This window comes from Xylophilus sp. GW821-FHT01B05, assembly GCA_038961845.1.
Taxonomy (GTDB): Bacteria; Pseudomonadota; Gammaproteobacteria; order Burkholderiales; family Burkholderiaceae_C; genus Xylophilus.
This window is the reverse complement of the sequence record CP152408.1, coordinates 2561247-2676589: the sequence shown is the minus strand read 5'-3', so window position 1 is coordinate 2676589 and position 115343 is coordinate 2561247. Positions and strand designations below refer to the sequence as shown.

Genomic DNA, 115343 nt, shown 5'->3' with positions numbered 1-115343 from the left:
GCGCGCCACGAGCGCCTGGGCACCATCCTGGGCCAGTTGCAGGACGGCGTGGTGGCCGTGGACTTGCGCCAGCGCATAGAGGCACTGAACCCCGCCATGGCGGCGCTGCTGGGCGCCCCGGTGGCGGCGCTTATCGGCCGCCTGCTGGGCGATGTGGCACCAGCACTGGACCTGGGCGCCACCATGCGCCTGCGTGCAGAGCCGGCCGAAGACGTGCTGCAGATCGGCGCACGCACGCTGGTCGTGCGGCGCGCGCCCATCATCGAGAACGGCGAAGTCACCGGCGCACTGCTGGTCTGCCGCGACCCGGCCACCATCCAGCGCGCCGACCGCCACCTGCGCGCCAACCAGCGCCAACGCGGCGCGCCCGCGCGCTACCGGATCGAGGCCTTCACCGGCGACAGCAGCGCCGCACGCCGCGTGCGCGAGCTGGCGGCCCAGTGCGCAGCCAGCGAGGCCACGGTGCTCATCACCGGCGAGAGCGGCACCGGCAAAGAGCTGGTGGCCCAGGGCATCCACAGCGCCAGCCGGCGCGCGGCGCAACCCTTCCTGGCCGTGAACTGCGCCGCGCTGGGCGAAAGCCTGCTGGAGAGCGAACTCTTTGGCTACGAGGAAGGCGCCTTCACCGGCGCGCGGCGCGGCGGCAAGACCGGGTTGGTCGAGGCGGCGCACACCGGCACGCTGTTTCTGGATGAGATCGGCGACATGCCGCTGGCGCTGCAAACCCGCTTGCTGCGCGTGCTGCAAGAGCGCGAGGTGCTGCGCCTGGGCGCAACCGTGGCCGTGCCGGTGGACCTGCGCGTGATAGCGGCCACCCATGCCGATCTGGCGGCGCAGGTGGAGCGCGGCCTGTTCCGGCGCGATCTGTACTACCGGCTGGCCGTGCTGCGCATTGCCACGCCGCCCCTGCGCGAGCGCGGTGCCGACATCGCCCCGCTGGCCGCCAACCTGATGGAGCGCCGCGCCCGCGCCGCAGGCATCTCCACCGCACAGGCCAGGGCTTGGCTCGCCGCCCTGCTGGAGCTAGCCGCCGGCTACGCCTGGCCCGGCAATGTGCGCGAGCTAGAGAACATGGTCGAGCGCCTGCTGGCCTGCCACGGCTACCTGGCGCCCGCCGGCGGATTGGACCGCGCCCGGCTGCTGGAGGTGTTCCCCGAATGCGCCCAGGCCCGCCCCGCGCCGGTACGCGACAGCCTGCTGAAAGACGCCCGCCGCGCCGCCGAGCAGCGCCGCGTGCGCGAGGTGCTGCAGTCGGTACAGGGCGACCAGCGCCAGGCCTGCGCCATCCTGGGCATCAGCCGCGCCACGCTATGGCGGCGGCTGCGGGACAATGCCGAATCGTAGAACTATCAAATCAATAGCTTATTGCCGGCGTCAACCCTTCGTTTCAATTGCAAAAGTACCTGAAATTCATATACAACGCCGGCATCCAGCTACTATTTATATAGCACTCATTCCGCCGTAACCCCCGCCTGTCGGATCACCTTGCCCCACTTGAGGGTCTCGGCCTCCAGGTGGCTGCGCAGGCCTTCGGGGCTGACCTTGTCCATGGGCACGATCTCTGAGCTGAGCTCGGCCAGGCGGTGTTTTACGGTGTCGTCCCGCAAGGCCACGCGCAGGGCGGCGTTGAGCTTGCGGGTGACGGCATCCGGCGTGCCCTTGGGCGCGTAGACGCCGTGCCAGACCTTCACATCGAAGCCCTTCAGGCCTTGCTCGTCCAGCGTGGGGATGTCCGGCAGGCTGGCCAGGCGGCGCGGCGTGGTCACGCCAAACACCTTCACGCGGCGGCCGTCTTTGATGACGGGCGCAGTCTGCGTGGTCTGGTCGCACACCAGGTCGACCTGCCCGCCCATCACGTCCTGCAGCGCGGGGCCCGCGCCCTTGTAGGGCACTGTCGTGAGCTGCACGCCGATCTGCGAGGTGAACAGCAGGCTGCACAGCTGCGACACCGCACCCAGCCCGGCGTGCGCCATGGTGACCTGGCTGCCGTGGGTCTTCAGGTAGGCCAGCAGCTCGGGAAAGCTGTCGGCCGGGAAGTCCTTGCGCGCCAACAGCGTCATGGGCACATCCATCACCTGGCCGATGTAGGCAAAGTCTTTCAGCGGGTCGAACGGCAGCTTGGGATAGAGCGCCGGCGCGGTCGCCATGCCCATGTGGTGGATCAGCACCGTGTAGCCATTGGGCGCGGCCCGCGCCACGCGTGCGGCGGCCAGCGTGCCACCGGCGCCCACGGTGTTCTCTACCACCACGGTCTGGCCCAGCGCGCGGCCCATGGGCACGGCCAGCAGGCGCGCCACCACGTCGGTCGGGCCGCCGGCCGAGTACGGCACGACCAGGGTGACCGGCTTGTCGGGCCAATCCTGCGCCATGGCCGGCGCGGCCAGGGCCAGCGCAGTGAGCGCCGCAGCGCACAGGGTTTTCAAAGCGGGGATCGTCTTCATGGTTTGTCTCCTTCGTTGTGATCTCTTTATGGCGGCTGGCCGGCAGCCAGCAGGCGTTCGGCCAGGCGCAGCACTGGCGCGTCCACCATGCGGCCGTCGAGCCGGAACACGCCACCGCCCGCAGCCTGCATGCCTTCGCGCACGCGGCGCGCCCATTGCAGCTCTTCAGCGCTTGGCGCGAATGCGGCCTCGACCACGGCGATCTGGCTCGGGTGTATGCACAGCTTGGCGCCAAAGCCGCCGCGCTTGGCGCGGGCCACATCAGCGGCCAGGCGCGCGCCATCGCCCAGCGCGGTGGTGACGCCATCGACCGGCGGCGCCAGCCCGGCGCGGCGCGTGGCCTGCACCAGGGCCAGGCGCACCGGCAGCAGCTCGGCCTCGTCCGCCTCGCAGGCCAGGCCCAGGTCGGCCTGAAAGTCCAGGTGGCCAAAGGCCAGGCGCAGCACCTGCGGGCAGGCGGCCAGCGCATCGAGCGCGTCCAGGCCGGCGCCAGATTCAATCAGCGGCAGCAAGCCGCAGGCCGGGCCCACGGCCTGGGCCAAGCGCTGCAGGTCGGCCGGGTCTTCCGACTTGGGCAGCATCACGCCGCCCAGGCCTTGCGCGGCCAGCGTGCCCAGCAGCGCAAGGTCGGCCGCATGCCAGGGCGTGCCGGCAGCGTTGATGCGCACCAGCAGCCGCGCGCGTTCAGCGCTGGTGAGCGCGCCAAAGCCTTGGGCCAGGGCTAGGCGTGCGGCTTCTTTTTGATCGGGCGCCACGGCGTCTTCCAGATCCACGATCACCGCGCCGGCGCCAGAGGCCAGCGCGCGCGCCAGGCGCTCGGGACGGTCGGCAGGTACGAAGAGGAAGGAGCGCGCAAGCGCCAATACGGACAAGGACGGCATATCAGATGGCTTGCGCGGTGCGTAGCGCCGCAATGTCGGCCGCGTTGCGGCCGAGTGATTGAAGAATGGCCTCGGTGTGCTGGCCCACGGCCGGAATGGCTTCCATGCGGTAGTCAAAGCTGCTGTTGCGCCCCGGCGGCAGCAGCGCCGGGATATCGCCCGCCGGCGAACCCACCGTGCGCCAGCGCCCGCGCGCCTGCAGTTGCGGGTGGGCCCAGAGCCCAGCCATGTCGTTCATGCGCGCATTGGCGATCTGCGCGGCATCGAGCCGTGCCAGCACCTGCTCTGTGCTCAGCGCGCCAAAGCTGTTGTGGATGATGGCCTTCAGCGCCTCGCGGTTGGCGTTGCGTTTGGCGTTGGCATCAAAGCGCGGGTCGGCCGCCAGCGTGGGCTGCTCCAGCACCACGGCGCAAAAAGACTGCCACTCGCGCTCGTTCTGCAGGCCCAGCATCACCGTGCCGCCATCACCGGCCGGGAACGGGCCATAGGGGTAGATGGTGGAATGCGCCGCGCCGGCGCGCGGCGGCGGCGGTGCGCCGCCGTAGGCGTAGTACATGGGGTAGCCCATCCACTCGGCCAATGACTCCAGCATGGACACGTCGATGTGCGCGCCCTGCCCGGTCTTGCCGCGCTGCAGCAGCGCCGCCAGGATGCTGCTGTAGGCATACATGCCGGCGGCGATGTCGGCAATCGAGTTGCCCGACTTGGTGGGCTCGTCGGCCGTGCCGGTCACGCTCAAGAAACCGGCCTCGCTCTGGATCAGCAGGTCATAGGCCTTCTTGTCGCGGTAGGGGCCGTCTTCGCCATAGCCCGATATGTCGCAGACGATGAGGCGTGGGTACTGCGCGCGCAGCACGTCTGCCCCCAGCCCCATGCGCGCGGCAGCGCCCGGCGCCAGGTTCTGCACCAGCACGTCGGCGCCGGCCACCAGCTCTTGCAGCACGGCCAGCGCCGCAGGCTGCTTCAGGTCCAGCGTGAGGCTTTCCTTGGAGCGGTTGACCCAGACGAAGTGCGAGGCCTCGCCCTCTACGCGCTGGTCATAGGCGCGGGCAAAGTCGCCCGCGCCGGGGCGCTCGACCTTGACCACGCGCGCGCCCAGGTCGGCCAGTTGGCGCGTGCAGAAAGGTGCGGCAATGGCGTGTTCCAGCGAGATGACGGTGATGCCGTCCAAGGGTCTAGTCATGGCAGCCTCAGAACGATCTGGGTAGGCCCAGCAGGTGCTCGGCCACGTAGGAATAGATCAGGTTGGTGGAGATCGGCGCCACCTGGTAGAGCCGGGTTTCGCGGAACTTGCGCTCCACGTCGTATTCGCAGGCAAAGCCAAAGCCGCCGTGGGTCTGCAGGCAGTTGTTGGCGGCCTCCCAGCTGGCCTTGGCGGCCAGGTACTTGGCCATGTTGGCCTCGGCGCCGCAGGGCTGGCCGGCGTCGAACAGCGCGCAGGCCTTGAAGCGCATGAGGTTGGCGGCCTCCGTCTCGATGTAGTCGGCGGCAATAGGGAACTGAATGCCCTGGTTCTGCCCGATGGCGCGGCCAAACACCTGGCGCTCGCCCGCATAGCGCCGCGCGCGGTCGATGAACCAGTAGGCGTCGCCTATGCATTCGGCCGCGATCAACGTGCGCTCGGCGTTGAGCCCATCGAGGATGTACTTGAAGCCCTGGCCCTCTTCGCCAATCAGGTTCTCTGCCGGGATCTCGAGCTTGTCGAAGAAGACTTCATTGGTCTCGTGGTTGACCATGTTCTGGATGGGCCGCACCGTCATGCCATGGCCGATGGCGGCCTTCAGGTCGACGATGAAGATCGACATGCCCTCGGACTTTTTCTTGACCTGCGCCAGCGGCGTGGTGCGCGCCAACAGAATCATCAGGTCCGAGTGCTGGATGCGCGATATCCACACCTTCTGGCCATTGACCACATAGCGGTCGCCTTGCCTCACGGCCGTGGTCTTGAGCTGGGTGGTGTCGGTGCCGGTGCTGGGCTCGGTCACGGCCATGGTCTGCAGGCGCAGCTCGCCAGTCGCGATCCTGGGCAGGTACTGCTGCTTCTGCGCCGCGCTGCCATGGCGCAGCAGCGTGCCCATGTTGTACATCTGGCCGTGGCACGAGCCGGCGTTGCCGCCAGAGAGGTTGATCTCTTCCATGATGACCGAGGCCTCGGCCAGGCCCAGGCCAGAGCCGCCGTACTCGGCCGGGATCAGCGCGGCCAGCCAGCCGGCTTCGGTCAGCGCCTTGACGAAGGCCTCGGGGTAGCCGCGCGCATGGTCGATCTGCTGCCAATAGGCGGAGTCAAAGCTGCCGCACAGCGCACGCAGCGCCTCGCGCATGTCCTGGTAGGCGTCGGGGGTGGGGATCTGGGTCTTCATCGATTTAGCCGAGGGTGGCGGTGGCCTGCATGGTCAGCCAGCCGTCGGCGTCTTCGGCCCACAGGTGCACGGTGCGGCCATCAGCGTCGGGCCGGCCGTGCACGCGGAAGGGCGCGGTGTCGAAGGTTGGGCGCACGGCGCGGAACTCAAAGCGCGCCACGGTTGCACCAGGCATCTCGCGGCGCAGCAGATCGATCAACAACGTGGCGATCAGCGGGCCGTGCACGATCAAGCCCGGGTAGCCTTCGACCTCGGTCACGTAGCTGCGGTCGTAGTGGATGCGGTGGCCGTTGAAGGTCAGCGCGGAATAGCGAAACAGCAGGGTTGCGTCCGGCACGATGCGGCGGCTGAAGGCGGCGTCTTGCGGGGCGGGCGTGGGCACGGGCGCCGCATCGCCCGGTGCAGGCGCGGCGCGGTAGACGATGTCGTGCTCTTCTGTCAGCGCCAGGCCGCGCGCGTTGTGGAGGGCGTGGCGCACCAGCACAAACACCAGCTCGCCGCTGCGGCCGGCCTTGTGCGCGACCGAGGCAATGGTGGAGCGGCGCTCGGCCGCATCGCCCACCTGCAGCGTGTTGCCCGGCTCCCAAGCCAAGCGGCCGCCGGCCCACATGCGGCGCGGCAGCGGCACCGGTGGCAAAAAGCCGCCGCGCTGCGCATGGCCGTCGGGGCCCAGTTCAGACTGGCGGTGTTGCGGCAGAAAGTACAGCCAGTGCCACAGCGGCGGCAGTGGTGTGCCGGCCGTGGGTGCGACGTCGTCGCGGTCCAGCGTGGCCGACAGCGCGCGCACCGGGGCGGCGGTGATGCTGTCGTGTTCGCTCTCGCTGCGGCCCTGCCAGGATTGCAGATGGGCCAAGTCTTGGGGTGTCAGTGGTGTGCTCATGGATGGGCCCACTTTGGCGCTGAAAGCGCCCGGGCACAATCTGCCTATTTGCAAGAAAGCCTTCGGTTATGCCGAAGTCTCACCCCGCCATGCATTTCGACCTGACCGACTTGCGGCTTTTTCTGCGCACCGCAGAAGAAGGCAACCTGACCCGCGCCGCCGCGCTGCAGCACCTGTCGCTGGCCGCCGCCAGCGCGCGCATCAAGGCGCTGGAAGAACAAGCCGGCCTGCCCCTGTTCCAGCGCCTGGCACGCGGCGTGCGCCTGACACCTGCGGGCGAGGCCTTTCTGCACCACGCACGCCTGCTGCTGCAGCAAACGCACCAACTGCGCGACGACCTGCGCGAGTACAGCGCCGGCCTGCAAGGCCACCTGCGGGTGCAGGCCAACACCACGGCGGTGAGCGACATCCTGCCCGGCCTGCTGCCGGGTTTTTTGGCGGCGCACCCGCGCGTCAACATCGACCTTCTTGAAAAACCGAACGCACTGATACCGCAGGGCGTGCGCAGCGGCCAGGCGGATATCGGCATCGTCGCCGGTGAAACCGATACCCAGGGCCTGCAGTCCATCCACTTCAGCACCGACCGGCTGGTGCTGGTCACGGCACGCAAGCACCCGCTGGCGCAGCGCAGCAGCATCGCCTTTGCCGACACGCTGGACGAAGACGCCGTGGGCATGGTGCAGGGCAGCACCTTGCAGGCTTTTTTGCACCAGGTGGTGGAGCGCCTGGGCCGGCCGCTCAAGCTGCGCGTGCAGCTGGGCAGCTTCGACGCCATGTGCCGCATGATCGGCAGCGGTGTCGGCGTGGGCGTGGTGCCTGAGTCGGCCGCGCTGCGCAACCAGCAGGCGATGCAACTGGCGCTGGTGCCGTTGACCGACGCCTGGTGCGTGCGCGAGCGCTACCTGCTGGTACGCGACCGCGCCGCCCTGCCCTCTTATGCGCAGGCCCTGGTGGACCTGGTCTGCGCCTGGGGCCAGAGCGCTCCGGCAGCGCCGCAACGCCGCAAGAAACGCGGCTGAACGACGCCCGGCGCCCAGGCCACCGCGCCGCTCCTGGGTTTCATTTCCACTGTGTGGAAATGGCGTGGCGACAGCGCGCAATATCTCGCATAAGCTGAAAGCACAAATCGATGCCCGCCACTGGCCCCCGCCAGTAGGCCAAGCCATGCCGGGCCACAAAACCCTGGAGACAAAACCATGCATTCAAGCCCCCATCCCGACGGGTGCGCGCCCGCCCCGCCGTCCCGGCGCCAGGCCCTGCAGTGGGCCACCGCCGCGCTGTTGCCGGCAGCGGGCAGTTGGCATCCCGTGGCTGCGCAGCCTGCGGCTTTTCCGTCCCGGTCGATCCGCATCGTCGTGCCCTTCGCCCCTGGTGGCCCGACCGACCTGATGGCCCGCGCCATCAGCCGCAGCCTGGGCCAGACGCTGGGCCAGCCGGTCATCGTCGACAACAAGCCCGGCGGCGGCGGCGTGATCGCCCTGGGGGAAGTCGCCAAGCAGCCCGCGGACGGCTATACGCTGGCGTTCCCGTCCATCCTTGCCGTGACCAATCCGGCACTGATGCCCAACTACCCTTTCGATACGCTGCGCGACTTCAGCGCGGTCACGGTGGTTGGCTTCATTCCGCATGCACTGGTGGTGCGGCCGGACTTCCCGGCCAAGGACCTGCAGGCGCTGGTGGCGATGGCCAAGGGCAAGCCGGGTAGCCTGGCCTATGGCTCCTCCGGCAATGGCACCTCGGCCCACCTGGCCGGGGCGATGTTTGCCGAGCGCGCCGGCATCCGCGCCACGCACGTGCCCTACCGTGGCGCCGGCCCTGCCGTGCAGGACCTGTTGGGTGGGCAGATCCAGTACATGTTCCTGGACATGAGCTCGGCGCTGTCACAGATACAGGCCGGCAAGCTGCGCGCGCTGGCAGTGGCGCCGGCGCGGCGCTTCCCGGGCTTGCCGCAGGTGCCGACCATCGCCGAACAGGGCTACCCCGGCTATGACATCCACGCCTGGTACGGCCTGCTGGTGCGCGCCGGTACGCCCGAGCCGGTGGTGCAGCGGCTCTACACCGAGGTCAAGGCCGCACTGGCAACGCCTGAGGTGCGCGACACCTTCCGCATGCAGGGCATAGAGCCCGGCGGCATGCCGCCCGCAGAATTCCAGCAATTGATACGCAGCGATCTGGCGCAATGGAAGCAGACCGTGGACCAGCTCGGCATCCGGCTCGAATGAAGGAGCAGCGCATGCGCATCGCCATACCCGACGACTACCAGGACTGCGTGCGCAGCCTTGCCTGCTTCGGCAAGCTGGCCGGCCACGAGGTCACTGTGTTCCATGACACGCTGCACGACACCGACGCGCTGGCCGAGCGCCTGCGCGGCTTCGACGCCGTGGTGCTGACCCGCGAGCGCACCGCCATCACCAGCGCACTGCTGCAGCGCCTGCCGCGGCTGCGCCTGATCAGCCAGACCGGCAAGCTGGCCGGCCATGTGGACCTGGCCGCCTGCACCGCGCGGGGCGTGGCGGTGGCCGACGGCCGCGGCTCCGGCGCCGCCACGGCCGAGCTGACCTGGGGCCTGCTGCTGGCCAGCCGCCGACACTTGGTGGACGAAGCCAACCGCCTGCGCGCGGGCCAGTGGCAGGGCCACCTGGGCCAGCAGTTGCAAGGCCAGCGCCTGGGCGTCTGGAGCTACGGCCGCATTGGCCGGCAGGTAGCGGCCTATGGCCGCGCCTTCGGCATGCAGGTGTGGGTGTGGGGCCGAGCGGCCTCCACCGCTGATGCGCGGGCCGACGGCTTTGAGGTGGCGCCATCGCGCACGGCCTTCTTCGCTGAAAGCGACGTGCTCAGCCTGCACGTGCGCCTGAATGCCGAGACCCGTGGCCTGGTCACCGCCGCCGATCTGGCGCTGATGCGCCCCGCTGCGGTACTGGTCAACACCAGCCGCGCCGAGCTGGTGGCCGACGGTGCGCTGGCCGCCGCGCTCAGCGCCGGCCGCCCCGGCTTTGCCGCGGTGGACGTGTACGAACACGAGCCCGCGCAGGGCCATGCGCTGGTCGGCCTGCCCAATGCGCTGTGCACGCCGCACATCGGCTATGTGGAGCGCGATAACTACGAGCGCTACTTCGGCACGGCCTTCGACAACATCAATGCCTTTGCCGCTGGGCGGCCGCAGAACATCGTGAACCCGGAGGCGCTGGCCTCCAGCGCGCGGCAGGAGGCAAGGCCATGAGCAGGCCATCCGGGCCAGGTCTTTGCGGCCACGGCCTACAAGAAGCGCCGCTGACTACGCCGCCGAGCCCAGCCGGTCGATCAGCGTAGCGCTGGCGGCATTGAGCCCCAGCACCTCCACCGCCAGCCCGTGGTGGCGCAGGCGCTGCAGCACTTTCTCAAAAGCCGCTACCGCAGTCACGTCCCAGAAGTGCGCCTGGGTCAGGTCCAGCCGCACGGTTTTGCCCGGCACCTCGCGCGGGTCGAAGGCATCGACAAACATGTCGGCCGAGGCAAAGAACACCTGGCCCGCCACGCGGTAGGTGCGCACGCCGCCAGCATCCTCGGCCCGCACCTGCAGCAGCCGCGCCACCTTGAAGGTAAAGAACACACCCGACAGCAGCACGCCCACGGCCACGCCTGCCGCCAGGTTGTGCGTGGCCAGCGTGACCGCCACCGTGCCCAGCACCACCACGCTGGAGGTGCGCGGGTGCCGCAGCACCGCGCGCAGCGAGCCCCAATCGAAGGTAGAGGCCGACACCATCACCATGATGGCGACCAGCGCCACCACCGGCACCTGCGATACCCAGGGCTTGAGCAGCACCATCAGCACCAGCAAGAAGACGCCGGCAAACAGCGTGGACAGGCGCCCGCGCCCGCCGTACTTCACGTTGCCCACGGTCTGGCCGATCATTCCGCAGCCGGCAATGCCGCCAAACAGGCTGGCCGCCATGTTCGCCAGGCCCAGGCCGGTGCATTCGCGGTTCTTGTTGCTGGGGGTGTCGGTCAGCTCGTCCACCACGCTGGCGGTCATCATGGATTCGAGCAGGCCGACCATGGCAATGGCCAGTGCCGGCAGCGCGATGATGCGCAGCGTGTCCCACACCAGCGGCACGCCGGGCCAACTGAAGATCGGCAAGGTCTCAGGCAGGTGGCCCAGGTCGGCCACGGTCTTGAGCGGCAGGCCCAGCCAGGACGACAGCAGCGTCAGCACCACGATGCAGACCAGCGGCGAAGGCACGGCCCGGGTCAGGCGCGGCAGCCCGTAGATGATGGCCAGGCCCAGCGCCAGCATGGCCCAGGTGGCGCCGTTTGCGCCCGCCAGGTGCGGCAGTTGCGCGGCAAAGATCAGCACCGCCAGCGCATTGACGAAACCGGTGCGCACCGAGCTGCTGACAAAGCGCATCAGCACGCCCAGCCGCAGCAGCCCAAACACGATCTGCACCAAGCCCGCCAGCAGGCCGGCCGCCAGCAGATAGCGCAGGCCATGCGCCTGCACCAGCGGCGCGGCCACCAGCGCCACCGAGCCGGCAGCGGCCGAGATCATCGCCGGCCGGCCGCCAAAGAACGCAATCACGATGCCGATCACAAAAGAGGCAAACAGCCCCACGGCCGGGTCCACCCCGGCGACAAAGGCAAAGGCAATGACTTCAGGGATCAGCGCGAAGGTGGCGACGGCGCCGGCCATCAGCTCGCGCGGGACAGAGGGAGCGAGCCATTCGGCCCGGTAGCGGGAAAGAGACATGGCGGGGATTGTCCCCGCTGCGCCGCAGCCCACTGTCGCTTTTAGAAGAAAAGTGCCTGCAGCCCAGGCCCCACCTTGGCTATTAGCTATCTATTAAATAGCAATAAAGCAGGCTCAGCTGCGCTCCGACACGCCCGCGCTCTCAAAACTGGCCATCTCCGCCAGCACCGCGCAGGCCGACACCAGCAGCGGCCAGGCCAGCGCCGCGCCCGATCCCTCGCCCAGGCGCAGGCCCAGGTCCAGCAGCGGCTCGGCGCCCAGTTGGGCCAGCATGGCGGCATGGCCGCGCTCGCCCGAGCGGTGCGCAAACACGCAGCGCTGCAGCACCAGCGGCTGCAGCCGCGCCGCCACCAGCACGGCTGCGCTGGTGATGAAGCCATCGACCACGATCACGCGCCGCTCCTCGGCCGCCTGCAGCACGGCGCCAACCAGGGTGGCGATCTCAAAGCCGCCAAAGGCTGCCAGTGCGTCGAGCGGCGCGGTGGCGCCCGCGTGCAGGGCCAGCACCTCTTCCAGCACCGCCACCTTGCGCGCCAGGCCGGCCGCGTCCAGGCCGGTGCCGCTGCCGGTGCAGTCGGCAATCGGCAGGCCGGCCAGCCGCGCCAGCAGCAGCGAGGCGGCCGAGGTGTTGCCAATGCCCATCTCGCCCAGCAGCAGCGCATTGCCGGGCAGCGCGCGCAGCAGCTCGCGGCCGTTGGCGATGGCCGTGTCGCGCTGCTCGGCCATCATGGCCGGGCCGGCAGAGGCATCCGCCGTGCCGGGCGCGATCTTGCGCACCACCAAGCCGGCGCGCGGCGCAAAGTCATGCCGCACGCCGCAATCCACCACCGTCAGCGCCAGTCCGTGCTGACGCGCCAGCACGCTGACCGCAGCACCGCCGGCAAGAAAGTTCTCCACCATCTGCCAGGTCACGTCGCTCGGGTAGGCCGACACGCCGCGCGCGGCCAGGCCGTGGTCTGCCGCGCACACCAGCATCTGCGGCGCCACCAGGGCCGGGCTGTCGGTGCCCAGGATGCAGCCGATCTGCAAAGCCAATGCTTCAAGCCGGCCCAAGGCGCCCAGCGGCTTGGTCTTTTGGTCAAGGCGGTGCTGCAGGCGGGCGGCAAGGGAGGTGTCGTCTAGGTTTTGCATGAGGGAGTGAATCGTTTTTTCCGGCGCCGCGAGTATCCGCCAGCTACCGTGCGGGCCGCTGGAGATAATCGCCGCCATGCCCGCGCCGCCGCCCTCTCCCGCCGCTTCGGCGCCACCCGCCCCCACATCGCCGCACCCGCACGGGCTGCTGCCCGGGCCGGAATCCCTGCGTGCGCTGTTCATTGCCTTCACCCTGTTGGCGCTGCAGGGTTTTGGCGGCGTGCTGGTGGTGGTGCAGCGCGAGGTGGTCGAGCGCCGCCGCTGGATGAGCCGCGAGGAATTTTTAGAGGAATGGTCGGTCGCGCAGATCATGCCCGGGCCCAACGTGGTCAACATGGGCCTGATCCTGGGCGACCGTTTCTTTGGCTGGCGCGGCGCCGTCGTGGCGGTGCTGGGGCTGATCACGGTGCCGATGTGCGTGGTGCTGACGCTCGCCGTGTTCTATGGCCACTACCAGGGCCACCCGGCCGTGGCCGGTGCGCTGCGCGGCATGGCGGCGGTGGCGGCAGGGCTGATCGTGGCCACCGGGCTGAAGCTGATGCCGGCACTGCGCCACCACCCATTGGGCGTGCCGCTGTGCGCGGCGCTTGGTGGCAGCTGCTTCTGCATGATCGCGCTGCTGCGCTGGCCGCTGGTCGGGGTGCTGTTGTGCGTGGGCGGGCTGTCCTGCGTGCTGACCTGGCGAAAGCTCAAGCCATGATGGGCGGCACGCTCAGCGCGGGCGACTGGCTTGGCCTGTTCGTGCAGTTCATGGCGCTGTCCATGGTGTCGGTGAGCGGCGCCATCAGCACCGTGCCCGACATGCACCGCTACCTGGTCGGCAAGCATGCCTGGCTGACCGACCCGCAGTTCAACGCCTCCATCGCCATCGCCCAGGCCGCGCCCGGGCCCAATGTGCTGTTTGTGGCGCTGCTGGGCTGGAACGTGGGCCTGAACGCCGGTGGCGGCCCAGCCGGCGGGCTGCGCGCCTATGCATTGGGCGCCGTGGGCGTGCTGCTGACCATGGTCGGCATCCTGCTGCCCAGCGGCCTTCTCACCTATACCGCCGCCCGCTGGGGCCAGCGCAACCGCCACCGCCGCGGCGTACGCGCCTTCAAGCAGGGCATGGGGCCGATCGTGGTCGGCCTGCTGGTGGCCACCGGCTGGGTGCTGGTGAGCGGCGGCGCGGCCACCAGCGCGCCCTGGACCATCTGGGCCACCGCGCTGGTGTCTGCCGTGGTGGTGTGGCGCACGCGCATCCACCTGCTGTGGGTGCTGGCGGCCGGCGGGCTGCTGGGGGCGCTGGGATGGATCTAAGAACCATCCCTTTCAAGGTCTTTGAGATATCTCGGCGCTCCTTGCCTTGCAGGCGGCGGGTGCCGGGAGTTCGCCCCGGCGGGCGAGTAACTTTCTCTTGCGTCGCCAAGAGAAAGTCACCAAAGAGAAGGCGACCCCACGTGCTGCGTCCCCTACGCTTCGCTGCGGGGCAACCTGCGGTACTCGCGTCAGGCGGGGTCTCGCTCAAACTCGCTTTGCTCAGACAGGAGCGATCCCTTATCCGCCTGCCGCTGCGCTCCTCGGCGCATCCCGAGGGGACCCGGAACTGCCAAACGGGCCATCGCTGCGCTCGGCCTTTGTCTCTGCATTACTCCCTCCCCCGCTGGGGGAGGGTTGGGGTGGGGGCCGGCTGTTGGATGTTCAGGCTGTCCCACGCCGTTGGCAGGGCCGAGCAGCGCAGCGACGGGCGGATCAGGGATCGCCCTTGTCTGAGCCGCAGGCGAGTTTGGGCGATACCCCGCCCGGCGCGAGCAGCGCAGGGAAGCCCGCAGGGCCCCTGACTCCGGCTCGCCTTTCTTTTGCCTACTTTTCTTTGGCGAAGCAAAGAACAAGTAGGTCGCCCGCCGGGGCGAGTCCCGGCTCCCGCCGTCAGCAAAAAACCAGAACCGCAAAACAGATCACAAGACCTTGAAAGGGATGGTTCTAAGCCTTCACTCAGCCTTGGCCCCCGACGCCCTCACCTGCTCTGCCGCCAGCGGCAGTTGCTGCTGCACGAAGCTCCAGAACTCGTCGACGCCCATGGGCTTGACCGCGCTTGAGCCCTGCTCCATGAACTGCTTCTGTAGTTCAGGGTTGCGCAACGCCGCCGCCAGGGCCGCGTTGTACTTCTCAAGAATGGGCCGTGGCGTACCCGCGGGGGCGACCAGGCCGTACCAGGAGTCGGTGTAGAAGCCCTTCAGGCCGGCCTCGTCGAAGGTGGGCACGTCGGGCAGCGCGGGCAGGCGCTGGTGCGCGGCCACGGCCAGTGGCCGCAGCTTGCCCGAGCGGATGAAAGACATGGCGCCTGTCGTCAATATCAGGTCGACCCGGTTGGCCATCAGGTCGGTCATGGCCGGCGCCGTGCCTTTGTAGGGGATGTGGGCAATGTCCACGCCGGCCAGCTTCCTGAAGCTGGCGCCCGCCAGATGCTGGCTGGAGCCAACACCGCCAGAGGCGTAGTTGAGCTTGCCCGGTTGCGCGCGCGCCGCATCGACGAGCTGGCGCACCGAGCGGATCGGTGAATCCACTGGCACCAGCAGCACGCTGGGCGATGTGGTGATCATGCCGATGGGCGCAAAGTCCTTCATCGGGTCGTAGTTGAGCTTGGCGTAGAGCACCGAGTTGAGCCCGTGCGATGCCACCGTGGCCAGCATGATGGTGTTGCCGTCAGGCTTGGCCCGCGCGACCAGGTCAGAGCCGATGTTGCCGCCGGCGCCGGCGCGGTTGTCGATCACGATGGGCTGGCCCAGCGCCTCGGACATGCGCACGGCAATCGTCCGCGCCACGTTGTCAGACGGCCCGCCGGCCGGCCAGCCGACGACCAGGGTGATGGGCGTCGAAGCCACCGGCGATTGGGCCATGGCGGGCCCACCGCAGACGGCGACGAGGGCCAGTGCCAGAACTGCGCGGCGGCTATGGGGTGTGGTGAAAAACATGGTGATGGCTCCTTATTCAGGGTTTGCTTTCTTGCCATGGCATTTCTTGCCAGAGCTGGCGAAAGCCGGCTTCGCCGCGCTGCAGTTCGGCCGCGTAGGCGGTGGGCGCCAGGTAGCGCAGCGGCGCGAAGGTGGCCTCGGCCTGTTGCTGGAACTGCGGATCGGCGGCCGCACGCGCGACGGCCTCCACCAGCTTCTTGCGTACGCCCTCGGGCAGGCCTTTGGGCGCGGCCAGGCCGCGCAGCGACGCCAGCTCTATGTCAAAGCCCTGCTCCTTGAAGGTGGGCGCCTGCGGCGCCAGCGTGGTGCGCGCCGCGCTCATCTGGCCCAGCAGGCGAATCGGCGTGCCGCCCTTCTGGTATTGCAAGGCCTCACCGACGTTGATGGCGCCGACCACGATCTGCTGGCCGGCGATGGCGGCACGCACCTCGCCCGCGCCCTTGTAGGGGATGTGGCTAAGCTTGGTGCCGGAGGCCTTCTCGAACAGCAGCATGGCCAGGTGGTCGTCCGAGCCGGTGCCGGTGGTGCCGACCGTCACCGCGCCTGGCTGCGCCTTGGCCAGCGCGGCCAGTGCCGTCAGCGACGTGATGTTGCTGCTGTTGTGCACGGTGAAGCCGCCCGGGTCGTCCACCAGGTTGCCCAGCAGGTCGTAGCTGCGCCAGCTGAAACTGCTCTTGCGCTCGATGGGAATGGTGAGCAGGTTGGGCGTGTTGATGAAGCCGATGGTGTAGCCGTCAGGCACGGCGCGCGCCAGCTCGGCAAAGCCGATGCCGCCACCGGCGCCGGGCCGGTTCACCACCACCACGCTGGCGCCCAGCTGCTTCTCCAGGTGGCGCGCCAGCAGGCGGGCGACCAGGTCGGTGCCGCCGCCCGGCGCATAGGCCACGATCATCTCGATCGGCCGTACCGGGTAAGGCGCATCGCCCTGCGCCAGCGCAGGTGCGGCCAGGGCAATGGCGGTGCAGGCAAGGGCCAGGCGCGCGAGTGTCCGGCGGCGGGAGTGTCGGTTGCTGTGCATGCTTGTCTCCGTGGCGGCCTCGGTGGGCCGCTTTGTGGTTGCAAAAAAGAAGAAGGTAGAACCGTTCGCCCTGAGCTTGTCGAAGGGCTCTTATCGATCAGAAAACGGGCGCCAAACCCAGCTCCGCCGCAATGCGCTCAGCCGCACGCGGCCAGACCTCGGGGTTGACCAGCCGCGCCGGCCGCTGCCCGTCGGTCAGCAGGGCCACGATCTGCGTCGCGGCCAGCTCGGCGTTGTTGCGGCGCGCCTCGTGCGTCACGCCGGCCGTGTGGAAGGTGGCCACCACGTTGTGGCGCGCCAGCAGCGGGTGGTCTAGCGGCGGCGGCTCTTGCGCCCACACGTCCAGCCCGGCACCGGCCAGGTGGCCGCGCGCCAGCGCTGCTTCCAGCGCGGCCTCGTCGTGGATGCCGCCGCGCGCCGTGCTGACAAAGACCGTGCCCGGCCGCATCGCGGCGAAGGCCGCCGCGCCCATCAGGCCCATGGTTTGCGGGTTGCGCGGGCAGTGCAGCGACACCACTTCGGCGCGCTGCAGCAGTTCATCAAAGCCCACCGCCTCGGCGCCGCGCGCGGCCATGGTGGCGGCGTCCAGCGCCGGGTCGTAGCCCAGCACCCGCATGCCGAAGGCGCGCGCCAGCGCCGCCACGCGGCGCCCGGCCTCGCCCACGCCGACCAGGCCCAGCGTGCGGCCGCGCAACTCGTGGCCCATCAGGTCTTCACGGCTGAAGTCGCTCCGTGTGCGCAGCAGGCGGTCGGATTCGGCAATGCGGCGCAGCACCGACAGCATCAGGCCCAGGGTCATCTCGGCCACCGAGTCGGCGTTGCCGCCGGCCTGGTTCATCACCGCCACGCCGGCCCGCGTGCAGGCCTCGATGTCGATGGTGTCGCAGCCCGAGCCACCCGAAGAAATCGCCAGCAGCCCAGGGTTGCGTGCCAGCAGCGCGGCATCGGCGAGCCAGCGGCGCGGCAGCTCGTCCTTGGCGGCGCTGATGTGATAGACCTGGGCCTGGGCCAACGCGGCCAGCGCGGCCTCGTCGGCGCCTTCCATGGCGCAGATGCTCAGGCTGAAGCCGGGCGCCTGCGTCACGATGCGGTCGAAGGCCGGGTCCAGCCAATGGTCGAAGCGCAGCACGCGCCGGGCTGCGGCCGCCGGCAGGTTGTCGCGGTTCACAGCACGCCCTTCTCGCGCAGCACGCGGTCCACCCAACTGCGGTCAGCCCGCCCTTCGGCGATGGACTGCAGCACGGCAGCCTCGCTGCGCTGCACCGCTTCCACGCGGTTGGCGATGTCTTCGGCCTCGGCCGGCGTCACCACCAGCAGGCCGTCGCCGTCGCCCAGCACCAGGTCGCCGGGCTGCACCACCATGCCGTCTATGCAGACCGGCACGTGCAGCTCGCCCGGGCCGTCCTTGTACGGGCCGCGGTGCGCCACGCCGCGCGCATAGACCGGCAGCGTGTGCTGGCCAATGGTGTCGCTGTCGCGGATCAGCCCGTCGATGACAAAGCCCGCCGCGCCGCGCGCAATGGTCAGCGCCAGCATGATCTCGCCAATGATGGCGTTGGGGCCGACGCCGCCGGCATCGACCACGATGACGTCGCCCGGCCCGGCAATGTCGATGGCCTTGTGCACCATCAGGTTGTCGCCCGGGCGCGTGCGCACCGTGAGCGCGCGCCCCACCAGCACGCCAGAGCGGCGGTGGTAGGGCTTCAACTGGCTGGTGCCGGTGGTGCGGCTCATGGCGTCGCTCACGTTGGCCACCGGAAAGCCACGGTAGCGCTCCAGCAAGGCGTCGCTGATGGCAGTTGCTGGCCGCGGGTGGATGCGAAAGCCGGGTGTATCGCTCATGGATGTGTCTCTGCAAGAGTGGTGGTGGAAAGAGGCTCCCAGCCCGGCCCTGCCCGCAGACAGGCGGGGCCGATGTCTGCAAGGCGCGTGATGCCCAGCATGGCCATGTCGCGCGAGACCTCGGCGCGCAGCAGCGCGATGGCATGGGCCACGCCGGCGGTCGATGCCACAGCCGCCGCGTAGTTGAAGGGCCGGCCCACGAACACGCAGCGCGCGCCCAGCGCAAGCGCCTTGACCACGTCGGTGCCGCGCCGCACGCCGCTGTCGAGCATTACCGGCAGGCCCGGCACCGCGCGCACGATGGCCGGCAGCACCCGCAGCGGCGCCACGGCGCCATCCAGCTGCCGCCCGCCGTGGTTGGAGACGATGATCCCGTCCGCGCCGTGGCGGCGCGCCAGCACCGCGTCTTCCTCGGCCAGGATGCCCTTGACGACCAGCTTGCCGCGCCAGTGGCGGCGGATGGCGGCAAGGTGCGACCAGTCGAGGTGCGCGCGGTCAGAGAAATCACGCAGCACGTTGGGCGACAGGATGGGCGCGCCGCGCGTGGCGTAGCCGTTCTCGAAATGCGGCATGCCGTGCCGCAGCAGGGTTTTCAAAAAGGTGCCAAGCAGCCAGCGCGGGTGCGTGGCGCCCTGCCAGGCCAGGCCCAGGCTGGGGCGCAGCGGTGTCGAGAAGCCGGCGCGCACGTTGTTCTCGCGGTTGGCCGCGACCGGCGTGTCGACCGTGATCACCAGTGTCTGCACGCCCGCGGCTGCGGCACGGTCCAGCAGCCCGGTGATCTGTGCCAGGTCACCCGGCAGATAGGCCTGGAACCAGGTCTGCGGCGCGGCCGCCATCACGTCTTCGAGCCGGATCAATGATGAGCCGCTCAGGATCGCCGGCACCCCCGCCTGCTGCGCCGCCTGCGCCAGCACGATGTCGCCACGGTAGGCCGATAGCGCGGCAATGCCCATGGGCGCCACGCCAAAGGGCGCGCTGTACCGCTGCCCGAACAGTTCGAAATCCAGCCGCCGCTGCGCCACGCCGGCCAGCACGCGCGGGCGGAACGCCAGTTCGGCAAAGGCGCGGCGGTTGTCTGCCAGCGAGGCGTTGTCTTCTACCGCGCCACTGATATAGGCATGGATGGGGCGCGGCAGGTGCCGGCGCGCCAGGCGCTCGAAGTCGTCCAGCGACAGAACATTGCGGCAATTGCGCGGCAGCGGCAATGCAGGCGATCTGGCGAGGGCTTGGGCTGGAGCCATGGCGATTTTGTCTCTGTCGGCCTGTGCGACCGTGTGGTTTGGGCGCAATGTAGCAACGGGCGACAACCAAAAAAAGCGAAAAAAATAGAACCTAAAATTTCTCTTTTTTCGAAATGATGGGCGCCGTACCTTCATGACCCTCAAGCAACTCGAAGCGTTCTACTGGGCTGCGACCTGCCTCAACTTCTCGGTGGCGGCCGAGCGCGTGCACCTGTCGGTGTCCTCGCTGTCCAAGCGGGTGTCGGAGCTGGAGGCCTCGCTGGGCATTGCGCTGTTTGATCGCAGCGGGCGCAGCGCGGCGCTGACACCGCAGGGCGAGCAGATGCTGCCGCGCATCCGCGAGTTGCTGCGCGTGGCCACCGATCTGCAGCGCTCGGCCGGCCACAGCCAGGGCCTGCAGGGCCGCTGCCGGGTCGGGCTGGGAGAGTTGAGCGGGCTGACCTGGCTGCCGCAGCTGGTGCAGAAGGTGGCCGAGCTGCATCCCGACCTGCAGTTGGAGCCGCACGTTGACATCGGGCAGGTGCTGGAGCAGCGCATCGAGGACGGCGAGCTCGATTGCGTGGTCATCGCCGGGCCCTCGTCCCGCAGCAACCTGGCATCGGAGTGGGTGGCGCAGGCGCACTTCGAATGGGTGGCCAGCGCCGCGTTCATCGTACAGGCCGGCACCGACGTGCCGCAAAAGCTGCTGCGCGAGCAGTTGCTGGTCTCGCTGCCGGTGGGCGCCGGCGGCACGCGCATTCTTGACCAGTGGCTGGCACGCCACCGCCTGAGCATCCGCCGGCGCCTGACCTGCAACAGCTGGGGCGCCGTGGTCGGCATGGTGGCCGAAGGCGTGGGCTTTAGCTTCATGCCGCAGAAATGGGCCGAGGCCATGCAGGCGCGCGGCAAGCTGCAGATACTGCGGCGCGGCGGCGAGATGGCGCCGCTGCAATACACCGTGCAGTGGCGCCGCGACGATTCACGCCCGCTGATCGGCGAGATGCGCGAAATTATCAAGAGCGTGATCGACTTCCCCGCGCCGCGCTGCCTGTGAGCACGCGTGAGAGCTACTAAATTAATAGCTATATGCCCACGTATTATCTTAACTTCAGGTACAAAATAGCCTGAAATCAAGGATTAACCTGGGCTTATCGCTATGCTTTAAGTAGCATCAAAATACCGGCTGCTACGGCCCCTTCCCCAGCAAACGCCCCACGCTGCCATCCAGCTTCTCCCGCGTCAGCACCGGGTCCGGGTCGTCCCAGCCGTTGTCCACCAGCCGCCCCTGGCGGTCGATGATGAAGCTCACCGGCAGGCGCCAGATGCGCCCGTAGCCCGGCGCGCTGGCGCTGCTCTGCATGCCTACGGGGAAACTGAACTGCTGCGCCAGCGCCCTCACCTGGTTCAGCCGGTCTGGCGTATCCAGATTGATCGACAGCACCTGCAGGCCTTGCGCCGCATGCTCGCTGGCGTAGGCCGACAGCAGCGGCAGCTCTTCCCGGCACGGCGCGCACCAGGTCGCCCAGAAGGTCACCAGCACCACCTTGCCCAGCAGGTCAGCCGTGCTCAGGTGCTGGCCGTCGAGCGTGGTCATGCTCACCGGCGGCGCCGGCTTGCCCACCACCAGATCGTTGGCCCAGACCGGCGCGGCCAGCAGCAGGCCGACCGCCGCCGCCACTATCGCGCGGCGCATCACAGCGAATAACTCAAGCCGACCGAGACGGTCCACTTGGGCGCCAGTTGGTAGCCATCCAGCTTGCGATAGACCGGTAATTGCAGAAAGGCGTAGCCGTGCAGGTTCTGCCCCAGGGCCACCGTGGCGCCCGGGCTCAGGTAGGCGGCGGTGCCTGCGGTATCGGTGGTGTCGGCCAGGTAGCCCTGGTCGGCCATCTTGCGCGAGATGTTCACCTGCAGTTGCGGCACCAGCGCCGGGTCAGCCTCGTAGCGCAGGCCAAAGCTCACCGTCGTCTGGTTGCCGGGCCTGAAGTCCGCACCCGCCTGGTTCAGCCGGTGCGCCACCGCCGCCTGGAATTGCCCGTTGACGAAGGCGTCAAAGTCCTGGCTCACCGGCTGGTAGTAGTAGCCGCCCACGATCAGGTCGGTACTGCCGTTGCCGGTCTGCAGGCTGGTATCCAGCGGCTGGCCGGCCGAGTTGCCGCCACTACCAAAGTAGGCCGGGTGCCCGACGATGGAGCCATCGGCCGCCATGCCGCCGTAGCTGCCAGTAGGCAGCTTCACGCCAAACTGCACCCCCAGATTGCGCGTAGCCAGAAAGCCCTGGTAGGCACCCATCACCTTCACATCGCCCAGGCCAGAGGCCGTGCCGCTGCTGAGCTGGTCGGGCGTCACCGGCGTGTAGGGCTGGCTCTGCTGGCCATAGGTGCTGTGGCCGCGGTCCACATAGGGCACCAGAAAGCTCACGCTCCAGTCCGGGTCGGGCCGGTAGGTCAGGCCCAGGGTCAGGTAGCGGTTGCGGGTCTGGTTCTCTACCTCGCCACCGCCCAGCGACGGGTTCGACGGCGCATTCACCAACTGCTGCGCCGTCGCCCTGCCCGTGCCGCTGCGCAGCTGGTTCTGGTTGATGTAGCTGTAGTCCAGATTGAACTGCCAACCCGGCTCAGACGAATAGCCCATGGCCGCGTCTGCACTCAGCGTGCAACCGCAGGTGGCGCAAGCCAGCGCGCCAGTAGCGGGGAAAGCGGCCAGGGCCGCGAGAAGAAAGCGATACGGGGTTTTCATGCCGGTGTCCAAAGCGTGCAGGCCGATGTCGATACATCGAAGGCCGGCCTGCGTCTGCACATGCGGTGATGCGGCGCCCAGCATGGACGCGCGATCACAAGGATGGGCGCCAGGGCGCCGCAAGCTCAGACGTGGACAGGAGGCGCCCGTGGGCTGGGCGTGATCCAGGCAAACAGCGGATGCGGCGACTGGTAGAACAGCCGCGGCAAGGCGTGGGCGCCAATGGGTGTTGGCACCGTGGCCAGCACCGGCGCCGGCGGCAGGCCGGGTGAGTCCAGCCCCATCGCGCAGTACAGGCAATCCCCTGCATGCCGGCCCGCGTCAGCCGGGTCAGGCGCATCCGGATTGGGCACCGCCTGCATGCCCTGCATGGTGCAGACCTCGATCCAGTGCCCACCGGATTTGATGGCGGCAGTGCCATGCAAGGGCAGCAGCGCCCCCAGCAAGATGGCGACCACGCCAATCCAGACGTGGAGTCGTCGGATCAGGCGTAGGGGGGGCATGGGGGCTGGGGGATAGTGGCGGAGGGAGTCTAAGGCTGGCCGATTCCGGTGACCAGTGGCTCGGGGACAACATACAAAGCCCTCCCATGTGTATGGCATGTTTCATGCATATGTATCGCAATGCAACAAGCCGGCCTGAACCTGAGCACCAAGAAGACGCGCAAGCAGGTGTTCCTGCAGGAGATGGACAAGGTGGTGCTGTGGTCAGCCCTGGTCGATCTCATCGCCCCGTACTACAGCGAAGGCCGCACCGGCCGCCCTTCCTTTGCTTGGCAGACCATGCTGCGGCTGCACTTCATCCAGCAATGGTTCAGCCTGCCGGACCAGGCCATGGAAGAAGCCCTCTTCGATATCCCCCTGTACCAAGAGTTCGCAGGCTTGGACCCCCACGGTCGCCTGTTCGATGAAAGAAAGCACCATCTTGCGCTTTCGCCACCGGCTGGAGCGCCACAAGCTGGCCGAACAGATCTTGACCACGGTCAATGCCCTGCTCGAGAGCAAAGGACTGCTGCTCTAGGAAGACACAGCCGTAGACGCCGCGCTCATCCCCGCCCCCAACAAAGACAAAGCACGCGACCCTGAGATGCATTTGAGCAAGAAGGGCAACCAGCGGCACTTCCGCATGAAGGCCCACATCGGAGTAGATGCCGACTCGGGCCCGATCCACATCGTGCGCGGCACCTCCGGCCACGTAGGCGACGTTACCGAAGCGAACAGCTTGCTGCACCGGCCAGGAAGCCGATGCCTTCGGGGATGCCGGCTACCAGGGAATCGGCAAGCGCCCAGATACCAAGGACGGCGTCACCTGGCATATCGCCATGAAGGCGGGCAAGCGCAAGAAGCTGAGCAAGGACAAGGCACCCGATGTGCTGGTCAATCAGCTCGAAAAATCCAAGGCCGGCATCCGAGCCAAGGTGAAATACCCGCTCCCCGATTATCAGGAATTATTTTGAGCTAGAAGTGCGGAGGAGAAAATCAAAGCCTACTCTCAGCCGTGAGTACGCTTTCTATAAATAAGGTCAAAAAATAAATTCCCGCGAGTTGATGCCGTAATAAAATTGCAACAAATCGCAAGTAACATGCGCAAGCTCAAATCACACAAAGAAATCTGGCAAGTCATGAAATTCTTTCCTACGACAGATATCGCACTATCACCAATATTTTGCCTTGGCATGGCTGCTCAAAATTTTGACATTTCGGTGAGCGAAAGCGATCTACTGACGGCATTCTCAATAGGAGTCAATTTGCCTCAATTGAGTGAAATTGAAGAGATTGCAGAGCGCATCGGGCTGGGCTTGGAGGAGTGCAGCATATCTGACATAGAGAACCATGGCCTCTATTTGGCGCAAGATATTTCCGATTTCTATTTGCTGATTGATTCAAATAAATATAAAACCATATTAAACCCCAAAAGAGGACGATACTCTTTAAGTGATGCAGATGCAAAAAAAGAGCTAAAAAATACTGCATGGAAGATCCATAGAACGTCGGGACAGGCTTTCAAACCACTTCCATCATTGCCAGTCGCGTTCTACACAATTCCCAATAATTCAAATTATTTCAATGAAAACATGGATGGTGCTGAGATATTGGATCAATCGACAACCAATATCCATAAATACCTTGAATATAAATTCACATCGAAAGATATTCAACCCACCCCCGTTAATGCTTTAAAAAGCTATCGTGATTTGCTAATGGAAATGCATCGTGATCTCTTTGCCGCAGGGGACCCTCGTGCAGGGGAAGTAAGACAAAATTCCACAACGAGAAATGGACAGAAATTTGTCCACCCATTTTTTATTAATATTTGCTTAACAAGCTACTTCGAGTCATTTCCACGCGCGGCTGATTTAGCCGGCCTGGATGGGGTAAAACTCGTTGCGACATTAACGCCGTTCGTGGCCGATCTAAATTTGATACATCCATTCGTCAATGGCAATGGAAGGGTAATAAGGCGCTTCTTTCAGCAGTACCTGCGACCTATAAATGTCGACTTGGATTTCTCTAAGGCAACAAGATCCGAGCTCTATCACGCTTTTTTTTATGCTGCAATCGGAAATTCTTCTGCATTGGCTCAGTTGCTAACCCGATCTATAAGACTCTAAGCAATACAGCCTGCTAAGAGAGATGTGAAAAATGGCTGAAATCATTAGGAGTTAGAAATGAAGAAAATGCTGAATGTTGACGCGATCAATCTGGATGCGCATGGTCGAATCGTAGTGCTTGACGATCCAGCGATGCTGGAATTGGTTTCCGGCGGACTTCGTTCAGACAGCGATAGTGCCGATGATATGGCAGGAATAACTATTAATTTCTATGCCTGCAACGAATGTAAGGCCTAAGGTTTAGCACTCGAGTTCGCGACTATATGTCGCGAACTCTCACAATTAAATTTACCAAAAATGGGCCTTGGCATGGAAACTGGTTACAGCTTAAAAACAATTAGAAAAGCTCTCACCACGAGAGCTTTAGAACTCACCATATTTCCTACGGAGCAATGCAACTTCAGATGCACATATTGCTACGAAGATTTCAGCATTGGCAAAATGAAACCGGATGTGGTAAGGGGCATCAAAAATCTTATTGACCACCGCGTGTCCGAGTTGGACCATCTACGACTTGTCTGGTTCGGAGGGGAACCACTGGCTGCTTTGGACATTATAGAAGATATCGCAACTTACGCGAAGAACTCCTGTATCGGAAAGAAAGTAAATTTCGCACAAGGACATATTACGACCAATGGGTACAAGCTTAATCTCAAGACGGCCAGCAGATTAGTCGAACTCGGCCAGAGTGACTTTCAGATATCCCTAGATGGAGATGAGAAGACACACAACAGAAGCAGGCCACTTCTATCGGGTGGCGGCACTTATGGCGTGATCATGCGAAACATTAGAGAACTCCACGCCAGTGATCTCCCATTTAGCATCACGCTGCGACTACATCTTATGCCGACCAATTTGAGTGGAATCGAATCCCTTCTAAGTGAATTGCAAACCATAATTGGCGGGGATTCGAGGTTTAAAATATTCCTCAAAAGAATTTCCAATTACGGAGGGCCCAATGCGGAATCCATAAAGACGTTGGATTACAAAGATAGTGAAGAGAGAGTAAAAAGATTAACTGACAATATTGCGGGAAACGGCGGCCTATCTCCAATTTCGACACATAGTGAATACATATGTTACGCAGCAAAACCAAACTCACTATTAATCCGTGCAAATGGTCGAATTGCAAAATGTACCGTCGCATTAAATGAGTCTTTCAATGACATTGGTGAAATTCACCCGGACGGAAGTCTTAGTCTTGACAACTCCAAATTGCGTCCATGGATGCGTGGATTTTCCACGTTATCTCAGTTAGACCTTGCATGTCCATTGACCCAGTTTCCAGGCAAAGAAAAGATAATAAATTTCGTCCCAGCAAAAGCCCTTGACTGACAATGATCAAAAAACATACATTCATACTTATAATGGTTGCAATGAGTGTCATGACGGCCTGCGCCGTTCCTGACGAACATAAGAAGTCAATCACGCAAACTCAAGTGGAATATTTTCACGGGTTGACTGAAAGTGAAAAGTGGATCGGTTTTGATTGGGCATCGGCTGAAAATCATGGCGTCACCTATGAGCGGGCCGCGATGATGATCCATTTTAGGGATACGTCAACGAATGAAAGTCTTCAGCTCCAATTTGACACCGGAGTTCCAAAGAATCTCCTCTATGAGAAGGCCCTGTCAGAAAATTCAAAATCAAAAACATCACGACTTGTCAATCAAGGAGAGGAGAGAGAATCTTTAGATGTCAAATTTGAGGGAAATTTTCCTAAAACAGCAGTGAATTTTTCATTCAAAAAGGATTTAAATCCCAACGACGCGGAAGATGACGGCGCCCCCCTTGTGGGAACGCTAGGCTTGGAGTTTTTGGGTGACACAGGCTTCGCCATAGATTATCCAAGGCAACGAATCTATATTCTTTCTGCTGCGACGCTTGACCAATTGGAGGGCCGCTATTTTCGCTCCTTTCATCCATATTTATCCTCGTACAAACATCTGAATAACAAGATAGTTCTGCCTTTCGAAATGGAAGGTCAAAAAGACGTCGCTATTTTTGATACTGGAACCAGTATGTTTGAAATAACGTTGCCACAAGAGAAGTGGAAAATTCTCTCGCGCGGGTCATTCGATCAAGCGGATAAGAAGATGAATCTGCCATCATGGGGGGAATATATAGACGTCTATGGCAAGGTCGTTCAACTTCGCATTGCGCTCGGAGGCCAGCATTTGGACGTCACAGAAATTTATAGCTCGTCTTCACCAAGTCAAAATTGGTTAAACATCATCGGGAACAAGCTATTTTTCAATCGCATTGTCATCTTCGACAAGAGAAAAAATATCTATTCAATATTCTAAAGTTGTTCGAATTCACTGGCCTTCAAACCAATGAAATCTACGCCTTTATTTCGTGAAGCAGCGGTACGCTCCCAGCAACCTCAATACTTAGGAGCAGTATTTTTCCCTCGCCCCATATCGACGGTCGTTATTGCGACATTAGGAGGGGCATTTTCCTTGGCAATTGTAATTTTTCTATTTTTCGGTAGCTATACAAAAAGAACAACAGTCGCTGGCCAATTAGTCCCAGTGGGCGGTCTGATAAAAGTTTATGCGGCTCAGCCTGGAGTTATCTCCGAGAAATATACCTCCGAGGGAAAGCACGTAGAGAAAGGTGACATTCTTTACGTCATCACCGCGGACAGGCAAAGTCGAACGAGGGGCGATGTTCAGAAAGAGATAAGCAAGCAAGTCGAAATAAGAAAGCAAAATCTTCAAGATGAAATCTTGAAAACAAAAGCGTTGCAAATCTCAGAACGAACCGCAGCTGAACATAAAATACAAAGCTTAGAGTTGGAGCTTCAAAAGATTGTCATTCAAATTGAAAATCAAAAGCGGCGCGTAGAGCTGGCACTTTCTGCACGAGATCGATATGGAAACCTTCGCAATAACGATTACATATCGGCAGATCAACTGCAGCAAAAGCAGGAGGATTATATTGAACAGTCATCCCGACTGACTACAGTTGAACGTGACCAAACATCAGTTAGTCGAGAACTGATGTTCCAAAAAAGCGAACTGATTGGTGCTAGGCTTAAATACGAAAATCAATTATCTCAATTGAATCGAGACATTGCCATTATTAGTCAGGAATACAGCGAAAGCGAAGCAAAGCGTGGATTGGCTATTTCTGCGCCAGAAAGTGGGACGCTGGCTGCGGAAACGGCAGAATTGGGACAGCAAGTCTCGATAAGTCGACCGCTCGTGAATATTGTTCCTGAGGGCGCGTTACTCCAAGCGCATCTTTTCGTTCCAAGCAAAGCCATCGGTTTTATCATGGCCGGTGACATGGTGAACTTGCGATATCAGGCCTATCCATATCAAAAATTTAGGCACGGAGAAGGTACCGTCAAATTTGTCTCAAGAGTCTCGTTGCCACGGGAAGACGTGCCTGAAGCGGATGGCATCATTGGCGAAAAAGAGCCTATTTATCGAGTGCTGATAGAACTTAGAAAGCAAACAATTACTGCATATGGAAAACCGATGCCTCTCCAAGCAGGCATGCTGCTAGAAGCAGACATTTTCCAAGAGGAAAGACGAGTTTTCGAATGGATTCTAGATCCTCTGTATAGCTTAACGGGGAAAATTAAATAATGAATCCATCGCCTCTTAAGGGGGTTGCCCCCGACATTTTTAGTCGAGGCAAGCGGCTTCCCGTTGTGTTGCAAACGGAAGCAGCCGAATGTGGCTTGGCATGTTTGGCCATGGTGGCTAGCTACTACGACTTTCTCGTAGATCTATCCCAGCTACGGCAGCGATTCTCAGTTTCGATGAAAGGCATGAGTCTCGCAAATATAATAGAAATTTCGGGAAAAATAGGACTGGCGGCCCGCCCTGTGAAAGCAGAGTTGGAAAGCCTTCGTCATCTGCGCCTTCCCTGTATTCTTCATTGGAACTTCAATCATTTTGTCGTCCTAAAAGGGGTCAAATCAGATTCAGTTGTTATAGTAGACCCGGCGTTCGGCGAGCGAATTTGCAGCAGCAGTGAGCTATCTCGAAGTTTTACTGGTGTCGCCCTTGAGCTTTGGCCAGGTACAGACTTTCGTCCTCAGAAAAAGGTGGAGTCATATCGTTTTTCCGCGCTAATCGGGCATCTTAACGGCTTGCGGCTTTTTCTGTCTCAAATTCTACTTCTGGCCATTTCATTAGAAATAATGGCTGTGGCAAGCCCACTTTTCCTGCAATGGACGGTGGATAACGTTCTGGTAGCGGCGGATCGAGATTTACTCACTACCCTGGCAATTGGCTTTGGGTTGCTACTGATCATGCAGCAGGTAATTTCTGCTGGCCGTAGCTGGGCCCTTGCAATGATGGGTGCCACGATAAACCTTCAATGGCGCGGGAATGTATTTTCACATCTCCTGAAATTGCCCATTCAATATTTTGAGAAGCGGCATTTAGGTGACGTGATCTCCAGATTTGGTTCGATTGATCAAATTCAACGTACTCTGACGACGTCTGCTCTGGAGGTCATGCTGGACGGTTTTATGAGCATCCTAACGCTCATCATGATGTTGATTTATAGCCGACCGCTCGCTGCGGTGGTTATTTGCACCATGGCGCTTTATGCATTGGCGAGGTGGTATTGGTACGCCCCCCTCAAATCTGTTTCGGCGGAACATATTATTCACGCCGCAAAGCAACAAAGCCATTTATTGGAAACAGTAAGGGGCATTAAAACAATTAAGCTCTTCCAACGCCAAGATATCCGTCGCTCGTCTTGGCTAGCAATTTTCTCTGAGCAGATTAATTCTGATATTCAGTCGCAAAAAATTCAACTCCTGTATAAATCGATCACAGGAATTCTAATTGCACTGGAAACCATTCTTGTTATTTGGATTGGAGCGGGTCTGGTTTTGGACGGCACGTTTAGCGTCGGTGCGTTGCTGGCATTCAATTCATACAGACTTCAATTCGATGCACGAATGACGAACTTTATAGAAAAAGTAGTCGATCTGAGAATGCTTCGACTTTATGGAGACCGTCTGTCAGATATTGTTTTTACTGGCCCTGAGTCATCATTGAGTCATTTCGATGATGATTCGATTGTTGAGCCCAGCATTGGCGTTCGAAAATTACGTTTTCGTTATGGGGACCAAGAAGAATGGATTCTCAACGGAGTTGATCTAGATATAGCAGCCGGTGAGTCTGTCGCTATCGTTGGCGCGTCTGGATGCGGGAAAACTACACTGATTAATGTGCTCCTAGGAGTTCTCGGGCCCTACGAGGGGGAAATATTTTTTGGTGGGAAAGATAGAAAAAACATTGGGGACGAAAACATAAGAAAGATGTTTGGAACTGTTCTTCAGGACGATGTTCTTTTTGCTGGATCGATATTTGACAACATTTCATTTTTCGACCCCAGTCCAGATAAGAAGTTTGCACGGGATTGTGCTGCCATGGCAGGGATCGCAGATGATATAGAGCGCATGCCTATGCGATATAATACTTTGGTCGGCGATATGGGCACTGTTCTTTCAGGCGGACAAAAGCAACGCGTATTGTTAGCGCGGGCCCTTTATAAAAAACCCAAGATACTTTTTTTAGACGAGGCAACTAGTCATTTGGATGCTCGTAAGGAGAATGAAGTAAATGAGGCAATCAAAAATCTTAAAGTGACAAGAATTATAATAGCCCACCGCCAGGAGACGATTGCCTCTGCCGATCGTGTTGTGACCCTAAGTATGGGGAAGGTCGTGGATGAGACACGCAACGATCAATTGCACAAGATTCCATTTGGAGAGGCGGCATAGATGTCCCGCCTTACAGCTGGAGTGGCAGCACTTATTGGATTATTCGTCGTTTTGGTCGCAGCATCCGATGTTCGGTCTGAGGGGGTTTTTGGAGTAAATTCATTGCGCGGTCGTAATGACTGCCCGTCTATTTTAGGCGGCCCTATAAAATTGATGGATCTTATCTATCGAAATCTATGCATTAATCCAAAAACTTATCGGGCCTACGCTCTAATACGACAACGTGAAGAAGAGCTTCGACTTAGCGAAGCGGCTCTACTCCCACAGGTGGATTTTGAGTGGCAAAGGAAATTCGGTCGATCGTCGTTTGCGGAAGAGAAAGTTCCTTCTGCGAATTATGTTGCTCGCGTAAATAATGATGTGAAAAGCCTTGCGCTAAGTTGGCTGCTTTTAGACTTTGGGAAAACGGGATCAAATATTGATAGAGCCAGAGAGTTATTAATTTCTGAGAATTTTCTTAAAGATTCCGTAAGCCAGCAAGTGATATTCGATGCTGCCGAGATGTACTTTACCTTGGTGTCCGCACAGGGCGGGGTTCTAGCATATTCAGATGCCACGAAGAATGCCCAAAACAGTGTTGAAGTTGCCGCAGCAAAATATAACGGCGGAGTTGGAGCTTTGGCCGATAAATTGCAAGCTGAAACTGCCTATCAGCAAAGTCTTCTTGATGAATCAAAGGCGAAGCTTGAACTTGAAAAGGCTCGCGATGCTTTGGCCATCGCCTCAGATACCATTGGACAGAATATCGTGGCGTCAGAGTTGGAGCTTTCCTCGCCGAATCGACGTGCTGGCGAAGATTTGATGCGATTGCTCACCGTTAGTTTGCGCGATCATCCTGAGATCCGGGCTGCTCAGTCTCAATTGGCTGCTGCCGAGGCAAACATTAAGTCCACTATCGCTGAGGGGAGGCCGTCTATTTCCCTGGTCGCGACGTTAAGTAACACACGGATCAATGGCATTCCACCTTCTGACACCAGAAGCATTGTGCGAAATATTGGAGTAAATATAAAAATCCCTTTGTATGAGGGAGGGGCACGAAATGCTGAAGTTGGAATCGCTAAGGCAAAAAGAGATGTAGCAGAATTAGATTTGGCCGACACAAAAATGAAGGTCGCCGTCGCTGTTCTTGATAGTCAAAAGAAATTGGAAGCAATGGAAAGAGATATTGGTTTCTCCAATGATCTCTTGCGAATAGCTACCCAATCATTCGAGATTTCTCGTGGCCGTTATAAAGGGGGAGTTGGTACCATTTTAGAACTGCTATCCGCTCAAGGGGCATTGTCAAGCGCAAAACAAATCCGACTCCAATCGCTAACCAATTGGAATATTACGAGGATCGAACTATTGATGAATATCGGTGGGCTTGATGCTGTAACTTTGACGCAAAGGCCGTGATTTTTGAATCGCCTTGCCGTCCAGCGCCTTGCGAAGGCTTTGACCCGATCGTCCTAGCCACTGGCGTGCGGCGTCGCAAGCAGCACTCAGGCCGCCGGCACGATCGCTTCCGCGTAGTCATACAACGCCCCCAGAATCCCCTCCCCCCTCTCATCCGCCGTTTCCCCCAGCGCGTCGATCTGCGCAAAGTAATCATCCACCGCCAACGCGCCGCCCGCACCCTCCAGCAAACGCTCAGCGCGGTGCGCCATCCAGCGCTCGGCCTCTTCCGCCGACAGCGTGGCCGGGAAGTTGCGGGCGCGGTAGCGAAACACCAGTTCTTCCAGCCGTGGGTCGGCAAAGCTGCTGCGCGCGGCCGCCAGCCCGGTGGGCGATAGGCCGCGCAGATGGTTCAGCTCGCGCCGGTCGTTGTTGCCGACAAAGCCGCCGTAGAGGTCTTCGTCCACGTCGCGCGCGCCCTCCTCCGGGCGGCGGAACACCTCGGCCCAGATGGCGGACAGGTCGGGCAGGCTGCGGGCCGCCTCTGCGTGGCGCGCGGCCTGGTCCATGTCGATCTGCCACTTGGCCACCATGGGCGGCGTGAGGGTGCGCAGGTTGCCCACCACCATGGGCGATTTGTTCAGGTGCACGCTCTTCAAAGGCAGCCGCGTCATGCCCTCGGGCAGGTCGGCGCTGCGGGTGAACAGGCGCAGGCGGATGTCCTCGGCGCTGAGCCTTGCCAGCTCAGCCGGGTCATGCGCCAGGTCCCAGGCCAGGATCTCGTTCTTGTTGGTTGGGTGCTGGGCCAGCGGCCACATCACAGCAATGCAGCCGCGCTCGGCCGGGAACATGCCGGATATGTGCAGGAAGGGCTTGGCGCTTTGCACGGTGACGGGCAGGCCCAGTTCGGCGGCGACGCGGTCCTTCTTGTGCAGGCCCAGCGCAAACTCGAACAGGCGCGGCTGCTTGTCGCGGATCAGCCGCGCCAGCGCGATGGTGGCGCGTACGTCAGACAGCGCATCGTGCGCCGCCTCGTGCAACAGGCCGTTGGCACGCGCCAGATGCTCCAGCTTGAAGCTCGGGCTGCCGTCTTCTTTCTTGGGCCAGACGATGCCTTCGGGCCGCAGCGCGTAGGTCAGCCGCACGACGTCCAGCAAATCCCAGCGGCCGCAGTCGTTCTGCCATTCGCGCGCATAGGCGTCGATCAGGTTGCGCCAGAACAGGAAGCGCGTCACCTCGTCGTCAAAGCGGATGGTGTTGTAGCCCACGCCGATGGTGCCGGTCTGGGCAAAGGCCTGCTCGATCTGCGCGGCAAATTCATGCTCGGGAACGCCGCGCTCCAGGCACAGCTGCGGCGTGATGCCGGTGAGCAGGCAGGCCTCGGGGTTGGGCAAAAAATCCGGCGCCGGCTGGCAGTACAGCATCAGCGGCTCGCCAACCTCGTTCAGGTCTGCGTCGGTGCGAATCGCCGCAAACTGAGACGGCCGGTCGCGGCGCGGCACCGCGCCGAAGGTTTCGTAGTCGTGCCAGAGAAAGGTGCGCATGCTGCGGAAGGGAAAAAGCAGCAAGTATTACAGCAACGGCGAGAACAGCCGCGCCGCCGCATCGCCCAGCCGCTGCCGGAACGACAGCTGCCGGTGCGCCGGCACGCGCAGCGCCTGGCGCAGGTCGCGCTCGAACTGCGCGCCCAGCGGCACGGCCAGGGCCGGGCCATAGACCAGCGCGCAGATCTCGTAGTTCAGGCGAAAGCTGCGGTTGTCGAAGTTGGCGGTGCCAATGAAGCCGCAGTCATCGTCCACCAGCATGGTCTTGGAATGCAGCATGCACGCTTGGTACTCCCAGACCTTGACGCCCGCGGCGATCAGCTCGTCGAAGTAAGAGCGCGCCGCGGCACTCACCACCCGCGAGTCGCTGCGCAGCGGCACCAGCAGGCGCACGTCCACGCCGCGCAGCGCGGCATTGGTCAGGGCCATCAGCGCCGGCTGGCCCGGCACAAAGTACGGCGTGGTGATCCACACGCGCCGCTGCGCAACGTGGATCGCGGCCACCACCATGCGATGGATGGCCTCGCGCTCATTGTCCGGGCCCGAGCCCACGATCTGCACCGCATGCACGCCCGGCGATGGCGGCGGCAGCAGCTCGGCAAACTCCTGCGCCGTGCGCCGGCGACGCTCGTGCGTGGCGTAGGCCCAGTCCTCCATGAACACCGTCTGCAGCCAGCGCACGGCATTGCCCTCCAGCCGCAAGTGCACGTCGTGGTAGGCGTCGGGGCGGCTGCGCTCGTCCTCCTCGTCGGTGATGTTCAGGCCACCGGTGAAGCCCACCCGGCCGTCGCAGACCACGATCTTGCGGTGCGTGCGAAAGTTGAGCACCGGCCGCAGCCGCCGCCCTATGCGCGTGGCATGGAACAGCCCGACCTCGCCGCCGGCCCCCCGCAGCGGCGCCAGAAAGCGCAGGCCCAGGCGCTTGGAGCCCAGCGCATCGACCAGCAGGCGCACCTCCACGCCCTGCTGCGCCTTCTCCACCAGCAGGTCGCGCAGCGCGGTGCCGATGGCGTCGGGCTCGAAGATGTAGTACTCCAGGTGCACATGGTGGCGGGCCGCGCGCACCGCATCGAACAGCGCCTCGAAGGTCTGCGCGCCGCCCACCAACAGGCGCACGTCGGAGGCGGTCGAGACCGGAATATCGCAGCTCGCCAAGCCCAGTTGCCCCAACTGCCGCAGATGGCTGGGCGCCTGCATGGCCTGGCCGCGCAGGCTGTCCAGGTCGGCCTTGGCATAGAAATTGGCCTGGCTGCGCAGGCGCTTGAGCCGCTGGCGCCGCAGGCGCTGGGGGCCAAGGAAGTAATACAGCACAAAACCCAGCACCGGCAGCGCCGCCATCGACAGGATCCAGCTCAGCGTCGACAACGGGGAGCGCTTCTGCAGCACGATCCAGACCGCCAGCACCACGATGTAGCCCGTCCACGCGATGGAAAGCCCGGCCTTGACGGTTTCAGGGAGGACAGGAAAGTTGGGCACGCCCGGCTTGCTTGGGTTGGTGCCGGATTCTAGTGTCCTGAGTTAGAAGTTCATTGAACTATTGCGGCTAGGATCGCTCATTCGAGTGGTGTACAGACACGACGAGGTGACGATGAGAGGCAGACCGAAGAGCGAACTGGTGCTCAGCGAGGCGGAGCGCGCACAACTCACGGCATGGACCCTGCGGCGCAAGACAGCGCAGGCTCTTGCTTTGCGAGCGCGCATCGTGCTGGGCTGCGCCGAGGGGATGGAGAACAAGGCGGTAGCCGCTCGCCAGCGGGTCACGCCCCAGACGGTTTCCAAGTGGCGAGCGCGCTTCGTTGAGCAGCGCCTGGAGGGGCTGCTGGATGCGCCCCGCACTGGCGCACCGCGCAGCATCGATGACGCACGTGTCGATGCGGTGATCGCTCGCACGCTAGAGTCAATCCCCGAAGGGGCCACGCACTGGAGCACGCGCACCATGGCGAGCGCTGCCGGGTTGTCACAGACGGCCGTCTCGCGCATCTGGCGCGCCTTCGGATTGCAACCCCATCGCCAGGAGACGTTCAAGCTCTCCAGCGACCCGCTATTCGTGGAGAAGGTGCGCGACATCGTGGGCCTGTACCTGGACCCGCCCCTCAAGGCCATGGTCCTGTGCGTGGACGAGAAGAGCCAGATCCAGGCGCTGGACCGCACCCAGCCGGTGCTGCCGTTGGCCTCAGGCATTCCTGAGCGCAGAACGCACGACTACATGCGCCATGGCACCACGACCTTGTTTGCGGCCCTGGACATTGCGACCGGCGAAGTTATAGGCGAGTTGCACCGGCGTCACCGCAGCAGCGAATTCCTGCAGTTCCTGCGCACCGTGGAGGCCAACGTCCCCAGCGGGCTGGACGTGCACCTCGTGATGGACAACTACGGCACGCACAAGACGCAGACGATTCGCAACTGGTTTGCGCGTCATCCGAGGTTCCATGTGCACTTCACGCCCACCTCGGCATCCTGGCTCAATCAGGTTGAGCGCTGGTTCGCAACGCTCACCGAGAAGTGCATCCGCCGCGGCACCCATCGATCGACGCGCCAGCTCGAGCAGGCGATCAAGCAGTACCTGGACATCCACAACGCGGACCCCAAGCCCTTCCACTGGACCAAGTCCGCTGATGACATCCTCGCCAGCATCGAGCGATTTTGCTTGCGAACTTCTAACTCAGGACACTAGAGGCTCGCCTGATCGCCCTGAGCTGCGGCGAGCCTCCGCAGGGCAGCGCCCGTTGGAGCCTGCGACTGCTGGCCGATCGGGCGGTCGAGCTCTCCTACGCAGACAGCCTGTCGCACGAGACGGTGCGCAAAACCCTTCAAAAAACGAACTCAAGCCCTGGCGCAAGATTGGCTGGGTGATCCCGCCCAAGGACAACGCGGCCTTCGTGGCGGCGATGGAGCAAGTGCTTGACGTCTACTGCCGCCCCTACGACCCCGCACACCCGGTGGTGTGCATGGACGAGACGCCGCGCCAACTGATAGGCCAGACGCGCCAGCCGATAGAAGCTGCACCTGGGCGGCCTGCGCGCGAGGACTACGAATACGAGCGCCAGGGCCACTGCAACGTCTTCATGGCCTGTGAGCCATTGGCGGGACGGCGCATCACGCAGGTCACCGAACGCAAGACAAAACCCGACTGGGCGCACTTCGTCAAGGAAATAGCCCAGGCCTGGCCCGAGGCGCAGCGCATCACCCTGGTCATGGACAACTTGAACACCCACACTGCGGGCGCACTCTACGAGACGTTTGTGCCCGAAGAGGCCAAGGCATTGTGGGATCGCTTCGAGTTTGTCTACACGCCCAAGCACGGCAGTTGGCTCAACATGGCCGAGATTGAACTCAACGTGATGATTGGCCAATGCCTGGACCGGCGTATCGACTCTATCGAGACCATGCGCTCGGAGGTTGCCGCCTGGCAGCAGCGCCGCGACAACCTCAAGGCCAAGATCAACTGGCAGTTCACCTCTGAGGATGCTCGGGTCAAGTTGCTCAGGCTCTATCCGACTATTGAGGCTTGACGCGACACTAGGATGCGCCGGTAACCCCGCGTTTCCGTCGCACCGATGCAAGGCAGCACAATGGATCGCATGCACCTTCGCCTCATGCCCTTGTCACGCCGCCCCACCGCGCTCGCCCTCATCGCCCTGGCGCTGGCGGGCTGCGCTTCGCAGCCCACTGCCGCGCCACAGCCCACGCCTGCAATGCCCGCCGTTCCGGCCGCGCCATCAGCCCCCGCACCTGTTGCACCGGTCGCGCCGCCAAGCGCGGACGAAGCCGCCCAGGAGCAGGGCTTCGCCCGCTGGCTTGCAGACTTTCGCGCTCAAGCCCGCGCACAAGGCATCAGCGAGGCCACGCTGCGCGACGCGTTTGATGACGCGCACTACCTGCCGCGCGTGATCGAACTGGACCGCGCCCAGCCTGAATTCACGCGCACGGTGTGGGACTACCTCGACCGCACCGTGTCGCCGCAGCGCGTGGCCCTGGGCCAGGACAAGCTGCTGCAGGTGCGCGCGCAAGCCGACGCCGCAGCCGCCCGCTACGGCGTGCCGCCCAGCGTCATCGTCGCAATCTGGGGCATGGAGAGCAACTACGGCAGCAACTACGGCGACATCGCCACCATCGACGCCCTGGCCACGCTGGGCTTCGAGGGCCGGCGCCAGGACTGGGCGCGCAGCGAGCTGCTGGCCGCGCTCAAGATCATCGACAAGGGCGATATCGACCATGCGCACATGATCGGCTCCTGGGCCGGCGCCATGGGGCAGACGCAGTTCCTGCCGTCGAGCTTCCTGGCCTATGCGGTGGATGCGGATGGCGATGGCCGGCGCGACATCTGGGGCAGCATGGCCGATGTCATGGCCTCGACCGCCAACTACCTGGCGCGCTCGGGCTGGCAGGCCGGCCAGCCCTGGGGCGTGGAGGTGCGCCTGCCTGCCGGCTTTGACTATGGCCGTGCCGACACCAGCGTGCGCCAGTCCAGCGCCCAGTGGGCCGCTGAAGGCCTGCGCAACGCGAACGGCCAGGCGCTGCCGGACTTTGCCGACAGCACGGTGTTGTTGCCTGCTGGCGCGCGCGGGCCGGCCTTTTTGATAGGGCCCAACTTCCGCGCCATCCTGCGCTACAACAATTCGACCAGCTACGCCCTTGGCGTGGGCCTGCTGGCGCAAGCCATTGACGGCGACCCCACGGTGCAAGCCGCCTGGCCGCGCGACCTGTCGGCGCTCACGCGCAGCCAAGTCCGTGACCTGCAAACCGCCCTGAACCAGCGCGGCTTCGCCAGCGGCACACCCGACGGCATGATGGGCCCGAGCACCCGCGACGCGCTGCGCCGTTATCAGCGCAGCGTTGGGCTGCCTGCGGATGGGTATCCCAGCACAGAACTGTTGCAGCGGCTGCAAACGCCCTGAATGTGAAAAAGCCCCGTGATCGTTGAGATCACGGGGTTTTTCTATTCGCCTGGGGCTTCAGTCTGTCGTCGCTTCTTCGGGCTCAGCTGGCTCCGACTTGGTGGAGCCTGAGCGCTCGCGCTTGGGCAGCGGCGTGATGTCCAGCACCACCTCCGGCTCGGGCACGCCTTCCTTCTCGACCAGATCCACCGTCAGGCGGCCGCCGTCCTGCAGGCGTCCGAACAGCAACTCGTCGGCCAGGGCGCGGCGGATGGTGTCCTGGATCAGGCGCTGCATCGGGCGTGCGCCCATCAGCGGATCGAAGCCCTTCTTCGCCAGGTGCTTGCGCAGCACGTCGGTGAAGGTGACATCGACCTTCTTCTCGGCCAGTTGCTGCTCGAGTTGCAGCAGGAACTTGTCCACCACGCGCAGGATGACCTGCTCGTCCAGCGCCTTGAAGCCGACGATGGCGTCCAGCCGGTTGCGGAACTCGGGCGTGAACAGGCGCTTGATGTCGGCCATCTCGTCGCCCGCCTGACGCGGGTTGGTGAAGCCGATGGTCGCCTTGTTCATGGTCTCGGCGCCCGCATTGGTCGTCATGATCAGGATGACGTTGCGGAAGTCGGCCTTGCGCCCGTTGTTGTCCGTCAGCGTGCCGTGGTCCATGACCTGCAGCAGCACGTTGAAGATGTCCGGGTGCGCCTTCTCGATTTCGTCGAGCAGCAGCACGGCATGCGGCTTCTTGGTGACGGCCTCGGTCAGCAGGCCGCCCTGGTCAAAGCCGACATAGCCCGGGGGCGCGCCGATCAAGCGGCTCACGGCGTGGCGCTCCATGTACTCCGACATGTCGAAGCGGATCAGCTCGATGCCCATGATATAGGCGAGCTGCTTGGCGGCTTCGGTCTTGCCGACGCCGGTGGGGCCACTGAACAGGAAGGAGCCAATCGGCTTGTCGCCCCGGCCCAGGCCCGAGCGCGCCATCTTGACGGCCGATGCCAGCACTTCGAGTGCCTTGTCCTGGCCAAACACCACGCTCTTCAGGTCGCGTTCCAGCGTTTGCAGCTTGCCGCGATCGTCATTGCTGACGTTGGCCGGCGGAATACGCGCGATCTTGGCAACGATTTCCTCGACCTCGGTCTTGCTGATGGTCTTCTTGCGCTTGCTCGGCGGCAGGATGCGCTGGGCAGCGCCGGCCTCGTCGATCACGTCAATCGCCTTGTCGGGCAGGTGGCGGTCATTGATGTACTTGGCGCTCAGTTCCGCCGCGGCCTGCAGGGCTGCCACGCCGTACTTCACGCCATGGTGCTCTTCGAAGCGCGACTTCAGGCCCTTCAGGATCTCGATGGTCTCGGCCACGCTGGGCTCGACCACGTCGACCTTCTGGAAGCGCCGCGACAGCGCCGCGTCCTTCTCGAAGATGCCACGGTATTCGGTGAAGGTGGTTGCGCCAATGCACTTGAGCTGGCCGCTGGAGAGCGCCGGCTTGAGCAGGTTGGACGCGTCCAGCGTGCCACCCGAGGCCGCACCGGCGCCGATCAGCGTGTGGATCTCGTCGATGAACAGGATGGCGTTGGGCTTGTCCTTGAGCGACTTGAGCACGCCCTTCAGGCGCTGCTCGAAATCACCACGGTACTTGGTGCCGGCCAGCAGCGCGCCCATGTCGAGCGAATACACGCTGGACTCGGCCAGGATCTCGGGCACGTCCTTTTGCGTGATGCGCCAGGCCAGGCCCTCGGCGATGGCCGTCTTGCCCACGCCGGCCTCACCCACCAGCAGCGGGTTGTTCTTGCGCCGGCGGCACAGGATCTGGATCACGCGCTCGACCTCGTACTCGCGGCCGATCAGCGGGTCGATCTTGCCTTCCTTGGCCTGCTGGTTCAGGTTGACGGTGAATTGTTCGAGCGGCGAGGCCTTCTCGTTCTTCTCGCCGCCGGATTCCTCGGACTCGGCCTGCGGCTCGCCCGGCTTGGCGGGCTCTGGCGGCTCGCCCTTCTTGATGCCGTGGGCGATGAAGTTGACCACGTCCAGGCGCGTCACGCCCTGCTGGTGCAGGTAGTAGACGGCATGCGAATCCTTCTCGCCGAAGATCGCCACCAGCACGTTGGCGCCGGTGACTTCCTTCTTGCCATTGCCCGTGGACTGCACGTGCATGATGGCGCGCTGGATCACGCGCTGGAAACCAAGGGTGGGCTGGGTATCGACTTCGTCGTTACCCGCCACCTGTGGCGTGTTGTCCTTGATGAAATTCGCCAAGGACTTGCGCAGATCGTCGATGTTGGCCGAACACGCGCGCAGCACTTCCGCGGCGCTCGGGTTATCCAGCAGGGCGAGCAGCAGGTGTTCCACGGTGATGAACTCGTGGCGTTGTTGCCGGGCCTCGACAAAGGCCATGTGCAAGCTGACTTCCAATTCCTGGGCAATCATGAGATTTCCTTTTGCCTTGCTGAGAAAATAAGACAGTACTTAGGGTTGGAGCCGCGTTTATTCAACCGGTTCACTTACGCACTGCAGCGGATGACCAGATTTTTGCGCTGCCTCCATCACCTGTTCCACCTTGGTGGCCGCCACGTCGCGGGAATAAACGCCGCATACGCCTCTGCCGTCAAGGTGGATCTTCAGCATGATCTGGGTGGCCGTTTCACGGTCTTTACTGAAGAATTCCTGGATCACGACGATGACGAACTCCATCGGGGTGAAGTCGTCGTTGAGCATGACCACCTGGTACATCTGCGGCGGCTGCACTTTCTGCGTCCGCCGCTCCAATACCACCGCATCGCCTTCATCAAAGCGCGGGGCGGGTTTGGTCCCCGGAGATGCCGGGGGTTTGGTGGGTTTTTGGGTCGCCATGAAAATCATTCTATCGGGGGGCATTGCGCACTGCAGCAGTCATGGAAATTGGTGGTTTTCAGGCGACTTCAAGGGCTCTGCGCTGCTGCGACTCATTCATACACGATGACGGCCTGCCCGCGGTCGGCCTGGGCCGTCCAACTGGCCAGCGCGGCATCGGTGGGGTAGAAAAAAGCACGCTCGTCGAGCTTGAGATCCACGCTGGCGCCCATATCTTGGGCCTCGCGCCGCAGCGACAGGCGCACTTCCATGCCGCGCAACAGCTCGCCCTGCTCGGACGCCTCCCGCACTGGCGGGAAGTCGCGCACCAGGCGCGGGATATCCGGCGCCCGGCCGTTGACCGCCACGCGCAGGAACTTGCCAAAGCGGCAGCGCGCCGTGGCCAGGTCCCAGACCTGCTGCACGCTCAGGCGGAAACCACCGGTAAAGCGATCGGGCTGCAGCCGGCCGCTGATGATCACCAGCTCGTCGTCCTTGAGCAGCGCGCGGTTGGCGTTGAGCACGGCTTCGTCGGCCGTGGCCTCGATCACGGCGGATTTGTCGTCCAGCTTGAACAGCGCCAGCTTGCCGCGCTGGCCATTGATGACGCGCAGGTCGCTCACGATGCCGGCCAGCATCTGCGGCTCGCGGCTGTCGACCAGGTCTTCGATCGGGCGGCGCACAAACTGCCGCACCTCGCGCGTTACTTCGTCGAACAAATGGCCTGACAGGTAGAAGCCGACCGCCGTCTTCTCGTAGGTCAGCCGCTCCTTGATGCCCCAGGGCGTGGCGTCCACCAGCTCGGGCTCCTGGGTGCTGGAGCCGTGGCCGTCGTCGCCCAGCATGTCGAACAGGCCGCCCTGGTTGGCATTGGCGATCTGGGCCGCCGCGTAGTCGAAGGCACGGTCGATCGAGGCCACCAGCGAGGCGCGGTTCTGCTGGATGGCGTCGAAGGCACCGGCCTTGATCAAGGCCTCGACCGTGCGCTTGTTGATGCGCTGGCGGTCTACCCGGTTGCAGAAGTCGAACAGGCTGGTGAAGGGGCCGCCCGCCTCGCGGGCTGCAACGATGGCCTCGACGGCCGACTGGCCGGTGCCCTTGACGGCGCCCAGGCCGTAGCGGATCACCTTGTCGGTGACTGGCTCGAAGCGGTGGTTGCCGCGATTCACGTCTGGCGGCTCGAAGCTCATGCCGAGCTTTTGCGCGTCCACGAACAACACCTTGAGCTTGTCGGTGTCGTCCATTTCCACCGTCATATTGGCGCAGTAGAACTCCGCCCGGTAGTGCACCTTGAGCCAGCCGGTGTGGTAGGCCAGCAGCGAGTAGGCGGCGGCATGCGACTTGTTGAAGCCGTAGCCCGCGAACTTCTCCATCAGGTCAAAGACCTCGTCGGCCTTGTCCTGGGTGATGCCGTGGGTTGCGAGCGCACCGGCGCGGAATTTCTCGCGGTGCTCGGCCATCTCCTCCAGCTTTTTCTTGCCCATGGCGCGGCGCAGCAGGTCGGCGCCGCCGAGCGAGTAGCCGCCCAGGATCTGCGCGGTCTGCATCACCTGCTCCTGGTAGACCATGATCCCGTAGGTCTCGCTGAGCATGTCGGCCACGGCCGGGTGCGGGTACTCGACCACTTCGCGGCCGTGCTTGCGCGCCACGAAGCTGGGGATCAGGTCCATCGGGCCTGGGCGGTACAGCGCGTTGAGTGCGATCAGGTCTTCCAGCCGGGTCGGCTTGGCGTCGCGCAGCATGCCTTGCATGCCGCGGGATTCAAACTGGAACACGGCCTCGGTCTTGCCCTCGGCAAACAGCCGGTAGGTGGCGGCGTCGTCCAGCGCGATTTTTTCGTAGGCAAAGCCTTCCTGGCCCTTGTGGCGCTTGACGATGAATTCGCGCGCAATCTCCAGGATGGTGAGCGTGGCCAGGCCCAAGAAGTCGAACTTGACCAGGCCGATGGCCTCGACGTCGTCCTTGTCGTACTGGCTCACCGCCGAGTCGCTGCCCGGCTGCTGGTAGAGCGGGCAGAAGTCGGTCAGCTTGCCCGGCGCGATCAGCACGCCACCGGCATGCATGCCGATGTTGCGGGTCATGCCTTCGAGCTTTTGCGCCATCTCGATGATGGTCTTGACGTCTTCTTCCTTGCGCACGCGCTCGTACAGCATGGGCTCCAGTTCCAGCGCGTAGTTGTTTTTGTCGCCGTCCTTCTTGACCTCGGGCGGGTAGGCCAGCGTGTAGGACATGCCCGGCTTGCCCGGCACCAGCTTGGAGATGCCGTCGCAGAAGGTGTAGCTCATGTCCATCACCCGGCCCACGTCGCGGATGGCGGCCTTGGCGGCCATGGTGCCGAAGGTGGCGATCTGGCTCACCGCGTTCTTGCCGTACTTGTCCTTGACGTAGTCGATGACGCGGTCGCGGTTGCCCTGGCAGAAGTCGATGTCGAAGTCGGGCATGGACACCCGCTCCGGGTTCAGGAAGCGCTCGAACAGCAGGTTGAACTCCAGCGGGTCGAGGTCGGTGATCTTCAGCGCGTAGGCCACCAGCGAGCCCGCGCCCGAACCCCGGCCCGGCCCGACCGGGCAGCCATTGTTCTTGGCCCACTGGATGAAGTCCCCCACGATCAGGAAGTAGCCGGGGAAGCCCATCTTCAGGATGGTGTTGATCTCGAACTCCAGCCGCTCGACGTAGCGCGGGCGTTGCTCGGCGCGTTTGGCCTCGTCTGGGTAGAGCAGCGCCAGCCGGTCCTCCAGCCCTTCGAAGGAGCTGACGCGGAAGTACTCGGCAATCGGCATGCCATTGGGCGTGGGGAAGTCCGGCAACTGCGGCTTGCCCAGGTCAAGCACGATGCTGCAGCGCCGGGCGATCTCCACCGTATTGGCGATGGCGCTGGGCACGTCGGCAAACAGCGCCTCCATCTGCGCGGCGCTCTTGAAGTACTGCTCGCGGGTGAATTTGCGTACCCGGCGCTGGTTGGCCAGGATTTCGCCCTCGGAGATACAGACGCGTGCCTCGTGCGCCTCGTAGTCGTCCTCGGTGGTGAACTGCACTGGGTGCGTGGCCACCACCGGCAGGTTCAGCCGGGCGGCCAACTGCACGCAGGCGGTGACGTGGGCTTCGTCGGCGGGACGGCCGGCGCGCTGGATTTCCAGATAGAAGCGGTGCGGGAAGATGCCCGCCAGCAGCAGCGCCACGTCTGCGGCGGCGGTGGCGTCTTGCCGACCCAGGGCCTGGCCGACCGGGCCGGCCTGCGCGCCAGCGAGCAGGATCAGGCCCTCGTTCAGCTCGCGCAGCCAGTCCAGCTTGCAGACGGCCTGGTTCTTGACCACGTTCTGGGTCCAGGCACGCGCCAGCAGTTCGGACAGGCTCAGGTAGCCCTGCCAGTTCTGCACCAGCACGATGACCCGCGACAGCGCGGCCGGGTCGGCGCCCAGGCCTTCGAGGAACAGTTCGGCGCCAATCAGCGGCTTGACGCCCTTGCCGCGCGCCTCTTTGTAGAACTTGATCGCGCCAAACAGGTTGCTGAGATCGGTGATGGCAAGCGCCGGCTGGCCGTCGGCGGCGGCGGCCTTGACGACCTCGTCGATACGGTTGGTGCCGTCGACGACGGAGAATTCGGTGTGCAGGCGCAGGTGGACAAACATGTCCCCATTGTAGAAAGCCGGGCCGCTGCCCACGGGCCAATGGGCAGCTTTTTAGAATCGGGGTGTGAACGCCATCCTGAATATCTCCGCCTACCTGTTCGTCCCGCTGTCCGATCCGGCCGCATTGCGGCCCTTGCTGGAGGAGCGCGCCGTGGCGCGCGGCCTCAAGGGCACGATCCTGATCGCCGAAGAAGGCATCAACCTGTTCCTGGCCGGCCCGGCCGAGGCGGTGCGCGGTTTTGTCGCCGCTCTGAAAGAAGACCCGCGCTTTGCGCGCCTGGAGCCCAAAGAGAGCTGGTCAGCCACCCCGCCCTTTCGCAAGATGCTGGTGAAGGTCAAGCGCGAGATCATCCGCATGGACCACCCGGCCATCCAGCCCGACTTCTCCCGCGCAGACGGCCGCGCCCCGGCGGTGAGCGCGGCCACGCTGCGCCGTTGGCTGGACCAGGGCCGGGACGACGACGGCCGGCCGGTGGTGACGCTGGACACGCGCAATGCCTTCGAGGTGGACCACGGCAGCTTCGAGGGCGCCATCGACTGGCGCATAGACAAGTTCACCGAGTTCCCGCCCGCCCTTGCCGCCCACCGCGCCGAGCTGGAGGGCAAGACCGTGGTGAGCTTCTGCACCGGCGGCATCCGCTGCGAAAAGGCCGCCATCCTGATGCGCGAGCAAGGGCTGGAGCATGTCTACCAGTTGGAGGGCGGCATCCTCAAATACTTCGAGGAGACCGATGGCGCGCACTACAAGGGCGGCTGCTTTGTGTTTGATGAGCGCCGGACGCTGGACCCAGCACTGAGCCCGGCGGGGATCGCTCCTTGATTGATAGCTATAAGCCCAGGTGCAGCCTGGGCTAAAGCCACTTTTCTTTCAAATTTTCATTATTTGGGCAAGGGCCGGTCCGGCAGCGGGATGAATTCCGTATCGCCCGGCACCTGGCCCATGGACTGCGCGGCCCAGTCGCGCGCGGCCTGGGCGATGCGCTCCTTGCGGCTGGAGACAAAGTTCCACCACAGGAAGCGCGGCGCATCCAGTTTGGCGCCGCCGACCACCACCAGCCGGGCGGGGGCGTCGGCCTCCAGCAGCGCGCCGCTGCCGGGCTTGAGCACGGCCATGTTGCGGGCGGCCAGCGCCTCGCCATCGACACGGACGTCGGCATCCAGGGCGTAGACGCCCAATTCCTCAGCCAGCGCCGGCAGCTCCAGGCGGGCGCCGGCGTCCAGCGCCACGTCCAGGTACAGCACCTCGCCCTGCGCCGGCACGGGTGATGTCACGCCAAAGGCGCTGCCCACCAGCACCCGCACGGCCACGCCCGGGGCCGGCGCCAGTGTGGTGATGTCGTCGGCCGGCGTGTGGTGGAAGAAAGGGTCGCCCTCCTCCTCGTCCTGCGGCAGCGCCACCCACAACTGCAGGCCGTGGTTGGTATAGCTGCTGTGCTGGAGGCTTTCAGGCCGGCGCTCGGAATGCACGATGCCGCGGCCGGCGCTCATCCAGTTGACGGCGCCGGGCGTGATGACCTGGTCTGAACCAATGCTGTCGCGGTGGTGGATTGCGCCGTCAAACAAATAGCTGACCGTGGCCAGGCCGATATGCGGATGCGGTCGCACGTCGTGCTCTGCATCCGGTGTTTCCAGCGCGGGGCCAAAATGGTCGAAGAACAGAAAAGGCCCGACCGCGCGCTGCACGGCGGCGGGCAGCAGCCGCCGCACCACAAAGCCGCCTCCCAGATCGTGGTCGCGGGGATGGAGGATGTGGGCGAGCGGCATGGTGGGGGTCTCTTGTTGTCGGGCGAGGCCACAGCATAGTGGCCTGCCCCGGCGCCGCAAGCTTTAGCCGAGCTTTGCAGTAATTGCGGCTACGCGCTGGCCGTACAGACGGCCGGTTTCCAGATCGCCGGCCAGCATTTCAGGAACGCTGGCGTCCGACGGGCTTTGCGCCAGCACGCCGATCGAGCCGCCCAGGTTGTTGGTGTCGTTGCGGGTGGCGGCCTTGCTGTTGCTGGGCGGCAGGCCCAGGCTGACCCAGATGCCCCCGTGCTGCGCGGCCAGCGTCAGCAGGTAGTGCAAAGTGTTTTGCTTGTCGCCGTTCAGGCTGGCGCTGTTGGTAAAGCCGCCAAACACCTTGTCTTGCCAGCTACGGCCGAACCAGGCCTTGGAGGAGGCGTCGGCAAACTTCTTGAACTGCCAGCTCGGGCCGCCCATGTAGGTCGGGGTGCCAAAGATGATGGCGTCGGCGGCGTTGAGCGTGTCCCAGCCGCCTTCGGGCAGGTTGCCCTCGGCGTCGATGGCGATCAGCTCAGCGCTGGCGCCATCGGCCACGGACTGGGCCAGGCGCTGGGTATGGCCGTAGCCGGAATGGTAGACAACTGCGATACGGGTCATGGTGAGTTCTATCGGTTGAGGGGAGATCAGAAGAGCTCAGGCGCGGCGCTTGGCATCCACGCTGAAGCCACCGGCGCCAAAGGCCGCCAGCACCAGCAGGCCACCGGCGATGGCGATGTTCTTGTTGAAGTTGATCTGCTGCATCATTTGCTGCGCTTCCGGCACGGCCCAGTAGTTGTGGAAGAAGACGGCGGCGCCCACGGTGAACACGGCCAGCACCACAGAGGCGATGCGGGTCTGGAAGCCCGCGATCAGCGCCAGGCCGCCCAGGATTTCCACCGTCAGCGCAATCGCCGCGCCCACTTCAGGCATCGGCAGACCCTTGGAATTGATATAGCCGACGGTGCCGGCAAAGCCCAGCAGCTTGCCCACGCCCGCAGGCAGGAACAGGAAGGCCAGCATCAGCCGGCCCAGCAGCGAGAGACCGTTTTGCAGGCCGGTGTTGGAGGTCGAGGTGTTGGTCATGGCGGTACTTTCGTCAGATCATGGTTAAGGGAAACGGGGGAAATCAAGGGGCGAGGTCAAAAACGAGCACTTCGGCATCACGGCCGCCGGTGATGGTGATTTGCGATTCGCCTTCGAGCAGCGCGGCGTCGCCGCCATGCAGCGGCTGGCCGTTCACATTCAGCTCGCCGCGCACCAGGTGCACATAGGTCTTGCGCGTCGGGTTCAGTGCCAGCGTGGCACTTTCAGCGCCGTCGAACAGGCCGGCATACATCAGCGCATCGGCGTGGATCGTGACCGAACCTTGGGCGCCGTCGGGCGAGGCGACCAGGCGCAGCGCGCCGCGCTTCTCGGTGTCGTCGAAGCGCTTTTGCTCGTAGCTGGCCGGGATGCCTTGCTGGTTCGGCTGGATCCAGATCTGCAGGAAGTGCGTGTTCTGGCCTTCGGCGTGGTTGAACTCGCTGTGCTGCACGCCGGTGCCGGCGCTCATGCGCTGCACGTCGCCGGGCGGGATGCCCTTGACGTTGCCCATGCTGTCCTTGTGCGCCAGCTCGCCCGACAGCACATAGCTCACGATCTCCATGTCGCGGTGTCCGTGCGTGCCAAAGCCGGTGCCGGGGGCAATGCGGTCTTCGTTGATGACGCGCAGGTTGCCAAAGCCCATGTGCGCCGGGTCGTAGTAGCCGGCAAACGAGAAGCTGTGGAAAGACTTGAGCCAGCCGTGGTCGGCGTAGCCGCGGTCCTGCGAGGGACGAAGCGTAAGCATGGCGATCTCCTGTCGTGGGTGAATGGGGCCAAAAGGCGTAGAGGGAATGTAGGTCGGCCAAGCGGCCCGGAGTTACATTGCGCTTGAAGACATCATTCAAAAATTTCGAACGCCCAAAGCTCCGCCATGCAAACCCCGCGCGAGGTCCTGACCCCTGAGATGCTGGCCATGCTCCAGCGCATTGCCGACGCCGGCAGCTTTGCCGCGGCGGCGCGCGCCCTGGGCCTGGTGCCCAGCGCCCTGACCTATCGCGTGCGCCAGGTGGAAGACGCGCTGGACGTGCTGCTGTTTGACCGCAGCTCGCGCCAGGCCCGCCTGACCGAAGCCGGCCGCGAGCTGCTGCGCGAAGGCACGCGCCTGCTGGCCGAGATCGATGCCATGGCGAACCGGGTCAAGCGCGTGGCCACCGGCTGGGAGTCGCAGCTCACCATTGCCGTCGATGGTGCGATCGATCACGCCACGCTGATGGAGCTGGTCGAGGCCTTCTACGCGCTCAACCCGCCCACGCGCCTGAAGCTGCGCGCAGAAATCCTCAGCGGCACCCTGTTGGCGCTGACCTCGGGCCAGGCCGACCTGGCCCTGGGCGCGGGCGGCGACTCGGCCACGGTGGCCGGCATACAGATGCTGCCGCTGGGCGTGATGCCCTTTATCTACGTGGCCGCGCCCCACCATCCGCTGGTGGCCGAGCCCACGCCGCTGTTGCCAGAGGCGCTGCGCCAGCACCGCGTCATCGTCGTGGCCGATTCGGCCCAGCAAGGCGGCGGCCTGACGGTCGGCGTGCTCGACGGGCAGGACGTGCTCACCGTGCCCTCGCTGCAGGTCAAACTGGAGGCGCAGTTGCGCGGCCTGGGCGTGGGCTCGCTGCCAGAGCCGCTGGTGCGGCCCTACCTGGCCACCGGGCGCCTGGTCGCGCTGCAAATACAGCAGCCGCCGCGCCTCTACCGCATGGGCTACGCCTGGTGCGGCCCCAGCGAGCGCCATGGCCGCGCGCTGCAATGGTGGCTGGAGCAGCTGGCGCGGCCCGCCACGCGGCGCGCCCTGTTGGAAGGCCGGCGCAACGCGCCGCTGGCCGCGCCCGGCGCGGGTTAGAGTCGCAGCACGCGCCATTGCCTTTTTCATCGGCGCGCGTCGATCCCCTCAGGAGACCTGCATGCCCCTTCATCCCCGCCGCCCACAGCCGCGCGCCACCAGTGCCGCCGCCCGCACCATTGCCGTCGTCGGCGCCGGCATGGCCGGCATCGCCTGCGCCCGCACCCTGGTGCAGGCCGGCCACAACGTGACGGTGTTCGAGAGCGCCGCAGTGCCCGGCGGCCGCATGGCCACCGAGGACTCCCCTTTTGGCAGCTTTGACAGCGGCGCGCAGTACTTCACCGTGCGCGACCCGCGCATGGCCCGCGCAGTCGAACTCACCGCGCCCGGCCTGTGCCGCCGCTGGAGCGCCAACACCGTGCGCGTGCTGGATACCCAGGGCCGCGTCGCTGCCGCCGGCCTGCCCCCGCGCGATGCGCACTGGGTGCCGGCGCAGCGCATGGACGCGCTGCTGCAGCACTGGGCCGCGCCGCTCGCAGACGCCGGGCAACTGCACACCGCCACCCACGTACAGACGATCGCCCGCGACACCCTGGACGCGCAGCGCTGGCAACTGCATACCGCCGGCGCAGACGGCGCGACCGGCGTGGTCGCAGGCTTCGACACCGTGCTGCTGGCAGTGCCCGCCGCCCCGGCCGCCGAGCTGCTGCGCAGCGCCCGGCAGGCCGCGCTGGCAGAAGCCGCCGCCAGCAGCGAAGTCGCCCCTTGCTGGAGCCTGATGCTGGCCTTCCCGCAGGCCTCGCAGACGGGCCTCAACAGCCTTGGCCCGCAATGGAACGCCGCGCGCAGCACGCACCACCGCATCGCCTGGCTGGCACGCGAATCGTCCAAGCCCGGGCGCGGCTCGGTCGAGCGCTGGACGGTGCAGGCCAGCGAAGCCTGGTCACGCGAGCACTTCGACGACGCCCCAGAGCGCGTCTGCGCCAAGCTGCTGCGCGCCTTCTCGGAAGTCACCGGCATCCGCGCCGAACCGGCCTATGCCGTGGTGCGCCGCTGGCGCAACGCCAAGACCGTCAAGCCGCTGGGCCGCTCACACCTCTGGGACAAGAAAACCAGCCTGGGCGCCTGCGGCGACTGGTGCCTGGGCCACCGCGTGGAAGACGCCTTTGTCTCCGGACTGGAACTGGCGCTGCAGGTTGCTTAGCAGTGGTTGGCGGGCCGTACACGGGTCGGTTTGCGCCCTCACCTACCGGGCCGCTGCATGCGGGCTCCTTGGTCGCCGCCCTCGCCAGTTGGCTTGATGCCCGCGCCCACCACGGGCGCTGGCTGGTGCGCATCGAGGACGTCGACACGCCGCGCTGCATACCGGGCGCGGACCAGACCATCCTGGCCCAGCTCGCTGCCTGCGCGCTGCTGCCCGATGCACCGCCCGTCTGGCAATCTGCACGTAGCGGGCTTTATGCGCAAGCGCTGGACACCCTGAGCGCGCGCAACCTGGCCTACCCCTGCGGCTGCTCGCGCCGCGAGATCGAAGAGGCACAGGCTGCACGCGGCGTAAGCCGCCAGCGCCATGCGGCCCTGCCCTACCCCGGCACCTGCCGCAGCGGCCTGCACGGCAAGACGCCGCGCGCCTGGCGGCTGCGTACAGATGTTTCAGAAGGAAATACGGCTCTAGCCCATACCCTGCCTTGGCATTCAGCTATCAATTTTGAATTCTCAGGCCCGCTCTTGCATTGGCGGGACCGCGCCCTGGGGCCCCAAGTGCAGGACGTGGAACGCGAGGTTGGCGACTTCGTGCTGCAGCGTGCCGACGGCCTGTTTGCCTACCAGCTCGCCGTGGTGGTGGACGATGCCGACCAGGGCGTGACCGACGTGGTGCGCGGCGCCGACCTGCTGGACAACACGCCGCGCCAGATCCTGCTGCAGCAGGCGCTGGGCCTGCCCACGCCGCGCTACCTGCACACGCCGCTGGTGCTGGCGGCCGATGGCGAGAAGCTGTCCAAGCAGAACGGCGCGCAGGCCCTGGATACCGCGCACCCCGCCGCCGCCCTGGCCGCCGCCGCGCAGGTGCTGGGCCTGCCGCCGGGCCACGAGGGCGACACGCCGGCCGCACTGCTGGCGCGCTGGGTGCCGGCCTGGGCCGCGCTGCCGACTGTCACAGGGCGCCTCCTACAATCTGGCGGGTGAACGATCCGCAACGCCCCGACCCCTCCGACGCACTTGCTGCGCCCTCCGCGCCTGCCGCCGAAACGCCGGCCGCCCCGGTCTATCTCAGAACCGTCAAGAGCTTCGTGCTGCGCGCCGGCCGCACCACCAGCGGCCAGGCCCGCGCCTTTGCCGACCTGGGCCCGCGCTTCCTGCTGCCCTACAAAGCCGAGCCGCTGGACCTGAACGCCGCCTTTGGCCGCAACGCCCCCACCGTGCTGGAGATCGGCTTTGGCATGGGCGACGCCACCGCCCACATTGCCGCGCTGATGCCGGAGACCAACTTCCTGTGCTGCGAAGTGCACGAGCCCGGCGTCGGCGCGCTGCTCAAGCAGATCGGCGAGCGCGGCCTGACCAATATCCGCATCCTCCAGCACGACGCGGTCGAGGTGGTGGACAACATGCTCACGCCCGGCGCGCTGGCCGGCGTGCACCTGTTCTTCCCTGATCCGTGGCACAAGACGCGCCACCACAAGCGCCGGCTGGTGCAGCCGGCCTGGGCCGCGCGCATCGCCACGCGCCTGGCCACCGGCGGCTACCTGCACTGCGCCACCGACTGGGAGCCCTACGCGCAGCAGATGCTGGCCGTGCTGGGCGCTGAAAGCCAGTTGCGCAACACCGCCGTGGCCGCCGACGGCATCGCGCCCCGGCCAACCTACCGGCCGCTCACCAAGTTCGAGAACCGGGGCATCCGGCTGGGGCATGGCGTCTGGGACCTTGTATTTACCCGTGTTTGAACGAGCGCCCACCCTTGCCGAGCGCCCGCCCCCATGCCATGATGCGTTGTTACACAAGTCTTACAAACTTGGCGATCTTTTCGTAGACCACGACTGAAGCACCGAGCGCGCCTATCCGCCATCCGATGACTCCGATCCTCCAGCACCTCATCGAAATCACCGGCCATCGTGACCACGACCGGCTTGAGTTGTCGGTGATCTCGGCGCTGCGCCACCTGGTCGAGGTGCGCAGGGTGCGCAAGCTGGAGTTCACCTCCTCCACCGAAGGCGCCATGGTGCGCGGCCATGTGCTGCTGGATGGCGGCGAAATGCCGCCGGCCCACCTGGAGCCGGTGCAGGAAGAACCCCTGGCGGCCTACCCGGAGCTGGTCGACGCCATCGAGCACCGCCACTCCAGCGCGCAGCGCAACGACAACACCCAGCCCTACACCCTGTGGCTGCCGGTGCGGCTGCACGACAAGGTCGTGTCCTGCCTGGAACTGCAGAACAGCACCCCCTACGAGCCGCAGACGCTGGAAGTGGTCTACGGCATCGTCGAGGTCTACCGCAACTACCAGAGCCTGCTGGACTACAGCGAGCGCGACGCGCTCACCGGGCTGTTCAACCGCAAGACCTTCGACGAGCAGTTCTCGCGCCATGCGCGCAGCGACCAGCCGGTGCCGGCCCGCGCCGTGCACGTGGGCGACCCGGCCGAGGCCGCCGCGGCGGCAGCAGCCTCGCCATCAGCGTCGCAGTGGCTGGCGGTGGTGGATATCGACCATTTCAAGCAGGTCAACGACCGCTTCGGCCACGTCTACGGCGACGAGGTGCTGATCCTGGTGGCCAACCTGCTGCGCTCCTCGTTCCGCGCGCACGACCGCATCTTTCGCTTTGGCGGCGAAGAGTTCGTGGTGCTGCTGCGCTCGGTGTCGCTGGAGGGCGCGCACCGTATCTTCAACCGCTTCCGTACCAATATCGAGCAGCACGATTTCCCCCAGGTCGGCCAGGTCACCGTCAGCGTCGGCTTTACCGGCACCCGGGACGGCACGCCGGTGGAAATCCTCGGCCATGCCGACCAGGCCCTGTACTACGCCAAGGAGCACGGCCGCAACCAGGTCTGCTTCTACGAAGACCTGATGGCCAAGGGCCAGCTGCACTCCGCCGGCGTGGCGCACGACAGCGTCGAGCTGTTCTGAGCGGGACAGCCGGCCGCGGCCCGGCGCCGCACAATCTCCGCACGGCCAAACCGGACCGCCAAGGAGACATACCCATGCATATCCCCTCGATGAAGGAAGTCGTCAGTGCCGAAGAATGGCAACTGCGCTGCGACTTGGCCGCCTGCTACCGGCTGGTGGCGCTGTACGGCTGGAGCGACCTGGTCTTTACCCACATCACGGCCAAGCTGCCGGCGTCGGTGGCGGGGGACGAGCACCAGTTCCTGATCAACCCCTACGGCCTGATGTTCGACGAGATCACCGCCTCCAGCCTGGTCAAGGTCGACATGCAGTGCAACAAGCTGCACGACTCGCCCTTCCCGGTGAACCCGGCCGGCTTCGTGATCCACAGCGCGGTGCACGAGGCGCGGCCAGACGCCCAGTGCGTGCTGCACACCCACACCCGCGCCGGCGTGGCGGTGAGCGCGCAGCAGGCCGGCGTGCTGCCGATCAGCCAGCAATCGACCTTTGTGCTGGCCTCGCTGGCCTACCACGGCTACGAAGGCGTGGCCTTCCGCGACGAAGAAAAGCCGCGCCTGCAAGACGACCTGGGCGCAGCCAACTTCCTGGTGCTGCGCAACCACGGCCTGCTGACCGTGGGCCGCAGCATCGCCGACGCCTTCCTGGCCATGTACACCTTCGAGAACACCTGCCGCATCCAGATCGACGCGCAGGCCGGCGGCGCGCTGACCGAGGTCGACCCGCGCATCGTGCAGGGCACGGCCACGGCGATGAAGGTGCAGACCGGCGGCCTGGGCGGGCAGTTTGTCTGGCCCTCGCTGCTGCGCAAGCTGGAGCGCACCGATCCCGGCTACCGCGACTGACGCCGAAAAATATTGGTCAAATATGGCTTCAGCCCAGGCCACACCTGGGCTATTAGCTATAAAAACAGAAGCGCCCTAGCTAGCGCTGCGCCGCCACGCCGGCCAGCAGCTCGCGCAGCCGCGCATAGGCCGCCGCGCGCGCCGCCGGGTTGGCGCCCGCATGCACGCCCTGCCCCGGATGCACGCCGTTGGGCACGTCCTTGCGCAAGCGCACCGCGCCAATGGGGTTGTCGAAGTCGTGGTAGCTGCCGGGGAACACATGCACCTCGGCCCCGGCCTCCTCGCCCAGTGCGACGCAGGGCGCGGCCGGCGTCCAATCGTCGAGCTCGCCCAGCATCAAGGTCAGGCGCGTGTTGGGGTGGTAGCCGCCTTTGAGAAATGCGTTGCAGCCGGGGTAGAAGGCGATGGCTGCGGCGAAGGTCTGCGGCACTTCCTTCACTTCGCTGTGCGTGGCTTCGATCACCGACAACACGGCGCTGCCGCCGTGCGACCAGCCCAGCACCGCGATCTTCTTCGGGTCGGCCCAGGGCTGTGCCGCGACCCAGGCCAGCGCCGCCAGCCCGTCGTGGCGCCGCTGCACCTGGGTGATGTCGCGCGTGCCGATCTTCTGCGTGCAGATCTGCTCTGCACCGCGCGGGCGCAGGCTGTCGGGGAACAGCACCGCGTAGCCCTCGCCCACCAGCATGTCGGCCATGGCCTGGTGCCGCGCATTGAGCTTGCCCACACGCGGGCCGCTGCTGGCGTACAGGCCGCCGCAACCATGCAGCGCCACCACGGTGGCGCGCGGCGGCTGCGCTGCCGGCTGGAACAGCCAGCCCAGCAACGGCGTGCCGTCGCGGCTGGGGAAATTCACCTGGATCGGCGTGGCCGCCATGGCCTGTGCCGCACAGCAGGCCCATGCCGCGATCACGATCTGCATCCTTACCATGCGCAGCCCCTTCATCGCAGTGACGCCTACAGCGGTTCCAATTGCCTCAATCGATCGATCCAAGCAGCGAAATGCGCACACTCCTGCGAAATGGCAGTCAGCCCCACGCGCTGACCGATCACAGGCGCGTGTGTCGTCTTACGGTAAGCCGGCTTCAACAGCGAAGCCAATCTGGCAGATGGCTTGGTGGCAAAGCCATTATTGATATGTTCAGGCGACGGGAAAGCCCGTCGGACCTCCTGCAACGAGTTGGCCGACCTTGCCCAGCCCGGAACAGATTCACTCAGCGCATCCGGGTTTGAAAAAAACAATCCCTCGAGTTCGTACGGCTGGATGTGCAGAATCAACCGATCCGCTCGAACTCCCAGTTCGTGGACAAGAGCCTCATGCAAGGCCCTTTCGATATGGCGAACCTTCCCCCCTGGTTCCGCCAATGCAAGCGCGGCCGAATAGCCCGGCATCCCATTGTCCAGGCCGTAGAGATCGAAGAAGGTCGTGAGATAGCTCGTATCCGTCTGCCGAAGTGTGTTGCGGACATTTCGGCACAGGCGATCGAAATTGATGGCGCCGCCAGTGCTATCCCTCGACGTGTGCAGCGTCTGCGGCTTCAAGAATATATGTGCGTCGCGCAACGCGGGCGCCACCACTCGCTTCAGGAAAGCCTCATCGCTCTGGCCTTCTGCAAAAACGACCACCTCGATCGCTTTCAAGGCCTTCCGCCCAATATATTGCGCAGCCAGAGCTCCCCAAGCGGGGTGTAACTTTCCAGCCACCCCGCCAACTCGTCATTCGTCAGTCGCCGAAAGGTTGACTCCTCTTCCGTTCGATCAACAACCACAACATCCTCAGGCGCAAAGGCATTGAGCAGTTCAACAGATTGCGTCGAAACAATAAGTTGGCGGCTCTCGGCTACTTGCTTCAGCATGTCTGCCAAAACACCAATCGCGTATGGATGCAGCCCCAACTCGGGTTCATCTATCAGCACCGTATCAGGCAATAGAGACAAAGGCTGCAGGAGCAAGGTCGCCAAGCATATGAAACGCAGGGTTCCGTCAGACAAGGCATTCGCACCGTAGGGCGTATCCGGGTCTGAGCGCTGGGTCCACTCCAATTCGACCGTGTCGTCGGCGTCGTCACGCTGCACAAAATCCCCGAAGAACGGGGCCACCAACCGTACGGTCTCTACGATTTGATCGTAGTGCCGCGTATGTTTCTCACGCAGCTTTCCAAGATAGGCAGCAAGGTTGCCTGCATCAGTTTTCAAACGAAGCGTATCTCTGGCGCTATGCGGCTGCTTTACTGCGGCCAAATCGCCGGTATCGTGAAAATGGTACTGGCGCCAGCTACGCATCATTGAGCGCACATACTTTCCCACGCTATCGTCTGCCGTTCGAATCAATGCTTCTTCATGGTTACGGCCGAGCGAGTACTTGGTTCCGCTCGTCATGGACCCGGCAACCCAGGTCTGCTCCCTGGTAAAGACGAGCCGGTTGTCATTGGTCGCTTCAAGGCTTATGAGATAGCCGTTACGAAACTCTCCGGTGGGCTGACCATAGACCTCAAACTCCATGACCTGCGTGCGCTTTCTGCCGCCATGCAGCAAGGCCGCTGCTTTACCTTGCTTTTGAACGTAGCCTGGAAAATTCTCACCGGCAACCTCTGACAAAAAGCGAAGTGCCCCGATGAAGTTGCTTTTACCCGCGCCATTGGGGCCAATCAACACATTCAATGAGCGCAACTCAAATCCTTCAAGCGATCGAATCGACTTGAATCCTTTGATGGTGACAGTTTTGAGCTGCGCCATTGCTTTTCTCAGACCCGCTCGGCCACCCAGGCGCGAACCGACTGCAGCGCCGCCGGCAGTGCTGCCGCATCGGTGCCGCCGGCCATGGCCATGTCGGCCTTGCCGCCGCCCTTGCCGCCGACCTGCTGCGCGACGAAGTTCACCAGTTCGCCCGCCTTGACCTTGCCAATGCTGTCGGCCGTGACGCCGGCCGCCAGTTGCACCTTGCCGCCTTCGGTCGAGGCCAGCACGATGGCGGCGGTCTTGAGCTTGTCCTTGAGCTTGTCGAGCGTGTCGCGCAAGGTCTTGGCGTCGGCGCCGGGCAGTTGCGCGGCCAGTACCTTCAGGCCGCCCACGTCCACCGCCTGGGACAGCAGATCGTCGCCTTGCGACGAGGCCAGCTTGCCCTTGAGCGCGGCGACTTCCTTCTCCAGCGCACGGACCTGTTCCAGCACCTGGCCCAGGCGGCCTTGCAGCTCATGCGTGGGCGCCTTGAGCGTGGCGGCCACGGTGTGCACGGTGGATTCGAGTTCCTGCAGATAGGCCAGCGCATTGGCACCGGTCACTGCCTCGATGCGGCGCACGCCTGCGGCCACGCCGCTTTCGCCCACGACCTTGAACAGGCCGATGTCGCCGGTGCGCTGCACGTGCGTGCCGCCGCAGAGTTCACGGCTGCTGCCGATGTCGAGCACGCGCACGGTCTCGCCGTACTTCTCGCCAAACAGCATCATGGCGCCGGTTTTTTGCGCGGATTCGATGTCCATCACGCGCGCCTGGGTCGGCGCGTTGGCCAAAATCTCTTCGTTGACGCGGCGCTCGATCTCGACGATCTGCGCATCGGTCACCGGCGCGCCGTGGGCAAAGTCAAAGCGCGTGCGCTCGGCATTCACCAGCGAGCCCTTTTGCTGCACATGCGTGCCCAGCACCTCGCGCAAGGCCTTGTGCATCAGGTGGGTGACGCTGTGGTTGCGCTGGGTGGCAGCGCGCAGCGCGGTGTCAACGCGGGCCGCGACCGTATCGCCGACCTTGAGCGTGCCCTGGGTCTGCGTGCCGTGGTGGCCGAACACGTCGGCCTTGATCTTCAGCGTGTCTTCCACGCCAAATTGCACGCCCTCGGCCGCCAGCACGCCCTGGTCGCCGACCTGGCCGCCGCTCTCTGAATAGAAAGGCGTGCTGCCGAGCACGACCACGCCGCTCTGGCCTTCAGCCAGCTGCTGCACCGGCGTGCCCTCGTGGTACAGCGCCACGACTTGCGCGGACTCTTCGAGCTTGTCGTAGCCGGTGAAGGCGTTGCCGGCACCGCTGTAGTCCAGCGCGCGGTCCATCTTGAACTTGCCGGCGGCACGGGCCTGGGACTTCTGCTTTTCCATGGCGGCGTTGAAGCCGGCCTCATCCACCGCCACGTCACGCTCGCGGCACACGTCGGCCGACAGATCAAGCGGGAAGCCGTAGGTGTCGTGCAGCTTGAAGGCCACTTCGCCCGGCAGCGTCTTCACGCCGCCAGCCAGCGCGGCGTCGAGGATTTCCATGCCATTGGCCAGGGTCTCGAAGAAGCGTTCTTCCTCGGCCTTGAGCACGGCGGTGATGCGCTCGGCGTCGGCCACCAGCTTGGGATAGGCGTCGCCCATCTGCGCCACCAGGTCGGGCACCAGCTTGTGGAAGAAAGGCTTCTTCTGGCCCAGCTTGTAGCCGTGGCGGATGGCGCGGCGCACGATGCGGCGCTGCACGTAGCCGCGGCCTTCGTTGGACGGGATCACGCCATCAGCCACCAGGAAGGCGGTGGCGCGGATGTGGTCGGCGATCACGCGCAGGCTCTTGTTGCCCAGGTCCTTCTCGCCGGTTTCGCGGGATGCCGCCTTGATCAGCGCATCGAACAGGTCGATCTCGTAGTTGCTGTGCACGTGCTGCAGGATGGCGGCCAGGCGCTCCAGGCCCATGCCGGTGTCCACGCAGGGCGCGGGCAGTTGCGTGACGCTGCCGTCCGCGGCCATGTCGAACTGCATGAACACGTTGTTCCAGATCTCGATGAAGCGGTCGCCGTCTTCCTCCGGGCTGCCCGGAGGGCCGCCGGCAATGTGCGGGCCGTGGTCATAGAAGATTTCGCTGCAGGGGCCACAGGGGCCGGTGTCGGCCATCATCCAGAAGTTGTCGGACTTGTAGCGGCCGCCCTTGTTGTCGCCGATGCGGATCACGCGCTCGGGCGGCAGGCCGATCTCTTTCGTCCAGATGTCGTAGGCCTCCTGGTCTTCGATGTAGACCGTGGCCAGCAGCTTTTCGGCCGGCAGGCCGTAGACCTTGGTCAGCAGCTCCCAGGACCATTTCAGTGCGTCGCGCTTGAAGTAGTCGCCAAAGCTCCAGTTGCCCAGCATCTCGAAGAAAGTGTGGTGGCGCGCGGTGTAGCCCACGTTCTCCAGGTCGTTGTGCTTGCCACCGGCACGCAGGCAGGTCTGCACCGAGGCCGCCCGCACATAGGGGCGCTTGTCGGTGCCCAGGAACACGTCCTTGAACTGCACCATGCCGGAGTTGGTGAACATCAGCGTCGGGTCATTGCCCGGCACCAGCGAGCTCGACGGCACCACCGTGTGGCCCTTGGAGGCGAAGAAGTCGAGGAAGGTCTTGCGGATGTCCGCGACGGTCATGGAAGAGCGGGTCGTCGTCGTGTTTGCGGTCATGGGGCTTCAGGGGAAAGTGGCTGCCGGTACAACCCTGCATTATCAGGGGCAGCGGCAAGGGCTTCACTAGTGTCGCGTCAAGCATGATCTGCCGGTGTGCGCTTGCCCTCGCCGCGCATCGCTGCGTTGCAGCCCTTGCCCAGGCGTAAAGCCTGGGCTGCGGCCTGCGCCTTGCGCTGCACGCCGATGCCTTCGCACCCATCCTTCACCTCACGCTTGACGCGACACCAGGGCTGCGGCAAACCCGGATCGCGTCACCCGCACACCATCGGTGCAAAGTGCGCCAGGATGGTGCGACCATGGCCTCCAGACGACACCCATCGCAGGCATGGCGCTTGCATGCATTCTCCGCAGCGAATCGGACACGGCGCGCGCCCCTCTCGGAAACCCTGATGGTTCCCGGCCGGGTTTTGTGTAGAGTCCCGACTCGCGCCGGATAGCCACTATCCGGCTGCAAGCCGAAACCCCAAGGATGCGGTTTCAGCCCAGAGCGAAAGCCTCCGTCGCCCCCTGACCGCCAACGTCGTCGGTCCTTGTCTGCCGGCATCTCGCCCGGCACATCCCCCCTCCTCCCTCCAGCGAACCGCCTTTGGCGCGGCCGGCTGCGCGTCGTCCTGCGTCGCCGCAGGCGCGGCGGCCCGGCACGTTCGCCGGCGGGATGGGGACCTCATCAAGGAAAAACCATGACCTCTTCCCGTCGCCAGTTCCTCGGTACCGCCGCCTCCACCGCCTTTGCCTCCGCGCTCTCCCTGCGCGGGCTTGATGCCTTCGCCGCGGAGGACAAGATCAAGGTGGTCGGCATCTACGACCTCTCCGGTGGTCTCGACATCTACGGCAAGCCCGTGGTGGATGCACTGCGCTTTGCCGCCGAGGAGGTGAACCAGAAGGGCGGCCTGCTGGGCCGGCAAATCGACTTCGTGAACTACGACGCGCAGTCCAACATGCAGCTCTACGCGCAGTTCGCGCAACAGGCCGCGCTGAAGGACAAGGCCACCGTGGTGATGGCGGGCATCACATCCGCTTCGCGCGAGGTGGTGCGGCCGGTGCTGGACCGTTTCAAGACGCTGTACTTCTACAACAACCAGTACGAGGGCGGCGTCTGCGACCGCAACTACTTTGCCGCTGGCGTGACGCCCGCACAGACCGTGCAAAAGCTGGTGCCGCACGCGGTGAAGAAGTGGGGCAAGAAGGTCTACATCGTCGCGGCCGACTACAACTACGGCCAGATCGTCTCGGCCTGGGTGAAGAAGTACGCGGCCGAGTCCGGCGGCGAGACCGTGGCGGTGGAATTCTTCCCGTTGGACGTGACCAACTTCGGCGCCACCATCTCCAAGATCCAGGCGGCCAAGCCGGACTTCGTCTGGTCGGCCTTGGTGGGCGGCGCCCACATGTCCTTCTACCGCCAGTGGAAGGCGGCCAACATGGCCGGCAAGATCCCGATCGCCTCGACCACTTTTGCCGGTGGCAACGAGCACATCGTGCTGTCGCCCGAAGAGTGCAACGGCATCCTGATCTGCCAGAACTACCTGCAGGAGCTGCCGGGCGCGGCCAACCAGGACTTCGTGGCGCGCTTCCACAAGCGCTACGGCGCCGACTACCCCTACATCACAGAACTGGCCATGGGCGCCTACCAGGGCTTCATGCTCTGGGCCGAGGGTGTCCGGCGCGCCCAGAGCATCGACCGCCTGAAGGTGATCGCGGCGCTCGAAAGCGGCATTGCCATCGACGCACCCAGCGGCAAGGTCAGCGTGGACCCGGTCACGCACCACTGCACGCTGGACGTGCATATCGCCGAGGTGCGCGACCGCAAGCTGAACCTGGTCGAGAGCTTTGCCCAGCAGGCGCCCAGCGACACGGCTGCGGTCTGCGACCTGCGCAAGAACCCGAACGACGCCAAGCAGTACACGATCAAGATCTGAAGCAGGCGCCCCATGGACCTCGCAGCCATCTTTTCCCTTGAGGTCGTGGGCGCCATCGCCACGCTGGTGCTCATGAGCATCGGCCTGGCGGTGGTGTTCGGGATGATGAAGATCATCAACCTGGCCCACGGCGAATTCATGATGCTGGGCGGCTACGTCGCGATCCTCGCGACCAACCGCCTTGGCATTTCCATCTGGATCTCCATGCTGGTGCTGGCACCGCTGGTGGTCGGCCTGTTCGGCGTGCTGGTGGAGCGCCTGCTGGTGCGCCACCTGTACGGCCGCATGATCGACACCATGCTGGCCACCTGGGGCCTGAGCCTGGCGCTGGTCGGGCTGGCAACCATGGTGTTCGGCAACACCACGGTCGGCATCTCCTCGCCCCTGGCCGGCTTTGCCGTCGGCAGCTACCAGACCAGCGGCTACACGCTGTTCGTGATCGCGGTGGCTGTGGCGGTGCTGGCCGGCCTGTGGCTGCTGTTTCGCTTCACCGACCTGGGCCTGTGCGCGCGGGCCTCGATGCAGAACGCCGCCATGGCCGCCGCGCTGGGCGCCAACCCTGGGCGCATCTACACCCTGACCTTCGGGCTGGGCGCGGCGCTGTCGGGCCTGGGCGGCGCGGTGCTGGCGCCGGTCACCGGCATCATTCCCACCATCGGGGCCAGCTACATCGCCAAGGCCTTCATCACCGTGATTGGCGGCGGCAGCTCGGTCATCACCGGCAGCCTGGCGGCCTCCAGCCTGTTCGGCACGGTAAGCCAGGCCGTGACCTTTGCCGCCACCCCGGTGCTTGGCGAGGTCGCACTGCTGGCCGCCGCCATCGTCCTGATACGCCTGCTGCCGCAGGGCATCACCGGCCGCTTCTTCAAGAGATCCATCTGATGCAAACCCCTCTTCTTCCACGCTGGGGCCTGGCGGCCGCTGGCGTGCTGGCGGTGGCCGGCGTGGTGCTGGCGCCGCTGGTCACCGACACCTTCGCCCTGCTTGCCTTCACCGTCTATCTGGTGATGGCCATGCTGGCCCTGAGCCTGGCCTTCATCTGGGGCTTTGGCGGCATCCTGTGCTTTGGCCAGGCGGCCTTCTTTGGCCTGGGCGCCTATGCCTATGCCATTGGCGCGATCAACTTCGGGCCGGGCGCGGGCGCCCTACTGCTGGCGATCGCGGTGCCGGCGGCCTTTGCCGCGCTGCTGGGCTATTTCATGTTCTACGGGCGCATCAGTGACGTCTACCTGGGCGTGATCACGCTGGCGGTCACGCTGATCCTGTTCAACCTGGCCAATTCAACCTCCGGGCCGCAGTACCACATTGGCCAGGCGCTGCTGGGCGGCTTCAACGGCATTCCGTCGATACCCACGCTCACCCTGCCGGGCCAGGATGCGCCGCTGGAGCCCGAGGGCCTGTTCCGACTGGTCGGCCTGCTGCTCATCGTGGCCTACGTCGGCCTGCGCTGGCTGCTGCGCACACGCTTCGGCCAGGTAGTGGTGGCCGTGCGCGAGAACGAGCGCCGCGCCGAGCTGCTCGGCTACGACGCCCGGCTGCACAAGCTGGCAGTGTTCGCCATCGGCGGTGCCATCGCCGGCCTGGCCGGCTGCCTGTACGCCAACTGGGGCGCCTTCGTGAACCCCGGCGTGTTCGGCCTGGCGCAGTCGGCGCAGATCATCATCTGGGTGATCGTGGGCGGCCGCGGCACCCTGATCGGCCCGATGATCGGCTGCGTCGCCATCCAGTGGATGGTGACGGCGCTGGGCGGGCAAGAGACGGTGGATACCGGACTGGTGCTGGGCGTGGTGCTGGCGCTGTTCGTGATGCTGATCCCGCGTGGCATCGCGCCCACCGTGGCTGGCTGGTTCAGCCGCACGCAGAAAGCGGGGCAGCCATGACGCCACAAGCTTCCTTGATGCTGCAGACCCGTGGCCTGGGCGTGAGCTTTGGCGGCGTGCACGCGGTGCAAAGCGTGGACTTCGACCTGGCCGAAGGCGAACTGCGCTGCCTGATCGGCCCCAACGGCGCCGGCAAGAGCACCTTCTTCAAGATGCTGAGCGGCCAGCAATTGCCCAGCCGCGGCGAGGTGTTCTTCCGTGGCACCCGCATCTCGGGCCTGCCGGCCCACCGCATCGCGCGCCTGGGCCTTGGCATCAAGACCCAGGTGCCCAGCGTGTTCGACGGCCTGGACGTGCTGCAGAACCTGCACCTGGCCGCCCTGCGCGCCGAGCCCTCGGAGGCCGCCGCGCGGCGCGCTGCCGCAGCGGTGCTGGAGCGCATCGGCCTGGGCGCGCGGCGCCACGCCCTGGTGGGTGAACTGGCGCACGGCCAGCGGCAGTGGGTGGAGCTGGGAATGATCCTGGCCTCGCGCCCGGCGCTGGTGCTGCTGGACGAGCCCGCTGCCGGCATGACGCACCAGGAGGTGCGCACCACCGCAGAGCTGATCCGCGAGATCAACCGCCACAGCACCGTGGTGGTGGTGGAGCACGACATGGCCTTCATCCGCATGATCGCCGGCCGCGTGACCGTGTTCAACCGCGGCGAGGTGCTGGCCGAAGGCAGCTTCGACGAGGTTGTGTCCGACGCGCGCGTGCGCGAAGCCTATCTCGGCAAGAAAGACGTGCATGTCACGCAGGCCCAGGAGACCGCCCATGCTTGAAACCAAAGACCTGCGCGCCGGCTACGGCCGCGTGCCCATCCTGCACGGCATCACCTTGAAGACCGGTGCGCGCGAGATCACCGGCATCCTGGGCCGCAACGGCATGGGCAAGACCACGCTGCTGAAGGCCCTGATGGGCGAGCTGCTGGCCACCGGCGGCACGCTGTCCTTCGGCGGCCAGGACCTGACCCGGGCACGCCCGCACGAACGCGCACGTGCCGGCATCGGCTATGTGCCGCAAGGCAGGCAGATCTTCCCCTTCCTGACCGTGGCAGAGAACCTGCGCATGGGCTGCGCCAAGCACTTCGCATCGGCCGACACCACCATTGCCCGCGTGCTGCAGAACTTCCCGCGCCTGCAGCGGCTGCTGGAGCAACCCGGCGGCAGCCTGTCGGGCGGCGAGCAGCAACTGCTGGCGCTGGCGCGCTGCCTGTGCGGCGACCCTGCACTGATCCTGCTGGACGAACCGACCGAAGGCATACAGCCCTCGATCTGCGACGAAATCGTCGAAACGCTGCTGCAACTGCGCGAGCGCGATGGCCTGTCGGTGGTGCTGGTGGAGCAGGACATCGAGTTCCTCTGTGCCCTGTCCGACCGCATCCTGATCATCGACAAAGGCCTGCTCACCAGCAGCCTCGACCCGCGCCAGACCTCCAGCGACGAGATCGCCCGGCAATTCACCGACTTCCATGCCTGAGACCCCATGCCCGTAAACCGCCCGACCCTCACCCAACTCGACGAGACGGCCCGCGCGCTGGGCCTTGCGCTCGACCCGGCCACGCTGGCCGAGTACGACGCCATCCTGCAGGCCACCTTCGACGACTACGACAGCGTCGACGCCATGGCGCCCGAGCAACCCACCGTGGCCTATCCGCGCACCCCCGGCCGCTTCCCGGCCGGCGCGGACAACCCGTTGGGCGCCTGGTATGTGCAGACCACCATCCGGGGCCAAGCCACCGGCCCGCTGAGCGGCAAGACCGTGGTGCTCAAGGACAACATCTGCCTGGCCGGCGTGCCGATGATGAATGGCTCGTCCACCCTGCAGGGCTACGTGCCCGACATCGACGCCACCATCGCCACCCGGGTGCTGGATGCCGGCGGCACCATCGTCGGCAAGGCCCACTGCGAGTACTTCTGCGTGTCGGGCAGCAGCCATACCAATGCGCTTGGCCCGGTGCAGAACCCGCGCAAGCCCGGCCATTCGGCCGGCGGCTCGTCTTCTGGCTGCGGCGCGCTGGTGGGCGCCGGCGTGGTCGACATGGGCATAGGCACGGACCAGGGCGGTTCGGTGCGCATCCCGGCGGCCTACTCCGGCATCGTCGGCATGAAGCCGACCTGGGGCCTGGTGCCCTACACCGGCATCATGCCGATCGAGATGACGCTGGACCACGCCGGCCCCATGACCGCCACCGTGGCCGACAACGCCTTGCTGCTGGAGGTGCTGGCCGGCCCCGACGGCCTGGACCCGCGCCAGGGCCCGCTACCGGTGGACACCCACTACAGCGCGCAGTTGGATACGGGCTGCGCCGGCCTGCGTATTGGCGTGGTGCGCGAAGGATTTGGCTGGGCCAACTCCGAGGCCGATGTGGACGACTCGGTGCGGGCCGCGGCAGACCACTTCCGCAGCCTGGGCGCCAGCGTGGACGAACTGTCCATCCCGCTGCACCGCCAGGGCCACGCGATCTGGACGCCGATCGCGGTAGAAGGCACGACGCAACTGCTCAAGGGCTTCAACTACGGTTCCAACTGGAAGGGCCTGTATGTCACCAGCCTGATGAAGGCGCAGCAGGACTGGCAGGCCCATGCGGCTGACTTCCCGCACGACCTCAAAACCTGCCTGCTGGCGGGAGAGTATTTGTCCCGGCGCTACGGCGGGCGCTACTACGCCCGGGCCCAGAACCTGGCGCGGCGGCTGCGGGCGGCCTACGATGCGGCTTTTGCGCACTACGATCTGCTGCTGATGCCCACCGTCCCGCTCAAGGCGCCCGCGCTGCCGGCCCGCGACGCGTCGGCCAGCATCTTCGTCACCCGCGCACTGGAGATGAACGCCAACACCGCACCCTTCGACGTCACCGGCCACCCTGCACTGTCGCTGCCCTGCGGCCAGTCGCAGGGCCTGCCGGTCGGCATGATGCTGGTGGGCGCCTTCCACGCAGAGGCCACCATCTACCGCGCCGCCCGGGCCTTCGAGCAGTCGGGCTTTGGGGCCTTGTCATGACGGCGCCGGGCAACCCCGGGCGCGACGGCTGGCGCGTCGGCCTGCTGTTCTCCAGCAGCAGCCTGACCGCAGCCGTCGAGGCCACGCAGGAAAACGCCACGCGCCTGGCCATCGCCGAGGTCAATGCCGCCGGCGGCATTGCCGGCCTGCCCCTGGTGCCCGTGGCGGTGGATGCCGGCGCGACGCCCGAGAGCTACCGCGAAGCGGCCGTGCGCCTGTGCGACACCGAGCGGGTGCCGGTGATCTTCGGCACCCACATGTCCAGCACCCGCAAGGCGGTGCTGCCGGTGGTGGAGAGCCGGCGCGTGCTGCTGTTCTATCCCACGCTGTACGAGGGCTTCGAGTATTCGCCCTACTGCGTCTACACCGGCGCCGCGCCCAACCAGAACTCGGTGCCGCTGGCGCGCCACGTGCTCAAGCACCATGGCGCCCGGGTGCTGTTTGTGGGCGGGCACTACGTGTACCCGTATGAGTCCAACCGCATCATGCGCGAGCTGTTCGAAGAGGCCGGCGGCACGGTGCTGGACGAAATCTACCTGCCGCTGCAAAGCTCGCATGAGGACTTCATGGCAGTGATGGAGCGCGTGCGCACGCTGGCGCCGGACGCCATCTACTCCACCGTGGTTGGCAGCGACACGGTGCGCTTCTACGAGGCCTACCAGGCAGCCGGCTTCGACCCCGCGCGCATGCCCATCGTGAGCCTGGCCACCAATGAGGCCGACGCCGCCGCCATGCGCCCGGGCGCGGCCGAGGGCCACATCACCGCCGCACCCTGGTTTGCCACCCTGAACACGCCGGCCAGCCGGCGCTTCGTGCAGAGCTTTCGCGAACGCTTCGGGCCCGACGCCCCGATCACCGCCGGCGCCGAGGCCGCCTACTTCCAGGTGCACCTGTTTGCCGAGGCTGCGCGCCGCGCCGGCAGCCTGCAGGCCACGCCGCTGCTGGCGGCACTGGCGGGCCAGTCCTTCGACGCGCCGCAGGGGCGCGTCACGGTTGATGCCGACACCCACCACACCTGGCTGTGGCCGCGCATCGCGCGCATTGCCGCCAACGGCTGCTTCGAGGTCATCGCCGATGCCGCCGCTGCCGTGCGCCCCAGCCCCTACATGATCGGCCACACCCTGCACTCCGCGGAGCTGCCCCATGTCGGCGAAGGTGCCTGAAGCCCGCCCGGGCCCCGCACTGCCGGCCGTGGGGCCGCTGCTGCACGAGCTCAATGGGCTGCGGGTGGCGGTGCTGCACCCGCTTGACGCCGAAGGCCGGGTGCTGATATCGCACCTGCAGCGCATTGGCAGCGTGGTGACCCAGCACTGGCCGCCACCGGCCGTGCTCGACGCCGAGTTCGACGTGGTGATCCTGGCGATCGAGCTGGACCAGCGCCAGCGCATGGCCGAGCTGGTCGCCTCGCGCAACGAGCTGAGTCCGCCGCTGATCGGCATCGTCGGCTACGAGAACCCGTCCATGCTGCAACTGGTGCTGGAGAGCGGCGCGGTATCGGTCATCGAGCGCCCGCTCAAGCCCTTTGGCCTGCTGACCCAGTTGCTGATGGCGCGCACCCTGTGGCGCCAGCGCGCCGCCGCCCTGGCCCAGATCCGCAAGCTTGAAGGGCGCTTTGCCACCGTCTCCAAGGTGACCATGGCCAAGACCCTGATGATCGCCCGCGAAGGCCTGACCGAGCGCGAGGCGCACCGCAAGATCCAGCGCCTGGCCATGGCCGGGCGCACCACGGTCGAAGAGATCGCCGAGTCGGTCATTGCCACGTACCCTTGAGCCATCCGCTAGAACATATTCAAAGACAAGAGAGACCTCCATGCTGCCTTTTTCCTTCCAGACCGTGCCCCAGATCGTCATGCAGAGCGGCGTCGCCGCGCGCCTGGGCGAGCTGCTGGCACAGCGCTACCCAAGCAGGCGCGCCTGCGTCATTACCGATGCCTTCCTGCACAAGAGCGGCCTGCTCGCGCCGGCCCTGGCCAGCCTGCGCGCCAGCGGCTGGCAGGTGCAGGTGGTGGACGACGTGCAGGCCGACCCACCCGACCACGTGGTGGAGGCAGTCACCGCCCGCGCCCGCGACTTCGGCACGCAGGTGGTGGTGGGCCTGGGCGGTGGCTCGTCCATGGATGTGGCCAAGCTGGTCGCCGTGCTGCTGGCCGGCCACCAGCCGCTGGCGCAGATGTACGGCATCGACAAGGTACAGGGCGAGCGGCTGCCGCTGGTGCAGGTGCCAACTACGGCCGGCACCGGCTCGGAGGTCACGCCCATCGCCATCGTCACCACCGGCGCCACCACCAAGAGCGGCATCGTGGCGCGGCAGCTGTATGCCGACATGGCCATCCTGGACGCCACGCTGACCACCGGCCTGCCGCCGGCCATCACCGCAGCCACGGGCATTGACGCCATGGTGCACGCCATCGAGGCCTTCACCAGCAAGCGCCTGAAGAACCCGCTGTCGGACCACCTGGCGCTGCTGGCGCTGCGGCTGCTGTCGCAGAACCTGGTCAAGGCCTGCGAGGATGGCCAGGACCTGGCCGCGCGCGAGGCCATGTTGCTGGGCGCCATGCTGGCCGGCCAGGCCTTTGCCAACGCGCCTGTGGCGGCCGTGCACGCGCTGGCCTATCCGCTGGGCGGGCGCTTCCATCTGCCACATGGCCTGAGCAATGCCCTGGTGCTGCCGCATGTGCTGCGCTTCAACGCCGACGCGGCGGCCGATCACTACGCCGCGCTGGGCGAGGTGCTGGTGCCCGGTCTGCAGGGCAGCAAGGCCGAAAAAACCGCCGCCTTCATCGCCCAGGTCGAAGCCCTCGCCGCCGCCACGCGGCTGCCCATGCGCCTGCGCGACCACGGCGTGGGCGAAGGCGACCTCGCCATGCTGGCCACCGACGCCATGCAGCAAACCCGGCTGCTGGTCAACAACCCGCGCGAAGTGGCCGAGGCGGATGCGCTGGCCATCTACCAGCGCGCTTTCTGACGACATCCACCGACCGCACCAGTTTTTGGTGCGTCCTAAAATCCTTGTTTTTCGGCCCCCGCACGCCGCGCCGGGCCCTTTTCCACGCCTTTACGGTAGAGAGACGCCCATGGACATGAAAACCTCCCCCCTCGCGCAGCTCAACGACCCGAGCCTGCTGAAGACCGATGCCCTGGTCGATGGCCAGTGGGTGGCTGGAACGGCCCGCTTCGACGTGAATGACCCGGCCACGGGCCTGAAGCTTGCCGACGTCGCCAACCTGGGCGCGGCCGATGCCGAACGCGCCATTGCCGCAGCCAACAAGGCCTGGCCCGCCTGGCGTGCCAAGACCGGCAAGCAGCGCCACGCCATCCTGCTCAAGTGGTTCAACCTGCTGATGGAGAACCAGGAAGACCTTGGCCGCATCATGACCGCCGAGCAAGGCAAGCCCTTTGCCGAAGCCAAGGGCGAAGTCAGCTACGCCGCCAGCTTTGTCGAATGGTTTGCCGAAGAAGCCAAGCGCATCAATGGCGAGACCCTGCCCCAGTTCGACCCCACGCGGCGCCTGCTGGTGCTCAAGCAGCCGATTGGCGTCTGCGCCGCCATCACGCCCTGGAACTTCCCCCTGGCCATGATCACGCGCAAGGTGGCCCCGGCCCTGGCCGCAGGCTGCCCGGTGGTCATCAAGCCGGCCGAACTCACGCCGCTCACCGCCCTGGCCGCGGCCGAGCTGGCCATCCGCGCCGGCATCCCGGCCGGCGTGCTCAACCTGCTCACGGCCGACAGCGCCAACAGCATTGCCATCGGCAAGGTGCTGTGCGCCAGCGACGTGGTGCGCCACATCAGCTTCACCGGCTCCACCGAAGTCGGCCGCATCCTGATGGCGCAGAGCGCGCCTACGGTCAAAAAGATGTCTCTGGAGCTGGGCGGCAACGCTCCCTTCATCGTCTTCGATGACGCCGACATCGACAGCGCGGTGGAAGGTGCCATCGCCAGCAAGTACCGTAACGCCGGCCAGACCTGCGTCTGCGCCAACCGCATCTATGTGCAAGACGGCGTGTACGACGCCTTCGTCGAGAAGTTCGCGGCCAAGGTCAAGGGCCTGAAGGTCGGCAACGGCTTCGATGCCGGCGTGGTGCAAGGTCCGCTGATCGAACCCGCTGCCGTGGAAAAGGTGCAGAAGCACCTCGAAGACGCCCTGGCCAAGGGCGGCAAGATCGTTGCCGGCGGCCAGAAGCTCGAAGGCCAATTCTTCCAGCCCACCGTCGTTGCCGGCGCCACGCCAGACATGCTGTGTGCGCGCGAGGAAACCTTTGGCCCCTTCGCCCCGGTGTTCCGCTTCAAGGAAGAACAGGAGGCCATAGACGCCGCCAACAACACCGAGTTTGGCCTGGCGAGCTACTTCTACAGCCGCGACGTCGGCCGCATCTTCCGCGTGGCCGAAGCGCTGGAATACGGCATGGTCGGCATCAATGCCGGCGTGATCGCCTCCGAGCACGTGCCCTTTGGCGGCGTCAAGCAGTCGGGCCTGGGCCGCGAGGGTTCGCACCACGGCATTGATGACTATGTAGAGATCAAGTACCTCTGCATGGGCGACATCCAGTAATAGCGCGCCTGGCGCCATCATGCGCATCCTGTTGGTAGAGGACGAGCACGACATGGCGTCGTGGCTGTCGCGCGCGCTCAAGCAGAGCGGCTTCGTCCCCGACCACGCCCCCGACGCGCGCACGGCCGAGGCCTTTCTGGCCAGCGGCACCGAGTACGACGCCGTGGTGCTGGACCTGGGCCTGCCCGACCGCCACGGGCTGACCGTGCTGTCGACCATGCGCGACGGCGGCGACCACACGCCGGTGCTGGTGCTGACCGCCCAGGGTGCCCTGCCCGACCGGGTGCGCGGCCTGAACCTGGGCGCCGACGACTTCCTGGCCAAGCCCTTTGCCATCGAAGAGCTAGAAGCCCGGCTGGCCGCCCTGGTGCGGCGCAGCCACGGCCGCCAGCACCCGCGGCTGCAATGCGCCTCGCTGGCCTATGACAGCGACAGCCGCGCCTTCACCCTGGCCGGCGTGCTGCTGCAGCTCACGCCGCGCGAACATGCAGCACTCACCGCGCTGCTGATGCGCGCCGGCACGCCGGTGGGCAAGTCGCAGCTCTACGGCAAGGTGTTCCCGCACGACAGCAACGCCGGGCCCGACGCCATCGAGCAGGTGCTGCATCGCCTGCGGCGCAAGCTGGCCGGCAGCGACGTGCACATCGTCACCGTGCGCGGCCTGGGCTACCTGCTGGAAGAAGGCGGCGTGCATGCCGACATCGCTGGCACCTGACCACGCCCCGCCAGCGCGGCGCCTGGGCATACGCACGCTGCTGCTGGCCTTGCTGCTGCCCGGGGTCACCGCCCTGCTGGCAATCGACAGCTGGAGCGACTACCGAGCCTTTTCCCGCACCATCGAAAACGCCTACGACCAGGCCCTGCTGGAGCCCTTGTCCGCGCTCGACGACAGCGTCAACCTAGACACGCAGGGCGAGGTCGACCTGACCGCGCCCTTCGCGGTAGAGGCCATGTTCGAGTCGGTGCAGGCGCGCCACAAGCACCTGCGCGTGGGACTTATGCCGCTCAGCCCGCCCGGCGCGCCGGAGCGCATCCTGATGGGCGTGTCCGATCTGCCGCCACCGCCGTCGGGCGCCGTTTTTTCGCCGCCGCCGGCCACCTTTGGCGGGCCGCTGGGCGGGCACATCCTGTTCTACGACGCCATCTACCGCGGCTACCCGCTGCGCGTGGCGGCGCTGCAGCGTGACATCGAGAACGCCGCAGGCCAGCGTTACCGGCTGCAGGTGCAGGCCGCTGAGAGCACTGGCCGGCGCATCGAGGCGCGGCAAGCCTGGCTACAGCGCGAGCTATGGCAAAACGCACGCATGCTGGGCGTGACCTTGCTGCTGGTATGGCTGGGGGTGACCTGGGCGCTGCGGCCCTTGCAACGCCTGCGCGCCTCGCTGCGCGAGCGTCCCGCGCACGAGCTGCAGCCGCTGGACGCCAGCGGCGTGCCGTCCGAGGTCGCGCCGCTGGTCGATGCCGTGAACCACCACATCGCCGACCACCGCGAGGTGCTGGCCGAACAGGCGCGCTTTTTGGCCGATGCATCACACCAGTTGCGCACGCCGCTGGCCATCATGCTGGCCCAGGCCGGCTACGCGCTGCGCGAGCAAGACCCGGCGCGCATGCGCGAAACCCTGCACGCCATCATTGCCCAGTTGGGCCGCAGCCGGCGCCTGTCGGACCAGTTGCTGGCCCTGGCGCATGCCAGCCGCGTGCAGGACGCCGCCGGGCCGCCGCCGCTGATAGATCTGAACACGGTCGCGCGCGAAGTGGTTCTGCAGTACCTGCCGCTGGCGCGCGAGAAGCAACTGGACCTGGGCTGGGTGGACGTGCGCGGTGAAGACGCGCCCGAGGGCGCCGACGCCCAGGCACTGGCCGCCCCGGTGCGGGCCCAGGCCGCCGAGCTGCACGAAGCCCTGGCCAACCTGCTGCACAACGCGATCCGCCATACGGCCGCGGGTGGCAGCGTCACCGTGGCGCTGCGCCTGACGGTAGATGCTGTCGTAGCCGATATCCGTGATACCGGCCCGGGCATTGCGCCCGAGCGGCGCGAGGCGGTGTTCGAGCGCTTTGGCCGCAGCACCGGCGGCGCTGGCCTGGGCCTGGCGATTGCGCGCGCCTATGCCAGGCGCAATGGTGGCGACATCGTGTTGGCCGAGGGCGATGCAAGCCCTGACGGCCACCATGGTTTGAGCGCCCAACTGCAGTTGCCGCACGCGGCCGGCGCATAAGCAATAACACGTATTTTGGGCCTCCGCAGGCCTGTCGGAAGCTGATTGGAAGCTTCGCTTCCTAGACTGCCTTTCACCGTTCCTGCCCGCCGTGCTTTGGTGGCCGCGGGTTTCCACGGAAGGAGAGACAGACCATGCAACACAGACACGCTGCCGGCACACACAGCCGGCCCATCGTCGGAGGCCCGCGATGAAATCCCCCTCCCACTTCAAGAAGGACTACTACGGCGGCGCCTTGATGGTGCTGGTCGGCCTGGGGGCGACCTACGCCAGCGTGCAGTACCGGCTCGGCACGCTGGCCCACATGGGCCCGGGCTTCTTCCCCTGCGCCATTGGCGTGCTGATGGTGGTGTGCGGGGTGCTGATCGCCGCCTCGGCCCGCTCGGACACGGCACCGGCCGCGCCGGCCGTGGGCCACGCGCACGGCATGCCCGACATGCGCGGCGCCATCTGCATCATCCTGGGCGTGCTCGCCTTCCTGCTGTTTGGCGAATACCTGGGCCTGCTGCCGGCAACCTTTGCCATCGTCTTCATCTCGGCGATGGGTGACCGCAGCAATAGCTGGCTGCAGGCGCTGCTGCTGTCGCTGGCCATGATGGCGGTTGCCACCATCGTGTTCTGGTGGGCGCTGCAACTGCAGCTGCCGCTGTTCAAGTGGGGGGCCTGAGCCATGATGCAATCACTGCAAGACCTTTGGTTCGGCTTTGGTGTCGCCTTCCAGGGCAGCAACCTGATGTGGTCCTTCTTTGGCGTGCTGGTGGGCAACCTGATCGGCGTGCTGCCGGGCATGGGCGCGCTGTCGGCCATCTCCATCCTGCTGCCGCTGACCTATGCCATGCACCCGGTGCCGGCCATTCTGATGCTCGCCGGCATCTTCTACGGCTCGCAGTACGGCGGCGCGATTGGCGCCATTCTGCTGAACCTGCCCTCGCACCCGCCGCACGCGGTGACCTGCCTGGACGGCTACCCCATGACCAAGGCCGGCAAGGGCGGCACGGCGCTGGGCATCACCATGATCTGCTCGTTCTTTGCGGCATCGGTGGGCATTCTGGTGATGGTGTTTGCCTCGCCGCTGCTGACCGAAATCGCCTTCAAGTTCGGCCCGACCGAGATCTTCTCGATCATGCTGCTGGGCCTGCTGGCGGGCTCGACCATGTCGCGCGGCTCGCCCTTGAAGGGCGTGGCCATGACGCTGTTTGGCCTGCTGTGCGGCATCGTCGGCACCGACGTCAACACCGGCAGCTTCCGCTTCTCGTTTGGCGTGCCTGAACTGAGCGACGGCCTGGAGCTGGTGGCGATCGCCATGGGCCTGTTCGGCGTGGCCGACTTCCTGCTCAACGTCAACCGCATGAAGGTGATCACCGCCAATACCTCGCTGCGCATCCGCGACATGCGGCCGAGCTGGGCCGAGATGAAGGAAGCCTTCTGGCCCATGGTGCGCGGCACCGGCGTGGGCACGCTGTTTGGCGCCATGCCGGGCACGGGCCCGACCATCACCACCTTCATTGCCTATGCGCTGGAACGCAAGATCTCCAAGACGCCAGAGAAGTTTGGCACCGGCATGATCGCTGGCGTGGCCGGCCCCGAGGCCTCGGCCCACTCCAAGACGCAGGTGGACTTCATCCCGACCATGAGCCTGGGTATCCCGGGTGATGCGGTGATGGCGCTGATCCTGGGTGCGCTGCTGATCCAGGGCATCCAGCCCGGCCCGCAACTGATCACCGAGCATCCGGACATCTTCTGGGGCCTGATTGCCAGCTTCTGGATTGGCAACGTGATCCTGATCGTGCTCAACGTGCCGATGATCGGCGTCTGGGTCAAGCTGCTGCAGGTGCCCTACCGCTACCTGTTCCCCTCGGCCATGTTCTTCATTGCGGTGGGCGTGTTCAGTACCCAGAACAACCTGTTCCAGATCTGGGAAGTGCTGGCCTTTGGGCTGATCGGTGCGCTGCTGATGGCGCTTGATTTCTCGGTGGCGCCGATCATGCTGGGCTTTGTGCTTGGGCCGATGGTGGAAGAGAACTTCCGCCGCGCCCTGCTGCTGTCGCGGGGCGACATGTCGATCTTCGTCACCCGGCCGATCAGCGGCACCTTCATCGCCTTCAGCGCGCTGCTGCTGGTGGGCGTGACCTGGTCGGCCTGGCGCGGCAAGAAGCGCGGCAAACCGCAGGAGTCAATCGCTGAAGAAGTGCTGGCATCGGCAAAGATACCGGCACAGCAGATCAGCCAGGCGGTCTGATCAGCCCCACACGGTGCAGGGCATAGCAGGGGGATTTCTATAATCCCCCGCAAGGCCGGCGAGGTTTCGCCGGCCTTTTTCATTTGTGCCTGCCAACCGGAGATGCCTTGCCATGTGGCGCTGCCTGATCGTTGAAGACGACGCTGAAAACGCCCGCTACGTGGCCGAAGGCCTGCGCGAACACGGCCATGTCGCCGTGGTCTGCCGCGACGGCATGGAGGGCCTGCAGCGTGCGGTGTCCGAAGCCTGGGACCTGATCGTGCTCGACCGCATGCTGCCCAACGAGGTGGACGGCCTGGCCATCCTCTCGACCCTGCGCAACCTGGGCAAGAAGACGCCGGTGCTGGTGCTGTCGGCGCTGTCGGCGCTGGACGAGCGGGTGCGCGGCCTGAACGCCGGCGGCGACGACTACCTGACCAAGCCCTTTGCCTTCTCCGAGCTGATGGCGCGGCTGGAGGCGCTGATGCGCCGCGCCCGCAGCGGCCCCGAGGTGCGCGAGCTGCAGGTGGCCGACCTGCGCGTGAACCTGGTCAACCGCAGCGTCGAGCGCGCCGGCACCGCCATTGCGCTGCAGCCGCGCGAATTTCGCCTGCTGGCCTACCTGATGACCCACGCGCGCCAGGTGGTCACCCGCACCATGCTGCTGGAATCGGTCTGGGACTACCACTTCGACCCGCAGACCAATGTGATCGACGTGCAGATCAGCCGCCTGCGGCAAAAGGTCGACACCGGCTTTGCCCTGCCGCTGATCCACACCGTGCGCGGCGTGGGCTACCTGCTGTCGGAAACCGGCGAAGCGGCGGCTGCATGAGCGCTGCGACGGCGCCCCTGCGCGGCCCGTGGCGCTCGGTGGCCTTTCGCATCGCGCTCAACTACGGGCTGCTCACGCTTTTCTTCATGGCCGTGCTGCTGTCCATCGTCTACTTCCAGACGGTGGTGGGGCAGCGTCACCACATCGACCGGCAGATCACCCTGGCCTCGCAGCGGCTGGTCGCACGCTTTGTACAAGGTGGCGCCGAGGCACTGACCGAGCAGATCGCCATCAACCTGGCCGACGGCGTGGACAGCGACAGCGAGGTCTACCTGCTGCAAGACAGCAGCGGCCAGCGCGTGGCCGGCAACCTGCCAGCGGCCGCGCACTGGCGCAGCGTAGGCGACGCGATCAGCTCGCAAGACACCACGCGCGGCGGCCAGCGCGTGCGTCTGCGGGTGGTCGCCCGCGCGCTGGACGACGGCAAGCTGCTGGTGGTCGGCCGTGACCTGCGCGATCAGCGCCAGGTCGAGCTCGCGGTGGGCCGCGCCATCCTGGCCGCCGCGCTGGTGGCACTGCTGCTGGTGATCGTGGGCGCCTACCTGTTCCGGCTCGACATCGAAACCCGCGTGGCCGGCATCCGCCGCACCGCCGCCCGCATCGAGGCCGGCGAGCTGCACCAGCGCATTCCCGGCGCGGACCAGGGCGACGAGTTCGCCGGCCTGAGCCAGGACATCAACCGCATGCTCGACCGCATCGAGGACCTGATGGCCGGCGTGCGCCATGTCTCCAACACCATCGCCCACAACCTGCGCACGCCGCTGTCGCGCGTGCTGCTGCGCCTGCGCCAGGCCCAGCGCCCGGGTACGCCGCTGGAGGAAATGCACGAGGCCGCGCAAACCGCCGTGCGCGAGATCGAAGACCTGACCGTAGTCTTCGACAAGCTGATGCAGATCGCCGAGGCCGAATCCGGCGCGCGCCGCCACGGCTTTGCCCCCCTGGCGCTGGACGACATCGCCACCGGCGTGGTCGAGCTGTACGACGCGCTGGCCGAGGCGCAAGGCGCCACGCTGACCCTGGCCACCGACGATGCAGCCGTGGCGCGCGGCGACCGCGACCTGCTGGCCAGCGCCCTCGCCAACCTGGTGGACAACGCGCTCAAGTACGGCGGCAGCGCCGGCCTGCCTGCTGCCGTGCAGGTGCGGGTAGAGCGCTGGGGCGAGGTGTCGCGCATCATCGTGCGCGACAACGGCCCCGGCATTCCGGCAGCCGAGCATGCGCGCATCGGCACGCGCTTTCACCGCCTGCCAGGCGACCCGGCGCGGCCCGTGCCCGGCTACGGCCTGGGCCTAGCCAGCGTGATGGCCATCGTCCACCTGCACGGCGGCCGCGTGCTGCTGGCGGACGCGGCACCGGGCCTGGTGATGACGGTGGAGCTGCCGGCGCTGCCGGGGTAGCCAGGGGCGACATCAGCGCGAGACGCGCGCCAGCGCCAGCAAGACACCGAAGCCCACCAGCAGGCCGCCAAACATGCGGTCGATCCAGTGGCGCAAGGCCAGCAGCCGCTCCCGCACGGCGCCGGTCGAGAAGCACAGCGCCACCAGGCTGAACCAGGCCACGTGCGCCACCGAGATGAAGGCGCCATAGCCGATCTGGACAGACATCGGCGTGTCGGGCCGCACCACCTGCATGAACAGGCTGACGATGAACACCGTGGTCTTGGGGTTCAGCGCATTGGTCAGAAAGCCCCTGCGCAGCGCCGCCACGTCCGACAGCGGTGCGACCGCCCCATCGGCCAGCGTGCCGCCGGGCGTGGCCCGCAGCATCTTCACGCCGAGCCAGATCAGGTAGCCCGCCCCCACCCACTTGATGGCGTTGAACAGCCACAGCGACTGCTGGATCAACAGGCCCACGCCAATCAGGGTGTAGCCCACGTGGACCAGCACCCCCAGGCCAATGCCCAGGGCCGTGAGCACGCCGGCGCGGCGCGACAGCATCAGGCTGTTGCGCGTGACCATCGCGAAATCCGGGCCGGGGCTGATCACCGCCAGCAGGGTAATGGTGATGACAGCTAACAGTTCCGTCATGAACTATCCTTTTGGGGAATTTGCAGAATGCAGCGATGCTAGGTAAATAACGCAGCCATGAATAACGATGATTTATGACCATGATGGTGATTCAGACTCACCGTTGAATGACGCTCGCTTGCCCTCGCTGCTGGCCCTGCGCTGCTTCGAGGTAGCGGCACGGCTAGAGAACTTCACCCGCGCCGCCGACGAGCTGCACCTGACCCACGGCGCGATCAGCCGCGCCGTGCGCACGCTCGAAGACGACCTCGGCGTGGTGCTGTTCGAGCGGCGCAGCCGCCGCGTCTTTCTGACCGATGCCGGCCGCACACTGGCGCAGGCCGTGCGCGACGGGCTGGCGCTGATGCAGCAGGCCACCCGTGAGCTGCGTGCCAACGCTCGCCGGGAACGGCAGTGGGTGTTGTCGTGTGAGCCCACGCTGCTGATGCGCTGGCTCATCCCGCGCTGGCCGGGCTTCCAGGCCCGGCATCCCGGCATCAACGTTCACCTGGTCGCCGGCGGCGGGCCGTTCTCGTTTGGCCACGGCATTGACCTGGCCATCCGCCGCGATGATTTCGCGTGGCCCGATACGGTCCACGCCACGCCCCTGTTTGCCGAAAAAATCGGCCCGGTATGCCGCCCGGACAAGGCGGCAACGTGGTTCACCTCAAGGAAGAACCCCGCCCTGCGGCCGGCGGCGCCGCGCCTGCACACGCGCACGCGGCCAAACGCCTGGCAGACCTGGGCGGACATTGCCGGCCAGTCACTGCCCAAAGCGGCGGAGCAGAGCTTCGAGCATTTCTATTTCAGCTTGCAGGCGGCCGTGGCCGGCCTGGGCGTGGCCGTCGGCCCTTGGCACCTGGTGCGCGACGATGTCAACAACGGCGTGCTGGCGGCGCCGATGGGCTTCATCGAAGACGGATCGCACTACTGCCTGCTGTCGCCCGCGCCCTTGGCCAAGGGCACACCGCCAGGGGACTTGCTGGACTGGCTCAAGTCAATGGCCAACCCGGCGCAGGATTGATCTTGCGGTAAGAAGCCATGGGCGGCGCGGCAGGCCTGAGTAGTTTCTGGAATATTGGCAAAAAGTGCCGCAAGCCCAGTCTACACCTGGGCTTATAGCTATACATTCAATAGCTACATTAGCTTGCCAGGGCAGACCATGGCAGCCGATCTTATAAAATGAGATCAATTCTCATCCGCAAGGCGCCGCCCGGCGCGGCGCGCATGGGTTGCCTGGAGATCCCGCATGCCTGCCCCCCATCCCACGGCGTCTGGCGACGCCGTGCACGCCCTGTACCAGCACCACCACGGCTGGCTGCTTGCCCGCCTGCGCCGCAAGCTGGGCTGCGCCTGGGACGCGGCGGACCTGGCGCAAAGCACCTTTGTGCGGGTGCTGGCAGCGCGTGGCGTGGAGCAGGTGGCCGAGCCGCGTGCCTACCTCACCACCATCGCCCAGCGCCTGCTGTCCAACCACCTGCGCCGGCGCCAGATCGAACGCGCTTACCTCGACGCCCTGGCCCTGCTGCCCGAGCCACAGGCGCCGCCACCTGAAGCACGCCTGATGGTGATGGAAACCCTGCTGGCCATCGACCGCCGGCTGGACGGCCTGCCGGTAGTGGCGCGCAAAGCCTTCCTGCTGTGGCGGCTGGAGGAGATGACGCAGGAAGACATTGCCGCGCAATTGGGCATCTCGCGCACCAGCGTGCGCCGGCATCTGGCGGCTGCGGCGCAGCGCTGCTACTTTCCCGAATAGCCGTGCCCGGCAGCATGAACACAGCCATCGTGGCACCCGAAGTGGCGCGCCAAGCCGTTCAGTGGCTGCTGGACCTGCAAGGCGGCCGCCCCACCGAACAACAGCGCGGCCAATGGCAGGCCTGGCTGCAGCAAAGCCCCGAACACGCCCAGGCCTGGGCGCGCATTGCCGAGGTCGACGCGCAGTTGCGCGGCATCTCGGCCCCGCTGGCGCTGCAAACCCTGGCCGCGCCGGGCCTGGGGCGGCGCCACGCGGCCAAGCTGGCCGTGCTGTTGGCCGCTGGCACGGGCGGCCTGCTGGCGGCGCGCCAGACCACGCCCTGGCAACAATGGACCGCCGACCTGGCCACCGCCACCGGCGAGCGCCGCGAGACGGTGCTGGCCGACGGCACACGGCTGCAGCTCAACACCGCCTCGGCCGTGGACGTGCGCTTTGGCGCCACCGAGCGCCTGCTGGTCCTGCGCGCGGGCGAGATCCTGGTGCAGACCGGGCCGGACCTGGGCCATGGCAGCGCCCGGCCCCTACTGGTGCGCACCGCCGAAGGCAGCGTCCAGCCCATAGGCACCCGCTTCACCGTGCGCCAGCAAGACGGCTACAGCGCGGTCGCCGTGCTGCAGGGCGCGGTCGAGCTGCGGCCTGACGGCGGCACCGGGCCGGCGCTGCGCCTGCAGGCCGGCCAGCAGGGCCGCTTCACCCGCGAGCAGGCCACGCGACCCGAGCCGCTGCGCGAGGCCGACAGCGCCTGGAGCGAAGGCATGATCCTGGCCGACGCCCAGCGCCTGTCGGACTTCATCACCGAGCTGGCGCGCTACCGCCGGGGCCTGCTGCGCTGCGCCCCTGAGGCGGCCGAGCTGCGCGTGTCCGGCTCCTACCCGCTGGCCGATACCGACCGCGTACTGGCCGCGCTCACGCGCTCGCTGCCGGTGCAGATCCAGGCGCGCACGCGCTGGTGGGTGACCGTCGTCCGGCGTTAAACACATCAAGCCCCCACGCTTGGCCACTGCGTGTGCTTCGCTGCCCCCAAGGGGGCGCCTTTTGTCTTGGGACGGTCCGGCGACAAACAAAACAAAAAAACCTGGCCATTCCTGCCGCCCTGCGTGTCAAGCAGATCAGACGCGCTCCGTCCGAGCGCTTTGCCTGCCCTCCGACCGCACCAAGGAACCCTTCGCCATGAACCCGCCGCGCCTATTGCGCACAACCGTCCGCATCGCCGCCCGCCCTTCCCTGCGCCGCACCGCGCTCGCCACGTACCTGGTCTGCGCCGGCCTGGCCGCGCCCCTGGCCCCAGCCTGGGCACAGCCCGCCGAGCAGGCCCGCCAGAGCTATGCCATCCCGGCCGGCCCGCTGGGCCCGGCGCTGACCCGCCTGGGACGGGAGTCAGGCACGCTGCTGAGCTTTTCGCCCACGCTGACAGAGGGCCTGCGCACCGCGGGCCTGGCCGGCAGCCATACCGTGCCGCAGGCGCTTGCCACGCTACTGGCCGGCACCGGGCTGGAGGCCGCCGCAGACCCCAGCGGCAGCTACACGCTGCAGCGCGCGGCCCCGGCCAGCGATGCCGCGCCCCCCGCCACCGGCGCCGCGCTGCGCGAAGTCACCGTGACCGCCGCCGCCCCTTCGCTGCTGGACGGCCCGCCCGCCGCCTATGCCGGCGGGCAACTGGCGCGCGGCGGCCGCTTGGGGCTGCTGGGCCAGACCGACGTGATGGACGCGCCCTTCAACATCACCAGCTACACCGCGCAGGCCATAGAAGACCGGCAGGCCACCACCCTGGGCGACGCGCTGGCGCTGGACCCATCCGTGCGCAGCACCGCCCCCAGCGGCGACGTGGCCGATGCCTTCTTTGTGCGCGGCTTTGCCATGGGCGACAACAACATCGGTGAAGTCGCCTTCGACGGCCTCTATGGCGTGGCGCCCAACTACCGGCTGCTGACCGACTACGCCGAGCGCATCGAAGTGCTCAAGGGCCCGGCCGCCATGCTCTATGGCATGTCGCCCAACAGCGGCATTGGCGGCGGCATCAACATCGTGCCCAAGCGGGCCGGCGCCGACCTGACGCGGCTGCGCACCGACTACGCCAGCCGCTCGCAGGGCGGCGGCCACATCGACGTGGCGCGGCGCTTTGGCCAGGCCCGCGAGATCGGCGTGCGCTTCAACGGCAGCTACCGCGACGGCGACACGCCCATAGACCACCAGAGCCGCAAGGCCACGCTGGGCGCGCTGGCGCTGGACTACACCGGCGGCGGCACCACCGTCACGCTGGACCTGATCCACCAGCGCGAGAAGGTAGACGCCCCCTCGCGCCGCCCCTTGCTGGCCAGCGGCCTGGCCGTGCCCGCCGCCCCCGACGGGCGGCGCAACATCACCCAGCGCTGGGAGTGGTACGACAGCACCGAGAAATCCGCGCTGCTGCGCGTACAGCACGAGGTGAACTCCCAGCTCGCCTGGTTTGCCAGCTATGGCGCGGCCCGGTCGGACGTGGATCGACTGTTCAACACCCCCACCATCTTCAACGCCGCCGGCGACACCCGCGTCACGCCTAGCCGGGCGCTCTTCCACATCGAGCGCAGCACCGCCGAGGCTGGCCTGCGCGCGCGCTTTGCCACCGGCGCGGTGGCACACGAGGCCACGCTGCAGTGGAGCGGCTACCGCGACCACTACTACATGGGCTCCAATGCCGGCGCCGCCTATGTGTCCAACATCTATTCGCCGCTGGACGCGCCAGCGCAAGACGTGGCCGCACCCGGCACGGTGCCCCAGCGCTCGTCGAACCGGCTTGGCGGCGTGGCGCTGTCAGACACGTTGCGCCTGCTGGACGACCGCCTGCTGGTGGTGCTGGGCCTGCGCCACCAGCAGGTGGACTCAGACAACTTTGGCACCGACGGCAGCCTGGCCTCGACCTACCGCAAGAGCGCCGTCACGCCCATGGCCGGGCTGGTGGTAAAGCCCTGGCAAGGCGTGTCGCTGTACGGCAACTACATAGAAGGCCTGAGTAAGGGCGACACCGCCCCCAACACCGCCAGCAACGCGGGCGAAATCTTTGCGCCCTACAAGGCCAAGCAGCAAGAGGTGGGCATCAAGCTCGACAACGGCCGCGTGCTGACCACACTCAGCCTGTTCCAGATCAAGAAGCCCAGCGGCTTTCTGCAAGACAACCGCTTTGACGTGAATGGCGAGCAGCGCAACCGCGGGCTCGAGCTGAGCATGTACGGCACGCCCGGCGACGGCTGGCGCCTGTACGGCGGCGTGACCTGGGTCGATGCCAAGCTCATGCGCACCGGCAGCGCCACCACCACCGGCCGCACCGCCGTCGGCGTGCCGCGCACCCAGGTCGCCCTGAATGTAGAGCGCGACCTGCAGGCCCTGCCCGGGCTCACCGCCACCGCCGGGCTGGTCTACAACAGCGCGCAGTTTGCCGACCAGGCCAACACCCAGCGCCTGCCGGCCTGGAGCACGGTCGACCTGGGCCTGCGCTATCGCCTGCAGCTGGCCGGCAAGACCACCACGCTGCGCGCGGCCCTGCGCAACGCGGGCGACCGCCGCTACTGGGCCGGCTCGTCTACCTGGGGCACGCTGCTGGTCGGCGCGCCACGCAGCGTGCTGGTGTCGGCTACGGTGGATTTCTGACAGGCAGTTATTGCTATTTAATAGATAGCTAATAGTCCAGTCATACAGACGACTTCAGCCACTTTTCCTTCAAAAGCGCCCTTCACGACAACGCCATGCCGTGAAGGGGGTCAGCGGAGGCCTCACGCCACCTCTCCAAACGGCAATGTGGCCGTCATGCCACGGCGCACGGGGCCGGCCTAGCATCCGTGCCGCGAAGGCGTCGCAGCAGCGCGGCTGCACGCATGCGCTCCCGCATTTTTGGAGACAGCATTCCATGACCGACCATTCCTGGCGCGCCGTGTTGGCAGCCTGTGCCACCACCTTGGCAGCGCTTTCCACCGGCTGCGGCCCTACGCCTGAGGTGCCGCCTACCCGCGTCAGCGAGCGCCCTGCCCCGCTGCCGTCCGGCCAGACCCGGGTGCAGCCGGCTTCGCTCAAGGTCTTGCAGATCCAGCCGGTATCAGGCGAGCGCGACATCCAGACCGTCTGGGCGCCGGCACGCGTGGTGTTCCAGGACGACCGCGTCATTTCAGTCGGCGCGCCCTCCTCTGGCCGCATCACCCAGGTGCATGCGCGCGTGGGCGACGTGGTGAAGGCGGGTGCGCCGCTGGCCACACTGGCCAGCCCGGATGCGGCGCGCGTGCGCACCGAAACCGCCGCCTCCCAAGTCGAGTTGCGGCTGGCGCAGGTGGAGCTGGAGCGCCAGCGCAGCATGCTGGACAAGGGCGTGGGCACGGCATCAGAAACGGCGGCTGCGCAAGGCCGCCACGACGCCGCCACGCTGGAAGCCCGGCGCGCCGGCCGCGCATCGGCCTTTGTGGGCGCGGGCGGGCAGGACGAAGTCGTGCTGCGCTCGCCGCGCGCCGGCGTGGTGGTGAGCCGCGCGGCCACGGTCGGCGGCACGGCCGAGCCTGGTGGTGAAGCGCTGTTCACCGTGGGTGACCCGGCCGCGCTGTGGATCCTGGCCGACGTGTTCGAAAGCGACATGGAGGGTATCGCCCAGGGCTCGGCGGTGCAGGTGCAGTTCTCTTCGCTTGCGCACCCGGTGCGCGGGCGCGTCGAGCGTGTGGGCGCGGCGCTCAACGCCGACACCCGGCGCGCGCCGGTCTATATCGCGCTGGCCGAGCCGGTGCCGGGCCTGCGGCCCGGTGCGCTGGCCCGCGTGGGGATCGAGGTGGCGAGTGGCGCCGGCATGGTGATCCCGCTATCGGCCGTGCTGATCAAGGACGAGCGCCGCTCCATCGTCTATGTGCAAAAGGAAGGCGCACCCGACAGCACCTTGTTCGAGGCGCGCGACGTGAAGCTGGGCCTGCCACTGCGCGGCTCCATCACTGTGCTGGAAGGCCTGGCGCCGGGCGAACGCATCGTCATCAAGGGCGGCCTGCTGCTCGACGGCGCGGCCAGCCAGTTGCTCTGAAAGAGAAGCACCCCGCATGCTCCGCGCCCTCATCACCTTTGCCGTGCAGCGCCGCCTGGTCGCGCTCACGGCCACCATCGCCATTGCGCTGTACGGCGTTTACGCCTACCTCAATACCGCCATCGAGGCCTACCCAGACGTTACCAACGTGCAGGTCGGCATCATTGCCCAGGCCCCGGGCCTGGCGCCCGAAGAGGTCGAGCGCCAGATCACCCTGCCGCTGGAGCGCGTGCTCAACGGCACGCCCGGCCTGACCGCGCTGCGCTCGGAGAGCTACTTTGGCCTGGCCATGATCTCGATGGTCTTCAACGACCAGACCAAGAGCGCCGCAGCCCGCGCCGAGGTGATCCAGCGCCTGCCCCAGGCCGAGCTGCCCGACGAGGTGCAGCCCGAGATGGCGCCCGACTACACGCCGCTGGGCAAGATCTTCTACTACCGCCTCAACAGCGACCGCCACACCCTGCCCGAGCTGCGCACCGAGCAGGAATGGACCATCACCCGCATGCTCAAGCAAGTGCAGGGCGTGGCCGACGTGGTGAGCATCGGCGGCTTCGTGAAAGAGTTCCACGTCGAGGTCAGCCCCATGCGCGTGCAAGGCCTGGGCCTGACGCTGGGCGACGTGGTCGAGGCGATTTCCAAGTCCAACAAGAACGTGGGCGGCGGCCTGCTGCGGCGCGGCGAGCAGTCGCTGATCGTGCGCGGCATTGGCCTGCTGAAGACGCCGGCCGACATCGAATCGGTAGTGCTCAAGGCCGACGGCGGCACGCCGGTGACGGTGGGCGATGTGGCACGCGTGACGCAATCGCACACGCCGCGCCAGGGCTCGGTCGGCATGGACGAGCATGACGACGTGGTGCAGGGCATCGTGCTCTTGAAGCGCGACGAAAACCCCTCCAAGGTGCTGGAGCAGATCCACCTGAAGGTGCAGCAACTGAACGACAAGGTGCTGCCGCGCGGCATGCGCATGGAGACCAACTACGACCGCTCGGACCTGGTCTCGCACACGCTGGCCACCGTCTATCACAACCTGCTGTTCGGTGCGACGCTGATCGTGGGCGTGCTGTGGCTGTTCTTGCGCAGCGTGCGCGGCTCGCTGATCGTGGCGACCGTGATCCCGATGTCGCTGCTGGTGGCCTTCATTGGCCTGTACCTGCTGGGCATGCCGGCCAATTTGATCTCGATGGGCGCGATCGACTTCGGCATCATCGTCGACGGCGCCGTGGTGCTGACAGAAAACATCATCCGCAACGCCCGCCTGCGCCAGCCGCGCACGCGCGCCGACATGCGCGCGCTGATCATCGACTCGGCCATTGCCGTGGCGCGGCCCACGCTGTTTGCCATGGCCATCGTGATCGCGGCACTGATCCCGGTGTTTTCGCTGCAAAGCATTGAAGGCCGCATCTTCCGGCCGCTGGCGCTGACCTATACCTTTGCGCTAGTGGGCGCGCTGGTGTTCGCGCTGACGCTGGTGCCCGCACTGTGCGCGCTGCTGCTCAAGCCCAAGGACGTGGTGATTGCCGAGCCGCGCGTATTCGACTGGATGCACCACCGCTATCAAAGCCTGCTCAACCGCCTGCTGGAAAGCGGCCGGCGGCGCTGGGGCGTGATCACGGCTGCCATCGCGGCGCTGGTATTGGCCGCAGTGTCCGCGCTGACGCTGGGCACCGAATTTTTGCCTGAGCTGGACGAAGGCGATGTCTATGTGCTGGTGCAGATGGAGCCTTCCATCTCGCTGGAGACCGGCCGCGAGGTGCTGCGCGACATCCGCGCGCGGCTGGGCGCCTTCCCCGAGGCGATCACCGCCATCAGCGAGCAGGGCCGGCCCGAATCCGGCACCGACAACGAGACCATCAACATGGCCAAGGTGCTGGTGCGGCTCAAGCCGCATGCGGATTGGCGCAAGGGGTTGGACAAGAAGCAGCTGGTGGACCAGATGCGTGCCTCGCTGCAAGAGATCCCCGGTGTGGCCTTCAACTTTGCCCAGCCGATCCGCGACAGCGTGGAGGAATCCACCTCCGGCGCGCGCGGCCACGTGGTGCTCAAGCTGTTCGGCCCCGACATCGAAACCCTGCGCGCCAAGTTGCAGCAGGCCAAGACCGCGATTGCGCCGATCAGCGGTGTGGTCGATCTGGATCTGTATCGCGACGCACCCGCGCCGCAGCTGCATATCGAGTTCAATCGGCAAGAGCTGGCGCGCCGCGGCATCTCGGTCGAGTCGGCCGAATCGGCGGTGGAGATCGCGCTGGCCGGCCAGGTCGTGACCACGCTCTGGGAGGGCGAGCACGGCGTGCCGGTACGCGTGCGCCTGCCCTATGCCGACCGCATGGACGAAGCCGCCATCCGCGAGATCGCCGTGGCCGCGCCCGGTGGCGCCACGGTGCCGCTGCACGCGCTGGCCAGCATCGGCATCAAGGTGGGCAACTCGTCGATCTTTCGCGAAGGCAACGCGCGCTTCATGGCGCTCAAGTTCAACGTGGAAGGCCGCGACATCGGCTCGGTGGTGAAAGACGCCCTGGCCGCGGTCGACCGCGCAGTGGAAGTGCCCGAGGGCTACCAGGCCGTCTGGGGCGGCGAATGGGAGAACCAGCAGCGCGCTGCAGAGCGCCTGAAGATCGTCATCCCGCTGTCGCTGGTGATCGTGTTCGCGCTGCTCTACGGCGCGCTGGGCAGCGCGCGCTCAGCCGGCATCATCCTGCTGACCGCGCCCTTCGCCATGGTGGGCGGCGTGGTGGCCCTGCACCTGACCGGCATCGACCTGTCGATCAGCGCGGCCATTGGCTTTATCGCGCTGCTGGGCCAGGTGGCGCTGGTGGGCCTGCTGGTGCTGAGCTCGGTCGAGACCCTGCGCCGCGAGCAGGGCATGGCCCTGGTGCCGGCGCTGATCGAAGGCACGGCCGAGCGCATGCGCTCGGTGCTGCTGGTGACCCTGCTGGCGCTGCTGGGCCTGCTGCCCATGGCGCTGTCCACCGGCGTTGGCAGCGAGACGCAGCGGCCCTTTGCCTCGGTGATCGTGGGCGGCATGGCGATCTTGCCGCTGGTGGCGCTGTTCCTGCTGCCGGTGCTCTACGCCTTCCTGGGCCCGCGCCAACTGCGCACTGGCAGCAGCGAGGTGGACGACGAAGACGAAGCCCCACCGACGCCCCTGCCCGCCCTGCCCTCGGCCCCGACCCTTTCCTGAGAGACGCCTGTTGCCATGACCTACGCCCCGCGTCCTACGCCCATCCTGCTGGCACTGCTGCTGGCCTGCGCCCCCGCGCTGGCCCAGCCCACGCCATCCGTTGATGCACCGCCCAACGTACTGGCATTGCCGGTAGAGCCCGGCCTGCCGGCGCTGCCCGCCCGCGTCACCCTGCCCGAGCTGCTGGAGCTGGTGCGCTGGCGCAACCCCACGCTGGCGGCCGAGCGCGTGCGCATCGACGCCGCGCGCGCCGACCTGATCACCGCCGGCACCCTGCCCAACCCCACGTTCTCTGCCGCCCGCCAACGCGGAACCCCGGGTGAGCCCAGTGAGCGCGAAGTCGCCATTGAGCAACCGCTGCCCATCTTTGGCCAGCGCGGCCTGCGCCAGGAAAACGCCCGACTGGGCATACGCACCACGCAGGCCCAGCGCGACGCGGCGGTGGCAGAGACGCTGCGCAGCGCCGCCAAGGCCTTTGTTGGCCTGCAGATCGCGCAAGAGCGCGAACGCAGCTGGCGCGCCGCCGAGGCCGACTTTGGCCTGGCCGCGCGCATCGTCATCGGCCAGGTCGAGGCCGGCGCGCGCAGCCGCTACGAGCGCACCCGCATCGAGGTGGAAACCGCCGCTATCGCCTCGCATACAGAAGAGCTGCAAGCCGCTACCGCCGAGGCCGCGGCGCAACTGGCCGTGCTGGTCGGCATGCCCGGCTGGCGCCCCGCAGTGGCAGAGCGCCCCGCCCTGCCGCCCGTGCTGCCCGGCACCAGCGCGCTCTGGCTACAGGCGCAAGAGCGCCTGCCCACGGTGCGCGCCGCGCTGGCCGAAGAAGCCCAGGCGCGCCAGCGCATCGAGGTAGAGCGGCGCGAAGCCTGGCCGGTGCCCGCCATCGGCGTGGGCCGGCTGCGCGACGGCGAGGGCCGGCACAACATCATTGGCGTGTCGGTCACCATCCCGCTGTTTGACCGCAACCAGGGCCCGATCGCCCGCGCCCGCGCCGAGGCCGACGAGCAGCGCCTGCGCCGCGAAGCCGTGCTGCGCGAGGCCGAGGCCGAGCTGCAGCGCGCCGCCGACCAGTACCAGCGCCGCCGCCAGTTGGCCGAACGCTACGAGCGCCAGGCCATGGCCCTGCTGCCCGAGCTGCGCCGCATGGCGCAAGACGCCTACACCCTGGGCAGCGGCGGCATCCTGGAGTTCATCGACGCGCTGCAGGCGGTGTCTGAGCGCCAGACCGCCTACCTGGACCTGTTGGAAGCCGCCCTGCAAGCCGATCTGGACCTGCAGGCCGCCAGCGGGGCCTTTGGGCGCAGCGAGGGCGCGCCGGGCTAAGAGCCAAGCCGGAGCTATCAAATAGATAGCTAACAGCCCTTTATTTATAAGGGCTACAGGCACTTTTCATCAGAAAATTGCCCGGCCTCCTGCTCTTTTAGCGCAAATCAAGTGCGCCGTGGCGGTGAAAAATACTCATACAAAGTAACTAAATCGTCAACTCAATGAATCATGCTTGTAAAACGCAAGTAACAAATCGACGATAAATTTCGACATTTCAGCCCCGCCTCCTATGAAACGCATGTAACAAGGGAAAACCCTCTTGAAACTAGCGATTCAAGTTGCATCCAACTGCACCGAAATTCAGACCGTGTTGTCACACGAAATCCTGAACTGGAGCAATCGGTATGAGCAATCTTGCGGGCATGAGCCTGAAACGTCGTCTGGGCCTGGCCTTTGGCGCGATCGTGGCGCTGAGCATGCTGGCGCTATTCGTCATTTGGGGCCAGATGCAGGCATTCGATCGCATCAACGACGACTTGCAGCAGAACAATCTGCCGCAGACCTCCTTGGTCAACGCCCTGAACGACAACCTGAACGCCCGTGGCATTTCGGTACGCAACCTGATGTCATTGGCCGACGATGCGGCAAGAGCCAAAGAGGCGCAGACGCTGCGCGAGCTGCTCGCCAAATCCGCACAAATCGCCAAGCAGATTCATGAGGCCTTCACCCCCGAACGCTCGGACATAGGGGAACGCCGCGCGATAGACGAACTGCTCACTCAGGGGGGCCGGCTCGACCAGTTGTCACAGGAATACCTGAAACTGGCGGTCGATGGCAAGCGTGACGAGATCGCGCTGCGCCTGTACCGCGAATACGACCCCCTGGAGGACGCCGCCCTGGACATGGCCGACAAGACGGTGAGCATGATCGAGCAATCCACCACTGACCAAGGCATCAGCGCATCGGCTGCCTATGACCACGCCATCCTGGTACTTGCCATCGCCGCGCCGCTGCTGCTGGTCAGCGCGGGCGGGTTGGGCTGGCTCACGCAGCGCGCCATCCTGCGGGTGATCGGGGGCGAGCCATCCGACGTGCAGGCCATAGTGCGCCGGGTTGCGGCGGGCGACCTCAGCGGCACGGTGGCCTTGCGGCCGGGCGACACCAGCAGCATCGTGGCGCTGACCAAGCAAATGCAGGACCGACTGGCCCACGTGATTGGCGGCATTCGCGGTGGCATCGAATCCGTGGGCACGGCGTCGTCCCAGATCGCCTCGGGTAGCCAGGATTTGAGCGCACGAACCGAGCAGCAAGCCAGCAGCCTGCAAGAGACCGCCGCTTCAATGGAGGAGCTGACCGGCACCGTGCGCAGCAGCGCAGACAACGCGCGGCAGGCCAATCAGCTCGCCACATCGGCCAGTGCGGCGGCGGTGCGTGGCGGCGAAGTGGTGGGCCAGGTGGTCTCGACCATGGGCGAGATCAGCGACTCCAGCCGCAAGATGGGCGACATCATTGGTGTGATCGACAGCATCGCGTTCCAGACCAACATCCTGGCCTTGAATGCGGCGGTTGAAGCGGCACGTGCCGGCGAGCAGGGCCGCGGCTTTGCGGTGGTGGCCGCTGAGGTCCGAAACCTGGCGCAACGCAGCGCCGGGGCGGCTCGAGAGATCAAGACCATGATCGCCAGCTCGGTCGAGAAAGTCGAAGCCGGCGGCCGGCTGGTCGACGAAGCCGGCGGGACCATGGCCCACATCGTTGACCAGGTCAAGCGCGTGACCGACCTGATCGCCGAGATCAGCGCGGCATCGCAAGAACAAAGCACCGGGCTGGGCCAGATCAACCAGGCGGTCGCGCAGATGGACCAGGTAACGCAGCAAAACGCCGCGCTGGTGGAAGAAAGCGCCGCCGCGGCCGAGAGCCTGAAGGACCAGGCCGTGCAGCTCGGCCAGGCCGTCGCGGTGTTCAACCTGGGCCACGCCCATGCAGCGGTGGCGGCGCCCGTGCGCGCCGCGCTACATTCCACGCGGCCGGCAACCGTGGCACGTGCCGTGCCGGCACCCAAGCTTGCCAAGGCACGCCAGCCGGCAACAACGGCAACAGGTGACGATGCCTGGGAAAGCTTCTGATCACAGCGGGCGCACCGCCCGCCCTCCCCCACCAGGCCTCGGGCCTGTGCGAGCATTTATCCACGCTCGCCGGCCGAGCCCCAAAGCACCTCCCGCACCAGGCTTCCAAGCGATGAAACGTTCCCTGTCCCCCGCTTCTCTCGAACTCCGCCATGGCATGGCGGCCATGTTGCACTCACTCGCCCAACTGCCCTCCAGACTCCGCCACAGTGGCCTGCTGGCCCTGCCCTTGCTCCTGCTGCTGAGCCCGCCCGGCACGGCGCGCGCTGCCAATGAAGATCCGCCAGAGATAGAAGACTGGAATTTTCACGCCCAGGCCACCTACGTCGCGCAAAAGAAGCCGTCCTTCTCGGCCGCGTACTCGGGGCCCAACAGCCTGTCGACCGAGGCCGCGCACAGCTACTCGTTCACCTCCACCGCCTACCTGGGCGCGCGGCTGGGCCCGGCGACCGAGGTCTACTTCAACCCCGAGCTGGTGCAGGGCCTGGCGTTCTCGCACCTGGCCGGCATGGGCGGGCTCACCAACGGCGAGCTGCAAAAGACCGCCGGCACCAGCCCCATCGTCTACCGCGCCCGCCTGTTTCTGCGCCACACCTGGGGCCTGGGCGGCGGCACCGAGCGGGTGGAATCCGATGCCAACCAGTTGGCCAGCGTCTACGACAAGCGCCGCCTGACGCTGACCGCCGGCAACCTGGCGGTGACCGACATCTTCGACGACAGCCGCCATGCGCACGACGCGCGCACCCAGTTCCTCAACTGGTCGCTGCTGACCTACGGCGCCTACGACTTCGCGGCCGACTCGCGCGGCTACACCTGGGGCGCGGCGCTGGACTACCGGCACGACGACGAATGGTCGCTGCGCGCCGGCCGCTTCATGCAGCCCAAGGAATCCAACGGCCTGCCGCTGGACCGCCACATCTTTGCGCACTACGGCGACCAGGTGGAGCTGGAGCGGCGCTACAGCCTCAATGGCCGCGAAGGCTCGGCCCGCCTGCTGGTGTTTCGCAACGTCGCCGTCATGGCCGGCTTCAGTGATGCGCTGGCCTATGCCCAACAAAACGGCAGCACGCCCGAACTCGCGCCGGTGCGCCAGCGGCGCAGCAAGGTCGGCGCGGGCGTGCACGTTGAGCAAGACGTGGCCGACGGCGTAGGCGTGTTCGCCCGGCTATCCGCCAGCGACGGGCGTTCCGAGCCCTATGCCTTCACCTCCATCGACCAATCCTTCTCTGCCGGCGCCACCTTCGAGGGCGCGCGCTGGGGCCGCCCGAAGGATGCCTTGGGCGTTGCCAGCGCGGTCAATGGCCTGTCATCCGCGCACCGCAACTACCTGGGCGCGGGCGGCACCGACGTCTTCCTGGGCGATGGCCGTATCCGCTACCGGCCCGAGACCATCCTTGAGAGCTATTACCGCGTCGGCTTTGGGTTCGGCCGCACCGACGCGGCCCTGAGCTTTGGCCTGCAGTACGTCCGCAACCCCGGCTACAACGCCGACCGCGGGCCGGTGAAGATCGGCACCGTGCGGCTGCATGTGGAGATCTGAGAGGCGTCCCTTTTTGAGGTCTTGCTCGCAGATAGATATTTGGTGAAATATGCCATTAGCCCAGGTACCGCCTGGGCTAATAGCTATCAATTTGATAGTTCTGCAGTTTTACTGCAAGTGAGCACCGGGGCACCTGGCCCCGGATCGCCGTCAAAACCCGCTCTGGGTCTTGACGAAACCCAGAGCACGCTCGGTGCTCTGGGACACCCCTCATTACCAAAGTGTTTTCTTGTGTAATTAGCAGGGTCCACCTATCATCGCCCAGTTATACAAACAATTGCTTGGGTAATGCGGGAATGGTGGATCGATGGCTTCTTGCTATTGAGGGATAGCCACGCCTGCATGCCTGCAAGACTCTCTTCTTGACAGGATTTTCAGATGACGCTGCAACACTCCATCTGGCTGTTTCAAGCCATCCTGGCCCTGGGCTTGGCGACCTGGCTGAGCCTGGCCACCATCAACAATCTGCAAGCCTTCCACGGCTCGGCCTGGGCTATTGGCAACACCATGCGCATGGACCTGCTGCGCCAGGGCCCCGCCAAGGACACACCGCTGCTGCGCCGCGCGCTCACCTCCGTGCCCCTGCACCGGCTGGCCCTGGGCGTGGTGCTGGCGCTGCAGCTGGCCGCCGCCATCGCCGCCTGGGCCGGCGTGGTCCTGTTCTGCGGCAGCGGCCTGCCTGACGCCCGCCCCTGGCTCAACCTGGCCTTGTGCGGCATGGCTGCCTTTCTTTTGCTGATGCATCTGGGCGGCCTGTGGTTTGGCTACTGGATTGCGCAGGAAAGCCTGCAGACCACGCACCTGGTGCTGCTGCTGTGGACCCTGGCGAGCTTCTTCGTGTTCAACACGCAGTGGGCCTGATCCGCCCGCGCCGCGCTGCCTCTTCCCCCTCCCCCAAAGACCTCGTCATGAATACGAAAATTGCCGGCGCTTGCGCGCTGGCCATCAGCCTGGCCGTGGCTGGCGCCGCGCTGTATCCACGCACCGCATCGCATGCGGCCGACACGGGCGGCTATCCCGCCACCAAAGTAGCGCTGGTGCCCGTGGTGCTTGGCACGCAAGAGCGCTTTTTCAGCGGCGTGGGCGAGCTGGAAGCCGGGCGCCAGGTGCAGGTGGCGGCCGAGGTGGGCGGCAGGGTTACGCACATCACCTTCGAATCGGGGCAAACCGTGGCTGCCGGCGCCGTGCTGGTCAGGCTCAATGACGCGCCGGAACAAGCCGCCCTGCTGCGCCTGGGCGCGCAGCTGAAGAATGCGCAAAGCAACTACGAGCGCACCCGCCAGTTGGTGGCCGACAAAGCCTCTACACAAGAGCAATTGGACAGTGCGCTGGCCGCGCGCGACGCGGCCCTGGGCGAGGTGCGCCAGACCGAGGCGCTGATCGCGCAAAAGACCATCCGCGCGCCGTTTGCCGGCCAGTTGGGCATCCGCCGCGTGCATGCGGGCCAGTACCTGAACGTGGCCGACCCGGTGGCCAGCCTGATCGACACCAAGTCGCTGCTGGTGAACTTTTCGCTCGACGAGCAAAGCAGCGCCAGGCTGGCGCGGGGCCAGGCCGTGCAGGTGCTGGTGGACGCCTATCCAGAGCAGGTGTTCATGGCGAAGATCAACGCCATCGACCCGCTGATCGCCCGCTCGCGCATGGTGCAGGTGCAGGCGGCGCTGAGCAACCCGGGCGGCGCCCTGAAGGCGGGCATGTATGCCAACGTCAAGGTGGCGCGCGAGGCGGGCCGGCAACTGACGGTGCCTGAGACGGCCGTTACCTACAGCGCATATGGCGACACGGTCTTTGTGGCGCAGCAGGAAGGCACGCAGCCGCTCACCGTCCAGCGTGTGGGCGTCAAGCTGGGCGAGCGGGCCGGCGGCCGGGTGGAGATCGTCAGCGGCCTGCAAGAAGGCCAGCGCGTGGTCACCTCGGGCCAACTGAAACTGGCCGACGGCATGGCCGTGCAAGCCGTGCCCGACACCCTGGGCGAAGCCCAGCGCGCGTCAGCGCTGACCGCCCCGAACACTCCATGAAATTCACCGACCTGTTCGTGCGCCGCCCCGTGCTGGCGCTGGTGATCAGCACCCTGATCCTGATGCTGGGTGTCATCGCCATCAAGCAACTGCCGGTACGCCAGTACCCGATGCTGGAGTCGTCCACCATCACCATCGCCACCACCTACCCGGGCGCCTCGGCGGAGCTGATGCAGGGCTTTGTCACCCAGCCCATCGCGCAAGCCGTGTCGTCGGTGGAAGGTATCGACTACCTCACCTCGTCGTCGGTGCAGGGCAGCAGCCTGGTCACCGTGCGCATGGAGCTGAACCGCGACTCCACCCAGGCCCTCACCGAGGTCATGGCCAAGGTCAACCAGGTGCGCTACAAGCTGCCCGAAGGCGCCTTCGATCCGGTCATCGAGCGCTCGGCCGGCGATTCCACGGCCGTGGCCTACGTGGGCTTTGCCAGCGACAGCGTGTCGGCTGCGGCCCTGACCGACTACCTGGCGCGCGTGGTGCAGCCCATGTTCTCCACCATCGACGGCGTGGCCAAGGTCGACGTGTTCGGTGGCCAGCAACTGGCCATGCGCCTGTGGATCGACCCCGCCAAGCTGGCAGCGCGCGGCCTGACGGCGGCCGACGTGGCCAGCGCCGTGCGAAGCAATAACTACCAGGCGGCGCCGGGCAAGGTGAAGGGGCAGTTCGTCGTCTCCAACATCAGCGTCAACACCGATCTGACCAGCGTGGCGGGGTTTCGCGACATGGTCATCAGCAAAGGCGATGCCGACAAGGACAGCGCCTCGCTGGTGCGCCTGAAGGATGTGGGCACGGTGGAACTGGGCGCTGCCGCCACCGAGACCAGCGCCTCGATGGATGGCGTGCCGGCCGTGCACCTGGGCCTGTTCCCCACGCCCGGCGGCAACCCTTTGGTGATCGTCGACGGCATCAAGAAGCTGCTGCCCGACATCAAGAAGACCCTGCCGCCGGGCGTGAAGGTAGAGCTGGCATTCGAGACGGCGCGCTTCATCCAGTCCTCCATCGATGAAGTGGCGCATACCCTGCTTGAAGCACTGTTGATCGTCGTCATCGTCATTTACCTGTGCATGGGTTCGCTGCGCTCGGTGCTGATCCCCGTCGTGACGATTCCGCTGTCGATGCTGGGCGCGGCGGCGCTGATGCTGGCTTTTGGCTTCAGCATCAACCTGCTCACCTTGCTGGCCATGGTGCTGGCCGTGGGCCTGGTGGTCGATGACGCCATCGTGGTGGTCGAAAACGTTCACCGCCATATCGAGGAAGGCAAGACGCCCGTGGCAGCCGCCCTGGTCGGCGCGCGCGAAGTGGCCGGCCCGGTGATCGCCATGACGATCACGCTGGCGGCTGTGTATGCGCCCATCGGCATGATGGGCGGCCTGACGGGCGCGCTGTTCAAGGAGTTCGCGCTGACCCTGGCCGGCGCCGTGGTGGTGTCGGGCGTGGTGGCGCTGACCTTGTCGCCGGTGATGAGCTCCTTCCTGCTGCAGCCCAAGCAGTCGGAAGGCCGCATGGCGCGCGCCGCCGAGCATTTTTTTGGCGGCCTGACGCAGCGCTACGCCAGGCTGCTGGACCGCTCGCTGCAGCACCGCTGGATCAGCGGCGGCTTCGCGCTGCTGGTGATGGTCAGCCTGCCGTTCCTGTACCTGCTGCCGCAGCGCGAACTGGCCCCCACCGAAGACCAGGCCAGCGTGCTAACGGCCATCAAGGCGCCGCAGCATGCCAACCTGGATTACGTGGAACGCTTTTCGTACAAGCTCGATGGCATCTACGCTCAGGTACCAGAGACAGAATCGCGCTGGATCATCAACGGCAGCGACGGCCCTGCGTCCAGCATCGGCGGCATCAACCTGACGCCGTGGGGCGAGCGCAAACGCAATGCGGCCGTGGTCCAGGCCGAGCTGCAGCACGCGGTGGGCGACGTGGAAGGCACCAGCATCTTCGCCTTCCAGATGGCGCCCCTGCCAGGCTCGAGCGGCGGCTTGCCGGTGCAGATGGTGCTGCGCAGCGCGCAGGATTACGCCAGCCTGTTCCGCACCATGGAAGACATCAAACAGCGCGCGCGCGACAGCGGCCTGTTTGCCGTGGTGGACAGCGACCTTGACTACAACAACCCCGTGGTGAAGGTGCGCGTAGACCGCTCCAAGGCCAACAGCCTGGGCATACGCATGCAGGACATCGGCGAATCGCTGGCCGTGCTGGTGGGCGAGAACTACCTGAACCGCTTTGGCATGGATGGCCGCGCCTATGACGTGATTGCGCAAAGCCCGCGCGAGCAACGCCTGACGGCACAAGCGCTGACGCAGCAGTACGTGCGCGCCGACAACGGCAGCCTGCTGCCGCTGTCGGCGGTGGTGTCGATTGCCGAGCAGATCGAGCCCAACAAGCTGACGCAGTTCAACCAGCAGAATGCGGCCACCTTCCAGGGCGTACCCGCACCGGGCGTGACCTTGGGCGACGCGGTCGCCTTCCTTGACGGTGTGGCAAAAACCCTGCCGCCCGGCTTCAGCTACGACTGGCAGTCGGATGCGCGCCAGTTCGCCACCGAGGGCAATGCCCTGCTGCTGGCCTTCCTGGCCGCCGTCGTGGTGATCTACCTGGTGCTGGCGGCGCAGTACGAAAGCCTGACCGACCCGCTGATCATCCTGATCACGGTGCCGCTGTCGATCTGCGGCGCGCTGATACCCCTGGCGCTGGGCTACGCCACCGTGAACATCTACACGCAGATTGGCCTGGTGACCTTGATCGGTTTGATCAGCAAGCACGGCATCCTGATGGTGGAATTTGCCAACGAGCTGCAGGTGCATGAAAAGCTCGACCGCCTCAGCGCCATCCGCAAGGCAGCGCAGATCCGCCTGCGCCCCATCCTGATGACCACGGCCGCCATGGTGGTGGGCCTGGTGCCGCTGCTGTTTGCCAGCGGCGCCGGCGCCAACAGCCGTTTTGGCCTGGGCGTGGTGATCGTCTCGGGCATGCTGATCGGCACCTTTTTTACGCTGTTGGTGCTGCCCACCGTGTACACGGTGCTGGCCCGCAGCCACGCCGCCGACCACGCCACGCCGCGCGCCCGGGATTTGTCGCAGGCACTTACGCAGGATTCAGCATGACGAACAAACTCTTCGCACTGTCTGCGCTGTCCGTGTTGCTGGTGGGCTGCGCCGTCAGCCCCGCCCATGTCACGCCGGGCACGCCCGCCATCGTGCTGGCCAGCCCCCAGCAAACGCAATTTGCGCCGGCCGCAGCCAATGCCCGCCAGGCCGACTGGTGGACTTTTTTTGACGACCCGCGTTTGTCGCAATTGATCACCCGCGCGCTTAAACACAACCTTGATATCGCGCAAGCGCAAGCAAGCTTGCTGGCCGCGCGTGCCGTGTTTGACGAACGCAGGCTGGATGAACTGCCCGCTGTCACGGGCCAGGCGGGCTGGCAGCGCAGCTCGCAGCAAGCGGCGCCCGGCGTGCGCGCCACCAGCACCAGCACGCGCGTGGGCTTCGATGCGCAATGGGAGCTGGACTTGTTCGGCCGGCTGGCACACCTGAGCCGCTCGGCACAGGCGCGCGCCGACGCGGCGCAGGCAGACCTGCAACAGGTGCAGTTGGTCATTGCCGCCGACGTGGCCCGCAACTATTACGAGACGCTGGGCTACCAGCAAAACCTGGCACTGACGCAGGCACAGGTGCAAAGCTGGCGCGACACCGTGGCGCTGATCGATGCGCGCATCCGCGCCGGCAGCGGCCTGCCGGAAGAGCGGCAAAACGCGCTGGCCAACCTGGCGCGCAGCGAGGCGGCGCTGCCGCCCTTGCAGGCGGGCCTGCGCCAGGCGCAGTACCGGCTTGATGTGCTGAGCGGCCAGGCGCCGGGCGCCATCGCGCTGGCGCCGACGGCGCGGCAAGAGGCGCCACTGGTGGGCCAATTGCCCCTGGGCGATGTGAACCAATTGATCCAGCAACGGCCCGACGTGGTGCGCGCCGAACGCCTGCTGGCCGCCTCCACCGAAGACGTGGGCGCGGCCACGGCCGACCTGTATCCACGGGTTGGCCTGGGCGGCTTCCTGGGCTTTTTTGCGCTGCGCGGCAGCCCGGTGTTTGCCGGCAGCGCGCGTGCCTTTGACATTGCGCCCACTGTCAGCTACCCGGCATTTCGCCTGGGCAGCGCCAGGGCCAGGGTGCGCGGCACGCAAGCCGCAGCGCAGGGTGCGCTGGCACGCTATAGGCAGGCCGTCTTGCTGGCCCAGGAAGACGTGGAAAACGCCGTCACCCAGTTGGCAGAGAACCAGGCGCGGCTGGCCTCCCTGCTGCAATCGGCACGCCACGGCAGCGCGGCGCTGGCGATTGCCAGCACGCGCTACCAGGGCGGCGCGGGCAGCTACCAGGCGGTGCTGGAGAACCAGCGCGCGCTGTACGACATCCGGCGCGAAGCGCTGCTGGCGGAAACGGCCTCTTACGTCGATGCGATCGCCCTGTACAAGGCGCTGGGGTGGGGACAAAGCATGTGATTTGCCAGAGCGCGCTCTCACACCGGCCATGAGAAATTTAAGAGAAAAGTGGCCCAATCCCTTTATGGACCAGGGCATATAGCTATTGATTCAGTAGCACTTCACTACTCAGTCGCGCCGACGGCGGGAGCAGCTCTGGCGCGCCGGCCGAGCGGACCACGCGGCCGCCACCCAGCACCCGCTTGCGCACCTGCCCTGCTCCTTCGGTCAGGCTGTAGTCGATGCGGTAATCCCAGGCCGCAACCGGCGCCTTGCGGTCGCCAATGCGCTCGATGCGCGCCTCTGCCGCGCTGCGCTCGCCGGGCTTGATCTCGCTGGCCAGCGAAGGGCCCCGCCCAAAGCCGACGACCACCCCGGCATCGTCGTACAGCGTGACCAGCACCTCGATGCCGACCTGTGCCAGTGCATCCGTGCGCGCGTTGGCCAGGCGGCCAAACAGCCACAGCTCATCCCCCTGCTGCACCAGCCGCACGCGCGTGAACCGCAGCGGCGGCCCCTCGGTCGTCCAGTACGGGGCCGACAGCGCATCCACCTGCAGTTCCTGCCGCGTGACGGTCTTGTCGCGCGGCAGCTTGATCAGCACCGGCGCCGTCTCGCCCGGCAGCAGCGTGCCGATCGGGACCGATTCGCTGTCCTCGCCCACGCGGCTGTTGCCGTCGTAGAAGATCGCCTTGATGTTCGGCCGCTCCAGCGCCGTGCCGGTCTCGTTGCGCGCCAGCACCAACAATTGGGGCGCAGGCGGTGCGCCCACCAGCACCTGGCGCGCCTCCAGCTTCAAGCCGTCTATCGGGATCGGGCGCGCCGCCGTGGCAGCCCCGCCCGGCCGGTAGGTGCCGGGCGGCTGGTTGCGGTCCGCGACATAGGCCATGACGCCATAGAAGACCATGATCAGCACCACGACCGCCGCCACGGCAAGGGCCATCGACTGGCCCACGCGCCTGTTGCGCACCGACTGCTCAGCCGCCAGCCGCCGCCCGGCTTCGCCCTTGACCTGCTCCAGCACGCGCTCCAGCCGATCGGACACGTCGTCCTCGACCAGCGACACAGACCCGCAATGCGCGCAGGTGTATTGGTTGAGCCCCGAGCGTTGCAGCGTGCCGCCGCCGCATTCACTGCACTTGAGCGTCTGCAGGTTAATGGTCAAGGGGAATCCTCCGGGCCGATTGCGGCGATATACCGCTATTTGAAAGCATCCCGGTATTCCCGCTCGTACCAGAGCTCCACCTCCTTCGCCGGCAGGCCCATGAACTCCTTCAGCCGTGGCACCAGCAGATAGCCCAGGCCGCCCAGCAGCACCACGCTCCCCAGAAGCACCTGCACGCCATTCACCGAGAAGGACTGCAGCGCAATGCCACAAAGATAGGAGCCGATGAAGCCGGCAAGCATGGTGAGGCTCATCCCGGCTGAACCCAGCCGCGCGCGAAAGTGCCGCGGCGTGGCCAGCATGCGGTACGAAGCCATGGCCAGCCCGCCCGCCATGCCAAAGAAGCCCACCAGAAAGTAGGCCAAGGCAAACAGCAGTGGCATGGATGCCAGGCCCGCCACCACCAAGGCCACGCCCTGGGCCATGCCGGCGCACATCAGCATGCGGTAGCGGCCCACGCGCTTGACCACCCAGGCACCAGGGCCCAGCCCGGCAATCAGCGTGCCGGCCGCCAGCATGCCCTCGGCCATGCCCAGGTAGACCGTGCTCCAACCCTGGTGGTGCACCTTGAGCGGGATCAGCATGGTCATCGCCGGCAGATAGGCGCAGGCCACGACCAATCCCATCAGCCCCAGGGTGCGCTCCATCGGGATCATGAGCCGCGCGCGCCAGATGTCGGCAATGTCGCGCAGCCAGCTCTTGCGAGTCTGCCCCTGTCGCGCACGCTCGGCCGCAGCAGCCTCGGGGCGCAGCTTCAGGAACATATTGAGCACACAGGCCAACAACATCAGCACCGCATGCACCCAGAGGCAACTGGGGACGCTGAACGTCACCAACGCCAGGCCCGCCATGGCCGGCCCCAGCACGCGGGCGGCAGACTCGACCGACGATTGCAGGCCATAGGCGGCCGCCACACGGTCTGGCGGCAGCATGTCGACCACCAGCGAGGCACGCGACGGAACGATCGCCGCCATCGCAATGCCATTGACCAACTGCAGCGCCACCAGCCAGTACAGCGACGCATCCTGCAGGCCGACCACATAGACCAGCAGCAACCCACGCAAGGCCACCAACCAGGAAAACCGCTTGAGCACCTTGAGCTTGTCGTAGCGGTCACCGATGGGCGACAGCAGCAGGTGCGACAACAGCGTGATCAGCGCCATCGCGCCCATGAATTCGGCAATCCCCGCCGCGCCAAAGCGCGACACGATGTGCCAGGACAGCACCGACAAGCCAAACAGGCCCGAGAAGATGGACAGGAACTGCCCCAGGAAGAACGCGCTCAGCCCGCCGTTGAAGATTGCCGCCAAATCAAGCTCCCGCCCATGTGTTTTCTTGGCGGGAAGCATGCAGGAAACATACCGGGGGCCAGCCGCGCCGCGCCCGGCAAGCCCCAGGAAATCAGGAACTCTGGCAGCTATAGCTGTCGGATGAGTTCACATCGCCGCTCCCCTTGTACTTCGGGAAGCTGGGGTACTTGCACAGTGGGCGCGAGAGCTGGGTGGCGCCGGTGACCGGGTTCAGTTGCTTGGCGATGATGTTCTGCGCCGACGGCTTGCTGCCGCCCTCGCTCCATTTGGATACCGCGTCGACGAGGTCGACCGTGTCCGCACCAACACCGCCCGCGCAATGCTGAACACCAGGCTCAAGGAAAAACTCCATCGAGGCATCACGCACCGTCGCGCCACCAACAGCGGTGGCGACGTTGTTGAAGTACTTGATCGAGCCCTTGTAGCTGATCGCCCAGTCGTTCGTGCCGTGCGCCAAGATCATCTTGCCGCCCTGGCCAAAGAAGGACCGCAGATCCGGCGTCGCATCAAGCGTGGTTGCCGACAGCTGCAGCGCAGGTGCGTAGTTCTCGGGCGTGAAACCGAGCACGTCAAAGGCAGGATTGCCGGTCACCCAGTACTTGATCAGGCCGCTGCCAAATTGAAACTGCAGCCCGGTGCCGCCAACAGCCGTGCCGCTCACCCAGGTGGGCCACCCCAGCCCTTCGCCGCCAGGGCCCCAGCCAGGGTAGATCGACCTGCCGTCGGCCGCCTTGAGCTCGGAGTAGATCGTGTTCGCGGTTGCGATCTGCGGATCGGTCAGGCAAGTATCGGCGTCGCCTGCGGTGCAGCGCAGCACGGCCGGATTGAAGGTGCAGGCCTCCTGGTTGCTGACGATGCCGTCGGCCACGCCGTCCAGCGCATCGCATTGCGCCGTGACGGTCTTGCCGATCAACGTCGCCTTGGCATCGTTGATCTGCCCGCCGGGCGCGGCCAGCGCCTTGCCGTTGGCCACGAAGGCCTGGAACAGCTCGGTGAAGCTGTAGGCCGGGGCACGCACCACGATGCCGTTGTAGTCGTTCGGGAAGCGCGTGGCCTGGATCAGGGCCTCGCGGCCGCCATTCGAGCAGCCCTCGAAATAGCTCTGCGCGGCATCGGCCTTGTAGCGCCGGTTCACGATCAGCTTGGCCACCTCGTAGACCGTATGGATCGACAGGTAGCCAAAGTCGGCCTGGCCGGTGGGGTTGTTCAGGAACGACGAGGCATCGAGGGCGCTGCCCTGGCGCCCGCCGTCAGAGGCAACCAGCACGTAGCCGGCGGTTGCGCCGCTGGGCGAAATGGGCGTGATCGTGATCGCGCCATCCCAACCGCCGCCGCCTTGGTACAGCAGCTTGTTGTTCCAGTTGCTGGGCAGGTGCACCTCGAAGTTCAGCGTGCTGTGGATGGTGCCGACGACCTTGCAGTATTCGCCGACGCCAGCCGCCGCCGCGACCAAGGTCGCCTTGCCCAGCGTGGCTCCGCCCACAGAGGTGCCAGAGAGCGCGTCGCACTGCGCCTGTGCCGACGCCACTGGCGGCGCAGCGGGGGGACCGTCGCCGCCGCCGCAACCGACCAGCAGGCCTGCGGCACAAAGCGCCGCACAAAGAGGTGACGCGACGAGGCCCGCGCCCGGGATGGGGTTTGTCATGCTTGTCTCCTATTGCTGTTTTCTTAGACTCAGGCACCCGAACCAGGGCCTGCGCGTCGCATGCTAGGCCGCAAGTCCAAAAAAAAATATCTTCCAAATGACAAACCACCCATCCCAGACGATCGCGATGCTGCGGGCCTCGGTCTGGGCCCGTGGATTGAGTGCAGAACAGTTACACAAGGTTGAGAGCGAAACCCAGGAGCGGGTCTATCCGGCCGGCGCCGTGCTGTTCAGCAAGAGCGCACCCGCCCTGCACTGGATCGGTGTCGTCGAAGGCATGGTGAAGGTCGACAACGTGGCCGCAGATGGGCGCAGCACGACCTTCATCGGTGTCTCCGACGGCGGCTGGCTGGGTGAGGGCTCCTTGCTGAAGGGCGAACTGCGGCCCTACGAAGTGGTCGCGCTGCGCGAAACCCGTATAGCGCTGGTGCCAAGCTCCACCTTTCATCACCTGGTGGACACCAGCCTGTCGTTCAACCGTTTTCTGCTCGACCAGTTGAACGCCCGGCTCGGGCAGTTCGTCGCCCTGGTCGAGAGCTACCGCATGCACGACGTGGCCTCGCGCGTGGCCTACTGCCTGGCCGAGCTATTCAATCCGCAGCTCAACCCGCTGACCGGGCACCTGCTGCAGATCTCACAGGAAGAGGTTGGCCGGCTGGCGGGCCTGTCGCGCCAGATTGCACACCGCGCGCTGCATGAGCTTGAGCACGCGGGACTGGTGCAGGTGCAATATGGCAGCGTCGACGTACGCGATGTCGACGGGCTGCGGCGCTATGTGCGCGAGCACGGCGCGGGGGCAGCGCCCGCGGTGCAAATCATCAAGGCTTGACGGCCCCGTCCGCACGAACCTGGTCAACGACAAAGCGCACCGCCTGCACAACGGCAGCAGGGTCGTCAAACTGGATGTAGTGATCGGAATTGACCAGAAGCTGATGCTTGCTCTGCGAAGACCAGGTGGCCTCGTCGTCTTGCAACTCCTTCCAGACGGCCTTGAGCTGGGCGCCCTGCTCTGGCGTCATCTTCAGCGTCGCCAGGGCGGCTGGAGAGAGTGGCTTCATCGCGGTCATGACAAACAGCGGGCGGCTCCCAAGCTGCCGAAAAGTCCCGGCTTCGGCCAGCGTGCTGTCGAGCGCATCGTTTTCTGCGGAGAGTGCGCGCAGCGATGTCGATGCATAGGCCCGCACCGTTTCGGCCTGAGAGGCCGGCTGGTTCGGTGACTGCGGAATCAACAGCGGCGCGGCGGCCCGCACAGCGCCAGACCATCCCAGCGCCGCAACGACCTTGAGGGCCCCGGTGCTGGGCTCGGGCATCACGGCGCGGGTCCGTGCGACTTGCTCCGGGTGTGACGCATCGACAAAAACCAGCCCCGCGACATCGGCACCAAAATACTTGGTGTAGGTCATGACGTAAGGGCCCCCCAGCGAGTGGCCGACCATCACAAACGGAGCGTGCTCGCCAGCCTTGTTCAGGACTGCATGCAGATCTTCTGCGACACGTTTGGCGCTCACCGGGCCATCCACAGGGTCGCTCCACATCATTCCCGCACGGCTGTATGCGCAGGCTCGCGTATGTTGCGCAACCGGGTCATGCACTGCCGACCAACTCAGGGAACCGCTGAGGTCCAAGCCCGACTCGAACACGACGGTCGGGGAACCCGAGCCCCGGCAATCGAGTTGAATCCTGCGCCCACCGATGTCCACCATCTGGCCAGGCGCTGGGAATTCGCTCACGGCTTGATGCTGGCCGATGCGCTCATAGGCAACACCAAAAAGGGCTAGAAGGACTAAAAGTGCTGTCATTGCAAGGACGATTTTCCGAATCAAACGTTTCAAGGTAATGGTCATGGATGAGGTCGCAGAGTGAGGCCTCCGTCGCTTAACTGTAACCAGTGTCGCCCAATACTTGAGGCCGCAAGCATCGGCCTTCAGTGACGGCGCCAGCGCCCCCGACAAGGCCTGAAGTACAGTTAGAATCGCCCCACCGAACTGCCCCACCACGCAGCTTCGGCTCTTAGAAAGTTGTTTGAAATCAGCAACTTACGATGCGGGTGTAGTTCAATGGTAGAACGGCAGCTTCCCAAGCTTCATACGAGGGTTCGATTCCCTTCACCCGCTCCACTGCATCGATCCACGGAAATCCGTGGAAATCCATGAAGCGCTGCAAGTCGTTGTCATCAAACGGCTTTTAATCAAAACAGCGTTCCAGGGGCACCCACTGAAATCCACCTGAGCTGCTGTGAATGCCACGCTGATCGCGGCACCGAGTTCGACCAAGAACCTTGAAGGCGAGCGCGACCCGGAAATGCATCAGGTCAAGAAGGGCAACCCGTGGTGCTTTGGCATGAAAGCCCGCATCGGCGTGGATGCCGCGTCGGGGCTGGTGCACACACGGTGGTGGGGACGTCGGCCAATGTGAGCGACATCAACGTAGCCGGAGCGTTGCTGCACGGCGAGGAGGACGCGGCCTTCGGGAACTCGGGCTACCAGGGCGTGCACAAGCGGGCAGAGGCTGCAGGGCCGACTTGGCATGTGGCGATGCGCCCGGGCAAGCGCAGGCTGCTCAACCCGTTCATCGAGCCGGAGTTCGTGGCCGAGCGTGTCGAGAAGATGAAGGCCAGCATCCGAGCCAAGGTCGAGAACCCGTTCCGGGTGATCAAGCAGCAATTCGGGTTCACGAAAGTGCGCTATCGCGGCTTGGCAAAAAACACAGCGCAGATCGTCACGCTGTTCGCGCCGTCGAACTTGTGGATGGTGCGGAGAAGTTGATGGAGGCCAGGGAATGAGTGCGTCTGGAAGGCCCGAACCAGGCCTGCAGGGCGGCCAAAGCGGCTACCAAGCGCAGCAAATCGTTGCCGAGCTTGCTCGATCAATGCATCAGGTCGCGTCGGCATCACCTTATTCATTCAGCTGCGATTGCAGATCGTGTCCTGCAGAACATCCCTAGACCAAGACTACAGCCAGAATCAAAGGTGAAACGCCGCTGTTTCCACAGAGTGGCGCATTAGTTGAGGTCGGGCATGAACCATTCGGAAATTGAAGGCAGCAGTGCGTTTTTGCCTTCGGCAGACGGGATGTACCCGATAACTCAATTAGTTGTTTCCTGGTCTCACGGTGGTCGGCGGTCAATCCGGTCGACCTTGCATCGGCTGTTGATCGTCTTGGTTGTGCGGTGCTGCAGATGTCGCAGCGGGGTAGCGAAAAGGCGCACCTCCAAGGGCAGCGTACGAAGCTGAATCTTGGCGAACTCTTTAGGCGGAACCAAGGAGCCGATCGAGCTTCTCCGCGGTGTCTTCCTCTTGCAGCGGGGTATAGATGACGAGCTTCATCTCGGAATGGTCAAGAACGGAAAGCCTCGTGTATTCGAACACCATGCGCCCAACAGTAGGCTGGTCGATGCGCTTGAAGCCAGCCACGGCACTCGACACTTCGTGCTTTGACCACGACGCTCGAAATTCAGGGCTCTTGCTGCTTAACAGCGTGATCAGGCGTTCGAAGTCCGGATCTCCGGCGAAACGCACGCTATCGGCGCGGAAGTTAGCGAGAGCGATCGGCGCCATGATTCCCCAGTCCACTACTTTCCGCCGATGATCCGGATTGGCGAACACCATGTGCATGATGTTTCGCTCGTCGCCCTGCAACAGGTCGTAATCGCCGAACACGGCCTCAGCTGCGTGGTTCCAGGCGAGAACATCCCACCGGCGCCCGAGCACGTAGGCTGGCTGTCCGGTCATGCTCTCCAGCATGCGCAGCAGCGCGGCAGGAACAACCTCGGGCCCCGATGGCGGCATACCCGGAGGAGCTCGGTCGCTGAGCCGGAAGAGATGACGCCGTTCGTCGGAGTCGAGCTTCAAGGCACGGCCAAGCGCCGAGAGAACCTCTACCGAAGGACGAACAGCACGGCCCTGTTCCAGCCACGTATACCAAGTTGCCCCGACGCCAGCGAGCAGCGCCACTTCTTCGCGCCGCAGGCCTGGTGTGCGTCGTCGTGCCCCATTGGGTAGCGCGACATCCTCGGGCGACAGGCGTTCCCGCCGGCTGCGGAGAAAGTCGGCCAGCTCCCGGCGCCGCGTGTCCTCGCTTGTTAGCGGCATATCCATAAAGACATCGTAGCAGAACTAATACCAGGATAAATCCGGTCCTGTTTATGTTTTTAAGCCAGTGCCAAGATCCCATGGCGTTTGGATCGTAGCCATGAAAGGCGCGATTGAAAATCAATTGAGGCAGTCGCTGGGGTAACTGGCCCCGACGAAGACGTATCCAACCAGCAATTGAAAGGATCAGACAACATGTCCGAGAAGCCAAAACCACCACTCTCGCCATGCGGCCAGACAGTTTTGCCTGCCGATTCAATTGGGGGTGAACGGCGCCAGTTCCTCAGGGTGCTTTCATCCACGGTGGGGGCCGCTGTTGTAGCACCGGCTCTCGCTTCGATGGCCTCGCAAGTGAGCGCTGCCGACGCCAAGGACAAGAGGACCATCCTGATTACCGGTGCCACGAGTGGCCTCGGTCGACGAGTCGCCGAGCGACTGGCAGGTCCCGAGACGACGATCCTGGTCCATGGTCGCGACCGCGAACGAGCCGAAGAGGTGTTGATGGCCATCCAGCGGGCGGGTGGGACAGGACGTTTCTACCGTGCCGACCTTGCCTCACTGACCGAGGTATCCGGGCTCGCCGACGCGATCATTAAGGACTTTGGCCAGCTCGACGTGCTGGTCAACAACGCCGGCATTTATATCGGCAAGGCTGACGAAGGGCGGCAAATCAGCAAGGACGGTCACGAATTGCGATTCGCGGTCAACTATCTTGCGCCCTTTGCTCTGACCCGTCGCTTGCTGCCGCTGCTGACGGCCAGCCGACCCGCCCGGATTGTCAACGTCGCATCATCCGGGCAGAACGCGATCGACTTCAACGATGTCATGCTGTCCCGTGGGTACAGCGCGCAGCGCGCCTACGGCCAGAGCAAGCTCGCGTTGATTATGTTCACGATCGACTTGGCGAAGGAACTGCAGGGATCAGGCGTCACTGCAAATTCAGTGCATCCGGCGAACTACATGGACACACCCATGGTACGGGAGTCGGGGATCACCCCATGGAGCAGCGTCGATGAAGGGGCGGCTGCGGTGCTCTACCTCATCAACTCTCCTGATATCGAGGGCCAGGGCCTCTATTTCAGCGGTCAGCGGCCATCGCGGGCAAATTCGCAAGTTTATGACGAAGAGGCACGCGCCCGTCTTCGCACGCTGAGCACCCAACTCACAAATTCATGACCGATCCGAGGTCAATGCGCGGATGCTGTGCTCCCCTGCTACCGATTGCGGCATGCCGTTGGCTTCCGTTATTTAGAAGGGCTCAATAATGGTGATGGTTAAATCCGCCCTTTCGCGCTTATTAAATATCGAACGGACAGAAGTCGCTGCGGTTGTAGCCGGCTTCCTGATGCAATTCACTTTGTTCGTGTGTTATTTCTCCATGAGGCCCATTCGGGAAACCATGGGCATCGTTGGCGGGGTGAATAACCTTCAATGGCTTTTCACAGCAACCTTCATCGCGACTTTGGCGGTCTCTCCGCTTTTCGGATGGCTCGTCTCGAAGGTGAGGCGCCGCAACATCACACGCTGGATGTTCGGTTTCTTCGGCCTCAACATACTCTGCTTCGCACTAGCGATTTACCTGTACGGCGAGACCGTTTGGCTTGCCCGGGTCTTCTTTGTCTGGTTGTCCGTGTTCAATTTGACAGCGATTTCGCTTGCGTGGAGCGTTTTGGTGGACGTATTCAATTCGGAGCAGGCGAAAAGGCTCTTTGCCGTCATGGCAGCCGGCGCCAGCTTGGGCGGCCTCGTCGGCCCGCTACTCGGCGTGCTGTTCGTCACCAGCATCGGTAACGCCGGACTGCTTCTGATTGCCGCCTTGATGCTGGTGGTGACCATCGCGTGTTCGGATTACCTACAGCGTCGGCACACAAATTCAAGCAAGGCTGAATCACCTTTTCCCATCGAAAGTGCAGCAGGAACGTCGTTGGGCGGCAACTCCTTCGCGGGAGCAGTGCATGTCTTTACCTCCCCACTTCTCCTTGGTGTCGCAATCTTCGTCGTCCTTTTGGCCAGTGTCACTACGTTTCTGTACTTTGAGCAAGCCCGTTATGTCGCAGCTCATTTCACTGATCGGTCCGAGCAGACCCGTTTCTTCTCCGGAGTCGATGCAATCGTCCAGTTCTCGACGTTGCTGATCCAGATATTCCTGACCGGCCGGATTGCTGCCACCTTCGGCATCCGGGCCTTGCTGTTGGCGGTTCCCGTCATGATGACCGCAGGCTTTCTCATGCTGAGCTTTTCTGCGGCGCTGGACATGTTCGTCGTCGTCATGGTCATACGACGCGTCGGGGAATATTCGCTTGTTCGTCCAGGCAGAGAGATGCTTTTTACGTTCGTGCCGACGGCCGACAAATACAAAGCGAAGAATTTCATTGATACGGTTGTCTACCGCGGCGCTGACGCTGTCAGCGGCTGGGCCAAGGCAGCCTCGGACTTCCTGCTCGGTCCGCAAATGGGCACTGTGGCGGGCGCTGGCATAGCTCTCGCCTGGGTCTTCTCCGCCATTTACACGCTGCGCAGGCACCGAGAGACGGAAGAGAAAATGGTACTCCCTTGAAGATGGACGCAGCGAGACGGTCACGCTCACGGGAATGAAGGTCAAGGCACGAAACCTGGCTGACCGCCGCTGGTTCTGGGTCATCGCGGCAGAGATGAGCGGCCGATGATCTTCGAGCGCGACATTGTCTGGATCTCCTTTCCGGGCCATCGCCAGACCGAGAAATGGCTGCACGACAGCTGGCTTGTTGAGAACCTCGGCAAGTAGTTACCCAGTTGCCCCCATGTCCCGTCCGCCCAACCTCAACGCTGAAGGAGTTTCCATGTCCCGCTCCCGTTTCAAGATGCTCGCCGTCGTCTGCCTGCTCGGCCCGCTGGCCGCCTGGGCCTCGGAACGAATCACTGTGGAGAACGTCGGCTTCGCCGCGCCCGAATCCATCGTGCATGACACCGTGGCCGATGTGTATTACGTTTCCAATATCAACGGAGGCATTGCCACCAAGGATGGCAACGGCTTCATCAGCCAGATTGCACCTGACGGCAAGGTGTTGGCGTTGAAGTGGGCCGATGGCGCCACCGCAGGCACCACGCTACATGCGCCTAAGGGTCTGGCGATCGCCGGACGCACGCTGTACGCGGCTGACATCGACACCGTGTACATGTTCGACCTTGCCACCGGCGCGCCGCAAGGCAACATCCCGATTCCCGGCGCCACCTTCCTCAATGGTTTGGCGGCGTTGCCTTCTGGCGAAGTGGTCGGTACGGAAAGTGCCTTGTTGGTGGAGGGAACGACCGTCACCCCCACCGGCAAAGACTTCGTCTACCGGATCGGCACCGACCGCCGTGTGTCAGTCATCGCGCAGTCAGCGCAACTCAACCAACCCAATGGCATCTCGGTGGTGCCTTCGGGGAATTTCCTTGTCTCCACGCGCGGTGCGGCAGAAGTCTACGAACTCACGGCCGCGGGCGAGAAGCGCAACGTGCGCACGCTGCCTGGCAAAATCGTCGATGGCGTGGGCACGGCACCCGACGGACGCGTCTTCGCATCGTCCTGGGAAACGTCGGAGGTCTATGCCGTGACGCCGCAGGGCCAGATCACAAGCCCATTCGGTAAGCTCGCCGCGCCGGCGGCGGATTTCCACTTCGATCTCAAGCGCAACCGCATCCTCCTGCCGCTGCTGCGCGCGAACACGGTGCTGCTGGCACCCATTCCATAAGCAAGTGACAGGAGGGCCAGCCACCATGTCGATCCGATTGCGAGTGAATGGCCGAGCGGTGACGGTGGAGGCGGCCCCGGCCACCCCGGTGCTGTACGTCCTGCGCCTCAACGGCGCCGAGTGCGGCTGCGGCGCGGGCGGGGCAGTGCGGGGCCTGCAAGGTTGTGCTCGATGGGCAGGACGTACCCTCGTGCATCGCCCCCCTGTCCCTGGCCGAGGAGCGGGACGTTCTGACCAGTCAGGATGGATGAAGAGAAGAAGAAGCCGGGCAAGTACCGGACGACGAACTGGGCGTACCCGACTTCAGCACCGTGAGCCGCCGACAAGCGCGGCTGCAAGTGCGCCTGAGCTGCCGCCCCGAAGGGCGGCGGGGCCGGTGTACAGGTGCGCAATGCGGCCGTACCGGCCTGCAAGCGACTGGGGCAAACAATCTGGAAGAAATGGAGCGGCTGCCACCGGCGCAGCTTGGTGGAGACCAAGATGCACTGCTTCAAACGACTGGGTGAGCGCGTGATGGCCAGGACCTTCGAGCGCCAGGTGGTCGAGTTGCATATTCGTGTCGCACTGTTGAACCGGTTCGCGCAACTGGGCTGCCCGATGACGGTCGCCGTGGCATGACTGCGTCTGGGGTCAGGGGTGTTGCGCATGACACTGGGGTTGTGCAACAAAGCCGGTCTGCGCTCAAAGCCCTGCCGGCCGCGCAGGCGCTGAAATTGGCAAAAAGCACCACCGGGCCTAAGATGCGCGAATAAGCCTCTTAAAAAGGTAACCCCATGGTGCAACTCTCACGACGCCAGTTCATGAAAGTGACTGGCAGCACGTTGGCAGGCTCCAGCCTGGCCTTGATGGGCTTCTCGCCCGCTACGGCGCTGGCCGAGGTTCGCCAATACAAGCTGATGGCGACCACAGTCACGCGGCAGACCTGCACTTACTGCTCGGTTGGCTGCGGCATCCTGATGTACTCGCTGGGCGATGGCGCCAAGAACGCCAAGCCCTCGGTGGTACACGTCGAGGGCGATCCGGACCACCCGGTCAACCGCGGCACCCTCTGCCCCAAGGGGGCGAGCCTGCTGGACTTCATCAACAGCCCCAACCGCCTGCTCTACCCCGAGTACCGCGCGCCGGGCTCCAGCGAGTGGCAGCGCATCTCCTGGGACGACGCGCTGGACCGCATCGCCCGCCTGATGAAGGCCGACCGTGACGCCAACTTTGTCGAGAAGACCCCCGAGGGCCTGACCGTCAACCGCTGGCTCACCACCGGCATGCTGGCGGCCTCTGCCAGCAGCAGCGAAGCCGGCTATATCACCCACAAGATCGCCCGTAGCTGGGGACTGCTCGCATTCGACAACCAAGCCCGTGTCTGACACGGCCCGACGGTGGCAGGTCTTGCCCCGACGTTTGGCCGAGGAGCGATGACCAACCATTGGGTGGACATCAGGAACGCGGACGTTATCTTGATCATGGGCGGCAATGCCGCCGAAGCCCACCCCTGCGGCTTCAAGTGGGTGACCGAGGCCAAGGCGCATAACAAGGCACACTTCATGGTGGTGGACCCGCGCTTCAACCGCTCGGCGTCGGTGGCTGACTTCTATGCGCCGATCCGTTCCGGCAGCGACATCGCCTTTCTTGGCGGGGTCATCAACTACCTGCTGACCAACGACAAGATCCACCACGAGTACGTCCGGAACTACACCGACTTCGCCTTCATCGTGCGCGAGGATTACAGCTTCGAAGACGGGCTGTACTCGGGCTACAACGCCGAAAAACGCACTTACGACAAGGCCAGCTGGGACTACGAGCTGGGCGAAGACGGCTTTGCCAAGGTCGATGCCACCTTGCAGCACCCGCGTTGTGTCTACCAGTTGATGAAGCAACATTACGCCCGCTACACGCCCGAGAAGGTCGAGAGCATCTGCGGTACGCCCAAGGCCAAGTTCCTGCACGTGTGCGAGAAACTTGCCTCCACCGCCGTGCCCGGCCGGGCCGCCACCATCATGTATGCGCTGGGCTGGACCCAGCACTCCATCGGCGCGCAGATGCTGCGCACGGGTGCCATGGTGCAGTTGCTGCTGGGCAATATCGGCGTGGCGGGAGGCGGCATGAATGCGCTGCGCGGCCACTCCAACATCCAGGGGTTGACTGACCTGGGCCTGCTGTCGGCCAGCCTGCCGGGCTACCTGACCATGCCCAACGAGGGCGAGCAGGACTACCAGCAGTACATCACTTCACGCACGCAAAAACCGCTGCGCCCGGGCCAGGTGAGCTACTGGCAGAACTACCCGAAGTTCCACGTCAGCCTGATGAAGTCCTGGTACGGCGCCAATGCCACGGCCGAGAACAACTGGGGCTATGACTTTCTGCCCAAGCTCGACAAGCAGTACGACATGCTGCAGATCTTCGAGCTGATGGACCAGGGCAAGGTCAACGGCTATCTGGCGCAAGGCTTCAACCCGCTGGCGGCGCTGGCCGACAAGAACCGCGTGCGCAATGGCCTTGGCAAGCTCAAGTTCCTGGTCATCATGGACCCGTTGGCTACCGAAACATCGGAGTTCTGGAAGAACTACGGCGAATACAACGACGTTGATGCCAGCCAGATCCAGACCGAGGTGTTCCGCCTGCCGACCACCTGTTTTGCGGAAGAGGAAGGCTCCGTGGTGAGTTCTTCCCGCGTGCTGCAGTGGCACTGGAAGGCCGCCGAGCCGCCGGGGCAGGCCCGCACCGACATCTCGATCATGTCGGGCCTGTACCTGCGCATGCGTGAGCTTTATCAGAAGGAAGGCGGCAAGTACCCGGACCCGATGCTCAAGCTGTCCTGGCCCTATGCGCATGCAGGAGAGGCCACACCCGAGGAGATTGCCAAGGAATACAACGGCCGTGCCCTAGTGGATTTGCTGGACCCGAAAGACCCGACCAAGGTGCTGCGCAAGGGCGGCGAACAGATATCCGGCTTTGGCGAGCTGCGCGATGACGGCACGACGGCCAGCGGTTGCTGGATCTTTGCCGGCGCCTGGACCCAGGCCGGCAACCAGATGGGGCGGCGCGACAACGCCGACCCAACCGGCATAGGCAACACCCTGAACTGGGCCTGGGCTTGGCCGGCCAACCGCCGCATTCTGTACAACCGCGCCTCCTGCGATGTGGCGGGCAAACCGTTCAACCCCAAGCGCCGGGTGATCGGCTGGAACGGCAGCGCCTGGACTGGCGCGGACGTGCCCGACTTTGTCATTACCTCCGCGCCAGACGCGGGCGCCGGGCCCTTCATCATGAACCCCGAGGGCGTGGCGCGCTTCTTCGCGCGCAAGGGGCTGAACGAGGGGCCCTTCCCCGAGCACTACGAGCCCTTCGACACGCCGCTGGGCTACAACCCCATGCACCCCAACAACAAGGTGGCGACCAGCTCGCCGGCGGCCCGGGTGTTCAAGAACGTGTGGGAGAGCTTTGGCACGGCCGCAGAGTTCCCGCACGTGGGTACCACCTACCGGCTGACCGAGCACTTCCACTACTGGACCAAGCACGCACTGCTCAACGCCATCACCCAGCCCGAGCAATTCGTGGAGATTGGCGAGGTGCTGGCGCAGTCCCTGGGCATCAAGGCCGGCGACTGGGTGAAGGTGTCTTCCAAGCGCGGCTATATCAAGGCGGTGGCGGTGGTGACCAAACGCATCAAGCCCATGACCATCGAGGGC

The 115343-nt window shown here is 65.2% G+C and carries 92 protein-coding genes, 1 tRNA gene and 4 pseudogenes (2 of these 97 cut by a window edge); 62 read left to right on the top strand and 35 right to left on the bottom strand.

All coding sequences use genetic code 11. The annotated features are described in order from the left end of the window. On the top strand, positions 1 to 1344 hold the 3' portion of the coding sequence (prpR, locus tag AAFF27_12450) for a propionate catabolism operon regulatory protein PrpR (protein XAH25945.1). The gene continues 621 nt to the left of window position 1, outside the view; the window shows 1344 of its 1965 coding nt (coding positions 622-1965); its start codon lies off the left edge, out of view; it ends in the stop codon at positions 1342 to 1344. 107 nt (positions 1345 to 1451) lie between these two features. Here the strand turns inward: prpR and AAFF27_12445 are convergent, their stop codons facing one another. From AAFF27_12445 to AAFF27_12425, 5 genes are read right to left on the bottom strand one after another with little or no spacing between them, the layout of a single operon-like run. Continuing rightward, a complete protein-coding gene (locus tag AAFF27_12445) occupies positions 1452 to 2441 on the bottom strand; it encodes a tripartite tricarboxylate transporter substrate-binding protein (GenBank protein XAH25944.1) in 990 nt (329 codons plus the stop codon). 26 nt (positions 2442 to 2467) lie between these two features. Continuing rightward, complete coding sequence (locus AAFF27_12440; GenBank protein ID XAH25943.1) at positions 2468 to 3322, bottom strand: CoA ester lyase; 855 nt, start codon at positions 3320 to 3322, stop codon at positions 2468 to 2470. 1 nt (position 3323) lies between these two features. Beyond that, the gene (locus tag AAFF27_12435) at positions 3324 to 4505 is read right to left on the bottom strand and encodes a CaiB/BaiF CoA-transferase family protein (GenBank protein ID XAH25942.1); all 1182 of its coding nucleotides are present in this window, start codon (positions 4503 to 4505) and stop codon (positions 3324 to 3326) included. A gap of 7 nt (positions 4506 to 4512) precedes the next feature. Then, positions 4513 to 5682 (bottom strand): acyl-CoA dehydrogenase family protein, encoded by a 1170-nt coding sequence (locus tag AAFF27_12430; GenBank protein XAH25941.1) that lies wholly within the window; start codon positions 5680 to 5682, stop codon positions 4513 to 4515. A gap of 4 nt (positions 5683 to 5686) precedes the next feature. Then, a complete protein-coding gene (locus AAFF27_12425) occupies positions 5687 to 6562 on the bottom strand; it encodes a MaoC family dehydratase N-terminal domain-containing protein (protein XAH25940.1) in 876 nt (291 codons plus the stop codon). A gap of 89 nt (positions 6563 to 6651) precedes the next feature. Here AAFF27_12425 and AAFF27_12420 point away from each other — a divergent pair, with 89 nt between their 5' ends. From AAFF27_12420 to AAFF27_12410, 3 genes are all read left to right on the top strand, one after another. Further along, positions 6652 to 7581, top strand: coding sequence for a LysR substrate-binding domain-containing protein (locus AAFF27_12420; protein XAH26227.1), 930 nt, complete (start codon positions 6652 to 6654; stop codon positions 7579 to 7581). 177 nt (positions 7582 to 7758) lie between these two features. Then, a complete protein-coding gene (locus AAFF27_12415; protein XAH25939.1) occupies positions 7759 to 8784 on the top strand; it encodes a tripartite tricarboxylate transporter substrate binding protein in 1026 nt (341 codons plus the stop codon). 11 nt (positions 8785 to 8795) lie between these two features. Next, positions 8796 to 9782 carry a D-2-hydroxyacid dehydrogenase family protein gene (locus AAFF27_12410; protein XAH25938.1) on the top strand — a complete coding sequence of 329 codons (987 nt, stop codon included), beginning with the start codon at positions 8796 to 8798 and terminating at the stop codon, positions 9780 to 9782. A 54-nt stretch (positions 9783 to 9836) separates the two neighbouring features. Here AAFF27_12410 and AAFF27_12405 read toward each other — a convergent pair whose 3' ends face one another. Next, the gene (locus tag AAFF27_12405) at positions 9837 to 11285 is read right to left on the bottom strand and encodes a SulP family inorganic anion transporter (GenBank protein ID XAH25937.1); all 1449 of its coding nucleotides are present in this window, start codon (positions 11283 to 11285) and stop codon (positions 9837 to 9839) included. A 114-nt stretch (positions 11286 to 11399) separates the two neighbouring features. After that, positions 11400 to 12416, bottom strand: a complete 1017-nt coding sequence (cobT, locus tag AAFF27_12400) for a nicotinate-nucleotide--dimethylbenzimidazole phosphoribosyltransferase (GenBank protein XAH25936.1) — start codon at positions 12414 to 12416, stop codon at positions 11400 to 11402. Between the two features lie 76 nt (positions 12417 to 12492). On the opposite strand from cobT, the gene AAFF27_12395 reads away from it, so the two are divergent. Then, complete coding sequence (locus AAFF27_12395; GenBank protein ID XAH25935.1) at positions 12493 to 13116, top strand: chromate transporter; 624 nt, start codon at positions 12493 to 12495, stop codon at positions 13114 to 13116. Next, the gene (locus AAFF27_12390; protein ID XAH25934.1) at positions 13113 to 13712 is read left to right on the top strand and encodes a chromate transporter; all 600 of its coding nucleotides are present in this window, start codon (positions 13113 to 13115) and stop codon (positions 13710 to 13712) included. The genes AAFF27_12395 and AAFF27_12390 overlap by 4 nt, the downstream gene beginning before the upstream one ends. 671 nt (positions 13713 to 14383) lie before the next feature. On the opposite strand, the gene AAFF27_12385 is transcribed toward AAFF27_12390, so the two are convergent. The 5 genes from AAFF27_12385 to AAFF27_12365 form a co-directional block, all read right to left on the bottom strand. Further along, on the bottom strand, positions 14384 to 15367 hold the full coding sequence (locus AAFF27_12385; protein ID XAH25933.1) for a tripartite tricarboxylate transporter substrate binding protein: 984 nt from the start codon (positions 15365 to 15367) through the stop codon (positions 14384 to 14386). A gap of 16 nt (positions 15368 to 15383) precedes the next feature. Beyond that, entirely contained in the window at positions 15384 to 16385 is a 1002-nt protein-coding gene (locus tag AAFF27_12380) for a tripartite tricarboxylate transporter substrate binding protein (GenBank protein XAH25932.1), read from the bottom strand. 97 nt (positions 16386 to 16482) lie between these two features. Next, positions 16483 to 17553, bottom strand: a complete 1071-nt coding sequence (locus AAFF27_12375; GenBank protein ID XAH25931.1) for a hydroxyacid dehydrogenase — start codon at positions 17551 to 17553, stop codon at positions 16483 to 16485. Next, a complete protein-coding gene (locus AAFF27_12370; GenBank protein ID XAH25930.1) occupies positions 17550 to 18227 on the bottom strand; it encodes an RraA family protein in 678 nt (225 codons plus the stop codon). Before AAFF27_12370 ends, AAFF27_12375 begins: the two co-directional genes overlap by 4 nt. Beyond that, positions 18224 to 19468 carry an alpha-hydroxy acid oxidase gene (locus AAFF27_12365; protein ID XAH25929.1) on the bottom strand — a complete coding sequence of 415 codons (1245 nt, stop codon included), beginning with the start codon at positions 19466 to 19468 and terminating at the stop codon, positions 18224 to 18226. The genes AAFF27_12370 and AAFF27_12365 overlap by 4 nt, the downstream gene beginning before the upstream one ends. A gap of 133 nt (positions 19469 to 19601) precedes the next feature. Between AAFF27_12365 and AAFF27_12360 the strand changes: the two genes are divergently transcribed. Then, complete coding sequence (locus tag AAFF27_12360; GenBank protein XAH25928.1) at positions 19602 to 20501, top strand: LysR family transcriptional regulator; 900 nt, start codon at positions 19602 to 19604, stop codon at positions 20499 to 20501. Between the two features lie 132 nt (positions 20502 to 20633). Here AAFF27_12360 and AAFF27_12355 read toward each other — a convergent pair whose 3' ends face one another. From AAFF27_12355 to AAFF27_12345, 3 genes are all read right to left on the bottom strand, one after another. Next, on the bottom strand, positions 20634 to 21140 hold the full coding sequence (locus AAFF27_12355) for a TlpA disulfide reductase family protein (GenBank protein ID XAH25927.1): 507 nt from the start codon (positions 21138 to 21140) through the stop codon (positions 20634 to 20636). Then, on the bottom strand, positions 21140 to 22186 hold the full coding sequence (locus AAFF27_12350) for a transporter (protein XAH26226.1): 1047 nt from the start codon (positions 22184 to 22186) through the stop codon (positions 21140 to 21142). The genes AAFF27_12355 and AAFF27_12350 overlap by 1 nt, the downstream gene beginning before the upstream one ends. 125 nt (positions 22187 to 22311) lie before the next feature. Continuing rightward, complete coding sequence (locus AAFF27_12345) at positions 22312 to 22689, bottom strand: DUF2946 domain-containing protein (GenBank protein XAH25926.1); 378 nt, start codon at positions 22687 to 22689, stop codon at positions 22312 to 22314. Between the two features lie 120 nt (positions 22690 to 22809). Between AAFF27_12345 and AAFF27_12340 the strand changes: the two are divergent. From AAFF27_12340 to AAFF27_12305, 8 genes and pseudogenes are all read left to right on the top strand, one after another. After that, positions 22810 to 23615 (top strand): annotated as a pseudogene (locus AAFF27_12340) (IS5 family transposase). A 153-nt stretch (positions 23616 to 23768) separates the two neighbouring features. Beyond that, complete coding sequence (locus AAFF27_12335; GenBank protein XAH25925.1) at positions 23769 to 24797, top strand: Fic family protein; 1029 nt, start codon at positions 23769 to 23771, stop codon at positions 24795 to 24797. A 57-nt stretch (positions 24798 to 24854) separates the two neighbouring features. Beyond that, positions 24855 to 25034 carry a hypothetical protein gene (locus AAFF27_12330; protein XAH25924.1) on the top strand — a complete coding sequence of 60 codons (180 nt, stop codon included), beginning with the start codon at positions 24855 to 24857 and terminating at the stop codon, positions 25032 to 25034. Positions 25035 to 25106: 72 nt separating this feature from the next. Then, positions 25107 to 26132, top strand: coding sequence for a radical SAM protein (locus AAFF27_12325; protein ID XAH25923.1), 1026 nt, complete (start codon positions 25107 to 25109; stop codon positions 26130 to 26132). A gap of 41 nt (positions 26133 to 26173) precedes the next feature. Continuing rightward, entirely contained in the window at positions 26174 to 27103 is a 930-nt protein-coding gene (locus AAFF27_12320; protein ID XAH25922.1) for a hypothetical protein, read from the top strand. A gap of 30 nt (positions 27104 to 27133) precedes the next feature. Next, positions 27134 to 28396, top strand: coding sequence for an HlyD family efflux transporter periplasmic adaptor subunit (locus tag AAFF27_12315; protein ID XAH25921.1), 1263 nt, complete (start codon positions 27134 to 27136; stop codon positions 28394 to 28396). Next, positions 28396 to 30555 (top strand): peptidase domain-containing ABC transporter, encoded by a 2160-nt coding sequence (locus AAFF27_12310; GenBank protein ID XAH25920.1) that lies wholly within the window; start codon positions 28396 to 28398, stop codon positions 30553 to 30555. Before AAFF27_12315 ends, AAFF27_12310 begins: the two co-directional genes overlap by 1 nt. Continuing rightward, positions 30556 to 31950 (top strand): TolC family protein, encoded by a 1395-nt coding sequence (locus tag AAFF27_12305; GenBank protein XAH25919.1) that lies wholly within the window; start codon positions 30556 to 30558, stop codon positions 31948 to 31950. An 86-nt stretch (positions 31951 to 32036) separates the two neighbouring features. Here AAFF27_12305 and sbcB read toward each other — a convergent pair whose 3' ends face one another. Together sbcB and cls are read right to left on the bottom strand one after the other, a co-directional pair. After that, positions 32037 to 33473, bottom strand: coding sequence for an exodeoxyribonuclease I (gene sbcB, locus AAFF27_12300; protein ID XAH25918.1), 1437 nt, complete (start codon positions 33471 to 33473; stop codon positions 32037 to 32039). A 27-nt stretch (positions 33474 to 33500) separates the two neighbouring features. Next, the gene (cls, locus tag AAFF27_12295) at positions 33501 to 34949 is read right to left on the bottom strand and encodes a cardiolipin synthase (protein ID XAH25917.1); all 1449 of its coding nucleotides are present in this window, start codon (positions 34947 to 34949) and stop codon (positions 33501 to 33503) included. Between the two features lie 112 nt (positions 34950 to 35061). Here cls and AAFF27_12290 point away from each other — a divergent pair, with 112 nt between their 5' ends. From AAFF27_12290 to AAFF27_12280, 3 genes and pseudogenes are all read left to right on the top strand, one after another. Continuing rightward, complete coding sequence (locus tag AAFF27_12290) at positions 35062 to 36147, top strand: IS630 family transposase (protein ID XAH25916.1); 1086 nt, start codon at positions 35062 to 35064, stop codon at positions 36145 to 36147. Continuing rightward, positions 36144 to 36985, top strand: a pseudogene (locus tag AAFF27_12285) (IS630 family transposase). Before AAFF27_12290 ends, AAFF27_12285 begins: the two are co-directional and overlap by 4 nt. Positions 36986 to 37045: 60 nt before the next feature. Further along, the gene (locus AAFF27_12280) at positions 37046 to 38371 is read left to right on the top strand and encodes a lytic murein transglycosylase (GenBank protein ID XAH25915.1); all 1326 of its coding nucleotides are present in this window, start codon (positions 37046 to 37048) and stop codon (positions 38369 to 38371) included. 57 nt (positions 38372 to 38428) lie between these two features. Here AAFF27_12280 and clpA read toward each other — a convergent pair whose 3' ends face one another. From clpA to dnaE, 3 genes are all read right to left on the bottom strand, one after another. Continuing rightward, positions 38429 to 40774, bottom strand: coding sequence for an ATP-dependent Clp protease ATP-binding subunit ClpA (gene clpA, locus AAFF27_12275; protein ID XAH25914.1), 2346 nt, complete (start codon positions 40772 to 40774; stop codon positions 38429 to 38431). 57 nt (positions 40775 to 40831) lie between these two features. After that, positions 40832 to 41206 carry an ATP-dependent Clp protease adapter ClpS gene (gene clpS, locus AAFF27_12270; GenBank protein ID XAH25913.1) on the bottom strand — a complete coding sequence of 125 codons (375 nt, stop codon included), beginning with the start codon at positions 41204 to 41206 and terminating at the stop codon, positions 40832 to 40834. 83 nt (positions 41207 to 41289) lie between these two features. Next, entirely contained in the window at positions 41290 to 44805 is a 3516-nt protein-coding gene (dnaE, locus tag AAFF27_12265) for a DNA polymerase III subunit alpha (protein ID XAH25912.1), read from the bottom strand. Between the two features lie 64 nt (positions 44806 to 44869). Here dnaE and AAFF27_12260 point away from each other — a divergent pair, with 64 nt between their 5' ends. Then, positions 44870 to 45625, top strand: a complete 756-nt coding sequence (locus tag AAFF27_12260; GenBank protein XAH25911.1) for a sulfurtransferase — start codon at positions 44870 to 44872, stop codon at positions 45623 to 45625. Between the two features lie 59 nt (positions 45626 to 45684). Here AAFF27_12260 and AAFF27_12255 read toward each other — a convergent pair whose 3' ends face one another. From AAFF27_12255 to AAFF27_12240, 4 genes are all read right to left on the bottom strand, one after another. Next, positions 45685 to 46569: a pirin family protein gene (locus AAFF27_12255; GenBank protein ID XAH25910.1), complete on the bottom strand. Its 885-nt coding sequence runs from the start codon at positions 46567 to 46569 to the stop codon at positions 45685 to 45687. A 63-nt stretch (positions 46570 to 46632) separates the two neighbouring features. Continuing rightward, positions 46633 to 47184, bottom strand: a complete 552-nt coding sequence (locus tag AAFF27_12250) for a flavodoxin family protein (protein XAH25909.1) — start codon at positions 47182 to 47184, stop codon at positions 46633 to 46635. A 36-nt stretch (positions 47185 to 47220) separates the two neighbouring features. Beyond that, positions 47221 to 47649 carry a DoxX family protein gene (locus AAFF27_12245; protein ID XAH25908.1) on the bottom strand — a complete coding sequence of 143 codons (429 nt, stop codon included), beginning with the start codon at positions 47647 to 47649 and terminating at the stop codon, positions 47221 to 47223. Positions 47650 to 47692: 43 nt separating this feature from the next. Further along, positions 47693 to 48394: a pirin family protein gene (locus AAFF27_12240; GenBank protein ID XAH25907.1), complete on the bottom strand. Its 702-nt coding sequence runs from the start codon at positions 48392 to 48394 to the stop codon at positions 47693 to 47695. 126 nt (positions 48395 to 48520) lie between these two features. Here AAFF27_12240 and AAFF27_12235 point away from each other — a divergent pair, with 126 nt between their 5' ends. The 6 genes from AAFF27_12235 (at position 48521) to AAFF27_12210 (ending at position 54382) form a co-directional block, all read left to right on the top strand. Next, positions 48521 to 49483 carry a LysR family transcriptional regulator gene (locus AAFF27_12235; protein XAH25906.1) on the top strand — a complete coding sequence of 321 codons (963 nt, stop codon included), beginning with the start codon at positions 48521 to 48523 and terminating at the stop codon, positions 49481 to 49483. A gap of 61 nt (positions 49484 to 49544) precedes the next feature. Then, entirely contained in the window at positions 49545 to 50627 is a 1083-nt protein-coding gene (locus AAFF27_12230; protein XAH25905.1) for an FAD-dependent oxidoreductase, read from the top strand. A 2-nt stretch (positions 50628 to 50629) separates the two neighbouring features. Beyond that, complete coding sequence (gene gluQRS / locus AAFF27_12225; protein XAH25904.1) at positions 50630 to 51610, top strand: tRNA glutamyl-Q(34) synthetase GluQRS; 981 nt, start codon at positions 50630 to 50632, stop codon at positions 51608 to 51610. A 104-nt stretch (positions 51611 to 51714) separates the two neighbouring features. Further along, complete coding sequence (trmB, locus tag AAFF27_12220; protein XAH26225.1) at positions 51715 to 52365, top strand: tRNA (guanosine(46)-N7)-methyltransferase TrmB; 651 nt, start codon at positions 51715 to 51717, stop codon at positions 52363 to 52365. Between the two features lie 125 nt (positions 52366 to 52490). Beyond that, on the top strand, positions 52491 to 53540 hold the full coding sequence (locus AAFF27_12215) for a GGDEF domain-containing protein (GenBank protein XAH25903.1): 1050 nt from the start codon (positions 52491 to 52493) through the stop codon (positions 53538 to 53540). A 74-nt stretch (positions 53541 to 53614) separates the two neighbouring features. Continuing rightward, positions 53615 to 54382 (top strand): class II aldolase/adducin family protein, encoded by a 768-nt coding sequence (locus AAFF27_12210; GenBank protein ID XAH25902.1) that lies wholly within the window; start codon positions 53615 to 53617, stop codon positions 54380 to 54382. 79 nt (positions 54383 to 54461) lie between these two features. Here the strand turns inward: AAFF27_12210 and AAFF27_12205 are convergent, their stop codons facing one another. The 5 genes from AAFF27_12205 to AAFF27_12185 all read right to left on the bottom strand — a co-directional run bounded on the left by AAFF27_12205 (position 54462) and on the right by AAFF27_12185 (position 59974). After that, positions 54462 to 55310, bottom strand: coding sequence for a dienelactone hydrolase family protein (locus AAFF27_12205; GenBank protein ID XAH25901.1), 849 nt, complete (start codon positions 55308 to 55310; stop codon positions 54462 to 54464). Positions 55311 to 55336: 26 nt separating this feature from the next. Next, positions 55337 to 56020, bottom strand: a complete 684-nt coding sequence (locus tag AAFF27_12200; protein ID XAH25900.1) for a DUF4276 family protein — start codon at positions 56018 to 56020, stop codon at positions 55337 to 55339. Then, entirely contained in the window at positions 56017 to 57114 is a 1098-nt protein-coding gene (locus AAFF27_12195; GenBank protein XAH25899.1) for an AAA family ATPase, read from the bottom strand. The genes AAFF27_12200 and AAFF27_12195 overlap by 4 nt, the downstream gene beginning before the upstream one ends. Before the next feature lie 8 nt (positions 57115 to 57122). Next, entirely contained in the window at positions 57123 to 59765 is a 2643-nt protein-coding gene (alaS, locus tag AAFF27_12190) for an alanine--tRNA ligase (GenBank protein ID XAH25898.1), read from the bottom strand. A gap of 77 nt (positions 59766 to 59842) precedes the next feature. After that, positions 59843 to 59974, bottom strand: coding sequence for a hypothetical protein (locus AAFF27_12185; GenBank protein XAH25897.1), 132 nt, complete (start codon positions 59972 to 59974; stop codon positions 59843 to 59845). Between the two features lie 474 nt (positions 59975 to 60448). Here AAFF27_12185 and AAFF27_12180 point away from each other — a divergent pair, with 474 nt between their 5' ends. From AAFF27_12180 to AAFF27_12105, 16 genes are all read left to right on the top strand, one after another. Beyond that, the gene (locus AAFF27_12180; protein XAH25896.1) at positions 60449 to 61684 is read left to right on the top strand and encodes an ABC transporter substrate-binding protein; all 1236 of its coding nucleotides are present in this window, start codon (positions 60449 to 60451) and stop codon (positions 61682 to 61684) included. A 12-nt stretch (positions 61685 to 61696) separates the two neighbouring features. Further along, on the top strand, positions 61697 to 62566 hold the full coding sequence (locus AAFF27_12175) for a branched-chain amino acid ABC transporter permease (GenBank protein ID XAH25895.1): 870 nt from the start codon (positions 61697 to 61699) through the stop codon (positions 62564 to 62566). Next, complete coding sequence (locus AAFF27_12170) at positions 62566 to 63564, top strand: branched-chain amino acid ABC transporter permease (protein ID XAH25894.1); 999 nt, start codon at positions 62566 to 62568, stop codon at positions 63562 to 63564. The genes AAFF27_12175 and AAFF27_12170 overlap by 1 nt, the downstream gene beginning before the upstream one ends. After that, positions 63561 to 64325, top strand: a complete 765-nt coding sequence (locus tag AAFF27_12165; protein ID XAH25893.1) for an ATP-binding cassette domain-containing protein — start codon at positions 63561 to 63563, stop codon at positions 64323 to 64325. The genes AAFF27_12170 and AAFF27_12165 overlap by 4 nt, the downstream gene beginning before the upstream one ends. Next, positions 64318 to 65022: an ABC transporter ATP-binding protein gene (locus tag AAFF27_12160; protein XAH25892.1), complete on the top strand. Its 705-nt coding sequence runs from the start codon at positions 64318 to 64320 to the stop codon at positions 65020 to 65022. Before AAFF27_12165 ends, AAFF27_12160 begins: the two co-directional genes overlap by 8 nt. A gap of 6 nt (positions 65023 to 65028) precedes the next feature. Further along, positions 65029 to 66543, top strand: coding sequence for an amidase (locus AAFF27_12155; GenBank protein XAH25891.1), 1515 nt, complete (start codon positions 65029 to 65031; stop codon positions 66541 to 66543). After that, positions 66540 to 67706, top strand: coding sequence for a transporter substrate-binding domain-containing protein (locus AAFF27_12150; protein XAH25890.1), 1167 nt, complete (start codon positions 66540 to 66542; stop codon positions 67704 to 67706). The genes AAFF27_12155 and AAFF27_12150 overlap by 4 nt, the downstream gene beginning before the upstream one ends. Next, positions 67687 to 68313, top strand: coding sequence for an ANTAR domain-containing protein (locus AAFF27_12145; GenBank protein XAH25889.1), 627 nt, complete (start codon positions 67687 to 67689; stop codon positions 68311 to 68313). Before AAFF27_12150 ends, AAFF27_12145 begins: the two co-directional genes overlap by 20 nt. Positions 68314 to 68353: 40 nt before the next feature. Beyond that, complete coding sequence (locus AAFF27_12140) at positions 68354 to 69508, top strand: iron-containing alcohol dehydrogenase (GenBank protein XAH25888.1); 1155 nt, start codon at positions 68354 to 68356, stop codon at positions 69506 to 69508. A gap of 109 nt (positions 69509 to 69617) precedes the next feature. Continuing rightward, positions 69618 to 71093 carry an NAD-dependent succinate-semialdehyde dehydrogenase gene (locus AAFF27_12135; protein XAH25887.1) on the top strand — a complete coding sequence of 492 codons (1476 nt, stop codon included), beginning with the start codon at positions 69618 to 69620 and terminating at the stop codon, positions 71091 to 71093. A 19-nt stretch (positions 71094 to 71112) separates the two neighbouring features. Next, the gene (locus AAFF27_12130; protein ID XAH25886.1) at positions 71113 to 71808 is read left to right on the top strand and encodes a response regulator; all 696 of its coding nucleotides are present in this window, start codon (positions 71113 to 71115) and stop codon (positions 71806 to 71808) included. Continuing rightward, positions 71786 to 73309, top strand: a complete 1524-nt coding sequence (locus AAFF27_12125; protein XAH25885.1) for a sensor histidine kinase — start codon at positions 71786 to 71788, stop codon at positions 73307 to 73309. The genes AAFF27_12130 and AAFF27_12125 overlap by 23 nt, the downstream gene beginning before the upstream one ends. A gap of 190 nt (positions 73310 to 73499) precedes the next feature. Continuing rightward, complete coding sequence (locus AAFF27_12120) at positions 73500 to 73976, top strand: tripartite tricarboxylate transporter TctB family protein (protein XAH25884.1); 477 nt, start codon at positions 73500 to 73502, stop codon at positions 73974 to 73976. 3 nt (positions 73977 to 73979) lie between these two features. Further along, positions 73980 to 75548, top strand: coding sequence for a tripartite tricarboxylate transporter permease (locus tag AAFF27_12115; GenBank protein XAH25883.1), 1569 nt, complete (start codon positions 73980 to 73982; stop codon positions 75546 to 75548). Positions 75549 to 75660: 112 nt separating this feature from the next. Then, positions 75661 to 76359 carry a response regulator transcription factor gene (locus AAFF27_12110; GenBank protein ID XAH25882.1) on the top strand — a complete coding sequence of 233 codons (699 nt, stop codon included), beginning with the start codon at positions 75661 to 75663 and terminating at the stop codon, positions 76357 to 76359. After that, a complete protein-coding gene (locus AAFF27_12105) occupies positions 76356 to 77756 on the top strand; it encodes a HAMP domain-containing sensor histidine kinase (protein XAH25881.1) in 1401 nt (466 codons plus the stop codon). The genes AAFF27_12110 and AAFF27_12105 overlap by 4 nt, the downstream gene beginning before the upstream one ends. Before the next feature lie 12 nt (positions 77757 to 77768). On the opposite strand, the gene AAFF27_12100 is transcribed toward AAFF27_12105, so the two are convergent. Beyond that, entirely contained in the window at positions 77769 to 78386 is a 618-nt protein-coding gene (locus tag AAFF27_12100; protein ID XAH25880.1) for a LysE family transporter, read from the bottom strand. A gap of 67 nt (positions 78387 to 78453) precedes the next feature. Between AAFF27_12100 and AAFF27_12095 the strand changes: the two genes are divergently transcribed. The 13 genes from AAFF27_12095 to AAFF27_12035 all read left to right on the top strand — a co-directional run bounded on the left by AAFF27_12095 (position 78454) and on the right by AAFF27_12035 (position 99755). Next, complete coding sequence (locus AAFF27_12095; protein XAH25879.1) at positions 78454 to 79389, top strand: LysR family transcriptional regulator; 936 nt, start codon at positions 78454 to 78456, stop codon at positions 79387 to 79389. Positions 79390 to 79614: 225 nt separating this feature from the next. Next, complete coding sequence (locus AAFF27_12090; GenBank protein ID XAH25878.1) at positions 79615 to 80121, top strand: sigma-70 family RNA polymerase sigma factor; 507 nt, start codon at positions 79615 to 79617, stop codon at positions 80119 to 80121. A gap of 14 nt (positions 80122 to 80135) precedes the next feature. Next, positions 80136 to 81095, top strand: a complete 960-nt coding sequence (locus AAFF27_12085; GenBank protein ID XAH25877.1) for a FecR domain-containing protein — start codon at positions 80136 to 80138, stop codon at positions 81093 to 81095. 196 nt (positions 81096 to 81291) lie between these two features. Then, positions 81292 to 83745 carry a TonB-dependent receptor gene (locus AAFF27_12080; GenBank protein XAH25876.1) on the top strand — a complete coding sequence of 818 codons (2454 nt, stop codon included), beginning with the start codon at positions 81292 to 81294 and terminating at the stop codon, positions 83743 to 83745. A 256-nt stretch (positions 83746 to 84001) separates the two neighbouring features. Then, complete coding sequence (locus AAFF27_12075; protein XAH25875.1) at positions 84002 to 85144, top strand: efflux RND transporter periplasmic adaptor subunit; 1143 nt, start codon at positions 84002 to 84004, stop codon at positions 85142 to 85144. A 16-nt stretch (positions 85145 to 85160) separates the two neighbouring features. Next, a complete protein-coding gene (locus AAFF27_12070; GenBank protein ID XAH25874.1) occupies positions 85161 to 88322 on the top strand; it encodes a CusA/CzcA family heavy metal efflux RND transporter in 3162 nt (1053 codons plus the stop codon). Between the two features lie 15 nt (positions 88323 to 88337). Further along, on the top strand, positions 88338 to 89645 hold the full coding sequence (locus tag AAFF27_12065) for a TolC family protein (GenBank protein ID XAH25873.1): 1308 nt from the start codon (positions 88338 to 88340) through the stop codon (positions 89643 to 89645). A gap of 347 nt (positions 89646 to 89992) precedes the next feature. Beyond that, complete coding sequence (locus tag AAFF27_12060; GenBank protein XAH25872.1) at positions 89993 to 91711, top strand: methyl-accepting chemotaxis protein; 1719 nt, start codon at positions 89993 to 89995, stop codon at positions 91709 to 91711. Positions 91712 to 91823: 112 nt separating this feature from the next. Beyond that, positions 91824 to 93251, top strand: coding sequence for a carbohydrate porin (locus AAFF27_12055; GenBank protein XAH25871.1), 1428 nt, complete (start codon positions 91824 to 91826; stop codon positions 93249 to 93251). A gap of 378 nt (positions 93252 to 93629) precedes the next feature. Further along, the gene (locus tag AAFF27_12050) at positions 93630 to 94112 is read left to right on the top strand and encodes a DUF2165 family protein (protein ID XAH25870.1); all 483 of its coding nucleotides are present in this window, start codon (positions 93630 to 93632) and stop codon (positions 94110 to 94112) included. Between the two features lie 47 nt (positions 94113 to 94159). After that, the gene (locus AAFF27_12045) at positions 94160 to 95269 is read left to right on the top strand and encodes an efflux RND transporter periplasmic adaptor subunit (GenBank protein XAH25869.1); all 1110 of its coding nucleotides are present in this window, start codon (positions 94160 to 94162) and stop codon (positions 95267 to 95269) included. Next, positions 95266 to 98367 carry a MexW/MexI family multidrug efflux RND transporter permease subunit gene (locus AAFF27_12040; protein ID XAH25868.1) on the top strand — a complete coding sequence of 1034 codons (3102 nt, stop codon included), beginning with the start codon at positions 95266 to 95268 and terminating at the stop codon, positions 98365 to 98367. The genes AAFF27_12045 and AAFF27_12040 overlap by 4 nt, the downstream gene beginning before the upstream one ends. Next, complete coding sequence (locus AAFF27_12035) at positions 98364 to 99755, top strand: TolC family protein (protein ID XAH25867.1); 1392 nt, start codon at positions 98364 to 98366, stop codon at positions 99753 to 99755. The genes AAFF27_12040 and AAFF27_12035 overlap by 4 nt, the downstream gene beginning before the upstream one ends. Positions 99756 to 99837: 82 nt before the next feature. On the opposite strand, the gene AAFF27_12030 is transcribed toward AAFF27_12035, so the two are convergent. The 3 genes from AAFF27_12030 to AAFF27_12020 form a co-directional block, all read right to left on the bottom strand. Further along, entirely contained in the window at positions 99838 to 100899 is a 1062-nt protein-coding gene (locus AAFF27_12030) for a hypothetical protein (GenBank protein XAH25866.1), read from the bottom strand. Between the two features lie 35 nt (positions 100900 to 100934). Continuing rightward, on the bottom strand, positions 100935 to 102209 hold the full coding sequence (locus AAFF27_12025) for an MFS transporter (protein ID XAH25865.1): 1275 nt from the start codon (positions 102207 to 102209) through the stop codon (positions 100935 to 100937). 91 nt (positions 102210 to 102300) lie between these two features. Next, the gene (locus AAFF27_12020; GenBank protein ID XAH25864.1) at positions 102301 to 103854 is read right to left on the bottom strand and encodes a tannase/feruloyl esterase family alpha/beta hydrolase; all 1554 of its coding nucleotides are present in this window, start codon (positions 103852 to 103854) and stop codon (positions 102301 to 102303) included. A 97-nt stretch (positions 103855 to 103951) separates the two neighbouring features. Here AAFF27_12020 and AAFF27_12015 point away from each other — a divergent pair, with 97 nt between their 5' ends. Next, positions 103952 to 104683 (top strand): Crp/Fnr family transcriptional regulator, encoded by a 732-nt coding sequence (locus tag AAFF27_12015; protein XAH25863.1) that lies wholly within the window; start codon positions 103952 to 103954, stop codon positions 104681 to 104683. Here the strand turns inward: AAFF27_12015 and AAFF27_12010 are convergent. Continuing rightward, complete coding sequence (locus tag AAFF27_12010) at positions 104673 to 105698, bottom strand: alpha/beta hydrolase (protein ID XAH25862.1); 1026 nt, start codon at positions 105696 to 105698, stop codon at positions 104673 to 104675. The genes AAFF27_12015 and AAFF27_12010 overlap by 11 nt on opposite strands. A gap of 199 nt (positions 105699 to 105897) precedes the next feature. On the opposite strand from AAFF27_12010, the gene AAFF27_12005 reads away from it, so the two are divergent. Both AAFF27_12005 and AAFF27_12000 read left to right on the top strand, forming a co-directional pair. Further along, positions 105898 to 105971 (top strand) — tRNA-Gly (locus AAFF27_12005). A gap of 118 nt (positions 105972 to 106089) precedes the next feature. Then, positions 106090 to 106619 (top strand): annotated as a pseudogene (locus tag AAFF27_12000) (IS5 family transposase). Positions 106620 to 107101: 482 nt separating this feature from the next. Here the strand turns inward: AAFF27_12000 and AAFF27_11995 are convergent. After that, entirely contained in the window at positions 107102 to 107950 is an 849-nt protein-coding gene (locus AAFF27_11995; protein ID XAH25861.1) for a helix-turn-helix transcriptional regulator, read from the bottom strand. Positions 107951 to 108139: 189 nt separating this feature from the next. On the opposite strand from AAFF27_11995, the gene AAFF27_11990 reads away from it, so the two are divergent. From AAFF27_11990 to fdnG, 5 genes and pseudogenes are all read left to right on the top strand, one after another. Continuing rightward, a complete protein-coding gene (locus tag AAFF27_11990) occupies positions 108140 to 109120 on the top strand; it encodes an SDR family NAD(P)-dependent oxidoreductase (GenBank protein ID XAH25860.1) in 981 nt (326 codons plus the stop codon). 88 nt (positions 109121 to 109208) lie between these two features. After that, the gene (locus AAFF27_11985; protein ID XAH25859.1) at positions 109209 to 110501 is read left to right on the top strand and encodes an MFS transporter; all 1293 of its coding nucleotides are present in this window, start codon (positions 109209 to 109211) and stop codon (positions 110499 to 110501) included. A 262-nt stretch (positions 110502 to 110763) separates the two neighbouring features. Further along, a complete protein-coding gene (locus tag AAFF27_11980) occupies positions 110764 to 111657 on the top strand; it encodes a hypothetical protein (GenBank protein ID XAH25858.1) in 894 nt (297 codons plus the stop codon). Positions 111658 to 112044: 387 nt separating this feature from the next. Next, positions 112045 to 112275: pseudogene (locus AAFF27_11975) on the top strand (IS5/IS1182 family transposase). Between the two features lie 155 nt (positions 112276 to 112430). Continuing rightward, on the top strand, positions 112431 to 115343 hold the 5' portion of the coding sequence (gene fdnG, locus AAFF27_11970; GenBank protein XAH25857.1) for a formate dehydrogenase-N subunit alpha. The gene runs 156 nt beyond the window's last position; 2913 of the gene's 3069 nt are visible here — the first part of the coding sequence; the start codon lies at positions 112431 to 112433; the stop codon falls past the right edge of the window.

What these genes read in the sequence shown, in the direction of transcription:
- AAFF27_12315 (XAH25921.1), top strand. Translation starts at nt 27,134, where the DNA reads ATGAAATCTACGCCTTTATTTCGTGAAGCAGCGGTACGCTCCCAGCAA.
- AAFF27_12405 (XAH25937.1), bottom strand. Translation starts at nt 11,285, where the DNA reads ATGTCTCTTTCCCGCTACCGGGCCGAATGGCTCGCTCCCTCTGTCCCG.
- dnaE (XAH25912.1), bottom strand. Translation starts at nt 44,805, where the DNA reads ATGTTTGTCCACCTGCGCCTGCACACCGAATTCTCCGTCGTCGACGGC.
- AAFF27_12430 (XAH25941.1), bottom strand. Translation starts at nt 5,682, where the DNA reads ATGAAGACCCAGATCCCCACCCCCGACGCCTACCAGGACATGCGCGAG.
- AAFF27_12035 (XAH25867.1), top strand. Translation starts at nt 98,364, where the DNA reads ATGACGAACAAACTCTTCGCACTGTCTGCGCTGTCCGTGTTGCTGGTG.
- AAFF27_12045 (XAH25869.1), top strand. Translation starts at nt 94,160, where the DNA reads ATGAATACGAAAATTGCCGGCGCTTGCGCGCTGGCCATCAGCCTGGCC.
- AAFF27_12280 (XAH25915.1), top strand. Translation starts at nt 37,046, where the DNA reads ATGGATCGCATGCACCTTCGCCTCATGCCCTTGTCACGCCGCCCCACC.
- AAFF27_12020 (XAH25864.1), bottom strand. Translation starts at nt 103,854, where the DNA reads ATGACAAACCCCATCCCGGGCGCGGGCCTCGTCGCGTCACCTCTTTGT.
- AAFF27_12370 (XAH25930.1), bottom strand. Translation starts at nt 18,227, where the DNA reads ATGAGCGATACACCCGGCTTTCGCATCCACCCGCGGCCAGCAACTGCC.
- AAFF27_12010 (XAH25862.1), bottom strand. Translation starts at nt 105,698, where the DNA reads ATGACCATTACCTTGAAACGTTTGATTCGGAAAATCGTCCTTGCAATG.
- AAFF27_12440 (XAH25943.1), bottom strand. Translation starts at nt 3,322, where the DNA reads ATGCCGTCCTTGTCCGTATTGGCGCTTGCGCGCTCCTTCCTCTTCGTA.
- AAFF27_12250 (XAH25909.1), bottom strand. Translation starts at nt 47,184, where the DNA reads ATGACCCGTATCGCAGTTGTCTACCATTCCGGCTACGGCCATACCCAG.
- AAFF27_12305 (XAH25919.1), top strand. Translation starts at nt 30,556, where the DNA reads ATGTCCCGCCTTACAGCTGGAGTGGCAGCACTTATTGGATTATTCGTC.
- AAFF27_12080 (XAH25876.1), top strand. Translation starts at nt 81,292, where the DNA reads ATGAACCCGCCGCGCCTATTGCGCACAACCGTCCGCATCGCCGCCCGC.
- AAFF27_12445 (XAH25944.1), bottom strand. Translation starts at nt 2,441, where the DNA reads ATGAAGACGATCCCCGCTTTGAAAACCCTGTGCGCTGCGGCGCTCACT.
- AAFF27_12335 (XAH25925.1), top strand. Translation starts at nt 23,769, where the DNA reads ATGCGCAAGCTCAAATCACACAAAGAAATCTGGCAAGTCATGAAATTC.
- AAFF27_12210 (XAH25902.1), top strand. Translation starts at nt 53,615, where the DNA reads ATGCATATCCCCTCGATGAAGGAAGTCGTCAGTGCCGAAGAATGGCAA.
- alaS (XAH25898.1), bottom strand. Translation starts at nt 59,765, where the DNA reads ATGACCGCAAACACGACGACGACCCGCTCTTCCATGACCGTCGCGGAC.
- AAFF27_12355 (XAH25927.1), bottom strand. Translation starts at nt 21,140, where the DNA reads ATGCGCCGCGCGATAGTGGCGGCGGCGGTCGGCCTGCTGCTGGCCGCG.
- AAFF27_12100 (XAH25880.1), bottom strand. Translation starts at nt 78,386, where the DNA reads ATGACGGAACTGTTAGCTGTCATCACCATTACCCTGCTGGCGGTGATC.
- AAFF27_12205 (XAH25901.1), bottom strand. Translation starts at nt 55,310, where the DNA reads ATGGTAAGGATGCAGATCGTGATCGCGGCATGGGCCTGCTGTGCGGCA.
- AAFF27_12290 (XAH25916.1), top strand. Translation starts at nt 35,062, where the DNA reads ATGAGAGGCAGACCGAAGAGCGAACTGGTGCTCAGCGAGGCGGAGCGC.
- AAFF27_12135 (XAH25887.1), top strand. Translation starts at nt 69,618, where the DNA reads ATGGACATGAAAACCTCCCCCCTCGCGCAGCTCAACGACCCGAGCCTG.
- AAFF27_12125 (XAH25885.1), top strand. Translation starts at nt 71,786, where the DNA reads ATGCCGACATCGCTGGCACCTGACCACGCCCCGCCAGCGCGGCGCCTG.
- AAFF27_12160 (XAH25892.1), top strand. Translation starts at nt 64,318, where the DNA reads ATGCTTGAAACCAAAGACCTGCGCGCCGGCTACGGCCGCGTGCCCATC.
- AAFF27_12415 (XAH25939.1), top strand. Translation starts at nt 7,759, where the DNA reads ATGCATTCAAGCCCCCATCCCGACGGGTGCGCGCCCGCCCCGCCGTCC.
- AAFF27_12350 (XAH26226.1), bottom strand. Translation starts at nt 22,186, where the DNA reads ATGAAAACCCCGTATCGCTTTCTTCTCGCGGCCCTGGCCGCTTTCCCC.
- AAFF27_12380 (XAH25932.1), bottom strand. Translation starts at nt 16,385, where the DNA reads ATGCACAGCAACCGACACTCCCGCCGCCGGACACTCGCGCGCCTGGCC.
- AAFF27_11985 (XAH25859.1), top strand. Translation starts at nt 109,209, where the DNA reads ATGGTGATGGTTAAATCCGCCCTTTCGCGCTTATTAAATATCGAACGG.
- AAFF27_12395 (XAH25935.1), top strand. Translation starts at nt 12,493, where the DNA reads ATGCCCGCGCCGCCGCCCTCTCCCGCCGCTTCGGCGCCACCCGCCCCC.
- AAFF27_12390 (XAH25934.1), top strand. Translation starts at nt 13,113, where the DNA reads ATGATGGGCGGCACGCTCAGCGCGGGCGACTGGCTTGGCCTGTTCGTG.
- AAFF27_12230 (XAH25905.1), top strand. Translation starts at nt 49,545, where the DNA reads ATGCCCCTTCATCCCCGCCGCCCACAGCCGCGCGCCACCAGTGCCGCC.
- AAFF27_12240 (XAH25907.1), bottom strand. Translation starts at nt 48,394, where the DNA reads ATGCTTACGCTTCGTCCCTCGCAGGACCGCGGCTACGCCGACCACGGC.
- AAFF27_12360 (XAH25928.1), top strand. Translation starts at nt 19,602, where the DNA reads ATGACCCTCAAGCAACTCGAAGCGTTCTACTGGGCTGCGACCTGCCTC.
- sbcB (XAH25918.1), bottom strand. Translation starts at nt 33,473, where the DNA reads ATGCGCACCTTTCTCTGGCACGACTACGAAACCTTCGGCGCGGTGCCG.
- AAFF27_12150 (XAH25890.1), top strand. Translation starts at nt 66,540, where the DNA reads ATGACGGCGCCGGGCAACCCCGGGCGCGACGGCTGGCGCGTCGGCCTG.
- AAFF27_12325 (XAH25923.1), top strand. Translation starts at nt 25,107, where the DNA reads ATGGAAACTGGTTACAGCTTAAAAACAATTAGAAAAGCTCTCACCACG.
- AAFF27_12130 (XAH25886.1), top strand. Translation starts at nt 71,113, where the DNA reads ATGCGCATCCTGTTGGTAGAGGACGAGCACGACATGGCGTCGTGGCTG.
- AAFF27_12095 (XAH25879.1), top strand. Translation starts at nt 78,454, where the DNA reads ATGATTTATGACCATGATGGTGATTCAGACTCACCGTTGAATGACGCT.
- AAFF27_12050 (XAH25870.1), top strand. Translation starts at nt 93,630, where the DNA reads ATGACGCTGCAACACTCCATCTGGCTGTTTCAAGCCATCCTGGCCCTG.
- AAFF27_11995 (XAH25861.1), bottom strand. Translation starts at nt 107,950, where the DNA reads ATGGATATGCCGCTAACAAGCGAGGACACGCGGCGCCGGGAGCTGGCC.
- AAFF27_12055 (XAH25871.1), top strand. Translation starts at nt 91,824, where the DNA reads ATGAAACGTTCCCTGTCCCCCGCTTCTCTCGAACTCCGCCATGGCATG.
- AAFF27_12425 (XAH25940.1), bottom strand. Translation starts at nt 6,562, where the DNA reads ATGAGCACACCACTGACACCCCAAGACTTGGCCCATCTGCAATCCTGG.
- AAFF27_12385 (XAH25933.1), bottom strand. Translation starts at nt 15,367, where the DNA reads ATGTTTTTCACCACACCCCATAGCCGCCGCGCAGTTCTGGCACTGGCC.
- AAFF27_12330 (XAH25924.1), top strand. Translation starts at nt 24,855, where the DNA reads ATGAAGAAAATGCTGAATGTTGACGCGATCAATCTGGATGCGCATGGT.
- AAFF27_12090 (XAH25878.1), top strand. Translation starts at nt 79,615, where the DNA reads ATGCCTGCCCCCCATCCCACGGCGTCTGGCGACGCCGTGCACGCCCTG.
- AAFF27_12435 (XAH25942.1), bottom strand. Translation starts at nt 4,505, where the DNA reads ATGACTAGACCCTTGGACGGCATCACCGTCATCTCGCTGGAACACGCC.
- AAFF27_12070 (XAH25874.1), top strand. Translation starts at nt 85,161, where the DNA reads ATGCTCCGCGCCCTCATCACCTTTGCCGTGCAGCGCCGCCTGGTCGCG.
- AAFF27_11990 (XAH25860.1), top strand. Translation starts at nt 108,140, where the DNA reads ATGTCCGAGAAGCCAAAACCACCACTCTCGCCATGCGGCCAGACAGTT.
- AAFF27_12320 (XAH25922.1), top strand. Translation starts at nt 26,174, where the DNA reads ATGAGTGTCATGACGGCCTGCGCCGTTCCTGACGAACATAAGAAGTCA.
- cobT (XAH25936.1), bottom strand. Translation starts at nt 12,416, where the DNA reads ATGCAAAACCTAGACGACACCTCCCTTGCCGCCCGCCTGCAGCACCGC.
- clpA (XAH25914.1), bottom strand. Translation starts at nt 40,774, where the DNA reads ATGATTGCCCAGGAATTGGAAGTCAGCTTGCACATGGCCTTTGTCGAG.
- AAFF27_12060 (XAH25872.1), top strand. Translation starts at nt 89,993, where the DNA reads ATGAGCAATCTTGCGGGCATGAGCCTGAAACGTCGTCTGGGCCTGGCC.
- AAFF27_12235 (XAH25906.1), top strand. Translation starts at nt 48,521, where the DNA reads ATGCAAACCCCGCGCGAGGTCCTGACCCCTGAGATGCTGGCCATGCTC.
- AAFF27_11980 (XAH25858.1), top strand. Translation starts at nt 110,764, where the DNA reads ATGTCCCGCTCCCGTTTCAAGATGCTCGCCGTCGTCTGCCTGCTCGGC.
- AAFF27_12065 (XAH25873.1), top strand. Translation starts at nt 88,338, where the DNA reads ATGACCTACGCCCCGCGTCCTACGCCCATCCTGCTGGCACTGCTGCTG.
- AAFF27_12255 (XAH25910.1), bottom strand. Translation starts at nt 46,569, where the DNA reads ATGCCGCTCGCCCACATCCTCCATCCCCGCGACCACGATCTGGGAGGC.
- AAFF27_12410 (XAH25938.1), top strand. Translation starts at nt 8,796, where the DNA reads ATGCGCATCGCCATACCCGACGACTACCAGGACTGCGTGCGCAGCCTT.
- AAFF27_12155 (XAH25891.1), top strand. Translation starts at nt 65,029, where the DNA reads ATGCCCGTAAACCGCCCGACCCTCACCCAACTCGACGAGACGGCCCGC.
- AAFF27_12015 (XAH25863.1), top strand. Translation starts at nt 103,952, where the DNA reads ATGACAAACCACCCATCCCAGACGATCGCGATGCTGCGGGCCTCGGTC.
- AAFF27_12365 (XAH25929.1), bottom strand. Translation starts at nt 19,468, where the DNA reads ATGGCTCCAGCCCAAGCCCTCGCCAGATCGCCTGCATTGCCGCTGCCG.
- AAFF27_12310 (XAH25920.1), top strand. Translation starts at nt 28,396, where the DNA reads ATGAATCCATCGCCTCTTAAGGGGGTTGCCCCCGACATTTTTAGTCGA.
- AAFF27_12175 (XAH25895.1), top strand. Translation starts at nt 61,697, where the DNA reads ATGGACCTCGCAGCCATCTTTTCCCTTGAGGTCGTGGGCGCCATCGCC.
- AAFF27_12165 (XAH25893.1), top strand. Translation starts at nt 63,561, where the DNA reads ATGACGCCACAAGCTTCCTTGATGCTGCAGACCCGTGGCCTGGGCGTG.
- AAFF27_12120 (XAH25884.1), top strand. Translation starts at nt 73,500, where the DNA reads ATGAAATCCCCCTCCCACTTCAAGAAGGACTACTACGGCGGCGCCTTG.
- AAFF27_12040 (XAH25868.1), top strand. Translation starts at nt 95,266, where the DNA reads ATGAAATTCACCGACCTGTTCGTGCGCCGCCCCGTGCTGGCGCTGGTG.
- AAFF27_12110 (XAH25882.1), top strand. Translation starts at nt 75,661, where the DNA reads ATGTGGCGCTGCCTGATCGTTGAAGACGACGCTGAAAACGCCCGCTAC.
- AAFF27_12180 (XAH25896.1), top strand. Translation starts at nt 60,449, where the DNA reads ATGACCTCTTCCCGTCGCCAGTTCCTCGGTACCGCCGCCTCCACCGCC.
- AAFF27_12345 (XAH25926.1), bottom strand. Translation starts at nt 22,689, where the DNA reads ATGCCCCCCCTACGCCTGATCCGACGACTCCACGTCTGGATTGGCGTG.
- AAFF27_12105 (XAH25881.1), top strand. Translation starts at nt 76,356, where the DNA reads ATGAGCGCTGCGACGGCGCCCCTGCGCGGCCCGTGGCGCTCGGTGGCC.
- AAFF27_12075 (XAH25875.1), top strand. Translation starts at nt 84,002, where the DNA reads ATGACCGACCATTCCTGGCGCGCCGTGTTGGCAGCCTGTGCCACCACC.
- AAFF27_12085 (XAH25877.1), top strand. Translation starts at nt 80,136, where the DNA reads ATGAACACAGCCATCGTGGCACCCGAAGTGGCGCGCCAAGCCGTTCAG.
- AAFF27_12140 (XAH25888.1), top strand. Translation starts at nt 68,354, where the DNA reads ATGCTGCCTTTTTCCTTCCAGACCGTGCCCCAGATCGTCATGCAGAGC.
- clpS (XAH25913.1), bottom strand. Translation starts at nt 41,206, where the DNA reads ATGATTTTCATGGCGACCCAAAAACCCACCAAACCCCCGGCATCTCCG.
- AAFF27_12215 (XAH25903.1), top strand. Translation starts at nt 52,491, where the DNA reads ATGACTCCGATCCTCCAGCACCTCATCGAAATCACCGGCCATCGTGAC.
- AAFF27_12145 (XAH25889.1), top strand. Translation starts at nt 67,687, where the DNA reads ATGTCGGCGAAGGTGCCTGAAGCCCGCCCGGGCCCCGCACTGCCGGCC.
- AAFF27_12420 (XAH26227.1), top strand. Translation starts at nt 6,652, where the DNA reads ATGCATTTCGACCTGACCGACTTGCGGCTTTTTCTGCGCACCGCAGAA.
- AAFF27_12170 (XAH25894.1), top strand. Translation starts at nt 62,566, where the DNA reads ATGCAAACCCCTCTTCTTCCACGCTGGGGCCTGGCGGCCGCTGGCGTG.
- AAFF27_12115 (XAH25883.1), top strand. Translation starts at nt 73,980, where the DNA reads ATGATGCAATCACTGCAAGACCTTTGGTTCGGCTTTGGTGTCGCCTTC.
- AAFF27_12195 (XAH25899.1), bottom strand. Translation starts at nt 57,114, where the DNA reads ATGGCGCAGCTCAAAACTGTCACCATCAAAGGATTCAAGTCGATTCGA.
- AAFF27_12245 (XAH25908.1), bottom strand. Translation starts at nt 47,649, where the DNA reads ATGACCAACACCTCGACCTCCAACACCGGCCTGCAAAACGGTCTCTCG.